The sequence below is a fragment of the Mesorhizobium sp. CA13 genome, from assembly GCF_020165235.1.
Classification (GTDB): domain Bacteria; phylum Pseudomonadota; class Alphaproteobacteria; order Rhizobiales; family Rhizobiaceae; genus Mesorhizobium.
Genome location: NZ_JAIUHS010000001.1, coordinates 387663 through 499892, shown reverse-complemented (window position 1 = coordinate 499892; position 112230 = coordinate 387663). Strand labels below are relative to the sequence as shown.

The 112230-nt window shown below is 63.6% G+C and carries 113 protein-coding genes and 1 pseudogene (2 of these 114 running past the window's edge); 64 read left to right on the top strand and 50 right to left on the bottom strand.

Annotation, left to right across the window (positions count from 1 at the left end; all coding sequences use genetic code 11):
• The 3 genes from LB566_RS02585 to LB566_RS02575 form a co-directional block, all read left to right on the top strand.
• On the top strand, positions 1–106 hold the end of the coding sequence (locus LB566_RS02585) for a porin (protein ID WP_224622915.1). 1031 nt of this gene lie to the left of the window's left edge; 106 of the gene's 1137 nt are visible here — the last part of the coding sequence; its start codon lies off the left edge, out of view; it ends in the stop codon at positions 104–106.
• Between the two features lie 132 nt (positions 107–238).
• Entirely contained in the window at positions 239–1009 is a 771-nt protein-coding gene (recO, locus tag LB566_RS02580) for a DNA repair protein RecO (protein ID WP_224622913.1), read from the top strand.
• The gene (locus LB566_RS02575; protein WP_224622911.1) at positions 1006–1524 is read left to right on the top strand and encodes a PaaI family thioesterase; all 519 of its coding nucleotides are present in this window, start codon (positions 1006–1008) and stop codon (positions 1522–1524) included. The genes recO and LB566_RS02575 overlap by 4 nt, the downstream gene beginning before the upstream one ends.
• A gap of 46 nt (positions 1525–1570) precedes the next feature.
• Here LB566_RS02575 and LB566_RS02570 read toward each other — a convergent pair whose 3' ends face one another.
• Positions 1571–2035 carry an NUDIX domain-containing protein gene (locus LB566_RS02570; protein WP_140549403.1) on the bottom strand — a complete coding sequence of 155 codons (465 nt, stop codon included), beginning with the start codon at positions 2033–2035 and terminating at the stop codon, positions 1571–1573.
• Between the two features lie 255 nt (positions 2036–2290).
• Here LB566_RS02570 and LB566_RS02565 point away from each other — a divergent pair, with 255 nt between their 5' ends.
• The 6 genes from LB566_RS02565 (at position 2291) to LB566_RS02540 (ending at position 9848) form a co-directional block, all read left to right on the top strand.
• A complete protein-coding gene (locus LB566_RS02565) occupies positions 2291–5029 on the top strand; it encodes a DUF2339 domain-containing protein (protein ID WP_224622909.1) in 2739 nt (912 codons plus the stop codon).
• Between the two features lie 446 nt (positions 5030–5475).
• Positions 5476–5988, top strand: coding sequence for an RNA polymerase sigma factor (locus tag LB566_RS02560; RefSeq protein WP_140549337.1), 513 nt, complete (start codon positions 5476–5478; stop codon positions 5986–5988).
• A 2-nt stretch (positions 5989–5990) separates the two neighbouring features.
• Entirely contained in the window at positions 5991–6782 is a 792-nt protein-coding gene (locus LB566_RS02555; RefSeq protein WP_224622907.1) for an anti-sigma factor family protein, read from the top strand.
• 206 nt (positions 6783–6988) lie between these two features.
• Positions 6989–8086 (top strand): GNAT family N-acetyltransferase/peptidase C39 family protein, encoded by a 1098-nt coding sequence (locus LB566_RS02550; protein WP_140549335.1) that lies wholly within the window; start codon positions 6989–6991, stop codon positions 8084–8086.
• A gap of 5 nt (positions 8087–8091) precedes the next feature.
• On the top strand, positions 8092–9555 hold the full coding sequence (locus LB566_RS02545; protein WP_224622905.1) for a RimK family protein: 1464 nt from the start codon (positions 8092–8094) through the stop codon (positions 9553–9555).
• 20 nt (positions 9556–9575) lie between these two features.
• A complete protein-coding gene (locus LB566_RS02540) occupies positions 9576–9848 on the top strand; it encodes a DUF3303 domain-containing protein (RefSeq protein WP_140549333.1) in 273 nt (90 codons plus the stop codon).
• Positions 9849–9867: 19 nt separating this feature from the next.
• Here the strand turns inward: LB566_RS02540 and LB566_RS02535 are convergent, their stop codons facing one another.
• The gene (locus LB566_RS02535) at positions 9868–10785 is read right to left on the bottom strand and encodes a LysR substrate-binding domain-containing protein (protein ID WP_224622903.1); all 918 of its coding nucleotides are present in this window, start codon (positions 10783–10785) and stop codon (positions 9868–9870) included.
• 116 nt (positions 10786–10901) lie between these two features.
• Between LB566_RS02535 and LB566_RS02530 the strand changes: the two genes are divergently transcribed.
• Positions 10902–11792: a fatty acid desaturase family protein gene (locus LB566_RS02530; protein ID WP_224622900.1), complete on the top strand. Its 891-nt coding sequence runs from the start codon at positions 10902–10904 to the stop codon at positions 11790–11792.
• Between the two features lie 9 nt (positions 11793–11801).
• On the opposite strand, the gene LB566_RS02525 is transcribed toward LB566_RS02530, so the two are convergent.
• From LB566_RS02525 to LB566_RS02515, 3 genes are all read right to left on the bottom strand, one after another.
• Positions 11802–13943 (bottom strand): putative bifunctional diguanylate cyclase/phosphodiesterase, encoded by a 2142-nt coding sequence (locus LB566_RS02525; protein WP_318012813.1) that lies wholly within the window; start codon positions 13941–13943, stop codon positions 11802–11804.
• Positions 13944–14008: 65 nt separating this feature from the next.
• The gene (locus LB566_RS02520) at positions 14009–14641 is read right to left on the bottom strand and encodes an HD family hydrolase (protein WP_224622897.1); all 633 of its coding nucleotides are present in this window, start codon (positions 14639–14641) and stop codon (positions 14009–14011) included.
• Positions 14641–15501, bottom strand: a complete 861-nt coding sequence (locus tag LB566_RS02515; RefSeq protein WP_224622896.1) for a YgfZ/GcvT domain-containing protein — start codon at positions 15499–15501, stop codon at positions 14641–14643. Before LB566_RS02515 ends, LB566_RS02520 begins: the two co-directional genes overlap by 1 nt.
• Positions 15502–15583: 82 nt before the next feature.
• On the opposite strand from LB566_RS02515, the gene LB566_RS02510 reads away from it, so the two are divergent.
• A complete protein-coding gene (locus tag LB566_RS02510) occupies positions 15584–16915 on the top strand; it encodes a dihydroorotase (RefSeq protein ID WP_224622894.1) in 1332 nt (443 codons plus the stop codon).
• A gap of 35 nt (positions 16916–16950) precedes the next feature.
• On the opposite strand, the gene LB566_RS02505 is transcribed toward LB566_RS02510, so the two are convergent.
• From LB566_RS02505 to LB566_RS02490, 4 genes are all read right to left on the bottom strand, one after another.
• Positions 16951–17724, bottom strand: coding sequence for a hypothetical protein (locus tag LB566_RS02505; protein WP_140549402.1), 774 nt, complete (start codon positions 17722–17724; stop codon positions 16951–16953).
• A 79-nt stretch (positions 17725–17803) separates the two neighbouring features.
• Positions 17804–18061, bottom strand: coding sequence for a hypothetical protein (locus LB566_RS02500; RefSeq protein ID WP_008874920.1), 258 nt, complete (start codon positions 18059–18061; stop codon positions 17804–17806).
• 386 nt (positions 18062–18447) lie between these two features.
• Positions 18448–18822, bottom strand: a complete 375-nt coding sequence (locus tag LB566_RS02495) for a TIGR02301 family protein (RefSeq protein WP_140637542.1) — start codon at positions 18820–18822, stop codon at positions 18448–18450.
• A 61-nt stretch (positions 18823–18883) separates the two neighbouring features.
• Entirely contained in the window at positions 18884–19318 is a 435-nt protein-coding gene (locus tag LB566_RS02490; RefSeq protein ID WP_224622892.1) for an NUDIX hydrolase, read from the bottom strand.
• Between the two features lie 122 nt (positions 19319–19440).
• On the opposite strand from LB566_RS02490, the gene LB566_RS02485 reads away from it, so the two are divergent.
• Positions 19441–20217, top strand: a complete 777-nt coding sequence (locus LB566_RS02485; RefSeq protein ID WP_224622891.1) for an SOS response-associated peptidase — start codon at positions 19441–19443, stop codon at positions 20215–20217.
• A gap of 65 nt (positions 20218–20282) precedes the next feature.
• Here LB566_RS02485 and LB566_RS02480 read toward each other — a convergent pair whose 3' ends face one another.
• Entirely contained in the window at positions 20283–20438 is a 156-nt protein-coding gene (locus LB566_RS02480) for a hypothetical protein (RefSeq protein ID WP_140549323.1), read from the bottom strand.
• A gap of 416 nt (positions 20439–20854) precedes the next feature.
• Here LB566_RS02480 and cysS point away from each other — a divergent pair, with 416 nt between their 5' ends.
• The 7 genes from cysS to rarD all read left to right on the top strand — a co-directional run bounded on the left by cysS (position 20855) and on the right by rarD (position 27772).
• Positions 20855–22303: a cysteine--tRNA ligase gene (cysS, locus tag LB566_RS02475; protein WP_224622890.1), complete on the top strand. Its 1449-nt coding sequence runs from the start codon at positions 20855–20857 to the stop codon at positions 22301–22303.
• A gap of 341 nt (positions 22304–22644) precedes the next feature.
• On the top strand, positions 22645–23031 hold the full coding sequence (locus LB566_RS02470) for a VOC family protein (RefSeq protein ID WP_224622889.1): 387 nt from the start codon (positions 22645–22647) through the stop codon (positions 23029–23031).
• A gap of 6 nt (positions 23032–23037) precedes the next feature.
• Positions 23038–23529, top strand: coding sequence for a GFA family protein (locus LB566_RS02465; RefSeq protein WP_224622888.1), 492 nt, complete (start codon positions 23038–23040; stop codon positions 23527–23529).
• A complete protein-coding gene (locus tag LB566_RS02460) occupies positions 23526–24002 on the top strand; it encodes a GFA family protein (RefSeq protein ID WP_224622886.1) in 477 nt (158 codons plus the stop codon). The genes LB566_RS02465 and LB566_RS02460 overlap by 4 nt, the downstream gene beginning before the upstream one ends.
• Positions 23999–24958 carry a prolyl aminopeptidase gene (pip, locus tag LB566_RS02455; protein ID WP_224622884.1) on the top strand — a complete coding sequence of 320 codons (960 nt, stop codon included), beginning with the start codon at positions 23999–24001 and terminating at the stop codon, positions 24956–24958. The genes LB566_RS02460 and pip overlap by 4 nt, the downstream gene beginning before the upstream one ends.
• A gap of 187 nt (positions 24959–25145) precedes the next feature.
• Positions 25146–26762 (top strand): citramalate synthase, encoded by a 1617-nt coding sequence (cimA, locus tag LB566_RS02450; protein ID WP_224622882.1) that lies wholly within the window; start codon positions 25146–25148, stop codon positions 26760–26762.
• An 83-nt stretch (positions 26763–26845) separates the two neighbouring features.
• Entirely contained in the window at positions 26846–27772 is a 927-nt protein-coding gene (rarD, locus tag LB566_RS02445; RefSeq protein WP_224622880.1) for an EamA family transporter RarD, read from the top strand.
• Here the strand turns inward: rarD and LB566_RS02440 are convergent.
• The gene (locus LB566_RS02440; protein ID WP_140549314.1) at positions 27750–28748 is read right to left on the bottom strand and encodes a transporter; all 999 of its coding nucleotides are present in this window, start codon (positions 28746–28748) and stop codon (positions 27750–27752) included. The two genes, rarD and LB566_RS02440, sit on opposite strands and share 23 nt — an antisense overlap.
• 260 nt (positions 28749–29008) lie before the next feature.
• Positions 29009–29620: a TIGR00730 family Rossman fold protein gene (locus tag LB566_RS02435; RefSeq protein ID WP_224622878.1), complete on the bottom strand. Its 612-nt coding sequence runs from the start codon at positions 29618–29620 to the stop codon at positions 29009–29011.
• Positions 29621–29748: 128 nt separating this feature from the next.
• Between LB566_RS02435 and LB566_RS02430 the strand changes: the two genes are divergently transcribed.
• The 5 genes from LB566_RS02430 (at position 29749) to LB566_RS02410 (ending at position 35190) form a co-directional block, all read left to right on the top strand.
• Positions 29749–31128 (top strand): LysM peptidoglycan-binding domain-containing protein, encoded by a 1380-nt coding sequence (locus LB566_RS02430; protein WP_224622876.1) that lies wholly within the window; start codon positions 29749–29751, stop codon positions 31126–31128.
• A 110-nt stretch (positions 31129–31238) separates the two neighbouring features.
• Entirely contained in the window at positions 31239–31586 is a 348-nt protein-coding gene (locus LB566_RS02425; RefSeq protein WP_224622874.1) for an ArsR/SmtB family transcription factor, read from the top strand.
• 25 nt (positions 31587–31611) lie between these two features.
• On the top strand, positions 31612–33495 hold the full coding sequence (locus LB566_RS02420) for an ABCB family ABC transporter ATP-binding protein/permease (protein ID WP_140549310.1): 1884 nt from the start codon (positions 31612–31614) through the stop codon (positions 33493–33495).
• Between the two features lie 174 nt (positions 33496–33669).
• Positions 33670–34368 (top strand): phosphatidylserine decarboxylase, encoded by a 699-nt coding sequence (locus tag LB566_RS02415; protein ID WP_224622872.1) that lies wholly within the window; start codon positions 33670–33672, stop codon positions 34366–34368.
• A 3-nt stretch (positions 34369–34371) separates the two neighbouring features.
• Positions 34372–35190 (top strand): CDP-alcohol phosphatidyltransferase family protein, encoded by an 819-nt coding sequence (locus LB566_RS02410; RefSeq protein WP_140549308.1) that lies wholly within the window; start codon positions 34372–34374, stop codon positions 35188–35190.
• 115 nt (positions 35191–35305) lie between these two features.
• Here the strand turns inward: LB566_RS02410 and LB566_RS02405 are convergent, their stop codons facing one another.
• A complete protein-coding gene (locus LB566_RS02405) occupies positions 35306–37528 on the bottom strand; it encodes an AMP-binding protein (protein ID WP_224622870.1) in 2223 nt (740 codons plus the stop codon).
• A 135-nt stretch (positions 37529–37663) separates the two neighbouring features.
• Positions 37664–38071, bottom strand: coding sequence for a tautomerase family protein (locus tag LB566_RS02400; RefSeq protein WP_140549306.1), 408 nt, complete (start codon positions 38069–38071; stop codon positions 37664–37666).
• A gap of 113 nt (positions 38072–38184) precedes the next feature.
• On the opposite strand from LB566_RS02400, the gene LB566_RS02395 reads away from it, so the two are divergent.
• A complete protein-coding gene (locus tag LB566_RS02395) occupies positions 38185–39048 on the top strand; it encodes a LysR substrate-binding domain-containing protein (protein ID WP_224622868.1) in 864 nt (287 codons plus the stop codon).
• Positions 39049–39217: 169 nt separating this feature from the next.
• Here LB566_RS02395 and LB566_RS02390 read toward each other — a convergent pair whose 3' ends face one another.
• Both LB566_RS02390 and LB566_RS02385 read right to left on the bottom strand, forming a co-directional pair.
• The gene (locus LB566_RS02390) at positions 39218–40120 is read right to left on the bottom strand and encodes a DMT family transporter (protein WP_224622866.1); all 903 of its coding nucleotides are present in this window, start codon (positions 40118–40120) and stop codon (positions 39218–39220) included.
• 55 nt (positions 40121–40175) lie between these two features.
• A complete protein-coding gene (locus LB566_RS02385) occupies positions 40176–41063 on the bottom strand; it encodes a DMT family transporter (RefSeq protein ID WP_224622864.1) in 888 nt (295 codons plus the stop codon).
• Between the two features lie 323 nt (positions 41064–41386).
• Between LB566_RS02385 and LB566_RS02380 the strand changes: the two genes are divergently transcribed.
• Together LB566_RS02380 and LB566_RS02375 are read left to right on the top strand one after the other, a co-directional pair.
• Positions 41387–41968 (top strand): VOC family protein, encoded by a 582-nt coding sequence (locus tag LB566_RS02380; protein ID WP_140549302.1) that lies wholly within the window; start codon positions 41387–41389, stop codon positions 41966–41968.
• Positions 41969–41994: 26 nt separating this feature from the next.
• Positions 41995–42882, top strand: coding sequence for a glutathione S-transferase family protein (locus LB566_RS02375; RefSeq protein ID WP_140549301.1), 888 nt, complete (start codon positions 41995–41997; stop codon positions 42880–42882).
• Between the two features lie 166 nt (positions 42883–43048).
• Here the strand turns inward: LB566_RS02375 and LB566_RS02370 are convergent, their stop codons facing one another.
• Positions 43049–44560: a S10 family peptidase gene (locus tag LB566_RS02370; RefSeq protein ID WP_140549300.1), complete on the bottom strand. Its 1512-nt coding sequence runs from the start codon at positions 44558–44560 to the stop codon at positions 43049–43051.
• A gap of 514 nt (positions 44561–45074) precedes the next feature.
• On the opposite strand from LB566_RS02370, the gene LB566_RS02365 reads away from it, so the two are divergent.
• On the top strand, positions 45075–45581 hold the full coding sequence (locus LB566_RS02365) for an OsmC family protein (RefSeq protein WP_140549299.1): 507 nt from the start codon (positions 45075–45077) through the stop codon (positions 45579–45581).
• A gap of 14 nt (positions 45582–45595) precedes the next feature.
• Here the strand turns inward: LB566_RS02365 and LB566_RS02360 are convergent, their stop codons facing one another.
• The 13 genes from LB566_RS02360 to rpsF all read right to left on the bottom strand — a co-directional run bounded on the left by LB566_RS02360 (position 45596) and on the right by rpsF (position 57416).
• On the bottom strand, positions 45596–45814 hold the full coding sequence (locus tag LB566_RS02360; RefSeq protein ID WP_140549298.1) for a hypothetical protein: 219 nt from the start codon (positions 45812–45814) through the stop codon (positions 45596–45598).
• Between the two features lie 146 nt (positions 45815–45960).
• Positions 45961–46596 carry a hypothetical protein gene (locus LB566_RS02355; protein WP_224622861.1) on the bottom strand — a complete coding sequence of 212 codons (636 nt, stop codon included), beginning with the start codon at positions 46594–46596 and terminating at the stop codon, positions 45961–45963.
• A gap of 83 nt (positions 46597–46679) precedes the next feature.
• Positions 46680–47435 carry an SDR family NAD(P)-dependent oxidoreductase gene (locus tag LB566_RS02350; protein WP_224622859.1) on the bottom strand — a complete coding sequence of 252 codons (756 nt, stop codon included), beginning with the start codon at positions 47433–47435 and terminating at the stop codon, positions 46680–46682.
• Between the two features lie 48 nt (positions 47436–47483).
• The gene (gene purF / locus LB566_RS02345; RefSeq protein WP_224622857.1) at positions 47484–48953 is read right to left on the bottom strand and encodes an amidophosphoribosyltransferase; all 1470 of its coding nucleotides are present in this window, start codon (positions 48951–48953) and stop codon (positions 47484–47486) included.
• 121 nt (positions 48954–49074) lie between these two features.
• On the bottom strand, positions 49075–49746 hold the full coding sequence (locus tag LB566_RS02340; protein ID WP_140494478.1) for a CvpA family protein: 672 nt from the start codon (positions 49744–49746) through the stop codon (positions 49075–49077).
• A 43-nt stretch (positions 49747–49789) separates the two neighbouring features.
• Positions 49790–51193, bottom strand: coding sequence for a DNA repair protein RadA (gene radA / locus LB566_RS02335; protein WP_224622855.1), 1404 nt, complete (start codon positions 51191–51193; stop codon positions 49790–49792).
• A gap of 98 nt (positions 51194–51291) precedes the next feature.
• Positions 51292–52782 carry a replicative DNA helicase gene (locus tag LB566_RS02330; RefSeq protein WP_140549294.1) on the bottom strand — a complete coding sequence of 497 codons (1491 nt, stop codon included), beginning with the start codon at positions 52780–52782 and terminating at the stop codon, positions 51292–51294.
• 210 nt (positions 52783–52992) lie between these two features.
• On the bottom strand, positions 52993–53979 hold the full coding sequence (locus tag LB566_RS02325; protein WP_224622853.1) for a small ribosomal subunit Rsm22 family protein: 987 nt from the start codon (positions 53977–53979) through the stop codon (positions 52993–52995).
• Between the two features lie 3 nt (positions 53980–53982).
• Positions 53983–54306: a YnfA family protein gene (locus tag LB566_RS02320; protein ID WP_224622851.1), complete on the bottom strand. Its 324-nt coding sequence runs from the start codon at positions 54304–54306 to the stop codon at positions 53983–53985.
• An 84-nt stretch (positions 54307–54390) separates the two neighbouring features.
• Positions 54391–55683 (bottom strand): SAM-dependent methyltransferase, encoded by a 1293-nt coding sequence (locus tag LB566_RS02315; RefSeq protein WP_224622850.1) that lies wholly within the window; start codon positions 55681–55683, stop codon positions 54391–54393.
• A gap of 195 nt (positions 55684–55878) precedes the next feature.
• Positions 55879–56463 (bottom strand): 50S ribosomal protein L9, encoded by a 585-nt coding sequence (gene rplI / locus LB566_RS02310; protein WP_140549290.1) that lies wholly within the window; start codon positions 56461–56463, stop codon positions 55879–55881.
• Between the two features lie 210 nt (positions 56464–56673).
• Positions 56674–56922: a 30S ribosomal protein S18 gene (gene rpsR / locus LB566_RS02305; protein ID WP_006203718.1), complete on the bottom strand. Its 249-nt coding sequence runs from the start codon at positions 56920–56922 to the stop codon at positions 56674–56676.
• Positions 56922–57416: a 30S ribosomal protein S6 gene (rpsF, locus tag LB566_RS02300; protein ID WP_140494463.1), complete on the bottom strand. Its 495-nt coding sequence runs from the start codon at positions 57414–57416 to the stop codon at positions 56922–56924. The genes rpsR and rpsF overlap by 1 nt, the downstream gene beginning before the upstream one ends.
• Before the next feature lie 448 nt (positions 57417–57864).
• Between rpsF and LB566_RS02295 the strand changes: the two genes are divergently transcribed.
• Entirely contained in the window at positions 57865–59574 is a 1710-nt protein-coding gene (locus LB566_RS02295; RefSeq protein WP_224622848.1) for a pilus assembly protein, read from the top strand.
• Positions 59575–59617: 43 nt separating this feature from the next.
• On the opposite strand, the gene LB566_RS02290 is transcribed toward LB566_RS02295, so the two are convergent.
• Positions 59618–61546, bottom strand: a complete 1929-nt coding sequence (locus LB566_RS02290) for an LTA synthase family protein (RefSeq protein ID WP_224622846.1) — start codon at positions 61544–61546, stop codon at positions 59618–59620.
• Between the two features lie 276 nt (positions 61547–61822).
• On the opposite strand from LB566_RS02290, the gene fabD reads away from it, so the two are divergent.
• From fabD to LB566_RS02240, 10 genes are all read left to right on the top strand, one after another.
• Positions 61823–62764: an ACP S-malonyltransferase gene (gene fabD, locus LB566_RS02285; RefSeq protein WP_224622844.1), complete on the top strand. Its 942-nt coding sequence runs from the start codon at positions 61823–61825 to the stop codon at positions 62762–62764.
• 131 nt (positions 62765–62895) lie between these two features.
• Positions 62896–63633 carry a 3-oxoacyl-[acyl-carrier-protein] reductase gene (gene fabG, locus LB566_RS02280; RefSeq protein WP_140549287.1) on the top strand — a complete coding sequence of 246 codons (738 nt, stop codon included), beginning with the start codon at positions 62896–62898 and terminating at the stop codon, positions 63631–63633.
• A 269-nt stretch (positions 63634–63902) separates the two neighbouring features.
• The gene (locus LB566_RS02275) at positions 63903–64139 is read left to right on the top strand and encodes an acyl carrier protein (protein WP_006203723.1); all 237 of its coding nucleotides are present in this window, start codon (positions 63903–63905) and stop codon (positions 64137–64139) included.
• Between the two features lie 34 nt (positions 64140–64173).
• Positions 64174–65436, top strand: a complete 1263-nt coding sequence (fabF, locus tag LB566_RS02270; protein ID WP_140494455.1) for a beta-ketoacyl-ACP synthase II — start codon at positions 64174–64176, stop codon at positions 65434–65436.
• 102 nt (positions 65437–65538) lie between these two features.
• The gene (gene mltG / locus LB566_RS02265; RefSeq protein ID WP_140494453.1) at positions 65539–66747 is read left to right on the top strand and encodes an endolytic transglycosylase MltG; all 1209 of its coding nucleotides are present in this window, start codon (positions 65539–65541) and stop codon (positions 66745–66747) included.
• A gap of 171 nt (positions 66748–66918) precedes the next feature.
• The gene (locus LB566_RS02260) at positions 66919–67809 is read left to right on the top strand and encodes a YicC/YloC family endoribonuclease (protein ID WP_224622842.1); all 891 of its coding nucleotides are present in this window, start codon (positions 66919–66921) and stop codon (positions 67807–67809) included.
• Positions 67810–67812: 3 nt separating this feature from the next.
• Positions 67813–68469, top strand: a complete 657-nt coding sequence (gmk, locus tag LB566_RS02255) for a guanylate kinase (protein ID WP_140494448.1) — start codon at positions 67813–67815, stop codon at positions 68467–68469.
• Between the two features lie 227 nt (positions 68470–68696).
• Positions 68697–70073, top strand: coding sequence for a c-type cytochrome (locus LB566_RS02250; protein ID WP_224622840.1), 1377 nt, complete (start codon positions 68697–68699; stop codon positions 70071–70073).
• Positions 70070–70573 (top strand): (2Fe-2S)-binding protein, encoded by a 504-nt coding sequence (locus tag LB566_RS02245; protein ID WP_224622838.1) that lies wholly within the window; start codon positions 70070–70072, stop codon positions 70571–70573. Before LB566_RS02250 ends, LB566_RS02245 begins: the two co-directional genes overlap by 4 nt.
• Positions 70573–72822, top strand: coding sequence for a xanthine dehydrogenase family protein molybdopterin-binding subunit (locus LB566_RS02240; RefSeq protein WP_224622836.1), 2250 nt, complete (start codon positions 70573–70575; stop codon positions 72820–72822). The genes LB566_RS02245 and LB566_RS02240 overlap by 1 nt, the downstream gene beginning before the upstream one ends.
• A 55-nt stretch (positions 72823–72877) precedes the next feature.
• Here the strand turns inward: LB566_RS02240 and rsmA are convergent, their stop codons facing one another.
• From rsmA to lptF, 6 genes are all read right to left on the bottom strand, one after another.
• On the bottom strand, positions 72878–73714 hold the full coding sequence (rsmA, locus tag LB566_RS02235) for a 16S rRNA (adenine(1518)-N(6)/adenine(1519)-N(6))-dimethyltransferase RsmA (RefSeq protein ID WP_224622834.1): 837 nt from the start codon (positions 73712–73714) through the stop codon (positions 72878–72880).
• A gap of 10 nt (positions 73715–73724) precedes the next feature.
• Entirely contained in the window at positions 73725–74741 is a 1017-nt protein-coding gene (gene pdxA / locus LB566_RS02230) for a 4-hydroxythreonine-4-phosphate dehydrogenase PdxA (protein WP_224622832.1), read from the bottom strand.
• Between the two features lie 13 nt (positions 74742–74754).
• Positions 74755–75687 carry a SurA N-terminal domain-containing protein gene (locus tag LB566_RS02225; RefSeq protein WP_224622830.1) on the bottom strand — a complete coding sequence of 311 codons (933 nt, stop codon included), beginning with the start codon at positions 75685–75687 and terminating at the stop codon, positions 74755–74757.
• Positions 75688–75777: 90 nt separating this feature from the next.
• Complete coding sequence (locus tag LB566_RS02220; RefSeq protein ID WP_224622828.1) at positions 75778–78198, bottom strand: LPS-assembly protein LptD; 2421 nt, start codon at positions 78196–78198, stop codon at positions 75778–75780.
• The gene (gene lptG, locus LB566_RS02215) at positions 78198–79283 is read right to left on the bottom strand and encodes an LPS export ABC transporter permease LptG (RefSeq protein WP_181172376.1); all 1086 of its coding nucleotides are present in this window, start codon (positions 79281–79283) and stop codon (positions 78198–78200) included. Before lptG ends, LB566_RS02220 begins: the two co-directional genes overlap by 1 nt.
• Positions 79280–80482 carry an LPS export ABC transporter permease LptF gene (lptF, locus tag LB566_RS02210; protein WP_224622826.1) on the bottom strand — a complete coding sequence of 401 codons (1203 nt, stop codon included), beginning with the start codon at positions 80480–80482 and terminating at the stop codon, positions 79280–79282. Before lptF ends, lptG begins: the two co-directional genes overlap by 4 nt.
• Positions 80483–80842: 360 nt before the next feature.
• Here lptF and LB566_RS02205 point away from each other — a divergent pair, with 360 nt between their 5' ends.
• Both LB566_RS02205 and LB566_RS02200 read left to right on the top strand, forming a co-directional pair.
• Positions 80843–82363, top strand: a complete 1521-nt coding sequence (locus LB566_RS02205) for a leucyl aminopeptidase (RefSeq protein ID WP_224622824.1) — start codon at positions 80843–80845, stop codon at positions 82361–82363.
• Positions 82364–82372: 9 nt separating this feature from the next.
• Positions 82373–82822 (top strand): DNA polymerase III subunit chi, encoded by a 450-nt coding sequence (locus LB566_RS02200; protein ID WP_224622822.1) that lies wholly within the window; start codon positions 82373–82375, stop codon positions 82820–82822.
• A 6-nt stretch (positions 82823–82828) separates the two neighbouring features.
• On the opposite strand, the gene LB566_RS02195 is transcribed toward LB566_RS02200, so the two are convergent.
• From LB566_RS02195 to LB566_RS02185, 3 genes are all read right to left on the bottom strand, one after another.
• A complete protein-coding gene (locus tag LB566_RS02195) occupies positions 82829–83437 on the bottom strand; it encodes a T6SS immunity protein Tdi1 domain-containing protein (protein ID WP_224622820.1) in 609 nt (202 codons plus the stop codon).
• 205 nt (positions 83438–83642) lie between these two features.
• Positions 83643–84242: a YdeI/OmpD-associated family protein gene (locus LB566_RS02190; protein ID WP_224623620.1), complete on the bottom strand. Its 600-nt coding sequence runs from the start codon at positions 84240–84242 to the stop codon at positions 83643–83645.
• Positions 84243–84382: 140 nt separating this feature from the next.
• Entirely contained in the window at positions 84383–84847 is a 465-nt protein-coding gene (locus LB566_RS02185; RefSeq protein ID WP_140549274.1) for a carboxymuconolactone decarboxylase family protein, read from the bottom strand.
• An 85-nt stretch (positions 84848–84932) separates the two neighbouring features.
• Here LB566_RS02185 and LB566_RS02180 point away from each other — a divergent pair, with 85 nt between their 5' ends.
• Genes LB566_RS02180 through LB566_RS02170 form a run of 3 tightly spaced genes read left to right on the top strand, consistent with a single transcriptional unit; the run spans position 84933 to position 87086 of the window.
• Positions 84933–85592 (top strand): TetR/AcrR family transcriptional regulator, encoded by a 660-nt coding sequence (locus LB566_RS02180; RefSeq protein ID WP_224622818.1) that lies wholly within the window; start codon positions 84933–84935, stop codon positions 85590–85592.
• 37 nt (positions 85593–85629) lie between these two features.
• A complete protein-coding gene (locus tag LB566_RS02175) occupies positions 85630–86241 on the top strand; it encodes a hypothetical protein (protein ID WP_224622816.1) in 612 nt (203 codons plus the stop codon).
• Entirely contained in the window at positions 86238–87086 is an 849-nt protein-coding gene (locus LB566_RS02170) for a 23S rRNA (adenine(2030)-N(6))-methyltransferase RlmJ (RefSeq protein WP_224622814.1), read from the top strand. The genes LB566_RS02175 and LB566_RS02170 overlap by 4 nt, the downstream gene beginning before the upstream one ends.
• Before the next feature lie 59 nt (positions 87087–87145).
• On the opposite strand, the gene LB566_RS02165 is transcribed toward LB566_RS02170, so the two are convergent.
• Positions 87146–87952, bottom strand: coding sequence for an AraC family transcriptional regulator (locus tag LB566_RS02165; RefSeq protein ID WP_224622812.1), 807 nt, complete (start codon positions 87950–87952; stop codon positions 87146–87148).
• A gap of 183 nt (positions 87953–88135) precedes the next feature.
• On the opposite strand from LB566_RS02165, the gene LB566_RS02160 reads away from it, so the two are divergent.
• From LB566_RS02160 to LB566_RS02140, 5 genes are all read left to right on the top strand, one after another.
• The gene (locus LB566_RS02160) at positions 88136–88576 is read left to right on the top strand and encodes a VOC family protein (protein ID WP_224622810.1); all 441 of its coding nucleotides are present in this window, start codon (positions 88136–88138) and stop codon (positions 88574–88576) included.
• Between the two features lie 18 nt (positions 88577–88594).
• Positions 88595–88960: a DoxX family protein gene (locus tag LB566_RS02155; RefSeq protein WP_224622809.1), complete on the top strand. Its 366-nt coding sequence runs from the start codon at positions 88595–88597 to the stop codon at positions 88958–88960.
• A 113-nt stretch (positions 88961–89073) separates the two neighbouring features.
• Positions 89074–89526, top strand: a complete 453-nt coding sequence (locus LB566_RS02150; protein ID WP_224622807.1) for a hypothetical protein — start codon at positions 89074–89076, stop codon at positions 89524–89526.
• 130 nt (positions 89527–89656) lie between these two features.
• A complete protein-coding gene (locus LB566_RS02145) occupies positions 89657–90238 on the top strand; it encodes a TetR/AcrR family transcriptional regulator (protein ID WP_140549397.1) in 582 nt (193 codons plus the stop codon).
• On the top strand, positions 90235–91071 hold the full coding sequence (locus LB566_RS02140) for a DMT family transporter (protein WP_224622805.1): 837 nt from the start codon (positions 90235–90237) through the stop codon (positions 91069–91071). Before LB566_RS02145 ends, LB566_RS02140 begins: the two co-directional genes overlap by 4 nt.
• A 51-nt stretch (positions 91072–91122) precedes the next feature.
• Here the strand turns inward: LB566_RS02140 and LB566_RS02135 are convergent, their stop codons facing one another.
• Positions 91123–91434, bottom strand: a complete 312-nt coding sequence (locus LB566_RS02135; RefSeq protein ID WP_224622803.1) for a transcriptional regulator — start codon at positions 91432–91434, stop codon at positions 91123–91125.
• A gap of 540 nt (positions 91435–91974) precedes the next feature.
• Here LB566_RS02135 and LB566_RS02130 point away from each other — a divergent pair.
• Together LB566_RS02130 and LB566_RS02125 are read left to right on the top strand one after the other, a co-directional pair.
• Complete coding sequence (locus LB566_RS02130) at positions 91975–92421, top strand: histone (RefSeq protein WP_140520634.1); 447 nt, start codon at positions 91975–91977, stop codon at positions 92419–92421.
• Between the two features lie 382 nt (positions 92422–92803).
• Positions 92804–93400: a glutathione S-transferase family protein gene (locus LB566_RS02125; protein WP_140494408.1), complete on the top strand. Its 597-nt coding sequence runs from the start codon at positions 92804–92806 to the stop codon at positions 93398–93400.
• A 62-nt stretch (positions 93401–93462) separates the two neighbouring features.
• Here LB566_RS02125 and LB566_RS02120 read toward each other — a convergent pair whose 3' ends face one another.
• Entirely contained in the window at positions 93463–94119 is a 657-nt protein-coding gene (locus tag LB566_RS02120; protein WP_140494406.1) for an outer membrane protein, read from the bottom strand.
• A 411-nt stretch (positions 94120–94530) separates the two neighbouring features.
• Between LB566_RS02120 and LB566_RS02115 the strand changes: the two genes are divergently transcribed.
• The 6 genes from LB566_RS02115 (at position 94531) to LB566_RS02090 (ending at position 99706) form a co-directional block, all read left to right on the top strand.
• Positions 94531–95292 (top strand): SDR family oxidoreductase, encoded by a 762-nt coding sequence (locus LB566_RS02115; RefSeq protein ID WP_224622801.1) that lies wholly within the window; start codon positions 94531–94533, stop codon positions 95290–95292.
• A complete protein-coding gene (gene uvrC, locus LB566_RS02110; RefSeq protein WP_224622798.1) occupies positions 95289–97352 on the top strand; it encodes an excinuclease ABC subunit UvrC in 2064 nt (687 codons plus the stop codon). Before LB566_RS02115 ends, uvrC begins: the two co-directional genes overlap by 4 nt.
• Before the next feature lie 162 nt (positions 97353–97514).
• The gene (gene pgsA, locus LB566_RS02105) at positions 97515–98111 is read left to right on the top strand and encodes a CDP-diacylglycerol--glycerol-3-phosphate 3-phosphatidyltransferase (protein WP_140494400.1); all 597 of its coding nucleotides are present in this window, start codon (positions 97515–97517) and stop codon (positions 98109–98111) included.
• A 2-nt stretch (positions 98112–98113) separates the two neighbouring features.
• A complete protein-coding gene (gene moaD, locus LB566_RS02100; protein ID WP_224622797.1) occupies positions 98114–98368 on the top strand; it encodes a molybdopterin converting factor subunit 1 in 255 nt (84 codons plus the stop codon).
• Between the two features lies 1 nt (position 98369).
• On the top strand, positions 98370–98849 hold the full coding sequence (locus LB566_RS02095) for a molybdenum cofactor biosynthesis protein MoaE (RefSeq protein WP_224622795.1): 480 nt from the start codon (positions 98370–98372) through the stop codon (positions 98847–98849).
• A gap of 92 nt (positions 98850–98941) precedes the next feature.
• Positions 98942–99706: a YbaY family lipoprotein gene (locus tag LB566_RS02090; protein ID WP_224622793.1), complete on the top strand. Its 765-nt coding sequence runs from the start codon at positions 98942–98944 to the stop codon at positions 99704–99706.
• A 26-nt stretch (positions 99707–99732) separates the two neighbouring features.
• On the opposite strand, the gene LB566_RS02085 is transcribed toward LB566_RS02090, so the two are convergent.
• Both LB566_RS02085 and ndk read right to left on the bottom strand, forming a co-directional pair.
• Positions 99733–100341 (bottom strand): class I SAM-dependent methyltransferase, encoded by a 609-nt coding sequence (locus tag LB566_RS02085; protein ID WP_224622791.1) that lies wholly within the window; start codon positions 100339–100341, stop codon positions 99733–99735.
• A 131-nt stretch (positions 100342–100472) separates the two neighbouring features.
• On the bottom strand, positions 100473–100895 hold the full coding sequence (gene ndk / locus LB566_RS02080) for a nucleoside-diphosphate kinase (protein WP_010915217.1): 423 nt from the start codon (positions 100893–100895) through the stop codon (positions 100473–100475).
• Positions 100896–101124: 229 nt separating this feature from the next.
• Between ndk and LB566_RS02075 the strand changes: the two genes are divergently transcribed.
• Positions 101125–101388: a DUF2934 domain-containing protein gene (locus LB566_RS02075; RefSeq protein WP_224622789.1), complete on the top strand. Its 264-nt coding sequence runs from the start codon at positions 101125–101127 to the stop codon at positions 101386–101388.
• Between the two features lie 65 nt (positions 101389–101453).
• Here the strand turns inward: LB566_RS02075 and LB566_RS02070 are convergent, their stop codons facing one another.
• Positions 101454–102146, bottom strand: a complete 693-nt coding sequence (locus LB566_RS02070; RefSeq protein WP_224622787.1) for a glutathione S-transferase family protein — start codon at positions 102144–102146, stop codon at positions 101454–101456.
• Positions 102147–102211: 65 nt separating this feature from the next.
• Between LB566_RS02070 and LB566_RS02065 the strand changes: the two genes are divergently transcribed.
• From LB566_RS02065 to LB566_RS02055, 3 genes are all read left to right on the top strand, one after another.
• Entirely contained in the window at positions 102212–102724 is a 513-nt protein-coding gene (locus LB566_RS02065; protein WP_140549254.1) for a DinB family protein, read from the top strand.
• 320 nt (positions 102725–103044) lie between these two features.
• Positions 103045–103494: a MucR family transcriptional regulator gene (locus tag LB566_RS02060; protein ID WP_140494381.1), complete on the top strand. Its 450-nt coding sequence runs from the start codon at positions 103045–103047 to the stop codon at positions 103492–103494.
• Between the two features lie 136 nt (positions 103495–103630).
• Positions 103631–105508: an ABC-F family ATP-binding cassette domain-containing protein gene (locus LB566_RS02055; protein ID WP_224622785.1), complete on the top strand. Its 1878-nt coding sequence runs from the start codon at positions 103631–103633 to the stop codon at positions 105506–105508.
• A gap of 52 nt (positions 105509–105560) precedes the next feature.
• On the opposite strand, the gene LB566_RS02050 is transcribed toward LB566_RS02055, so the two are convergent.
• Both LB566_RS02050 and LB566_RS02045 read right to left on the bottom strand, forming a co-directional pair.
• Positions 105561–105848 (bottom strand): addiction module antidote protein, encoded by a 288-nt coding sequence (locus LB566_RS02050; protein ID WP_140549252.1) that lies wholly within the window; start codon positions 105846–105848, stop codon positions 105561–105563.
• 1 nt (position 105849) lies between these two features.
• A pseudogene (locus LB566_RS02045) lies at positions 105850–106145 on the bottom strand (type II toxin-antitoxin system RelE/ParE family toxin).
• 94 nt (positions 106146–106239) lie between these two features.
• On the opposite strand from LB566_RS02045, the gene LB566_RS02040 reads away from it, so the two are divergent.
• Positions 106240–108348 (top strand): molybdopterin-dependent oxidoreductase, encoded by a 2109-nt coding sequence (locus LB566_RS02040; RefSeq protein ID WP_224622783.1) that lies wholly within the window; start codon positions 106240–106242, stop codon positions 108346–108348.
• A 134-nt stretch (positions 108349–108482) separates the two neighbouring features.
• Positions 108483–109286 (top strand): agmatinase family protein, encoded by an 804-nt coding sequence (locus LB566_RS02035; RefSeq protein ID WP_224622781.1) that lies wholly within the window; start codon positions 108483–108485, stop codon positions 109284–109286.
• Positions 109287–109362: 76 nt separating this feature from the next.
• Here LB566_RS02035 and LB566_RS02030 read toward each other — a convergent pair whose 3' ends face one another.
• Both LB566_RS02030 and LB566_RS02025 read right to left on the bottom strand, forming a co-directional pair.
• Positions 109363–110505 carry a flavin-containing monooxygenase gene (locus LB566_RS02030; protein WP_224622780.1) on the bottom strand — a complete coding sequence of 381 codons (1143 nt, stop codon included), beginning with the start codon at positions 110503–110505 and terminating at the stop codon, positions 109363–109365.
• A 66-nt stretch (positions 110506–110571) separates the two neighbouring features.
• Positions 110572–111051 carry an Lrp/AsnC family transcriptional regulator gene (locus LB566_RS02025; protein ID WP_411910451.1) on the bottom strand — a complete coding sequence of 160 codons (480 nt, stop codon included), beginning with the start codon at positions 111049–111051 and terminating at the stop codon, positions 110572–110574.
• 102 nt (positions 111052–111153) lie between these two features.
• On the opposite strand from LB566_RS02025, the gene LB566_RS02020 reads away from it, so the two are divergent.
• Positions 111154–112230: the 5' portion of a diaminopropionate ammonia-lyase gene (locus LB566_RS02020; RefSeq protein WP_224622778.1), read on the top strand. 132 nt of this gene lie beyond the right edge of the window; the window shows 1077 of its 1209 coding nt (coding positions 1–1077); its start codon is at positions 111154–111156; the stop codon falls past the right edge of the window.

The following is a 112230-nucleotide window of genomic DNA, read 5'->3' as shown; positions in this document are numbered from 1 at the left end:
TTACCTCAATGCAGGAAAATTCGACGACGCCGACTTCAACAACTGGACCAAGGCCGACAAGAAGAGCAGCGTCGGCGGCATCCTCCGCTTCCAGCGCTCGTTCTAACGGATCGACTGACCCCACCAGACCCGCCCGCAGCTATGCTGCGGGCGGCTTTTTATGCATCCTTGCGAGAGCCAGCCCAGGTACCAAGCCCGTATCTTGATTTCGCCACCCGATCGGTGAAATGCTCCAGGCATGGAATGGCGCGACGAGGGAATCATTCTCGGCACCCGCAAGCATGGCGAAACCAGCGCCATCCTCGAGGTGATGACGCGTGCGCATGGCCGCCATCTCGGCCTCGTGCGCGGCGGGCGCTCGCGCAAGCAGCAGCCTGTTCTCCAGCCCGGCAACCGAGTCGACCTGCTTTGGCGGGCGCGCCTTGATGAGCACCTCGGCACGTTCCAGGCCGAAGCGATCGAGATGAATGCGGCCAGGTTGATGGAGAGTGCCGTCGCCGTCTACGGCTTGCAGACCATGGCCGCGCATCTGCGCCTGTTGCCGGAGCGCGACGCCCATGGCGGCCTTTATGAGGCGCTGTCGGTGATGATCGTGCATCTCGATGATGTCGATGCCGCCGGCGAACTGGTGGCCCGTTTCGAACTCCTGATCCTCGACGAACTGGGTTTCGGTCTCGATCTCAGCCAGTGCGCCGCGACCGGCACGCGGCAGGATCTTGCCTATGTCTCGCCGAAATCGGGCAGGGCGGTGTCGCGCGAGGCCGGCGCGCCCTGGCGCGACAAGATGCTGGCGCTGCCGGCCTTTCTGCGTGGCTCCGGCCTGCGCGCCGATCCGGCGGCGATCCAGGATGCCTTCCGGCTCACCGGCTTCTTCTTCACCCGTCATGTCTACGAGCCGCGCGGCATCGAGCAACCAGACGCGCGCGCCGGCTTCCTTGCGGCGCTGCGCAAGCACCACACGACAAAAGGCCTGTCCGAAGAAACCGCCGCGAGAGAAATCATCACATGAGCGAAGTGGAACTTTATCCGGGCCGGGTCTCGCCGCTCGGCCTCGGCACCATTCCGCATGCCGACATCCTTGCCTACACCGGGATGGAACTTTTGCAGCGCATCATCGACGGCAAATATCCGGCGCCGCCGATTTCCTTCCAGCTCAGCTTTGCGCTGACCGAAGTCTCGGAAGGCCGTGCCGTGTTCCGGGGTGTGCCGAACGAGCGCCACCTGAATCCGTTGGGGGGCGTGCATGGCGGCTGGGCGGCGACACTGCTCGATTCGGCGCTTGCCTGCGCCGTGCAGACGCTGCTCGCAAAAGGCGAGGCCTATACGACGGCGGAATTCAAGGTGAACCTGACGCGGCCGATCACGCCCAGGACCGGAGAGGTGGTCTGCGAGGGCAAGGTTATTCACAAGGGTCGCACGCTGGCCGTTTCGGAAGCGACGCTGAAGGATGCCGGCGGCAAGCTGCTGGCTTTCGGCACCGAGACGTGCTCGATCTTCCCGGCCGCCAATCTGGCGGCCCGATAAGGATCGTCCAAAGGCGCACTGGACGAGCGATGAGAACAGCAGGCGCCTATCCGGCTTTTTGACGTTCCACGAAATCGTCCAGGATCGCGCGCTGGCCTTTCAGGATCTTGAGACCGGCCTCCGACTCTGAAAACCAGCCGGCCCGGTCCACTTCGGGAAATTCCTTCATGGACCCCGACCTTGGCGGCCACTCCATGGTGAACATGTTGCTTCTGATGGCATCGGTGTCGACGTCGGCCTCGACGCTCCACGCACTCACGATCTTGCCGCCAGGCTGCCGATAACTGCCGACAGGCTGGAAATCGCCGTTGATGGCGACGCCGAGTTCTTCTTCCGCCTCACGTCGGGCGGCTTTCAACTCGTCCTCGCCTTCGTCGACGAGCCCTTTGGGGATAGACCATGCCCCCTCATCTTTCCTTGCCCAGAACGGTCCACCCGGATGGACGAGCAAGAACTGGAGGGCCCCGGCGTTTCGCCGGTAGATCAGCAGTCCTGCGCTTCGTTGCGGCATACGTATCCTCATGATATCGCTTGGAGAACCCTTTGCGGCCAAGGGTACCATAGGTCACCGGCGGCAGGTTTGGCAGGCAATGTTTCCGGAAACCGGCCATTCGCAACCGATGCCGAGGGTCAATAGGCGCAAGCCGCTGGCTTCGACACCGAAACATGCTCGATCTTTCCAGCCGCCCATCCGACGCCGTTGGCTGGTCGTTTGCAGGCCACATTTGATTGTCAGTAGCAACTGGTCTGGTTTGGGGGAGCCGCCATGTTTGAAAGCCTGATCGGCCTTGTCGCCATCATCGCGCTGTTCGTCATCATTTCGCGCCAGCAGAGCCGCATTGGCCTGATCGAGCGCGAGCTTGGGGCGCTGCGAAGCCTCGTCCTTTCCGGCGCCGTGCCGCCTCTCGCCAAGCAGTCCGAACCGGCGGCGACCGATGGCCAGCCGGCCGAAGCCGTTGTCGCTGCGGCCGTGGTCGTTTCGCCAACGGCCAGCGAGGCAGCCACCGGGCAGGCGCCGCCGGCTCTGGAAACCGACGCAGCGACGGACGAGGTCAAGCCGGGGCCATGGACACCAGGCGGGGCGGCGCCCAAGGTGGCAGAATCCGAGCCTGTCGCAGCGGTGAAAGCGCCCGGCAAACCCGATATCGAAACGGCGCTCGGCACCCGCTGGGCGGTCTGGGTTGGCGGCCTGGCATTGGCGCTTGGCGGCCTGTTTCTCATTCGTTACACGATCGAAGCCGGAATTTTCGGCCCCGGTGTGCGGCTGACCATGGCCGGGCTGCTCGGCCTTGTGCTGATTGCAGCCGGCGAATTCATTCGCCGCACCGGCTTCAGGGTCCCCGTGCAAGGCGCCGCAGGCGCCTACATCCCGGCGATCCTGACCGCGGCGGGCGCCTTCATCCTGTTTGGCGCCGTCTATGCCGCACATGGCATCTACGGATTTATCGGGCCGGCGCTCGCCTTCACGCTGCTCGGCGCCATCGGCATAGGGACGATTGTCGCCGCCCTTGTCCACAGCCAGGCGCTGGCTGGTATCGGCCTCGTCGGCGCCATGGTGACGCCGATGCTGATCGCTTCTCAGGCGCCCAATCCCTGGGCCCTGTTCGGCTATCTGGCGATCGTGCTTGCCGCCACGAGCGTGATAGCCCGCATGCGCGATTGGAAATCGCTGATGGCGGCAGCCTTCGTCGGTACCGGCATCTGGACGATCCTCTACATGACCGATGCGCCGGGCGCGAATTTGTCGGTAATCCTGTTCATAACCGCCGTCACTCTGGTCGTGCTCGCTTTCGTCTGGCTTGGCCGCCGTGGCGACGAAAGCGGATCAGCCACGGCTTTCGACTGGCCCTCCGTCGCGCCGGGCCTGTTTGTTGCCCTCTCGGCGCTGGGCCTTTCGGTCGATCCGGCCTTCGTCGCTGCCGGCGATGCCTTCCCGGGAGCCGTCGTGCTCGCCGCGATGGTGGCCGTCGCGCTCTATCGCTCCCCGGCACTGCCACTGCTTTATGCGGCCGGATTGGTAACAGTACTGATCTACCTCGGCATCATCCCGCCGACCTCGATCGCTTCCGATCTTTCGGGCGATGCCTTCGGCGTCGAAGGCCTGCCGCTGGCGGCGTCGAACGCGCTGACCTTGCGCATCGGTATTGCGCTCGGCCTTGTCTTCATCGGCGCCGGTTTCTGGGCCGCTCGTAAATTTGCCGCCGCGACCCATTTCCGCGCTGCGTCATGGGCGGCGTGGGGCGTCATCGTGCCGTTGGTCGTCCTGCTGGCACTCTGGTTCACCTTCGGCAATCTCGACCGCGATCTTGCCTACGCCGCTGTGGCGGCGCTGCTGGTCGTGGTTTTCGCTGCCGGCGGCGAGTGGATCGCGCGCGGCGAGCAACCGCCGTTGCAGGGCAGGGCGGCCGTATCCTTCGCGCTCGGCGGAGCCGCGCTCGCCGGCCTGCTGATGCTGCATATGGCCTTCAGTTCCGGCTGGACAACCATCCTGCTTGGCGCGGCCGCAATCGTGCCGGCGCTAGCCACGCGCTTGCGTTCCTATCCGGTGCTCGGCTGGATTTCGGTCGGCGCGGTCGCGGCGGTGCTTGGCCGTGTCATCTTCGATCCGACCGTCGTCGGCGCCGGGTTCCTGTCGGCGACGCCGGTCTTCAACTGGCTGCTGCCGGGTTACGGCGTGCCGGCGCTCGCCTTCGGTTTCGCCGCCTGGCAACTGGCCCGCACCATCGACGGCCGGCCACGCCTTGCCATGGAAGCTTCGGCGGCGCTGTTTGCACTGCTGACGCTTGCCATGCTGGTGCGTCACGCCATGCATGGCGGCGTCCTCAACAGCGATGCGCCCACGCTTGCCGAACAGGCCATCTACACGCTGATCGCAATCGGTGCCGGCGCCATATTCGTGGCCATCGACAGGCGCTCGCCGAGTTCCGTGCTGCGCTACGGGTCCATGGCGGCGGGCGTGATCTCGGTCGCCTTCATCATCGTGCAGCACCTGCTGGTGCTGAACCCGCTTTTCACGGACGAATCGACCGGGCGAATCCCGGTCTTCAACCTGCTGTTCCTCGGCTATCTCCTGCCAGCGGTCGCAGCCGGCGGGCTTGCGTTCTATGCCCGCGACAAGCGGCCGAAATGGTATGCCGCCATGCTGGCGCTGGCGGCGGCACTGCTTGCCTTCGCCTATGCCACGCTGTCGGTACGGCGCCTGTTCAAGGGCGAGTTCATTGGGCTGTGGAGCGGCCTTGGCCAGTTGGAAACCTACACCTATTCGGCACTCTGGCTGGTGATCGGCGTGGCGCTGCTGACAGCCGGCGTCTGGCTGAAGTCGCAGGTGCTGCGCATAGCCTCGGCCGCATTGATCGCAGTCGCCGTACTGAAGGTGTTCCTCTTCGACATGTCGGAGCTGGAGGGTGTGCTTCGCGCGCTGTCCTTCATCGGCCTTGGCGCCGTGCTGATCGGCATCGGCCTGTTCTACCAGCGGCTTTTGACCAGAGCGGCGAAGGGGACGTGAAGCCTTGTCTCTAGGGTCTTGACGAAATTTACGATGTTGTGACGACAAAGCCGATCGGTTCCTTCAACCCGGCTTTCGTCCGCAAGATTGCTGGTCTTATTAAAGAGGCGGCTACAAAACGTCGCCTGCGCGGCATAGCCCGAAAATAGCGGGCACCCGGTCCAACCTATTCTGAGCTGCTATTCAAAACTGTCTGGACCGGAGGCCATCACAACCACTGACGAGCCGGATGCTTAAATCCGGCGACTTGCTTCGATACTATCATTTGTGGGCGCGAGAGGCCTAGTTAGGCAACCCAGTATGCCCCGGGAATAAACCCGCCGCTCCCATCGTTACATCATTGCTTGGGTGACCGGGGCGGTGGACCGCTTCGCACTGGCTGCTTGCGTCGCGCCGCGAAGGCGCGTTCAATCTGATGAATAGGGCAATTCCGAAAACCAGCGGTCATGGACGAAAAGAAGGCAGCAATCCTCGGCGAAATACCGCGCCTGCGCCGCTACGCACGCTCGTTGTTGCGAGACCGCGACGCCGCCGACGATCTCGTCCAGGACTGTCTCGAACGGGCCCTCATGCGGCTCGACAACTGGCAGACGGGAGAAAGCCCCAGGAGGTGGCTGTTTACGATCATGCACCATTTGTTCATTGACCAGATGCGCAAAGTGAATCGGCGCGGCGAAGCCGCGATGCTGCCGCTGGAAGCGGGCGAGGCGGTTGCACAGCCGGCCGAGCAGGTGGAAAGCATCGCCTCGCGCGAGATCGTCGACGCATTGCAGGCGATCAGCCCCGACCGCCGTGCCGCGCTCGTCATGGTCGCGATCGAAGGCTTTTCCTATGCCGAGGCCGCCAACATCCTGGGAGTGCCGGCCGGAACGCTGATGTCGCGCATTGCACGCGGGCGCGAGGAGTTGCGCGGACTGCTGGACGACACGGCACGCCGCCGTTCGATAAGGATCGTCTAGAAATGATCCGCCGCGATTTCTCCGAACGCGACATCCACATGGCACTCGACGGCGAGTTGCCGGCCGATGAGCGCGCCGCCTATGACGCATGGCTCGACGCCACTCCCGAGATGAAGGCGAAAAGCGCCCGTTTCATCGCCGACAGGGCAGCATTGCGAGACGCCTTCGCTGGCGTGATCGACGAGCCGGTGCCGGTGCGCTTGCGCAAGGTGGTGCTTGGCGAGGCGCCAGCCAGGGCGCCAATGCCACGCTCGCGCTGGTGGCTTGCCGCCGCCGCTGCCGGGCTTCTGGCAGCGGGCGGGCTTGGCGGCTACTTTGCCGGCAGCGACGGTATTGGCCGGGAAGATCAGGCCGAGGACCAGTTGGCCGAGCAGGCGATCGCCGCGCATGTCATCTATGCCGCCGAGAAGCGGCATGCGGTGGAAGTGCCGGCAAGCGACAAGGACCATCTGCTGACCTGGCTGTCCAACCGGGTCGGATTGAAGCTGGTTGCGCCGGACTTGACCGGCAGCGGGTTCCAACTGGTCGGCGGCAGGTTGCTGCCGGCCGGCGAGAGCAAGGCGGCAATGCTGCTCTATGAAGACGACAAGGGCGAGCGCATATCGCTCTTTGTGACGGCCGAATCGGTGGAGAACGCCAGGGGAACCTACGCTTCGGAGCAAGCCGGCCCGCAGGCGGTCTACTGGCTTGACAAGGGCTATGGTTGCGCTGTCGTCGGCTCAGTGCCGCAAGAGCAATTGGCGATCGTGGCCAAGAGCGCCTACAGCCAGCTTCTGGCCGGCCTGTCGAGTTGAACAGGATCGTTTTTTGGCAGCGCCGCCTACCCGAAAACGGCGACCTTGTTCGAGGCCTTCATCCCGTCGGGCCGGCGCCGAATCTGTCACAATTCGGCCCGAATCGAGGTGCGATAGCGCTTTATGGACGCTGCCATTTTCGGCTGCTGTCCGGACGTTTCGAATAGGGCCTTCATCACAACCCAATCGAGGTTTTCCAAGCCCGCATGCCTGCCGAGATCCGCACGGCCCGCGCGACTGACGTCGATGATCTCGCCGCCATCGAGAAAGCTGTTTTCTCCAGCGATCGCATTTCCCGTCGCTCCTTCCGACAGTTCATCGAGCGTGAGACCGCCGAGACGCTGGTCGCCGAAAGAGATGGCCGCGTCGCCGGTTATGCGATCGTCCTGTTTCGCAAGGGCAGCGGCGTGGCGCGCCTTTATTCGATCGCCACCAGCCCCTTTTTCGGCGGCCTCGGCATCGGCCGTCGGTTGCTGACGGCGGCGGAGGAGGCGGCCTTCGAGCACGACCGCATGATGCTGCGCCTGGAAGTGCGGGAGGATAATGCCCGCGCCATCGGCATCTATGAGCAGGCGGGCTACCGCAAGATCGGCCGCGAACCCGACTACTACGAGGACGGCGCCACGGCGCTGCGCTACGAGAAGACCTTGCGCGGCGAACTTCCGGTCGCCACCCGCGTGCCGTTCTACCAGCAGACCTGCGAATTCACTTGCGGTCCCTGCTGCCTGATGATGGCCATGGCCAATTTCGATCATGACTTCGTGCCGGACCCGGTCAGGGAAATCCGTCTTTGGCGCGAAGCGACGACCGTCTTCATGATGTCGGGCCCGGGTGGCTGCGAGCCGTTCGGCCTCGCGGTCGCCGGCTATGAGAGCGGCCTTGCGGCCGAGATCTACGTGTCGTTCTACGGCGCGTTGTTCCTGCAGTCGGTACGCAGCGCGGACAAGCGCCGGGTGATGGAGCTGGCCCAGGTCGACTTTCGCCGACGCGCGGAACTTTACGGCATCCCGGTGAATTACCGTTCATTCACCATCGACGACATTCGCGCCGCGATCGCGAAAGGAAAATTGGTGCTTGTGCTGATCAGCGGCTTCCTGATGTTCGGCAAGAAGGTGCCGCACTGGGTGTTGGCCATCGGCGACGACGGCGACCATATCCTGATCCACGATCCCTGGGTCGAGGACGAGAGGCAGGAGACCATCCTTGATGCCGCCAACATTCCCGTGCCTTACGGCATCTTCATGAACATGGCGCAGTTCGGCCGCGACGGACTGCGCGCCGCCATCACTCTGGGGAAGCGCTGATAACAATGACCTGGGTTATCTTAACTGGCCGGCAGAGCGATCTCGACCAGGTGGCGACACCGCACAAGATCATCACCAACCGCGACTATCTCGCGCATCCGGCGCTGTTTCGCGGCCAGCGTCCCAAAGTCATCAACCTGTCGAACAATTACGGCTACCAGAGCCGCGGCTATTATGCCTCGCTGCTGGCGGGTTCGCGCGGCCACAAAGTCATCCCGACCGTCGAAACCATGATCGATCTGTCGGAGCGCAAGCTTTACGAACATGCGCTGCCGGAACTGGAGCTGGCGCTCAACAAGTGCCGCAAGGATCTTGGCGGCGCTTTTCCGGCGAAGGTCTGCATCTTCTTCGGCATTGGCCCGTCCAAGGTGTGGGACCGATTCGCCAAGCTCCTGTTCGACTGGTTCCGCGCGCCGGCGCTCGAGGTCCACGTCAAGGACAGCGCCGAATGGGCCTCGATCCGCAAGATCGGCTTTCATCCCCTGGCGCGCATGACCGAGGAGGAGGAGAGCTTCTTCCTGCGATGCCTGGAGACCTACACCAATCGCGAATGGCGCGACACCAAGGGCCGCACGCCGGCGCGCTACACCTTCGCCACGCTGGTCGACCCGCATGAGGAATTGCCGCCGTCGGAAATCTCCTCGCTGCGCTACTGGGCCAGGATCGCCGAAAAGATGGGCGTCGAAATCGAGCCGATCACCAAGAGGGATCTTGCCAAGCTCGCCAATTACGACGCGCTGTTCATCCGCGAGACCACCTCGATCTCCAATCATACCTATCGTTTCGCGCGCCGCGCCCAGCAGGAAGGCATGCCGGTCATCGACGACCCGCTGTCGATGATCCGCTGCACCAACAAGGTCTATCTCAACGAACTGATGGCCTACAACAAAGTGCCGGTGCCGCCGACCGTGATGATAGCCGGCGCTTCCGACCTTGAGCTGGCGGCGCAGACGCTGGGTTTTCCGCTGGTGCTGAAGATCCCGGATTCCTCCTTCTCGCGCGGCGTCAAGAAATGCGCCAATTTCGAGGAATTGAGGACGCTCGCCACGGAATGGCTGGAGGATTCCGACCTTCTGATCGCGCAGAAATTCATCCCGACCGAATATGACTGGCGTGTCGGCGTGCTCGGCGGCCAGCCGCTGTTTGCCGTGCACTACCTGATGGCCAAGAAGCACTGGCAGATCGTCAACCACAAGGCCAGCGGCAAGCCCGACCAGGGCGGCATCAAGACCTTCACGCTGAAGGAGACGCCGCCCCATGTCGTCGAGACGGCAGTCAAGGCGGCGCGCTGCATCGGCGACGGCCTCTACGGCGTCGACCTCAAGGAAACCAAGGACGGCGTCTTCGTCATCGAGGTCAACGACAATCCCAACCTCGATCATGGCTGGGAGGACTCCGGCGAGAAGGACGAGGTCTGGGTACGGCTGACGCAATGGTTCCTGGAGCGTTTGGAGCGGCCGGGCCGATAATCATTCAAGCGGGGGCAGAGATGCTGTTTTTGGTGACCGAGGATTTTCGCGGCTGCGACCGCAAGGAGATCTACCGCCGCTTCCGCGATCGCGGCCGCCTGAAACCCGACGAGCTTCTGGTGCACCATAGCTGGATCGCGGCGGACATGAGCCGCTGTTTCCTCCTGGTGGAGGCCGACGACGTCACGCTGCTGCAGCGCTGGGTGATCGAGTGGGCGGATCTGGTGGAGTTCGAGATCGTGCCCGTGGCGGCGAACAAGGACATGGTCGAAGCGTTGAGCGGGCACCTCTGAACCGTCGCCGCTTGCCCACTCAACCGAGCGCCGGCGAGCCCACCACCCGCTGGCATTCATCGACCAGCCAGTCACGGAATGCCGTCACGACGTCTCTTCTTGCGCTCCGCTGCGGAATTGTCAGGCAATAGGGCTGGCGCAGCGCAATCGCGCCGGCGACGGGCCGGACCAGCCGGCCGTCCTCCACGGCCTCGGCGCAATAGATCCCTTGCGCCAGCGCCACGCCCAGTCCTGAAATGGCCAGGTCGAGCGCCGCGCGCGAGGAATTTGCCGACAGGCCGCGCTGAATGCCGCGCCCAGGCGCGATGCCGGCCGCCTCGAACCAGCTGCGCCATGAGGGAAAGGATGCGCCGGTCGGTCCCCAGTCGGTGTGGATCAGGGGCAGCCCGGCGAGCGGACCGCCATCCGCCTCCAGCACGCTGGCAAGCTTTGATGCGCAGACGGGATAGACCGCATCCTGGACAATGTCCTCGATCGGGTGCTCACGATAGTGCGGACCGTAGGAGAGCCTGACGTCGATCAGGTCGCGGTCGAACGACACCGGGTCGTCATCGCCCCTGAGAGATATGTCGACGGCACCGTGGATGGCGATGAAACCGGCAAGGCGCTCGGAAAGCCAGCCCATGGCCATGGACGGAGGGACCGAGACGACGAGCCGCGGGCGGAACGCATCGCCGGCAAGCTGGCGCGAGACGCTGCCGATTTCCTGGAAGGCCATGGTCAATCGGGGCAGCATCTCGACGCCGGCCTCGGTCAGGACGACACGCCGGTTGGCGCGGTGGAACAGCTTGCGGCCAATTTGCTCCTCGACGATGCGGATGAGCTGGCTGACTGCGGCGGCGGAGACCGAAAGCTCTTCCGCCGCAGCGGCGAAGCTGCCGGTGCGCGCCGCCGCCTCGAAGGCCTGAAGACCTCGCAACGATGGAAGTGCGACCATGGCGGTGACCCAAAAGGATAAGTTCAGCTTATCTATATTGCAGAAATCCTCGTTGTTAGAAAAGTTTCTTGCTGGGGTATGCTGACCGAATGAATTCAATCGGCCGGAATGCCCCTATGGATCATCGCGACGTGATCGCCTCGCTGACGAATGAGGAGCGCAGCCGGCTAACCGGCAAGTCGGATGGGCCCGGCCTCGTTCAGCTCGCTTTCCACCTCGGCGCGATCATGTTCCTCGGATCGTTGATCGCCGCCAAGGTGCCGTTCTGGCCGCTGCTGATGCTGCCGCAAGGCATACTGATCGTGTTCCTGTTCACGCTGCTGCATGAGACGGTGCATCGCACGGCTTTCGAAAGGCAATCGCTGAACGACGCAGTCGCGCGTGTCTGCAGCCTTGCGATCGCGCTGCCGGCCGACTGGTTCCGCTATTTCCATTTCGCCCATCACCGTTTCACACAGGATCCCGAACGCGATCCGGAGCTGGCTTTCCCGAAGCCGGAAACCTGGCGGCAGTACCTGGTCCATGTTTCCGGACTTCCGGTGTGGTTGGGGCATCTGAAGACGCTCTACGCCAATGCAATGGGACGTTGCCAGGACAACTACGTGCCCCCGAAGGGGCGTCCGAAGGTACGCGCCGAGGCGCGCGCGATGATTGCCTTCTATGCCGTCGTGCTGATGCTCGCGCTGTGGTTCAAGGCAACGGTGCTGCTCCATGTCTGGATCTTTCCCGCGCTGCTCGGCCAGCCGTTCTTGCGGCTCTACCTGTTGGCCGAGCATGGCCGCTGCCCCTTCGTCGCCAACATGCTGGAGAATACCAGGACGACGCTGACCAACTGGGCTGTGCGCAAGCTTGCCTGGAACATGCCCTTCCATGCCGAGCATCACGCCTATCCGGGCGTGCCCTTCCACCGGTTGCCGGAGTTTCACGCGCTGATCGAGCGGCATCTGAAGGTAGTCGAGCCGGGTTATGTCAGCTTCCACGAAAAATACATCGAGACGCTGCGCTGATCTATGCCGTCAGCCGGTCTGGCTGCGCACCGCGCTCGATTTCAACAGGTGCCGAATCTCCGCAGCGTTTGACGGCACGCCAATCAGATAGCCTTGCGCCTCGACGCAGCCGTTTCGGCGCAGCATGTCGAGCTGTGCTTCGGTTTCTACGCCTTCGGCGGTGACCGTGATCCCCAGTTCGGTGCCCAGCCCGATGATCGTGCGCACGATTGCCGCGGTGTCGCGATTGCCGATATCGGAAATGAAGGAACGGTCGATCTTGATCTTGTCGACGGGAAAGCGCCTGAGATAGCCGAGTGAGGAATAGCCGGTGCCAAAGTCGTCGAGCGCGATGCGGATGCCGAGTTCGCGCAGCTGTCGCAGTCTCCTCAGGACGTCTTTGCTCTCGTCCATCAGGACGGTTTCGGTGATCTCCAGTTCCAGTCGTCCGGCCGGCACGCCTGAGAAGGCCAGGGCAGAGATGACGCTGCGAGCAAAGCCGCCGCTTTTGAGCTGCACGGCGGAGACATTGACCGCAACGCGCAGGCCAGGCGGCCAGGCTGCCGCCGTCGCACAGGCCTTCCTCAGCGCCCATTCGCCAAGCGGCACAATCAGCCCGGTTTCCTCGGCGACCGGAATGAACTCATCCGGCGCCACCGTGCCGCGCGAGGGCGAGTGCCAGCGCATCAGGGCCTCGGCGCCGACGATCTCGCCCGAAGCTATGGCCATGATCGGTTGGAAATCGAGATCGAATTCCCGGCTCGGCAGCGCCGTCTCGAGATCGGCCTCAAGCGCCCGGCGCGCGCGCACCGTGGCATCCATGCCGGGCTCGAAGAAACGGTACAAATTGCGCCCTTCGCTTTTTGCCCGGTAGAGCGCCATGTCGGCGTTTGTCAGCAATGTATCGGCGTCCCTGCCATCGCCGGGAGAAAGCGCGATGCCAAGGCTGACGCCGACATGCATGTCCCGGCTCTTGTCATGAAACGGTTTGGCGATGGCCTCGACAATGCGTTTTGCCAGTTTTTCCGCGCTGGCCAGTCCCTCGACGTTGAACTGGACGATGACGAATTCGTCACCGCCAAAACGGGCGACGATATCCGCGTCGTTGTCCACGCAGCGCAGCAGTCTTGCGGCCACGCCTTTCAGCAGCCGGTCGCCGGCCGGGTGTCCCCACGTGTCGTTGACGGCCTTGAAGCGGTCGAGGTCGAGGGAGAAGATTGCCAGCGGTCCCGCCGCCGCATCCTCCAGTGCCCGGTCGAGCCGGTCGCGAAACATCGAGCGATTGGGCAGCCCAGTCAGCACGTCGTGATGCGCAAGATGGGTCATGCGCTCCTCGGCAAGCCTGCTCTCGGTCACGTCGTCGAAAGTGGCGACCCAGCCGCCGCCGCTCATCGGCCGGCGGGCGATCATCAGCGTTCGTCCGTCGGCGAGCCGGCGGGGCGTCGACCGCGTCTGGCCGGCCAGCAGGCGAGCCTCGGTCCTCGAAACTTCGTCATCGACATCTATGAGCGCATAGACGCCAAGGCGCACCAGCCGTTCGAGGAGCTCGCGGTGAGTCATGCCGAGCGGCAGATCCGCCTCGGTCACACGATAAAGCTCCAGGATGCGCTGGTTGCGCACGATCAGCCTGCCGCCGGCGTCATACATCAGCAGGCCCTGCGACATGTTCGCGAGCGCCGCGTCGAAGCGGCGATGCTGTTCCTTGAGATCCTGTTCGGCGCGCCGTTGCTCGGTGATGTCTTCGTAGATCGAAACCCAGCCGCCCGATGCCAATGGCCGGTGCGAGATGCTGATGATGCGTCCATCAGAGAGCGCCTCCTCGTAGGACGAGGGTTTCGCTCCATCGATATAGGGCTTGCGGATGGCGTAAAGTTCTTCGGCGCTTTGCGAGGCGATGCCGACATCGACGCTGTGCCGCAGGATGTCGATGAAATGGATGCCCGGCCGCGCTACGTTGGCGTCGAGGCAGAAGATGTTGATATAGTTGCCGTTGCAGATGATCATGCGCTCGTCGGCGTCGAACATGCAAAGGCCATGCGACATGTTCTCGATGGCCGCCGAAAAGCGTTCGTTTTGTTTGCGCAGTTCGTCTTCCATTTGACGGGGACGATCCACGCCTTCGGCCCCCTGTTCAGGGACGGCCGAACCATCCTTGGCGTCAGCGACGGGCATAAGGCTTGCCTGCGGCTCGTGATCGAACACCGCAGTGTCAGCCGTTCCGGTTAATTTAGCGTTTTCTACCCTACCGCTGCTGTAATCTTGCGCCGCGACTTCTCGATAGCGGAAAAACGCTTCAGGAAGGCATTCTGTGCCCAGGTTACCGAGCGCGGCGTGAAATCGAAGCGCTCGGCACTGAAGCCGCGCGGACGGCCGAAGAACTCGGTCGCCTCGGCGGTCGAAAAGCCGGCGAGCAGCGTTGCCTCGAAATAGGCGGCGATCTGGTCCGCGCGCTTGATCTCCTTGCGCAGGCCGGCGCCTGGTTCCGGCGGCAGCGAGAAGCGCAGATGGATGGCGCGTTGCAAGCGCAGTTCACAGTCCTTGTAGCTGCCGCCCATCACCGATTTGAACGGCGAGATCATGTCGCCGATGACATATTCGGGCGCATCGTGCAGCAATGCCATAAGCCGGGCGTCCGCCGGCGCCTCGGGCATCAGGTCGCAAAACAGCGCCTCCACCAGCAGCGAATGCTGCGCGACCGAGAAGGCGTGCTCGCCGCGGGTCTGGCCGTTCCAGCGCGCGACGCGGGCGAGCCCATGGGCGATGTCCGATATCTCGATGTCGAGGGGCGAGGGGTCGAGCAAGTCCAGCCGGCGGCCGGACAGCATGCGCTGCCAGGCACGTGGCGGCGCACCGATGCGGTCGGCCGCCATCAGGCCTCCTCCGTGCCGACGGCTTCCTGGGGAAAGCTGAATTTGGCGAAAGGTGGAATGGCCACCGTAACCGGCACGTCTCCCGCCAGGATCGGCTGACCCGCGTCGAGCGCTGCCTTGATCCTGTCGATACGGGCGATGCCGAGGCCGATCGTGCCGGCGTTCGAGCCGAGCGTCCCCACCGATCGCCCGTCGACGGTCAATTCGACGCCGGCATCAGGCAAGGCCCGTTCGGCCCTGACGATCAGCACCCGCCGCCTTGCGGTGCCACGATGCTGCATGCGCGAGACGACCTCCTGGCCGACATAGCAGCCCTTCGTGAAACCGACGCCACCGGTCTCGTCGAGCAGCACGTCATGCGGGAAGGCGTCGCCGAGCTGGTAGTCGGTGCCGCTCTCGGCAATGCCATGCGCGATGCGCAAGGCCTGCCATGCGGCGCCGTCGTCAGTCTCTTGAGCGCTGCCATAGGAGCGGGTGACGCTTTCATCGCGAAAGCGCCGGTCGGCCAGCACGGTTGAATCCTTTTGTGAGGGAGCTGACTCATTTCCCCAGGCAATTGAGACAAGCGTCTGTTCGGATTTGGCAATCTCGACCTTGGCGCGCAACCTGTACAGCATCAGGCGGCGTACGAAATCGTCAGCGATGTCGGCGCGGCATTCGAGGCGGAACGCGTTTTCACCAGCCCGTGAGATCAGGAAGTCAAACAGTATCTTGCCTTGCGGCGTCAAAAGAGCGCCGGGTTTAGCCTCGCCGGCGCCGAGCGCGTCGAGATCGGTGGTCAGGATGTTCTGCAGGAAGTGTTCGGCATCAGGGCCGGAGATGGAGATGAGCGCGCGGTCTTTCAGCAGGGCAAAGGGCATGGGGCGGATAAAAGCCTGATCTTGCAAAACGGTCGGCCATTACGTAAGCCGCTGACACTCCCCCCGCAAGAGATCGATCAGCATGGCCAACACCTACGACCTCATCCTGACAGGCGGCATGGTGGTCAACCATGCCGGCGAGGGGCAACGCGATGTCGGCGTGAAAAATGGGCGCATCGCCGCCATAGGCGATCTGCGCCAGGCCTCCGCCGGCGAGACGATCGACTGCCGGGGCCTGCATATCCTTCCGGGCGTCGTCGACAGCCAGGTGCATTTCCGCGAACCGGGGCTGGAGCACAAGGAGGATCTGGAGACCGGATCGCGGGCGGCGGTGCTCGGTGGCGTCACAGCCGTGTTCGAAATGCCCAACACCAATCCCTTGACCACCAGCGAAGAAACGCTTGCCGACAAGGTCCGGCGCGGCACCGGCCGTATGCACTGTGATTTCGCCTTCTGGGTCGGCGGCACGCGCGACAACGCCGGCGATGTCGCCGAGCTCGAGCGGCTGCCCGGCGCGGCCGGAATCAAGGTTTTCATGGGCTCGTCCACCGGCAACCTGCTGGTCGAGGACGATGAAGGCGTCGCCTCGATCCTCAGGAACACCCGCCGCCGCGCCGCCTTTCATTCGGAAGACGAGTTCCGGCTGCGCGAACGCCTTGGCGAGCGCATCGAGGGCGATCCTTCATCGCATCCGGTCTGGCGCGACGAGATCGCTGCCTTGCGCTGCACCGAGCGGCTGGTGCGCGTCGCGCGGGCCGCCCGTGCCCGCATCCACGTCCTGCACATCTCCACGGCCGAGGAGATATTGTTCCTCGAACAGCACAAGGATGTCGCCACCTGCGAGGCGACACCGCACCATCTGACACTGTCGGCGGACGACTACAAACGGCTCGGCACGCTCATCCAGATGAACCCGCCCGTCCGTGCCCCGCGCCATCGCGACGGCGTCTGGCACGGCATCGCCCAAGGCATTGTCGACGTACTCGGTTCCGACCATGCCCCGCACACATTGGCCGAAAAAGCAAAACCATATCCGGCATCGCCCTCGGGCATGACCGGGGTGCAGACGCTGGTGCCGATCATGCTCGACCACGTCAACGCGGGCAGGCTGACCTTGCAGCGCTTCGTCGATCTTTCAAGCCATGGCCCGCAGCGCATCTTCGGCATGGCCAGGAAAGGCCGCATCGCCGCCGGCTATGATGCCGATTTCACAATTGTCGACATGAAGCGGCGCGAGACCATCACCAATGCACAAGCCGGCTCGAAGGCCGGCTGGACGCCTTATGACGGCAAGGAAGTCACTGGCTGGCCGGTCGGCACTGTCATTCGAGGCCAGCGCATCATGTGGGAGGGCGAGATCGTGACGCCGGGCCAAGGCAGGGCAGTGGAGTTCTCCGAGGCGTTGCCCGCATAGCCATTTCACATCGTTGGCTTCGCCTGCCCGACGTTTCAATCCCCGGCGACGAAAAACGTCCATTGCCCGGCGGGCGTGATGCCGACGCGGTAGAAGATGTAGGCGCCGAACTGCTTCATGTCGTCGAAGTCGCTCGCGGTGACGATCTTGAACAGCTCGACCCGTTGCCTGGCGTCGAGCTTGTCCAGGGGCAGGGCGAAGAAATACGGCCAGACATAGAGCTCTTGTGGCGTCCCGGCATCGACATGGACATAGCCGGCATTGAGCACCTCCTCCAGTATGGCAAGAATCTCCTGGCCATCCTGGTCGCCGGAGAGCCCCTTGAGGAAGGTAATGGCGTCGCCATCTATGTCGGTCAGCGATATCTGGGTCATGCCGTCGCCCTTGCCGATCAAAGGCCTCAGTCTTTCGATGTCGCCGCTCTCGCAGGCTTCGATGATCAGGTCATGCATGCGCCGCACCGGTTCAGGCAGCTTGCCGAGGTCGTAGACGACCTCCGGCGTGGGCGCGTCGGGATCGACGCGCGGCCTGTTGGTGGCGCCGTCGCCGTTCGGCGGGGTGACCGGTTCGGCCTTGTCCGGGGCGGTTGGCTGGCTGGTCGAAGATGGCGTTCCGACCGGATCGGGTATCGGCACGGTGCTTCCCGGCGACGACGCGTCATCGTCTTGGACCGGCGAGGGGAGTTCTTCGCGCTTGATCTCGCTCAGCGCATAAGCGGGACTGCTTGTCAGGCACGCAACCAAGGGAATCGCGGCACTGCACGCGGCGAAACAGATGCAAAGGACCAAGCCGTGCGGCTTGCCTGACATAGAAAAGTTCACTGCCCGTCTCCCTGCTTCCGGGCATGATGCCCGAGCGGCATTTGCCGTCAAAGAACCGGACGTCGGTTCAGTGCCGCAGCCGTTCGGGTTCGAAGGCGCCAGCAATCACCTTTTCACGCATGCGGTCGAGCAGGGCAAGGGCCGATGTCTCGCCGTTGGCGCGCAGCATTTCGCCGAACGCGGTTTCAAGCGCTGCTTCGGCGATGATCTCGGGTTCTATGCCTGCCGAAAGACCTTCGGCCCAGGCCTCGCTGTGGCTCTCCACCGCGGTCAGGCGCTTTTCTTCCCTGACCAGCGCGTCGATGTCGTTGACACCATGTTCCATAAGCGATGTCCACCCTTGCAAGCAGCGATCCGTCGATGGATCAGGCTTGATCTGTTCCGTTTACACGCAGCCGCAAATAAGTCTTTGTAAATACGACATTTTTTTGATCGTTCTTTACAGGGGGCCGGTTGCGCTTGCGAAGCTGCATTCAATCCTGCTCAAACTTAGCCGATTAGGCGTGCCTGCGGGGTGAAAACCTTCAGTTTGAGTTAATTCCACATCCGCGCGCTAACGTTTCATTAACGCTGTTGCATAAGCGCAACAAAAGGATTGCACCAGGACAGTTCTCGACACAAGCTGGATATGCCCCTAGCCGCCGGCAATGGACCGGATATCTGTTGATGAAGGCCGGATGCGCTCTTGTGAGGGCACTTTGGCGACATGCGCTAGTTGCCGTAACGCGAGGCGATGTCGCGCGACAGGGTCTCGCCTTCCTTCATGTAGCGTCCGATGGCTTCGGTCGCCGACGCGGTGCATTGCGTGTAGGTGCCGCCGAATGAGCGGTAGCCGCGATTGAAGCTGGCGATGAAGCGGGCGCGCCGCTCCGGATCCGGGTTTTCCGATTCGAGCAGCTTCTGCATCTCGCCGCGCCACTGGTCACCCTTTTCGCCGCACAGATTGCGCAGGAAATGCAGCGATCCCAAGACCTCCGCCAGCCGCATCAGCCCCGGTTCGAAGGGTGCCTCGGCGCTGAACGCCGGCCGTGCCGCCACGGTGCTGACGGCGAGGCATGTCGCGAGAAGGAGAGGAAGGCAACGCATAAGTCAATCTGGCCAAACAATTTGCCGCCTGCAAGGCGATTGTGCCGGGCGAATTCCGGATTTAGGATCGCTCAGGGTTTTGCGACGCCCGTCCGAGCAGTTCCTCGGCGACCGCGAGCACCGAACCGGCAAGCGGCAGATCAGCCATTTCGGCCAGCGTGTAGAAGGCGGCGGTCTCGGCGTCGTCGCTGGCCACGGCCTCGCCGCCGGCATGGGCCGCACCGAACACCGTCAGCTGGTAATCGACGGCATGGCCGTCGAGCGTGCCGTCGATGAGAATTTCGCGCAGCCGCCGGTAGCTTTCGGCCTGCAATTGCGTCTCCTCCAGCAATTCGCGCCGTGCCGCCTGTTCCAGCGTCTCACCGGCTTCGACCTTGCCGCCCGGGAATGCATAGAGCCCTTGCGAGGGTTGTCGCGCCCGCTTGACCAGAAGTACGGCGTCGCCGCGCACAACGGCGACCGAGACCGCGGGAATGACTTTTCGCACTTCGTCCATGGATTTCCGATCACCCTGATTGCGGCAGCCTGTTGTGGACCGGCCGACGCCAGACAGCTTTAACGGTTGCAGTGCTGCTGTTCCATCGCCACTTTCGAAACCGGACATCAGGACCAATAGACATGTGCGGACGTTTTGCCTTGACCGCGACACCGGACCAGACAGCCGCTTTCCTCGGCCTGGCGGAGGTGGAGCAGTTTCCTGCGCGCTACAATATAGCGCCGACGCAGCCGGTGCTGATGGCGATCTCAGGCCCGCCGCGGGCGCCGGGTTCCAACCTGCCTGACCGCCGGCCGATGCTGGTGCGCTGGGGCCTGATCCCCGCCTGGGTAAAGGACGTCAGCGAATTTCCGCTGCTGTTCAACGCACGCTCCGAAGGCGTAATCGAAAAGGCCTCGTTCAAAGCCGCCATGCGCCATCGCCGGGCGCTGGTGCCGGCATCCGGCTTTTACGAATGGCGTCAGGCGCGGCCCGGAGAGGCGGGCGGCAGGAAGGGGCAGCCTTACTGGATCAGGCCGCGGCATGGCGGGTTGGTCGCCTTTGCCGGGCTGGTTGAAACCTATGCCGAACCGGGCGGCTCGGAAATGGACACCGGTGCCATTCTGACGGTCGCGGCCAATTCCGACATCGCGCATATCCATGACCGCATGCCCGTGGTGATCGCACCTGAACACTTCCCCCGCTGGCTCGATTGCCGCGGGCTTGAGCCGCGCGATGTTGCCGACCTGTTGCGGCCGGCGCAGCGCGACTTCTTCGAAGCGATTCCGGTCTCCGACCTCGTCAACAAGGTCGCCAACACCGGGCCGGAGATTCAGGAGAAGGGGGAGATCGGGCCCGAGCCCGAGAAGGTCAAGCGCCGGAAACCCGACGCGGACGACAGTCAGATGACGCTGTTTTAGCAGAAACTCTGTTCGAGGTGCGGTTTGGCGCCTCGTTCGGACCCTTGGGCCGATCGCGCACTGCTTCAGGCGGCGCGGGGCGATACGATTTTCTGCACCGGCTTTTTCTTCTTCGCGGTGTGGAGAAGGGCGGCGACGATCGCGGCCGGGCCGATTGCGCGATAATGGCTTGCCAGCGCCGGTTGCTTGGCGCGGTTGGCTTCCTGCTTGCTTCGAGGCATGTGTCTCTTCCCAGATAACGTTTCCGTGTCTGCGTTTGGCGGCCGAATCCGACCAAATCGTGACGCAGGTTGATCTAGCCTGCGTATGTTTCATGACTGTGCCGACATGTTTAATAAAATGTTTCAGTGGCTGATTCCGTGTGATCGGGCGACGCATTTGCCAGTTCTGGCGTCGTTTTTCTCGGCATGAGCGACTTGACGGCAACACTGGCCAAGGCGATAAAGCCGCCTATGAAAACGTCTTTCGCCATTTGTGGCATTTGCATTATTGGCTAGCTTCGCGCTGGTCCGGACGTTTTCGCCTCATCTTCCCCTAGATTGGACAAACGCCCCGGCCAGCAGGCTGGAGTCCGTTTTGCGCCTCGGCGCGGAGCCGGCTTCATCCAGGCAAAAGTTCTGAACCGGAAAGGCATGGAATGTCTGACGCATCGAAGGGCCTGCGCCTCTACAACACGCTGACGCGCGCGAAGCAGGATTTCGTCCCGATCGACGCGCTGAACGTGCGCATGTATGTCTGCGGTCCGACCGTCTACGACTTCGCCCATATCGGCAATGCTAGGCCGGTGATCGTCTTCGACGTGCTGTTCCGGCTGCTGCGCCATCTCTATGGCGAGGCGCATGTCACCTATGTGCGCAACATCACGGATGTCGACGATAAGATCAACGCACGCGCACTGCGCGATTTCGGCAGCGAGATATCAGCCGGCAGACTATCGCTTAACGAGGCGATAAGGCGGGTGACGGAAAAGACCGCGGGCCAATTCCACAAGGACGTCGCGACGCTCGGCTGCCTGGAGCCAACAGTCGAGCCGCGCGCCACCGAGTTCGTCGAGCCCCGTGCCGACGGCAAGGCAGACATGATCACTTTGATTCAAAACCTGATCAAACGCGGCCATGCCTATGTTGCCGCAGGCGAAGTGCTGTTCGACACCGCTTCGATGCCCGACTACGGCCAGTTGTCGAAGCGAAATCTCGACGAGCAGCAGGCCGGTGCTCGCGTTGCAGTCGACGCGCACAAGAGGAATCCTGGCGACTTCGTGCTGTGGAAGTTGTCGTCCCCGGAGGAACCGGGCTGGCAGAGCCCGTGGGGCAGGGGCCGGCCGGGCTGGCACATCGAATGCTCGGCCATGTCCGCCGCCTATCTTGGCGAGGTCTTCGATATCCATGGCGGCGGTCTCGACCTGATCTTCCCGCACCACGAGAACGAGATCGCCCAGTCACGCTGCGCGCACGGCACCGATGTGATGGCCAATATCTGGATGCACAACGGCTTCCTGCAGGTCGAAGGGCAGAAGATGTCGAAGAGCCTCGGCAATTTCTACTCGATCAACGAGTTGCTGGAGACCGAAACGTTCGGCGGCCGCAAATGGCCCGGCGAGGTGCTGCGGCTGGCGATGCTGATGACGCATTATCGCGAACCGATCGACTTTTCCGTGCGCAAGCTCGAGGAAGCGGAGAACACGCTGCGCAAGTGGAAACGCGCGGCCGATCTGGCGCCGGCGGTCGGGCAATTGCCGGCCGAGGTCATGCAGGCGTTGTCGGATGATCTCGCCACCTACGCCGCCTTCCAGGTTTTGACCCAGTTGGCCGGCGAGGCGGTCGACTTCGGCGGCGATGGCGAAAACGCCGCAGCGGCCTCGCTGAAGGGTGCGCTTGCCTTCCTGGGTTTCGATGTCGGGGCGGCCAAGGTCGATGAGGCCACGGTCGCCAAGGCGATCGCCAGGCGCCTGGAACTGATCGCCGCCAAGAGCTGGACAGAAGCCGACCGCATCCGCGACGAACTGCTGGCGCAAGGCGTGCAACTGAAGGACGGCAAGGACCCGGTCACGGGCGCGCGTGTGACAACGTGGGAGGTGAAGCGGTGAGGGTGGCTGCTCTCATGGTGGAGTGGCTGGCGGGACAGCGCCCCCCTCTGTCCTGCCGGACATCTCCCCCACAAGGGGGGAGATCGGCCGGCGGCGCAGCTTTCGCCAATCTCCGACGTTGCGGGATCGAGCGAGGCGCCGAAGTCGCCAATCTCCCCCCACGTGGGGGAGATGTCCGGCAGGACAGAGGGGGGGGGCCGTAGAGCGCTAACTTCGACTGTCATTGATTGCAGGAGCTGTCTGCCGAGCTTCTGGAACGGTGACGTTATCCGCGATATCGACATTGTCGGCGCGCCGCCTGTCGGGCGTGCGTGCGGAGCAACGGAGGAGGAGTTCGTTCCATGATCGACCATCTCGGCATCGACGTTGCCGATTTCGACGCTTCGAAGGCTTTCTATGACAAGGCGATGGCGCCGCTTGGCGCCTCGCTGCTCTATATGGTGCCGCTGGAATACACAGGCGGCGCCAAGGTCGGTGGCTACGGCCGCGATCGGCCGGTGTTCTGGCTCCAGGAAGGCAAGGAGGGGCAAAACGCCCGCCAGCACGTCGCCTTCACCGCGCGCAGCCGCGCCGAGGTTGATGCTTTCCATGCCGCCGCTCTTGCCGCCGGCGGCAAGGACAATGGCGGGCCGGGCCTGCGCCCGCACTATCATGCGAACTACTATGGCGCCTTCGTCTTCGATCCCGACGGCAACAATGTCGAGGCCGTCTGCCATGATGCGGAGTGACCTGCCATGAGCCTAGACAACCGGCCGATCTACACCGGCGGCTGCCAGTGCGGCGCCGTACGCTTTCGCGTCGAGGGCGCACTCGGCGATGCCTCGGTCTGCCATTGCCGCATGTGCCAGAAGGCGAGCGGCAATTTCTACCTTCCGCTGGTCTCGGTGCGCGGCGCCAAGGTGGATTGGACGCGCGGCGAGCCCAAGCGCTTCCGCTCGTCGAACGCTGCCTGGCGTGGCTTCTGCGCCGAATGCGGAACGCCGCTGACCTTCGAGGCGCCGGACGGCATGGCGCTGGCGATTGCCGCCTTCGACGATCCGGCTGATATCGCGCCGACCATCCAGTGGGGCACGGAGGCAAAGCTGCCTTACGTCGATTCCATTCCAGAATTGCCGGGCGAGGATACGATGGCGGACATGGGTTCGGCTCCCTATCTGGCCGAGCTTGTCTCCTACCAGCATCCCGACCATGACACCGAGCAATGGCCGCTGGAGAAAACACCATGAGCGAAACCGTTCGAACCGGCGGCTGCCAGTGCGGCGCCGTGCGCTTCCGCATCAAGGGCAAGCTTGGACGCCCGTCCATCTGCCACTGCCGCATGTGCCAGAAACAGTTCGGTTCCTTTTTCGGCGCCCTGGTGACGGCGCCGAAGGACGGCGTCGAATGGACCCGTGAGGAGCCGAGCTATTTCCAGTCCTCGGTCAACATCGATCGCGGTTTCTGCGCCCGCTGCGGCACGCCGCTGACCTACCGCCAGCCTGGCGGCCTGGAGATCGCCATCGGCGCTTTCGACGATCGCTCCGACCTGGCGCCGCAGATCCAGGTCAATTACGCCGCGCGGCTGCCTTGGGTGGAGACGATCTTCGATCAGCCCGTCCACCAGGATCCAAACTATTACGCAAGGCAGGAGCAGATCATCTCCTTCCAGCATCCCGACCATGAAACAACGGACTGGCCGTCCAAAGGTTTGCAACTATGAACTCTGAACTGCGCACGCTTTATCCCGAGATCGAAGCCTTCGAGAGCGGTATGCTCGACGTCGGCGACGGCCACCAGGTCTATTGGGAACGCTCCGGCACCAAAGGCGCCAAGCCGGCAGTGTTCCTGCATGGCGGGCCGGGCGGCACCATCTCGCCAAAGCATCGGCGGCTGTTCGATCCCGATCTCTACGACGTCATCCTGTTCGACCAGCGCGGTTGCGGCAAGTCGACGCCGAATGCCTCGCTGGAGGCCAACACCACGTGGCACCTGGTCGCGGACATCGAGCGCCTGCGCGAAATGGCCGGTTTCGACAAATGGCTGGTCTTCGGCGGTTCCTGGGGTTCGACGCTGGCGCTCGCCTATGCCGAGACCCACCCGCAACGCGTCAGTGAGCTCGTTGTGCGCGGCATCTACACGCTGACCCGCCCCGAGCTCGAATGGTACTATCAGTTCGGCGTCTCCGAGATGTTTCCCGACAAGTGGGAGCGCTTCCTGGCGCCGATCCCCGAGGCCGAGCGCGGCGACATGATGGCGGCCTATCGCAAGCGGCTGGTGGGCTCCGACCGAAACGCGCAGATCGAGGCGGCCCGCGCCTGGAGCCTGTGGGAGGGCGAGACGATCACGCTTTTGCCCGAGCCGGAGACCAGCGGACCATTTGGTGAGGACGACTACGCGATCGCCTTCGCCCGCATCGAGAACCACTACTTCGTCCATGCCGGCTGGCTGGAGGAGGGGCAGTTGCTGCGCGATGCCTGGAAGTTGAAAGACATCCCCGGCACCATCGTCCACGGCCGCTACGACATGCCGTGCCCGGCACGCTACGCCTGGGCGCTGCACAAGGCCTGGCCAAAGGCGGACTTTCACCTGATCGAGGGCGCCGGCCATGCCTATTCCGAGCCGGGCATATTGGACCGGCTGATCCGGGCTACGGATGGGTTTGCGGGGAAAAACTGATGTCTGCGCTCACCCCCCTCAGGTCTGCCGGCCATATCCCCCTGAAGGGGGGAGATTGGCTGTCACCCGGGGTTTCGCAAATTTTCGGCGCCGCAAGTGGTGGCGGGACATTCGAACTGCCGATCTCCCCCCTTGAGGGGGATATGGCCGGCAGACCAGAGGGGGGCGTTCAAGCGCCCGCAGGACGATGAAAAAACAACGCCTCTACCTCTTCGACACCACGCTTCGCGATGGCCAGCAGACGCCCGGCATCGACTTCTCGGTCGAGGACAAGATTGCGATTGCAAAACTGCTCGACGAGTTCGGCCTCGACTATGTTGAAGGCGGTTACCCCGGCGCCAATCCGACCGACACGGCCTTCTTTAGGGAAAAGCGTACCGCGCAGGCAAAGTTCGTCGCCTTCGGCATGACCAAGCGGGCGGGTGTGTCGGCCTCCAACGATCCCGGGCTTGCCGCACTCGTCCAGTCGCGGTCGGACGCCATCTGCTTCGTCGCCAAGAGCTGGGACTATCATGTCCGTGTGGCGCTCGGCTGCACCAACGAGGAGAATCTGGAGTCCATCAAGGCTTCGGTGGAAGCCGCGATTGCCGCGGGGAAGGAGGCGATGGTCGATTGCGAGCATTTCTTCGACGGGTTCAAGGCCAATCCGGACTATGCGCTGGCGTGCGCCAAGACCGCCTATGATGCCGGCGCGCGCTGGGTGGTGCTTTGCGACACCAATGGCGGCACGCAGCCCTCGGAAGTACGCACTGTCGTGGAAAGCGTCGTCGCCGCGGGCATTCCCGGCGACTATCTCGGCATCCATGCCCATGACGACACCGGCCAGGCGGTGGCGAATTCGCTGGCCGCGGTCGAGGCAGGCGTGCGCCAGATCCAGGGCACGCTGAACGGCATTGGCGAGCGCTGCGGCAATGCCAATCTGATCTCCATCGTGCCGACGCTGGCGCTGAAGCCGGCCTTCGCCGACCGTTTCGAGACGGGGATTTCCGCCGAGGCGCTGGCTGGCATTTCGCGCCTGTCGCGCGCCTTCGACGAACTCTTGAACCGCGCTCCGGAGGCGCAGGCGCCCTATGTCGGCGCTTCCGCCTTCGCCACCAAGGCAGGCATCCACGCTTCGGCGCTCGCCAAGGAACCTGCGACCTATGAGCATGTGCCGCCGGAAGCGGTTGGCAACCGCCGCCGCGTCATGGTCTCCGACCAGGGCGGCAAGGCCAATTTCCTGGCCGAGCTGAAGCGGCGCGGCATCGATGTGCCGAAGGACGACCACCGGCTCGACGCATTGATAGCGGTGGTCAAGGAGCGCGAGGCTTCCGGCTACGCCTATGAGGGCGCCGACGCCTCCTTCGAGCTCCTGGCGCGCAAGATGCTGCACGGCTTGCCCGAGTTCTTCCACGTCACCTCGTTCCGTTGCATGATCGAACGCCGCTTCGATGCCAATGGCCAGTTGAAGACGGTGTCGGAAGCGGTGGTCAAGGTGCTGGTCGAGGGCGAGGAAAAGATGTCGGTGGCCGAGGGGCACGGCCCCGTCAACGCGCTCGACATCGCGCTGCGCAAGGATCTTGGCAAATACCAGGGCGAAATCGCCGATCTGGAACTCGCCGACTTCAAGGTGCGTATCCTCAATGGCGGCACCGAGGCGATCACTCGCGTCCTGATCGAATCGCATGATACGACCGGTGCCCGCTGGTGGACGGTTGGTGTTTCCGAAAACATCATCGACGCCTCGTTCCAGGCGCTGATGGATTCCATCATCTACAAGCTGATGAAGAACCGGGACATGGCGGGCTTGGTGGCGGCGGAGTAAGTTTGAACCATCAGCGAAAGTCCATTGATCCATCAGAACTTTGCGATGGTCTTGCCAAGGTTACTGGGCCATAGCGTTGGGCCATGGCCGCTGAAGCAACTACCCAGGACACAGTTTCAAAAGCCCGCCGCGGCTTCCTGCTGGCGCTGGGTGCCTATTTCTTGTGGGGGCTGCTGCCTTTCTACATGAAAGCGGTCGCGCACCTGCCGCTTGCCGAGGTGATCGCCCACCGCATCGTCTGGTCGGTGCCGATCGCCGCCGCGGTTCTGGTCTGGGCCGGCCGCACGGCGGATTTCAAGGCGGCAATCCGTTCGCCCCGCACCATCGCCATGGCGGCGCTCACGGCGGCGCTGATCTCGGTCAATTGGGGGGTCTACGTCTGGGCGATCGCCGTCGACCGCACCGTCGAGACCGCCCTTGGCTATTACATCAATCCCCTGGTCAGCGTCGTGGTCGGCGCCCTGCTGCTCGGCGAGCGGCTCGACCGGCTGCAGATCGCGGCCGTGGTGCTTGCGGCGATCGCGGTTGCCGTCCTGACGATCGAGGCTGGCAAGTTGCCATGGGTATCGCTGGCGCTGGCCTTTTCCTTCGCCGCCTACGGCTTTTTCCGCAAGACGCTGCCGATCGGCCCCAGTCAGGGTTTTCTGCTCGAAGTGCTTCTGTTGTCGGTGCCGGCCTTGGGTTATATCGCTTGGCTGATCGCCACCGGACAGGACCATTTCGTTTCCGGCAACGGCGTCGATACGGCGTTGCTGGCCGGTTGCGGACCGGTGACTGCGGTGCCGCTGCTGCTGTTCGCATTCGGCGCCAGGCTTTTGCGCCTCTCCACCATCGGCATCATGCAGTATATTGCACCGACCATTGTCTTCCTGATTGCCGTGCTGATCTTCGAAGAGCCGTTCGACACCACCCAGGCTGTCGCCTTTGCCCTGATCTGGGCGGCGCTGGCCATGTATTCCTGGTCGATGCTGGCGACGGCGCGCAGGGCTACATCTGCCCGAGCCGCCTGACGAAGAGATAGGTCGCTCCGGCGATCAACATCGAAACCGCGGTCACCACCCAGAAGCCTATGGGCGTGTTGACCAGCGGCAAGCCGCCGACATTCATGCCGAACAGGCCCGAGATGATCGTCATTGGCAACAGAACCGCGGTCATCACCGACAGTACGTAGAGCAGCCGGTTCGACTGCGTCGTCAGCTTGGCCATCAGCTCGTCCTGCAACAGCCTGGCGCGCGCCTGCAACTGCTCGCCATCATAGTGCAGCGTCTGCGCGCGGTGTGAAAGTCGTGCTGCCATGTCGTTGATCGAATCGGGCAGGTCGTTGCGGTGCGAATGGTCGAGATGGCGAAACAGATTGGTCAGCGTCGCCATCTGTCGGTGGATCACCACCAGGTGCCGGCGTGCATCGACGAGTGCCTGCCGCTCATTGTGCCATGCGTCGCAGACGATGCGGTCCTCGATGCCGTCGAGGCTGTCGGCAAGTGCAGCGAGTTCCACCGCCATGCCGTCGAACGACTGGCCCACGACCGCCTCGATCAGCTCGGCCGGCGAGCGAAACTTGCGCGAGCCGTTCTCGATCGCCTTGCGGATATTGTCGACCGACTGCAAGGGCTGCTTGCGGGCGCCGATCAGCATGGTGTCGTTGAGGGCGAAACGAAAATGGCCGAGCCCGCCGGCTTCCACCGAATAGTCGTGGCGCAGGTCCGGCAGGTCGCCGTAGAGCCAGTCATCCTCGAGGTCGATGTGACAGCCATGGCTGGCGGACAGGAAGGCTTCGCGCACAGGCGCCGGCAAGGCCTGTTCTGCGGCGATCTCGTGGCGTGCCCGCATGTCGGAAAGCTGGTAGCTGCGCCACGTCCATTGCGCGCCGGCGGCATCCTTGGTGCGCAGGCCGTCGGCGGTGAAATGATAGATGAAGAACAGCCCATGCTCGTCTGGCAGGTAGGGCGACAGGTCGGTGCCTTCCGGGGCGAGAGCAGTATCCATGGGTGCAGTGCCGGATGCATATTTCGAGCATGGCATCGCGTGGCGGCGCCTGATCGCAATGTTTAGCACGGGCGGAGCGGTTTCGTGTGACGGTTCCTTGACAGCCGATCACGCCCTCTCGAGCGGCCGCATCAATGCGTCCGCGCCTTTCGCCGCCACCGCATTGATTGCGGGACTTAGCGCTTCGAGCGCAAGGCCTCGATGATCTCGCCTGGAGTAGGGGAGTAGGGGAGTAGGGCTGTCTTACTGCCCCTATTCCCCTACATCTTGTCTATCACTGACTGCACGCCCTCCGTCGGGGCATCAACCGAGGAGCCTGCCACCATGATGGCGGCGACGATTGCCTCGGGGTCATTGACGACCAGCGGCTTGACCCGCTGTGCGGTGTGAATGAAGCCTTCGGTTGTCATATGGTCGATGAGCGCCAGCATCGGATCCCAGAATCCCCTGACGTTGGCGAAGACGATCGGCTTGCGGTGATGGCCAAGCTGCGCCCAGGTCATGATCTCCACGATCTCCTCGACTGTGCCGATGCCGCCCGGCAGCGCCACAAAGGCGTCGGATTTCTCGAACATCTTATGTTTGCGCTCGTGCATGTTTTCGGTGATCACGAGCTCGTCGAGCCGGTCTAGCGCGGTTTCGGTTGCTTCCCTGTTGATCAGGAAGCGGGGAATGATACCGGTGACCTTACCGCCGGCCTTGAGCGCGCCTTCAGCGACGGCGCCCATGATGCCCTTGGTGCCGCCGCCATAGATTAGCCTGAGGCCGGAGCGCGCAAGCGATCGCCCGAGCAGGTGACCAGCCTTGGCATAGGTTTCATCGCGGCCCGGAGACGAGCCGCAATAGACGCAGACGGATCGAATCGTATTCATGCCGATGATTGGTGATTGGGTCTGAAAGCGCGGTCAAGCCCTAAGGGCCGAGAAGTCCGGGCTTTTTCTTGTCGGTGATGGTAAAACAGGCTAGACCGGCGTTAGGTGGCTAAGGGGCAGGGAAGTAGATGGCGATCAATCCGTTGAAGGCGTTTCTGTTCGCGGCGGGTGGGACCGTCGCGGTCGCGGGAACCGCCTATGTGTCGGGCGCGCTCGACCCGTATTTCAATCGCACGCCGCCGGCGGGCGTCGCGGCGCAGGCTCCGCCTGTGGCGCCGAAGCCTGCCAATCCGGCCACGGAAGCGCGGCTGCCGCAGGCCGCGGTACCGGCCGCTCCCACCCCGGAGGCCACCGCGCCTGCCGTCGCGGGTCCGATCGCCCCGACCTTCGACGTGGTGCGCGTCGAAGGCGATGGTTCGATCGTCGTCGCCGGCAGTGCCGCGCCCAATTCAAAGGTCGAGATCCTCAACGGTTCGACCGTGATCGGCTCGACGGTCGCCGGTCCGGATGGCGCCTTTGTCATCGTGCTCGATGATCCGCTGAAGCCCGGTGACTATACGATTGCCTTGCGCTCCACCGCCGGCGATGTCGTGACCGCTTCGGCCCAGACGGCCGTCGTCTCCATTCCCGCCAATGCGAGCGGCCAGGTGCTGGCGATGGTCGAAGAACCGGGCAAGCCGGCCGAACTGCTGACCGTGCCCCAGCCGCAGACGACACCGGAAGCGCCTGCAGCCGCGGCTCCGGCGCCAGGCGCGTCCGCCGCCGTCGAAGCAACGCCTGCTCCTGCGGCGCCGACAACGCCGCCCGCGGCATCCGTGGCCGAACCCAAGATCGTCGTCGAAGCGGTCGAGATTGACGGCAGCAAGATCTTTGTCGCCGGCCTCGCCGACCCGGGCCGCAAGGTGCGCGCCTATGCCAACGACATCCTGCTTGGCGAGGCGCAGACATCGCCGGATGGCCATTTCCTGGTTGAGGCGAGGCGCGACGTACCGGTCGGCAGTTACACCATCCGTGTCGATGGCCTCGATACCGACGGGGTGAAGGTGGTGGCCCGCGCCGCCGTGCCGTTCGAGCGCGAACCGGGCGAGGCGGTCGCCGCCGTGGCGCCTGCTGGATCCAAGGCGGCCGATGCAAAGCCTGCTGAACCGTCGGCTGCCGCTGAAGCGCCCGCCGCTGTCGCGCCCAACCCGGCGGAACCGGCTCCGGCCGATGCAGCGGCCACGCCGCCTTCCGATGTGGCCGAGACCGTTTCACCTAAGCTCGAACATGCCGATGGCGCCGTGATCATCCGCCGTCACGACACGCTGTGGCGGATTTCGCGGCGCGTTTACGGTTACGGCATGCGCTACTCGACGATCTATCTCGCCAACCAGGACCAGATCCGCAATCCCGACCGCATCTGGCCGGGACAGGTGTTCAAGGTCCCGCCACGGTCGAAGGAAGGTGAGGCCGCCGACCTCAAGGCGATGGGTGACCAGATGACGACGAATTCGGCGAAGACGGAGTAGGCAAGCGTCAACGGGACGGCTGCAAGCCGATCCTTCGCAGCCCTTCGCCTGCAATCTCCCCATCCGGCCAGCTTGCCTCGTCACTGTTCATCGTCTATCGCCGATGAACGATGACCGAATCCCTGCCTGAACCGGACCGCGCGACGAGCGCGCCAACCTCTTGCACCACCGACAGCCACTCCATCGCTGCCCGCCTCGCCGCGCTCTCGCACCCCGCGCGCATCGAGATCCTGAAACGCCTGTCTGCCAGCGGTTTCTGCTGCTGTCGCGACGTCGTCGACCATCTCGATCTCGCCCAGTCGACCGTCTCGCAGCATCTGAAGATCCTGGTCGAGGCGGGGCTGGTGCGCTTCGCGCCTGACCGCCAGCGCTCGCGTTACGAGGTGGACCAAGCCGCGCTTGCCGGCGTGTCGGCTTCGCTGAGCGCGCTCGTCGTTTCCTGTTCGACCAGCCGCTGACCCTCTCACCCAAAAGGCAAGAAAAGTGGCCGAAAAAACCGTCTCCGCCGATTCCCCGACCTTCAAGACGCTGCTTAACCTCTGGCCCTATATGTGGCCGGCGGATCGTGCCGATCTGCGGGCGCGGGTCACCTGGGCGACAATTCTGCTGGTGGTTGCCAAGCTGACATTGGTCGCGGGACCCTATTTCTTCAAATGGGCGACCGACGCCTTGGCCGGCGGCGGCAAATCGACGCCGCCGCTGCCCGCCTTCCTGCTCGCCCCGGTCATGTTGGTTGTCGCATACAATGTCGTGCGGCTCGTGCAACTCGGCTTCAACCAGTTGCGCGACGCGCTGTTTGCCCGCGTCGGCCAGTACGCGGTGCGCCAGCTTGCCTTTCGCACCTTCGTCCACATGCACCAGTTGTCCCTGCGCTTCCATCTCGAGCGGCGCACCGGCGGCCTGTCGCGCATCATCGAGCGCGGCACCAAGGGCATCGAGACGATCGTGCGCTTCATCATGCTCAACACGGCGCCGACCATCCTCGAATTCGCGCTGACCACGGGCATCTTCGCCTACACCTATGGCTGGAAATACGTAGCCGTGGTGGCGGTCACCGTCTGGCTCTATGTCTGGTTCACGGTTCGCGCCAGCGACTGGCGCATTTCGATCCGCCGCGACATGAACGACAGCGACACCGACGCCAACACCAAGGCGATCGACTCTCTGCTCAATTTCGAGACGGTTAAATATTTCAACAACGAGGCCATGGAGGCCGAGCGCTTCGACCGCTCCATGGCGCGTTACGAGATGTCGGCGACCAGGATCTGGACGTCGCTCGGCTGGCTGAATTTCGGCCAAGGCGTCATCTACGGGCTGGGCACCGTCATCGTCATGTGCATGTCCGCGCTCGAGGTGCAGGGCGGCACGCAGACCGTCGGTGATTTTGTCTTCATCAACGCCATGCTGATGCAACTCTCGGTGCCGCTCAATTTCATCGGTTTCATCTACCGCGAGATTCGCCAGGGCCTCACGGATATCGAGCAGATGTTCGACCTGCTCGACGTGCCGCAGGAGATCGTCGACAAGCCCGGTGCCAGGCCGCTCGCGATCGAGGCCGGCAAGGTCGAATTCCGCGACGTGCATTTCTCCTACGACCCGAACCGCAAGATCCTGAAAGGCGTCAGCTTCGAGGTGCCGGCCGGCAAGACGGTCGCCATCGTCGGCCCTTCGGGCGCGGGCAAGTCGACCATCTCGCGGCTGCTGTTCCGCTTCTACGACATCCAGTCGGGCCAGGTGCTGATCGACGGCCAGGATGTCAGGGAGGTGACGCAGGAGAGCCTGCGCGCGGCGATCGGCATGGTGCCGCAGGACACCGTGCTGTTCAATGACACCATCGCCTACAACATTCGCTACGGCCGTATCGGCGCCAGCGAGGAGGAGGTGCGCAAGGCGGCCGAACTCGCCCAGATCGGCCCCTTCATCGAGCGGCTGCCCGAAGGCTACCGCTCGATGGTCGGCGAGCGCGGTCTGAAGCTTTCCGGCGGCGAGAAGCAGCGCGTAGCGATTGCCCGCACCATCCTCAAGGCGCCGCCGATCCTGATGCTCGACGAGGCGACCTCGGCGCTGGACAGCCATACCGAACAGGAGATCCAGGCTGCCCTCGACTTGGTCAGCCGGGGCCGCACCACCATCGTCATCGCCCACCGGCTGTCGACGGTGATCACGGCCGACGAAATCATCGTGCTCAAGGACGGCCAGATCGCCGAACGCGGCACCCATGCCGACCTGATGCGCAAGCACGGGCTTTACGCCTCGATGTGGGACCGCCAGCGCGAGGCGACCGAAGCTGAGGAGCGTCTGCGCATTGCCCGCGAAAGCGACGAACTGGGCATAGTGGTGCGCAGGCGCACATCGGAGCTGTCTTAGCGGCCGCTTTCCTTCTCCCTCGTGGAAGAAGGTGGATCGGCGCATGGCGTCCAGACGGCTGAAGGGTACTGGCGCCGTATTTGCCAGCTGGAACACCCCTTCCCATTGTCGCGTTGCGGGCGGAGGGTGTTTCGGTTATTGAGGCCGGACCTGAAACAGGGACTGCCCCATCCCATGAGCCTTGTCGATACGGTCAAGAACGCGTTCGTACCGATCCATCGCGAGGGCTATCCGTTCATCGCCGCCTTCGGCGCGGGCACGCTTTTCCTCGGATATTTCTCCTCGATCCTGTTCTGGATCGGGCTCATCCTCACCGCTTGGTGCGCTTATTTCTTCCGCGATCCCGAGCGGGTGACGCCGGTCGACGACCGTCTGGTGGTGAGCCCCGCCGACGGCGTCATTTCGGCGGTCGGTCCGGCCGTGCCGCCGCGCGAGCTTGGCCTCGGCAGTGGCGAAATGACCCGCATATCGGTGTTCATGAACGTCTTTTCCTGCCACGTGAACCGCGCTCCGGTGCGCGGCAAGATTTCCCGTATCGAGCATCGGCCCGGAAAATTCCTCAACGCCGAACTCGACAAGGCGAGTACCGAGAACGAGCGCAACGGGCTGGTCATCGACAGCCCCAACGGCACCGTCGCGGCGGTGCAGATCGCCGGTCTCGTGGCGCGGCGCATCGTCTGCTGGGCCGAGGCCGGCGGCTCGATCGCCATCGGCGAACGCTTCGGCCTGATCCGCTTCGGTTCGCGCGTCGATGTCTTCCTGCCGGAAGCGGCGACGCCGCGCGTGGCCGTCGGCCAGACGGCGGTCGCCGGCGAAACGGTGCTGGCGGAATTCGGCGGTGTCGCCGCCACGCCTCTCGTGCGGATCTCCTGACCGGTGGGCGCGCCGTTCAAGAAATTCGAGGCGCATGCCAGCGGCGGCCCGCGCATCCGCGAAATCCCGATGCGCATGGTGCTGCCCAATCTGGTTACGGTGCTCGCCATCTGCGCCGGCCTGTCCGGCATCCGCTTCGCCTTCGAGAACCGCTTCGAGCCCGCGGTCGTCATGGTGCTGCTTGCCGCTTTCCTCGACGGCATAGACGGCCGTCTGGCGCGGATGCTGAAGGCTACATCGAAATTCGGCGCGCAGATGGATTCGCTGGCCGACATCGTCAATTTCGGCGTGGCGCCCGCGCTGGTGCTTTACGCTTTCCTGCTCGACCGCGCGGGATCGCCGGGCTGGATTGCCGCCCTTTTGTTCACCATCGCCTGCGGCATGCGGCTCGCCCGCTTCAATGTTCTTGACGAGGAAAAGGCCGAGCGGCCGGCGTGGCAGACCGAATATTTCGTTGGCGTGCCGGCGCCGGCGGGCGCCGTGCTGGTGATGCTGCCGCTCTATCTGTATTTCCTGCGGCTCGGGCTGGAGCCCAGCCGCCCGGCCGCCTTCATCGCCACCGGCTTCACCATACTGGTCGCCTTCCTGCTGGTCAGCCGTTTGCCGGTCTATTCGGGAAAGAGCGTCAAGGTGCCGGGTGACAAGGTGTTGCCGGTCATCCTGGGTGTCGTGTTCTACATTCTGCTCTTGATGACCTATCCCTGGTACACGCTGACGGCCTCCGTCGCCGGTTATCTCCTCTTCCTGCCCTTCAGCGTGCGTGCCTATTCGAAGCGTGCCAGGCTGGAAGGCGAGCAGGTGCCGCCTTCGGATATAGGATAACGCTGTTATCCCTCTTTGAAGGCGGAGCTGTCGCCGAAAGCGACAGAGGGTGCATTGAGCGCCAACGCTTTCCGCCCAGGCGTGCGATTTATGCGAGACGACCCCTTCTGGCCGCCTACGCCGCCGCACTCAGCCCCAGACGATCGATGGCCAGTTTACGGGTCGACACATAGTCGGTCTTGCCCGAGCCCAGCGCCGGGATCTCTTCCACCTTGACGATGTCGTTGGGCACCATCAGTTCGGCGGCCCCGGCTTTCTTGCCGAATTGGCGCAGTTCCTCGGCACTTGCATCGTCGGCGGTGGTGACCAGCACGATGCGCTCGCCGCGCCTTTTGTCGGGCACCGCCACGGCGGCATGGCGTTCTTCCGGCCACAGCGACTGCACCAGCATCTCGACCGCACCCAGCGACACCATCTCGCCGGCGATCTTGGCGAAACGCTTGGCCCGGCCGCGAATGGTGACGAAGCCCTCGCGGTCGACCGAGACGATGTCGCCGGTGTCGTGCCAGCCGTCGAGCCGCTGCAATTCGCCCGGCCGGTCGGCGGTCATGTAGCCCATCATCATATTCGGACCGTCGAGCCACAGACGGCCGGCACCCTCGATCCCTTCGACGGGTTCGAGCTTCATGCGGATGGCCGGCAGCAGCCGCCCGACGGTGCCGTCGCGGCTATGGATGGCGGTGTTGACGGCGACCACGGGCGCGGCCTCGGTCAGCCCAAAGCCTTCGATGATCTCGGCCTGGAAACGCTCGCGATAAGTGCGGCGGGTTTCCGGCTTCACCGCTTCGGCGCCGGCGACGACGAAGCGCAGGCTGGAAAAATCGCCGTCCTTGGCGGTCCGCGCGTAATTGGCGAGGAAAGTGTCGGTGCCGAACATGACCGTCGGCTTCACCTTACGGGCGATCTCGGGAATGATCTTGTAGTGGAGAGGCGAGGGGTACAGGAAGAGTTTCACCCCTGTGACCAGCGGCAGGATGGTGCCGCCCGTCAGTCCGAAGGAGTGGAACACAGGCAACACGTTGAGCAGGATATCGGCCGGCGAGATGGTGATGCGAGCTTCCGCCTGCATGGCGTTGGCGTAGAGGTTCTTGTGCGACAGCACCACCGCCTTCGGCGTGCCTTCCGAGCCGGAGGTGAACAGGATCACCGCGGGTTTGGCCGCGTCCTGGCGCTGCAGCGGCCAGCGCCACAGCAAGGCGGCGGCAAGCTTCTCCAGCGCCGTCAGGCCGGCGCGCGTATCCTCCAGCCAGAGAAACTTCGCGCCGCCCTTTTCGACCGCCGCGACGATATCGCCGAGGTCGGCCTTCTCGATGAAGGCGCGGGACGAGACGACCGTGCGGATCACCGCCGTGCGGATGGCGGCGGTGACGCTGGCCGGACCCGCGGTGTAGTTGATCATCGCGGCCACCCGACCGGCCGAGAGCAGCCCGACGAACGACAGCACCACGCCATTGGCGTTGGGCAGGAGCAGGCCGACCGCTTCGCCGGGCGCCGTCACCGCCTCGAAACGCCTGCCCAGCACACGCGCGCCGATAAACAGTTTTCGATAGCTGAGCGCCCCCGAGACGACGTCCTCGATGATCGGATGCGATGCGCCGACCCTGGTTGCGGCGTCACGCATGGCCAGGAACAGGCCGCGATCGAGATCGGCGGCTGCGAAGCGGGCCTCTGCGAAGCGGTCGAACAGCGCGTTGGTGTTCGAGGCTTGGTCGGGAATGCGCGCCACCAGCTCGGCTATGGTCATTGGTTCCAATGCGCTGATCGACAGGCGCGGGAACCAGCGCCGTGGCGCGATGCTGGCCGGCGTCAACGAGACCGGAAGGTCGCGGGCGCCGCCGACGAAGATCGGCACGATGCGGGCGTCGGCCTGCATGGCGATGCGCGTGACAGCGCGAAACAGCCGGAACGACTTGACGTCGGGCTCGACCGCGTCCGGCAGGTAGACGGCAAGCCGGCCCTTGCCCTTCAGCACGCGCACCAGCCTGCGGCTGACGAAGACGTGCTCGGCGTTGAAGGCAATGGTGCGGCCAAGCTCGCGCCACGGCTCCAGCCATGGCGCCTTGGCCGAGGCTCCATCGAGTATGTGCAGCGTGTCGTCAGGCAGCAGCGACAGCATCAGCGCCGGTTCGAAGTGCGACTGATGTGAAATGACATAGATGACTGGCGCCGCCGCGTCGCTCGCGATCGCGATGCGGCTGTCGCTGATCCGGTAGGCGAGCTTGAACGGCACGTAGAGCAGCGCCTGGGCAAAGCGCAGGCCGAGGCGGAACTTTTCCACCACGCCGATCAGCAGCCAGGCCACGACCAGACCCGCAAGCAGCGCCAGTGTCAGGATCATGCCGCGTCTCTCCCAACGTTCCTTGCACCTCGGCTCTGCGGCCGCTTCGGCAAGAACCTAGACGATGTGCGGGCAAGGTCAATGCGGAAGGCCTCCTGCCGCCTCTCACGAAGGGACGGGCAAAAGCGGCATCCTTTACGCCGTCTTCAGTCTCCCGCTGATGAAGCGGAATTCCTGCGTTTTGCCGCCATAACCGTAGGCGGCGGCCGGCACTTCATGGACGAAGGCGTAGCTTTCTTCGTGCACGGACCCGAGCAGGCGCCCGAAGGCGGCGAAGATCGCCTTGAGATAGGCTTCCAGCTCGAGCTTGGTGTTGGTGCCGTCGACCACCTTGATGTCGAGCCAGAACGTATTGGTCCCATGCTCGGCCAGCGATGTGCCGCCGGCGAACCAGTGCTGCGGATCGAGATAGGAGACGGCAACCGCCGTTATGGTCGGATCCTTGCGAAGGTGTGTTGCGGTGAGTTCGGTCGCCTCCTTGGCGATCCTGGCGGACAGCGCGGCGTCGGGCTTCCCGGTGACGCTGATGTTGATGATGGGCATTGTCCTTCTCCTTGGTTCGGGCGGCCTCTGTCAGCCGATGACGCAACCATGTCACCAGCCATGAGTCATGAAAATCGAATTGTTTTTAAATAATAGTTCGGTAATATCGAATTATGAAAATGCTCGATCCCGACCTCCTGAGGACATTCCTCGCCTTCGCCGACGGCGGCTCGCTGGCGCAGGCGGCCTCTGTTGTTGGCCGTTCACCGTCGGCGGTGACGGCGCAGATGCAGCGGTTGGAAGAGGCCGTCGGCGAACCGCTCCTGGCGCCGCAGGGCAGGGGGCGCGGCCTGACGCCGACCGGTGAGGAGCTTGTCGGCTACGCCCGGCGTATCCTTGCAGCGCATCGTGAAGCCTGGCTCGGCCTGAAGGGCGCGAAGGCCGACGGACGCATCGCGATCGGCACGACGCAGGATTTCGCCGACAGTGGCTTGCCCGATCTGCTGCGTGCCTTCGCCGAAAGCCATCCACGCGTCAGGATCGAGCTGCGCGTCGGCCGCTCCGCCGAACTGGCGCAAGCCCTTCAGGGCGGTAGCCTGGATCTGGCGATCGTCATGCGGCAGGCGGCGACGCCGGACGAAATCGGCGTGCTGCGCGAGCCGATGGTGTGGCTGTGTTCGCAAAAAGGGCTGGCTGCGCGACAGGACGAATTGCCGCTTGCGCTGCTCGATCCGCATTGTGGCTTCCGCGAAGCGGCAATCTCGGCGCTCGATGCGGCCGGCCGGCGCTATCGCATCGCGGCCGGCAGCGGCAGCCTGGCCGGCCTGCGCACGGCGGTCAACGCCGGCATTGCGCTGACGCTACGCACCGCACGCTTTGCCCATTCCGGGATTGTCGAAGCACCCCACATATTCGACCTGCCGCCCGTGCCCGTTGCTGAATTCGCCATCCGGCTGCGCGCCAATGCCGAGAACCCGGCGCGGGACCTGGCCGCACTGCTCGGCGCCGGCCTGGCACTGCCAGGACTTTTTGGCTGACAGCGGTCTGTTTTCCGGCGCGGGCCAAAGAAAAAGCCGACCTTGCGATCGGCTTGGAGTAGGACGGACCGAGGGGTTTGGGGGGACTCGGGGGGGTGGTCCGTCGGCTCAACAATGCCTGAACCGGATGATGGTTCCGTGACTGCGCAAATTTTTTTGGGCTCGGCTTTCACAACGGACCTGGCGCTTGTTGCTGCTTTGCCGACAGCCAGTCGCGGCCGGCATGGGCAAACACCGCGCAAAGCACGATCGCGCCGCCGATCATGCTGGCCACGGGCGGTATCTCGGCCAGGAACAGGAAGGCAAACAGGATGGCGAACGGCACTTCGGCAGAGCCGAGCAGGCCGGATTCAGCCGCCGGGATGAGCCTCGCGCCTTCCGTCCACAGGATCGAGGAGAGTGCGAAGCTCGAGCCGAAGGCGACGAGCAGCACGGCGTCCCTTGCCGAGACGGCAAGCGGGTCGGTGACGAACCAGCCAAATATGAACAACAGCAGGGCCGACACCGCGCCTGCCCAGACCGCGGGCGTGTCGCGGAAGGCGCGCACCATGATCATGTAGAGCGCGCTGCCGATCGTCATCAGCAGCGCCAGTCCGTCTCCGAACAGATTGCCGGTACCGAAGCTCGACCAGACCATGACCGCGACGCCGCCAAGCGAGACCGCGGCGGCTAACATCGTCTGCAGGCGGAAGGGCTCGCGCACCAGCAGGAAGGCGAGCAGCGCGGCAATAAAAGGCGACGTCGCGTAGATGACCGTGACATTGGCGACGAAGGTGAATTTGAAGGCGGAGATGAAGGCGATGCTGGCCAGCGCGCCTTCCACCGCCAGCAGCCAGCCGCGCCAGCCGAGCCGCAGCGTTTCGCGCTTGCCGGAGCGGTGGCGGCGCCACAGCACATAGAGGCTGATCAGGATGAAGCCAACGAGGCCGCGCCAGCAGGTGATGGTCAGCGGATCGGCATGGATCGATTTGGTCAGCACACCGGTCAGCCCGAACACCGCCGCCGACGACGACACCAGGATGATGCCAAGTGTCCGTTCTGCGGTGTCGGTGGCGGCTGCTACGTCGGTCATGAAAGCCAATCTACGTGGTTCTGTCCTGACGTCGTAGTGTCAGCAGTCTGGCCCGTCACAGCCGTTTGCGGAAATGCTCGCCGCCCACGATCAGCAGCCCTGCGGCAATGATGAGAGCAGCGCCGAAGAACACTTCGCGGCGCGGCACGTCGCCCCAGATGGCGAAGCCGAGCGCGAAGGCCCACAACAGCGAGGTGTATTCCAGCGGCGCGATGATCGAGGCCGGCGTCCGTTTCATGCCTTCGAAGAGAAGATACTGCGCCAAGCCGCCGAGCGCGCCGACGCTGGCAAGCAGAAGCAGTTCGCTCCAGCCGGGCGTCTGCCACCAGAGCAGCGCCGGCACCGCCGAGAATATCAGGAAATAGAAATTGTTGAGCAGGAGCTGGATCATCGAGCGCTCGGCAAGTGCTGTCTTGCGCAACAGCACGATGGCGATGCCCCACAGGAAAGCGGCGGCCAGAACCAGCAGCACCGGCACGGACAGGCCGAGATGGGCAGGATCGCAGGCGACGAAGACGCCGGCGAAGCCGATCGCCACCGCCAGCCAGCGCAGCATGGGCACTTTTTCGCCAAGCATCACCACGGAAAGCACGGTGACGATGATCGGGGCCGCATAATAGACGGTGGTCAGTTCGGCGAGCTGCAGGCTGCGCGCCGCATTGTAGTAGCAGAGCCAGGCCGCCAGGGTGAAGACGCTGCGCAACAGCATCGGCCACACGATCGGCGACCGCGCCGTCTCCGCATAGAGATGCCGCCCGCCGATCGCCGCGCAGGCGGTCAGTATGGTGATGCTGCGGAAGAACAGGATCTGCCAGACGCTCATGCCGGCGACCAGCAGCTTGATCGAAGCGTCCTGCGTCGAAAAAAGCAAATAGGCGGCGCCGGTCAGGAGGATACCTGCGAGAACCCTTTCGCGTGTTTCGAGAATGGCGACGTCGGCCATGCGGCAAGCGGCCTTGTGTGAAAACGGCTCCGGCCCCTGTCGGCTCCGCTCTCGCCAGCTATAGGGGCGAAACCTTGCAAGGCGCTGCTCCAGCGCCATGCTTGCGTTGGGGCAGGGTGACTCCTGATGCCACTTCTGGCGCGTCGCGGCTGATTGGTTTAGCATCGTCTCACAAAGCCGGCGCGCAAGGCTCGGCGGGCCAGGGAAACGGTGCGGATCAGGAAGCCAGCGCTCGCATAAGAGACGCCATTCGCATCATGGCAGCGGGCCCTGACAGCCGGCAGTTACGGACATCGAGACGCCGAGATCGGGGGAAGAACGCAATGCAGAAACTGCAATCGCAAGGCGTACATCACATCACGCTGGTCGGCGCCGGTCGCCAGACATCGATCGATTTCTGGGAAGGCGTTCTGGGCATGCCTTTCATTTTCGAGCAGCCCAACCTCGACAAGGCAACTGAAAGCCATCTCTATTTCGATCCCGGCGACGGGCGGCTGATCACCATCTTTACCGACGAGACCCGTACGCCGGTAAAGCGACGCACCCCGACCGACACCGGCTGCGTCCACCACATCGCCTTTGCCGTGTCGCGCGTCACCTTCCTGCAGGCGGTCGCCCGGCTTGACGAGCGCGCCATCAAGCACAGCGGCGTCAAGGACCGCGGTTTCATGGATTCGATCTATTTCGAGGATCCGCTCGGCCTGCTGATCGAACTTGCTTCCTACCGTTTCGAGCCGCCGGCCGGCTTTGGCCATGCCGACGTGCTGATGGAAGCGCACAAGCTCCGCGTCGCGCGTGGCGACTACAACATCGCCGAGGCGCATCTGGCCGACGCCATCCAGGCGCTGGTCGAGCGCTCGCGCGCGACATTGTCGGCCGACAGGACGCCGCGCAATCCATATTGATTTTTGAACAAGCAAGGGAGGAACACATGGCAAAGACAGCGACGAAGGGTGCGAGGAAGCCGGCGGCCAAGGCCACACCAAAAGCCAGGGCGAAACCAGCAGCAAAAGCTTCAACCAAGCCGGCGCCAAAAATATCGGCAAAGCCTTCGGCCAAGCCGGCGTCAAAAGCAGCAACCGCCGGCAAGACCGCGTCCAGGACCAAGGGGAAATCGGCGAAGAAACCCGCCCTGATGATCAGCATGCTGAAGCCGAGCGTCAACAACATGACGGTTCGGGTGTTTGCCCGCGCCGCCGGGCTGGACCATGCCGAGGCCGACGCCTGGGGCAGCACGCGTTCGCCCGAATTCATGGCGCGTAACCCGGCCCATCTAACCCCGATGATCGAGGACAAAGGCCTGCCGCGGGGGGTGCTTTGGGAGAGCTGCGCCATCATGCAGTATCTCGCCAACAAGCACGGGCTGGAGAAATTCTACCCCAAGGCGCCTGCCAAGCGGGCGATGATCGACAGCGCCATGTTCTACCTGATCGGCACGCTCTATCCCTATGTGGCGCGCGCCACCTATCCGGCGCTCGGTTTCCCGCAATATGCCGGCGAGGTCGGCCACAGCGACGCTCATCCCGACATGAAGTCGGAGGCGCAGAAGGCGGCGATCGCCGCCATCTCCGAACCGCTGGAGGTGTTCCACTCCTTCTTCAGGGACGGCAAGCCCTTCATTGGAGGCAAGAACCCGTCTATCGCCGACATCCGGCTGGCGGCGACACTCGAATTTCTCGCCGTCATCGACTATGCCCTGCCCGAATGGGCCAGCGACTACATGGCCGCGATGGAGAAGAAGCTCGGCGAGGCCTATGCAGGCCCGGCCAGCGACGTGCGCGGCTATATTGCCCATGTGAAGTCACAGCCCCGGGTGTGAGATCGCTTCGGCGCCGCAGGCCGGTTGAAGTCAGCCGGCAGCCAGGATGAGCTCCGCTCCGCGGAGTTCCTTCGCGCCTCCTTTGTCTGGCAGGAAAGAGGAGGGTCTGTCCGCCAGCGTATCGCGGATGCTCGTCGCACCGCGCTTCCGGCGTATCCCGTGGCGCTTACTGCGTCGCTTGGTAAAGCTCCGCCGCCGCTGCCTTGAGCGCCCGCCTTCCGTCCGGCCTGAAATACATCATGTGTCCTCCGTCCAGCACATCGACGCGGATGGGCTTTGCACCGGCGAGCGTCGGTATCTGGTTCACCAGATAGCGAGATGCCAGATAGGGCGTGACGAGATCGGTGTAGCCGTTGACGATGACGACGCCGAGCGCGGGATTGAGCGAGCGCGCCCGCTGCAGATCGTTCATCACGCCGGCATAGCCCTGCCGCGATGTGCCGTAGTCCCAATTGCGGCTGATCTCGCCATTGAGCAGCCGGTAGCTGACATCGGTGTGGTAGTTCAATTCGTCGCGGGCATAGCCGACAAAAGCCGAGGTCAATGCCGGAACGCTGCGGTCGAGCACGGGATCGGGTCCGGCGGTGCGAGCGCTTTCAGGAGCGATGTCGGCCGTGCCGATCATGGCATCATAGGGGCTGAGCACCTTGCCTTTCGCGCGGGCAAACTCCCTCGCGAAAAGGCTGGTCGGGATACGCGCGAAGTTCCGCTGCACGAGATCGAGCGGCAGGCCGGTGATCTCGGCCACCCGCTGGCTCGCCAGCCGCCCGCCTTGCTCCAGCCCGCTGGTCAGCGCCGTGAGGTAGTCGCCAAGCGCATAGCGCTCGACCGCGGCCAACTGCGCCCGCAGCGCCTCGCCCGTAACGCCGTCGGCACTGAGCCGCGCCGACGCCAGCGAGGGGAGTTCGAGGGCCCAGTGCAGCGGCTCGAATTCGTCAGGTTGCACCAGCATGAATTCCAGCGCCGGCGAGATCAGCACGATGCCGCTCGGGCTAAGGCCGATATCCTCCTGCAGCGTTCTGGCCAGCAGTGCCGCGCGAAACCCGCCATAGCTTTCCCCGGCAAGGAAAAGCGGCGAGCCGCTGCGGCCGTTCTGCGCCAGATAGAGCCGGATGAAGGCGCCGATCGAGCTGGCGTCCTGGTTGACGCCCCAGAAATCGTGGGTGTTCTGCCCAGGAGCCTCGCGGCTGTAGCCGGTGCCGACCGGATCGACAAAGACGAGGTCGGTCATGTCGAGCCAACTGTCCGGATTGTCGATGATCTTTTGCGGCGGCGGCAGGAATTCGCCGTCGGCTCCGGTCGTGATGATGCGCGGACCGAGTGCACCGAGATGCAGATAGGCGGAGGCCGCCCCGGGGCCGCCATTGAAGACGAAGGTAATGGGGCGTGGTGCCGTTTTTGCCGCGTCGGCCGGTGGCCGCAGCGTGTAGGCGACATAAAAGATCTCCGCCGTGACGTCGGCCTTGCCCGAAAGCAGCGACAGCGTGCCGGCCTTGGCCTGATAGTCCAGCTTGCGTCCGGCAACCGTGATGGAATGGCTGGTGACCTGCGGCGTCGGCAGCAGCGACAGCACACCGCCGGTCGGCGCCGGCCTCTCCGGCGTTTCAGCCAGGACAGGCTGTGCGAAGGCAGCGAGCATCAGCAGGATGAGAGAGATCAGTTTCAACTTGAACGGCATGACGCCTCCGCGAGAACGCTTGTCGCATAGCTATGGCCGATGCGATCGAAGTCAAAGGAAAGGCTTGTCCGGCTGAGACGGATCGCCTGCCATCAGGACAACGAATCCGGGTCAGCGGGTTCCGTGCAAGCCTTCTCGGTGCGCTATTGAGAGAGCATTGAATGAATAAACCCGCCTGTGCGGCGGGTCCCTGGCGCAACTCAGCACCATAACGAGATATGTACCATAGCTGCCTTCACCCCGTCAAGAAAAAATTCCTATCAGCAGAAACCGCCGGCACAAACTGACTGCCCATCGCCAGCCCTTGTTGACCCGAGACGGTCATCGGAAAACGACGGCACTCGCCAGGGATCAAACGGTTTTGAGGCCTCGTCCCTCAATCTCCATTTGGGATAGTGGTTGCGCGCCTGTGTCCCAACGCGATGATAATGTTTGCTTTCCGGTGTGATCGGGTCAAATCTCGGTCGGTTGGCGCATGCCAGCGCCAGAAACAATCGTCGAAAGGGGCAGCGAAATGGACGCCACCGCACTGAAGGCCATGCAGGCGCCGCTGAAAGAGACCTATCGCGACGATGCTTCGCGCGCGCTCATCACGCTCAGGGCCAGAGGCAGTCTCGATGACCAGTCGATCGCCTGCAAGGTCGAGACGGGCAGGGCTATCGCGATTGCCGGCTTGCATCCGGCAACCGGCGGCTCGGGGCTCGAGCTTTGCTCGGGCGACATGCTGCTGGAGGCACTGGTGGCCTGCGCCGGCGTGACGCTCAAGGCGGTGGCGACGGCGCTCGAATTCAAGCTCGGCGCCGCCACGGTCGAGGCCGAAGGCGACCTTGATTTTCGCGGCACGCTTGGCGTCGCCAAGGACGCGCCGGTCGGTTTTCGCGCCATCAGGCTGAACTTCAGTCTCGACACCGATGAGCCGCAGGAGCGCATCGATTCCTTGCTGAAACTGACCGAACGCTACTGCGTGGTGTTCCAGACCATCAACCAGAAGCCGGAGCTGACGGTCAGCGCACGGCGCTGACGCCGCAGCGCGCCCTACTGCGCTGACGGTTCCTCCGCGTCGCCCTCGTCGGTGAAGGGGGAGGCGCTCGGCACGCATTGCAGCGACCAGCCGGTCGGGGCCGGCTGCTTCTGGTATTCGGTGATGGCGGCGGTGCATTGTTCGCGCTTGTCGAACGTGCTGGGCAACACGACCATGCCGCCTTGCGGGCCGGCGATTACCAGGTACCAGACCAACGCTACGCTCGAAGCCATGGGAATTTCCTTGCTCTGCCCAGCCGGGCTTGTTGTGGGAACCGATACGATCCTATCAACTCCGCGGAAATGACGAAAGCATGACCGCGACGCAGCTTTCCGCCGCCACATCACAGCCGCGTGATGTGGCGGGCGGGCCGGTTCCGTCAATTCGTTGCGAAACAATAGAACAGGCCGTCGCCGCCGGTGCCTTTCAACGCCTCCTGGCCGCAGCCGCCGCGCGATGCGTGCGAAGAGTTCCAGGATTTGGCGGCAGCCGAATCATCGAGCCCGGTGCGGTCGTGGTGACCCATCATGGCAGCGCCTTCCGCGCCGCTCATGGTCCAGTCACCGCAGGTCTGGTCGGCGATCTTGGTACCATCGGGTTTCGAGCCGGTCAGGATATCGTGCCGGTTGGGCGTATCGCCGCGGCCGTTGACCATCTCGCCTTTTTCGTTGAGCGCCGTCTGCTTGGAGATGCCGTTGGCATCGCCGTGCAGCGAGGCGACGTCGTCGGCTATCTTGACGCCCTTGGCATTCACCCATGGCCCCTTGCCGATGCGGTCGCGCGCGTCCTCGGTGCTGGTCGACAGGTAGGCGGCCCAGGTCTTGCCGGTGACGCCGGCTGCTTCCGCCAGCGAGGCGCAATGGGCGTCCGCGCCCTTCAGGCCGCCGAGGTCTGCCCCTTTGCCCGAGCCGACGCTGGTGACGAAGAAACTCATCTTGGCATCTTGTGACAAGGCCGTGCCTGCGGCCAAGGCGGAGATAATGGCGGTGGCGGCGATGAGAATAAGTCTGCGCATGTCGGTCCTCCGGGGTTTGAGCTTCGAATATACATTCGAGGAACGCCGCCTGGAGCCGAATTCTTCCGATAAAAAGGATGCGGCTATTCCGGCTGCCGGTAGGCGACGAAACGGTTGTGCTTGGCCTGGAAGATCAATCCCGTCTCTTTCAGGTCGGGGCTTGCCAGCGGCACGATGCGTTTGGCGATCTCGGAAGGATGCGGCAGCGTTTGCGGGTCCTCGCCGGGCACGGCTTGCGCGCGCATCGCGGTGCGTGTGGCGCCGGGGTCGGCCGCGTTGACCCTGAGCGGCAGGCTCTGCGTCTCATGCGCCCAGGATCGCATCATCGTCTCGACCGCCGCCTTGGAAGCCGCGTAGGGCGCCCAGAAGGCGCGCGCCGAGTGGGCGGCATTGGATGAAAGAATGATGGCCCGGCCGGCGTCGGAGAGCCGCAGCAGCGGGTCGACCGAGCGGATCAGCCGCCAGGTCGAGGTGACGTTGATGGTCATCACCTTCTCGAAGGTTTTGGCCTCGACATGGCCGATCGGCGAGATCACGCCGAGCACGCCCGCATTGGCGACGAGAATGTCGAGCTTGCCCCAGCGCTCGTGGATGGCGCCGCCCAGGCGGTCGATGCCAGCCATATCGGCAAGGTCGAGCGGCACCAGCGTCGCTTCGCCCTTGCCGGTTTTGGTGCGCTCGGCCTTGATCTGGTCGTCGAGTTCCTCCAGTCCGCCCACCGTGCGCGCCACCGCAATGACGTGGGCGCCGGCTGCAGCCAGTTCCCTGGCGATGAAGTAGCCGATGCCCCGCGAGGCGCCGGTAACGACTGCAACGCGGCCGGAAAGGTCTAGGGTCATGCGATGGATTCCGGAAATATGGCTATGGCAACTGGCGGTGCGGAAATCCTACGCCCCGCTCGTCGCCAGCAGCGACAGCGTGCGCACATTGTCGTGGCCTTCGAAATCGAGCAGGCGGGTCGGATACTGGCCGGTGAAGCAGGCGTCGCAGAACTGCGGCTGCTCGTTGTCGCGATTGGCCTCGCCGACGGCGCGATAGAGTCCGTCGATTGACAGGAAACCGAGCGAATCGACGCGGATGAATTCGGCCATCTCCTCGATCGACATGCGTGATGCCAAAAGCTTCGATTTTTCCGGTGTATCGACGCCGTAGAAGCAGGAGGCGCTGGTCGGCGGCGAGGCAATGCGCATGTGCACTTCCTTGGCGCCCGCATCGCGCACCATCTGCACGATCTTCTGGCTGGTCGTGCCGCGCACGATGGAATCGTCGACCAGCACGACGCGCTTGCCCTCGATCATGCGGCGGTTGGCGTTGTGCTTGAGCTTGACGCCCATATGGCGAATGGAATCGCCCGGCTGGATGAAGGTGCGGCCGACATAGTGGTTGCGGATGATGCCGAGTTCGAAAGGGATGCCCGCGGCTTGCGAAAAGCCGATTGCCGCCGGCGTGCCGGAATCCGGCACCGGCACGACGATGTCGGCCTCGACCGGATTTTCCTGCGCGAGCTCCGCGCCGATGCGCTTGCGCACCTCGTAGACGTTGCGGCCTTCGACCGAAGAATCCGGGCGTGCGAAATAGACATATTCGAAGATGCAGAAGCGGGTCTTCTGCGGCTCGAACGGGAACAGGCTTTCGATGCCCTTGGAGGTAACAACGACCATTTCGCCGGGCTTCAAATCGCGCACGAAACGCGCGCCGATGATGTCGAGAGCGCAGGTTTCGGAGGCCAGGATCCAGGCGCCGTCGAGGTCGCCCAGCACCAGTGGACGGATGCCGAGCGGGTCACGGCAGCCGATCATCTTCTTGGCCGTCATCGCCACCAGCGAGAAGGCGCCCTCGACTTGGCGCACCGCATCGATGAAGCGCGAGTTCAAATCGCGCTCCTTGCTGGTGGCGACGAGGTGCAGAAGCGTCTCGGTGTCGGAGGTCGAGGAGAAGATCGCGCCCTGCTTCTGCAGCGCGCGTTGCACGGTCATGGCGTTGGTCAGATTGCCGTTATGGGCCACGGCGAAGCCGCCATCGGCCAGTTCGGCGAAGAAAGGCTGGATGTTGCGCATGCCGGCGCCACCGGTGGTGGCATAGCGCGTGTGGCCGATGGCGCGATTGCCTTGCAGGCTGTCGATGACGCGTTGCTTGGTGAAGGTGTCGCCGATCAGGCCGACATGGCGTTCGACATGGAACTGGTTGCCGTCGTAGGAGACGATGCCGGCCGCTTCCTGGCCGCGATGCTGCAGCGCGTGCAGACCGAGCGTGACGATGGCCGCCGCGTCCTGCCGGCCGAAAATGCCGAACACGCCGCATTCGTCGTGGAAGTGATCGTCAGCTTCCGCGGAAAGCACGTCGTCTGCGTCTGCCATAGGGCTCAAGCTCCGCTAAAATCGCCATATAAGGCGATAGCGCCGTGAAAGCAACGCGTCCGGCGATGGTTCACGATCATCGTCAGTCCTGGGCGCCTGTTCGGCGGCGCCCGATCACTCATCAGTTCGCCGGCGCAGCCGGGGCCGGATTGGCCGGTGCGTTGTCCGCGGGAGGCGTTCCGGCATCGCTGTCGTCAGGCGCCGGCGCATTGGCATCGTCCCCTCCCGCCGGAGCATCCGTGGCCGGTGCATCCGGTGCGGCGGGCGTTTCGGCGGCCGGCTGATTCGGATTGAGCTTCTTGAGGATGGCGTTTTCCGGATCCTCGGGCAGCAGGCTTTCGAGCTTGGCGCCGATCTGTTCCAGCAGCGGCCGCGACTTGGCCTCCGTGACCCAGGCCGGAGCCTTGGCGCCGGCCAGCCAATTGAAGAACAGCAGGGCCACAGCGACCACCAAAATGCCGCGGGCGGCGCCATAGAGGAAGCCGAGCGTGCGGTCGAGCGCGCCGATGCGGGAATCGATGATCCAGTCGGCGAGTTTCATGGTGATGACGCTGACGACGATCAAAGCGATGATGAAGACGACACCGGCAGAGGCCGCCATGGCGATCTTTTCATTGTCGATGTAGGGCTTCAGATAGGGCAGGACGGGCTTGTAGAAAAAGAATGCCGCCGCGGCCGCCGCCGCCCAGGACACGATGGACAGGACCTCGCGTGAAAAGCCGCGAACCATGGCGAGCATCGCCGAGACCAGGGTGAAGCCGACGAGAATTCCGTCAAGCAGCGTAATCGGCATCTTTGTCGCCCCACTCCCTGTCGCTCACCATCAGGTGAGCCCGTCATTCTTCGTCGTTGGCGCGGCTGCGCCGTGAGCCGGCTATGCGCGCCACGAGGTCGGCGAGCTCGGTGGGCTGGAAAGCGCCGGCCCCGATTCCTCCGACAAGTTCCTCGCTGCCCAAGGGCAGAACCGCGCTTCCGAAACCCAGCTTTTCGGCCTCCTTGAGACGCTGCTGCGCATGCGCAACCGGCCTCACGGCGCCAGAAAGGCTGATTTCGCCGAAATAGACGCAATCGGCGGGAAGGGCAAGACCGGTGAGCGAGGAAACCAGTGCGGCCGCCACCGCCACATCGGCCGCGGGCTCGGAAATGCGGTAGCCGCCGGCTACGTTCAGATAGACGTCTTGTTGGCCGAAGCGCACGCCGCAATGCGCCTCGAGCACCGCCAGGATCATCGACAGCCGAGCGCCGTCCCAGCCAACGACGGCGCGACGCGGCGTGCCGAGCGAGGAGGGCGCGACCAGCGCCTGGATTTCGACCAGCACCGGCCTTGTGCCTTCCATGCCGGCGAAAACCGCCGCTCCCGGTGATTTCGCATGGCGCTCGCCGAGGAAAAGCTCGGACGGATTGGCAACTTCGCGCAGGCCCTTGTCCGACATTTCGAAGACGCCGATCTCATCGGTCGGGCCGAAACGGTTCTTGACGGTGCGCAGGATACGGTAGTGATGGCCGCCTTCGCCCTCGAAATAGAGCACGGCGTCGACCATGTGCTCGACGACGCGCGGGCCGGCGATCTGGCCTTCCTTGGTGACATGGCCGACGAGCACGATCGCAGCACCCGTGGATTTCGCATAGCGGATCATCGCCTGGGCGGCGGCACGCACCTGGGTGACGGTGCCGGGCGCCGAATCGGCGAGGTCGGTCCACAGCGTCTGGATGGAATCGAGGATCACCAGGTCCGGCCGCTTGCCATCGGCGATCGTGGCAAGGATATCCTCGACATTGGTCTCGGCCGCGAGCTCGACCGGCGTGGAAGCGACGCCGAGGCGCTGCGCGCGCAGCCTGATCTGGGCGACCGCCTCTTCACCCGAGACATAGACGATGCGGTGGCCTCGAGAGGCAAGGGCGGCCGCAGCCTGGGTGAGCAGCGTCGACTTGCCGATACCAGGATCCCCGCCGACCAGCAGCGCCGAGCCGCGCACGAAGCCGCCGCCGGTGGCGCGGTCGAGCTCGCCGATGCCCGACACGATGCGCGGCGCGTCCTCGATATCGCCGGAAAGCGTGGTCAACACCACCGCGCGGCCCTTGCGGGCGTTGCGCGTATTGGCCGGCCCGGAACCGATGCCGCCGGACGTGCCTTCCTCGACCAGCGTGTTCCATTCGCCGCAGGCATCGCATTTGCCGGCCCAGCGCTGATGCACCGATCCGCAGTTCTGGCAGATGAACTGGACGCGGGATTTAGCCATGAAGGTGCGTCGTCCGCCAATTGCAGAAGGCAAGCACCCTACGGCCGCGCCGTAGAGCGCTTTGACCCAATGACTTTCTTGCGGTCGCGAACAAGCTTCTACTCAAACCTTTCCGCGATATGATGTTCCTCCGCCAGATCCGAGAAGCGGGTGAATTCGCCGTGGAAGGCGAGCGTGACCGTGCCCGTCGGTCCGTGACGCTGCTTGGCCACGATTACCTCGGCCTTGCCGCGCATCTCGTTCATCTCGTTTTCCCACTTGATGTACTCGTCGGTGCCGAGCTTCGGCTCGCGGTTCTTGAGGTAATATTCCTCGCGATAGACGAAGATCACGACGTCGGCGTCCTGCTCGATCGAGCCGGATTCGCGCAAGTCCGAGAGCTGCGGGCGCTTGTCGTCGCGGCTTTCGACCTGACGCGAGAGCTGCGACAGCGCGATGATCGGCACCGCGAGCTCCTTGGCCAGTGCCTTGAGGCCGGTGGTGATCTCGGTGATTTCCTGCACGCGGTTCTGCGAGGCCCTGGCGCTGGAGCCCTGCATCAGCTGGATATAGTCGATGACGATGAGATCGAGGCCGCGCTGGCGCTTCAGGCGCCGGGCGCGGGCCGAGAGCTGGGCGATCGAGATGCCGCCGGTCTGGTCGATGAACAGCGGGATCTTCTGCATGGTCTGCGAACAGGCGACCAGTTTTTCGAAGTCCATTTCGGTGATCTCGCCGCGGCGGATCTTCGAGGAGGAGATTTCCGTCTGTTCGGAGATGATACGGGTCGCGAGCTGTTCCGACGACATTTCGAGCGAGAAGAAGCCGACGACACCGCCATTCGCCGCCTTGAACGACCCGTCGGCCTGCTGCGCCGGCACATAGGCCTCGGCGACGTTGAAAGCGATGTTGGTTGCGAGCGACGTCTTGCCCATGCCCGGACGGCCGGCAAGGACGATCAGATCCGACGATTGCAGGCCGCCCATGCGGCGGTCGAGGTCGCGCATGCCGGTGGCCAGCCCCGACAGGTGCCCATCGCGCATATAGGCGGCATTGGCCATGTCGACCGCGGTCTTGACCGCATCGGTGAAGCTCTCGAAGCCGCCGTCATAGCGCCCGGTTTCGGCCAGCTCGAACAGGCGTCGTTCGGCATCCTCGATCTGCTCGGACGGCGACATGTCGACCGGCGCGTCATAGGCGATGTTGACCATGTCCTCGCCGACGGTGATCAGGGCGCGGCGCGTCGCAAGGTCATAGATGGCGCGGCCGTAATCCGTGGCATTGACGACCGTGACGGCTTCGACCGCCAACCGCACCACATATTGCGCCACCGTCATGTCGCCGACCTTCTCGTCGGCCGGCAGGAAGGTCTTCAGCGTGATCGGCGTCGCCACCTTGCCCATGCGAATCAGCTCGGCCGCGACCTCGAAGATCTTGCGATGCAGGGGTTCGTAGAAGTGGCTGGCCTTCAGGAAGTCGGAGACGCGATAGAAGGCATCGTTGTTGACGAGGATCGCGCCGAGCAGCGCCTGTTCCGCCTCGATATTGTTCGGCGCCTCGCGATAGAGCGGTTGCTCCGCCACGCCGAATTTCCGCGCTGCCTCTGCCATGATGTCCCCGATTTCGATCCCGGTCTCTCGATATCAGAATCGGAAAATTGAGTGCTGACTTATCTGCAACAGTTATCACCCAAGCAGATTTGATGCCCACTGTTCACAGAAACAAAAAACCGTCCACAGGACAGTATTCCCGTGCCCTGATTCCAGTTGACTCGACTATGTGGTGATTCTACGCGATGGCTTGGAACAAAGCAAGAACAATCATCGCGCGATCCCCAGGGCTGTATCGAGCACGTCGCCCCAGCCCGAGCGCCGCGCCGCCTTGAACAGTTCACCGTCACGCTTGCTGAAAAGCGTCTCGCCGGCACTGCCGTCCGGCCGGCAAAGCTTGAGCGCCGCCTTGCCCGAGCCGGTTTTCGGTGGCGCGATCACCCGCGCCGCGCGGACCGGCGCCGGCTGCCTCGAAGCCGCGACGTAGATGAACTTCTCGTCCTCCCATGGCACTTCGGCGTCCTTGGCCAGCCGGTGCAGGCGCGAGCGGGCGACGCGCCGCGAAAAATGACACCAGTCGGGCGGGATGAGCGGGCAGGGGGCTTCGTGCGGACAAGGTGCCAGCACATGCGCGCCCGCTTCCATCAGTTGCCGGCGAACCGCGAGAACACGCTGCCAGCCCGCCGGCGTGCCCGGCTCCACGATCAGCAGCGTGTCCGTCGTGAGCTGCCACAGCCGATCGACCATTTTCGGCAGGGATGCCGGTGCGATCTCGTCCAGCACATAGGCGCAGGTGACCAGATCCGCAGGCTGCAAACCGTCAAGGTCGATGGTCACATCGCCTGCCCGCCAGGCGATCCGGGCAGCGATCGCATCGGCGGCAAGCGCCTCGCCGACCTTGCGCACCGCAGCACTGGCTTCCAGCAAAACCGCCTGTTGGAGATCGGGCCACTGGTCCGCCGTGGCCCAAAGCACCGTGCCCGGGCCGGCGCCGACGTCGAGCAGGGTTTCCGGTGCGAATTCCGGCCGGGCCTGGTTCACTGCGTCGAGGCTGGCGCGGACGGCGGCATAGGTCGCCGGAAGCCGCGTCGCCAGATAGGCCTTGACAGCCATGTCCTGCGCCATATGCAGGCGACCGTCGCGCGTCTCGGCGCGATAGCGATCCGACAGGGTTTTCGCCGCCTGCCTGAGCACCGGCAGCGGCACGTTTTCGAGGGCACGGTCGACGGCCTGTCGAAGCGGGGCAGGCAGTTCCACGGCTCATGCTCCTCGTGGTGCGAGCAGGATGACAGAGGCACCCAGTATGCAGAGCGCCGCCCCCGCAAGGTCCCACCGGTCGGGACGCACGCTTTCCACCAGCCAGAGCCAGGCGAGCGACGCCGCGATGTAGATGCCGCCATAGGCGGCATAGGCGCGGCCGGCCGCGCTGGTGTCGACCAGGGCCAGAAGCCAGGCGAACACAAGCAACGAAACGAAACCTGGCAGCAGCCACAGCGGCGACTTCTCCAGCCGCCACCATGCCCACACCGAAAAACAGCCGCCGATCTCGGCGAGCGCCGCGGCTGAATAGAGGACATAGGTCATGAAAAAGGCCTCGCGACGATCACGAGGCCTTTTTCACGGCAGGAGCCGGGAATGGCAAGCGTCAATGCCGCAAGCGGCCTGTTCTTACTCCGCCACCTTGCGGCGCCGGGCGGGCTTGGCGGGCTTTTCGACCGGAGCCGCTTCGCGATGGCCCATGTCGCGCATTTCGAGCGCCTTTTCACATTTGACCATATAGTCGCGCGCCATCGGCAGCGTGTCGTTCTTCCTGGCAAGCTGGATCTGGAAGATGACCAGGTCCTGCCAGCGGAAGGCGGCTTCCGAGGCTGCCAAATAGAATTCCCACATGCGGCAGAAGCGCTCGTCATAGATCGCCTTGGCCTTGTCGCGGTTGGCGGCGAAGCGCTGGCCCCAATGCTTCAACGTGTCGGCATAGTGGAGCCGCAGGATTTCGATGTCCGTGACGACGAGGCCTGACTTCTCGATCGCCGGCATGACTTCGGAAAGCGCGGGAATGTAGCCGCCCGGGAAAATGTATTTTCGGATGAAGGCGCTGGTCGCCCACGGCACGCCGGAGCGGCCGATCGTGTGCAGGAGCATGACGCCGTCAGGCTTCAGCAACGTCGCGCTTTTGTCGAAGAAGGTGCGGTAATGGTTGACCCCGACATGTTCGAACATGCCGACCGAAACGATGCGGTCGAAGCGTTCGTTGAGTTCGCGGTAATCCTTCAGCTCGAAATGGACGTGGTTTTCCAGGCCCTGGGCATGGGCCCGGTCGGTGGCGACGCCGTGCTGCTCGGTCGACAGTGTCACGCCCTGTACGTCGACGTCGAAGGCCTTGGCGAGGTAGAGGCCTAGCCCGCCCCAGCCGGAGCCGATGTCGAGCACCGTCTGCCCGGCCTTCAGCCTGAGCTTGGCGGCGATGTGGCGTTTCTTGGCTGCCTGCGCCTCGTCCAGCGTCATGTCGGGCTGCTCGAAATAGGCGCAGGAATACTGCATGTCCTCATCGAGGAAGAGCCGGTAGAGGTCGCCCGACAGATCGTAGTGGCGCTGCACGTTGCGGCGCGAACGCGACGCGGTGTTGATCTGCTGCAGGCGGCGGAAGGCGTGGCGCAGGCCTTCGATGGCTTTCGACCACGTCGCGTCGATGCCGCCGCTGCCCATGTTCTGGAAAGCGATGCGCATCAGGCCAAGGACGCCACCCTCGAGGATGTCGAGTTCGCCATCCATGTAGGCTTCCGGCACGGCCAGCATCGGATCGAAGGTGATGGCGCGCTCGGCGTGCCTGGTCTTGATGTGCAGGTGCACCGGCTCGCCGCTGCCGTCACCGAACACGAATGTCGTGCCCTTGGGGCCGGTCACCTTGAGATGGCCTGTGCGCACCAGGCGGTCGAGAACGCGTTTCAACAGAATATTCATGACCCAAATGTCCCCTCTCGGTCAGACAGGCTGTCCTACTCTGCATCAATATATAGGGTTTCGAAAAGTTCCTTTTGGCACAAAAATGCCCGGGTGACGAACCCGGGCATTGGTCCAGTCTGACTTGAACTGCCAGTCTGACTGGAGCCGCCAGTCAGCCGAATGCGGCGCGCCGGCAGGCGCGCCGCGCCGATATCAGGCGTTCTCTTCGCCGCCCTCGAACTCGGCGTTCGGGTCGAAGAAGTTCTCCGGCCGGGCATTGTCGTTGATGTCGTCGCCATAGATGGCCTCGGCGGTGGTCAGCGTCTCGCCCTTGGCCTGACGCTCGGCTTCGTCGGCCGTGCGGGCGATGTTGAGCGTGATGGTGACCTCGACTTCGGGATGCAGCGCGATCGCCACGTTGGTCAGGCCGATGGTCTTGATCGGCTGGTTGAGCTGGATCTGGTTGCGGTTGACCGAAAAGCCCTCGGCCGTCAGCAGGTCGGCGATGTCGCGCGTCGACACCGAGCCGTAGAGCTGGCCGGTCTCGCCGGCCGACCGAACGGCGATGAAGCTCTTGCCGTCGAGCTGTTCGGCCACCTGCGAGGCTTCGGATTTCCGCTCGAGGTTGCGGGCCTCGAGCTGGGCGCGCTGGCCTTCGAACTTCTTCTTGTTGGCTTCGTTGGCGCGCAGCGCCTTGCCCTGCGGCAACAGGAAATTGCGGGCAAAGCCGTCCTTGACCTTGACGGTCTCGCCCATCTGGCCGAGGCGGGAAACGCGTTCGAGAAGAATGACTTCCATGGTTTTGTTCCTTTCGTTGGGCACCAATCGAGGGATCGGCACCGGATTCTCTGGAACAGGTCAGGAAGCAAAAGGGCGTTGCCGCCGGTGTCGCTGTCCTGCCTGTCGCGGCAGTTAGAGGTTTGACCTCAACTCGGGATTTGATGTGCAATCCAGCGGCGCCCGTCGCCGTGGAAGAGAAGCGGGGGGGGGCGCCGCCCGCGTCAAGGATTAGCGAACCACGTAGGGCAGCAGGCCGAGGAAGCGGGCGCGCTTGATCGCCTTGGCGAGCTCACGCTGCTTCTTCTGGCTGACGGCGGTGATGCGCGACGGCACGATCTTGCCGCGCTCGGAAATGTAGCGCTGCAGGAGGCGCACGTCCTTGTAGTCGATCTTGGGCGCGTTGGCGCCCGAGAACGGGCAGGTCTTGCGGCGGCGATGGAACGGGCGCCGGGTCGGGATCTGGTTGATGTCGACCATTATTCTGCACCCCCTTCAAAGCCTTCGCGCGGACGGCGCGGACCACGATCGCCACCGGCGTCGCCGCCGAAGCTGCGTGGCGGACGATCGCCGCGATCACGGTCGCCGAACGAGCGCGGACCACGGTCGCCGCGGTCACGGTCGCCGAAGCCGCCGCGTTCCGAGCGCTCTTCGCGCTTCTGCATCATGGCGGAGGGACCTTCCTCATGCGCATCGACCTTGATGGTCAGAAAACGCAGCACGTCCTCGGACAGGCCCATCTGGCGCTCCATTTCGTTGAGCGCTGCCGGCGGGCAGTCAAGATCCATCAGCGTGTAGTATGCCTTCCGGTTCTTGTTGACCCGGTAGGTGAGGGACTTCAGTCCCCAGTTCTCGACCCGGCCGACGGACCCGCCATTGGCGGAGATGACGCCCTTGTACTGTTCGACAAGCGCATCGACCTGCTGCTGCGAGAGGTCCTGCCGGGCAAGAAACACATGTTCGTAAAGAGCCATTATGTCTTTTCGCCTTTCTTCGTTTCTCTCCCGGTTCCCGGCGGCAAAAGCCTCTGCAACTTCTCTGACCCGCCAGGAGCGGGGAAGAAAGGAGCATGACGAGACGGTCGAGAGCGGAGACACGGGAGGCGGAAGCGCTTTTGGCTTCACGCGAAGGTTTCGAAAACCTCCGGCCCTCCGTTCAGCCCCCAGCTGGGACCGGCAGATTGGCGGCGTCTATATAGCAATCCACATGGAAGGCAAGAGCAGGCGGCAATCCCGGATGTCGCAGGGCCGGAAAAACCGGCATGTGCGGCGACGGGACGTCATGGTTCCCGGAAACCAGACCTTAACCACCATGACAGGTGTATGGGGTTGCGGCCCCGGCATCAACCGCCGATTCATCATGTCTGGCGCAAAAAGCGGCATCCCGCTGTCAGCAACGGGCTAGGCATTTCCGGGGGTAAGGATGCTTCTCAAGAAATTCTGGCGCTCGAAAAGCGGCAATTTCGCGCTTTTGCTCGGGATCGGCTTGCCGGCCATCCTGTCGGCGGTGGCCTTCGCAACCGATGTCTCCACCATCATGCGGGCCAAGAGCAACTTGCAGAATGCGCTCGACGCGGCAAATCTCGCTTCCTCGCATCTCGGCGATCTGGACATCACCCGCACCGACGCCTTCAACCGCTATTTCCAGGCCAACGTAGCCGGACATGGCGAGCTCACAAATGCGCAGGCGACGCTGACCGTCGACAGGGGCGTCAATTTCGTCAAGACGAAGGCGGTGGCCTCGGCGGACGTCAATTTGAACTTCGCCTTCCTGTTCGGCCAGAACAGACACATCGTGGTCGATGCCTCGGCGGTCGAATCGAACAACCAGCTCGAAGTCGTGCTGGTGCTGGACAACACCGGCTCGATGGCCGGCGCCAAAATTGCTGCCCTCAAGACAGCGACGGACAATCTGCTCAAATATCTGGAAGCGGCGCAATCACCGACGCGCAAGGTCCGCGTGGCGCTGGTTCCCTTCGTCACGGCTGTCAATGTTAATGGCGATGGGTTCGACCCGTCCTGGATCGATATGGACGGCAAGTCATCCACCAATGGAATCAATTTCCCCATCATCAAGGGCAGGCGTCCCAATCACATGGCGCTGTTCAGGCAGTTGATGAAAGATCCGGCCTCTGCCGCCAGGTTGACGGGGTGGAAGGACGACAAGGGGGAGGATACGGGTTGGAAAGGCTGCGTCGAGGCGCGCCCTGGTGCCCTTAATATCGCCGATACGCCGCCCGATCCCCGTTACCCCGACACTCTGTTCGTGCCGTATTTCGCGCCGGACAGTCCGGGAAATGGCACGAGACCTTCCAGCGGCTATTCAAACGACGCCTATCACTACAACAATTCCTTTATCGACGACGCCCCCGATGAGACCAAACTAGCTCAGAATGGCGGACTGAATATTCTCGGAATAGATCTGAGCGGCTTGCTTGGAAGTGCTGCCGGCGTTTTGAGGGGTGATCTTGAAACGGTCGCCAAATATGTGGCGCCGCAGAACACCGCCATTGCCACCGCGGTCACAAACGATCCAAACGCTTTGCAACTGACGGTAGGGCCAAACCGGTCCTGTCCCTCGCCAATCGTCCCCTTGACGGAAGACTTTACAAAGCTTCGCCAGGCGGCCGCCAAGATGCTTGCATGGGCGGGGTCCGGCACCAATGTTTCCGAGGGCCTGGCCTGGGGCCAGCGGGTGTTGTCGCCGAGTGCGCCCTATGTTGAGGGGACGCCTTGGAAGACGCCCGGGGTGAGCAAGATCGTCATGTTGCTCACCGACGGGGAGAATGTCGTCTACGGCGCCAGCAACGAGACGACCAAGTCCGACTATACGTCCTATGGTTTTCTCGCCGGCTCAGCCTATGGCGCTGCCGGTCGGCTTGGATCGGACAATCAGACGACCGCCGCGCGCAATGTCGACGGATGGACCAAAAGCGTCTGCACGCAGCTGAAGAACCAGGGCGCCGAAATCTACACGATGGTGCTGCAATCCGACACCGCCGCCAACCGCACGCTTTACAGCGCTTGCGCCTCGGATCCCAGCGACTATTACGCCGTCAACGATCCAAACAAACTGCCGAACGTGTTCCAGCAGATCGCCAACAAATTCTCGAAATTGCAACTGACGAATTGAACGCTCGACCCGCTGGGCGGCATCCAGAAGGATGCCGCGAATCTCAGCTCATATGGGCGACGACCTTGTCCACCGTTTCGGGGAAGAAGTCGGGCGCCGCGTGGCGTTTGCCGAACATCATGTCGTATTGCAGCAGCCGGAAATCGCGGATTGCCGGGTCGATTTCCTTCTGCCGCGCCCAATCGGGCGTGGCTTCTCCCGCCGGCGTCAACAGCAGATTGCGGTCGACCACGCGGTAGCGTTCGCGCATCTCTCCCAGGAAGCCGGTGTAGTAGGGGTGGGTGATGCCGGCCGTTTTCAGGATGTGATAGGGCAGGAAGGCGGGGCTGACGGCGCCCATGTCCTTGGCCGGGCCGGTGCGGTTCGACCAGATGATCAGCGGCGTTTGATGATGCTCCAGCGCCGCCTCGGCGGAAGCCTCCTTCCTCGGCGCGACATTGTCCTTCATGAACCCGGTCTCGACATAGACCGGCCCAAGTGGCGGCAGATGGTCGCCGAAGAAGGCGATGACGGTGGGGCGAGAGCGTTTCTTTGCCCATTCGACCAGGCGTCCGAGACCGCGGTCCGCGTCCGCCGAGCCCTCGGTGTAACTCAGCAGCGATTCACGCGCCCATTGGCTGATCGGCGCCTGCACGGTGTGGGTCGGGTTGTAGTAGCGGTTCGGCTCGTAAGGGCCGTGGTTCTGCAGGCTGACGGCAAAGAAGAACACCGGGGCATCGCTGGCATCGGCCTCGCTGATGATCTCGTCCGTCATCGCCGCGTCGGATGCCAGCGGCCCGCGCTTTTGCATCGGCGGCAGCGTCTCTTCCGATCTGAAGTCGTCGAAGCCGAAATCGGCATAGACCGCGCCGCGGTTCCAGAACCAGTTGGTGCCCGGATGGATGGCGCGCGCCCTGTAGCCCTCCCTCTTCAGGAAAGTCGCCAGCGACGGCGTCGGCGTGCGCACATATTGCTGGTAGGGGATGCTGCCGGCCGGCAGGAAGGCGTTGGAGAAGCCGGTCAGTGCCTCGAACTCGATGTTGGCGGTCATGCCGCCGAATTCGGGTGAGAACATGGAGCCCGAACGCAGCGCCCGCACGTTGGGGATCGGATCGGGCGTGATGGTGACCCCGGGCAGCTTGGTCGGATCCCAGAAGGATTCGCTCATGACGACGATGATGTCGGGCTTTTCCTGGGGCACAGAGGCGGTCACCTGCGGCCTGTCGATGGCCGCGATCGTCTTTTCCGAATAGCCTGGCGGCGCCGAGACATGCGCCATCGGCACGTTAAGCGCGAAGGCGAGCGCAAAGCCGTTGGAGGCGTAATTTTCCTTCTGGTCCCACATGATCGGGATGATCTGCAGCCGGTCCCGGGTCCAGGAGAAGGTAGCATAGTCCATGATCGAGACGAAGAAGGCGAGCAGCGGCACCGCCAGCGTCAGCCGGGCGAGACGGCCCTTGCGACTGAGTATCGGCACCTTTCGACGCCAGACCCGCCAGCCATAGATGAGCAGCGACAGGCCGGCGACGATGCCGACAACCATGGCAAGGGCAGTCATCGGGCGGTCACGCACCAGAAGCGGCAGCAGCGCCACGATCTGGCGGGAGTAGAGGAAATCGGTCGGGTAGAGGGGATCGCCGAGATAATGCGATTTCTGATGACCGATGAAAGCCAGCGAGAGCGTCAGCGGCGCGACGATCATCAGGCTTTGATAGCTGCGGCCGAAAACGGCATCGAGGCCGATCAGAACCAGGGCGAACACCACGATCGTGGTCCAGCCCGGCTTGAGCGGCTGCAGGAAGAAGGAAACCGTGCCGGCGAAGTCGCCGCGCACGATCAATTCGATGGCGAACACCAGGACGGCCGCGATCAGCAGGCTGGTCAGCCCATAGCGTATGGTCGGCCACTTCCGTCCCGGCAGGTAGCCGGTGGAAGGATCGTCTTCCAGAAACTGTGGCGCGGCTTTGCCTGCGCCTTTCGAAATCCTAGCCACTTTAACTTCCCCACCCAGCGACAGACCCGTCACTCGATTGTCATGGAATTGTCACGCAAAGCTAGCGCCTGTGGCGGAAATAAGAAGAGCCAGCAAACGATTCGTGAGCGGTTTTCATCAGGAGTGATCGCCAAAAAGCCTTTTGGAACAGTCACTCGGCCCGCAAAGCTGCCGAGCGGCCGGGCCGAACCGGGCTTGACTTGGCAGGCCGCGTTGCGTCACAGGCAGGAAAATTCGTGTATCAGGCAAGCAGAACCGAGCTTTGGGAGCCCACACATGGCCGTTGCATTCACCTTCCCGGGACAAGGCAGCCAGGCTGTCGGCATGGGCAAGGACCTCGCCGATGCCTTCCCCGAGGCGCGTAGGGTTTTTAGCGAAGTCGACGACGCGCTCGGCGAAAACCTGTCGAAGCTGATCTGGGAAGGGCCGGAAGAGACGCTGACGCTGACCGCCAACGCGCAGCCGGCGCTGATGGCTGTATCGCTGGCCGCGATCAGGGCCTTGGAAGCGCGCGGTTTCTCGCTGAAGGACAAGGTCGCTTACGTCGCCGGCCATTCGCTGGGCGAGTATTCGGCGCTCGCCGCCGCCGGCTTCGTTTCGGTTGCCGATGCCGCCAGGCTGCTGCGCATCCGCGGCAATGCCATGCAAGCGGCGGTGCCGGCCGGCGAAGGCGCCATGGCGGCGATCATCGGGCTGGAGCAGGCCGATGTCGAAGCCGCCTGCGCCGAGGCTGCCAAAGGCTCGGTCTGCCAGATCGCCAACGACAATGGCGGTGGCCAGCTGGTGATTTCCGGCGCCAGGGCAGCGGTCGAACTGGCCGCCAAACTGTGCACGGAAAAAGGCGCCAAGCGGGCGCTGATGCTGCAGGTCTCCGCGCCCTTCCATTCGGCGCTGATGGCGCCTGCCGCCGAGATCATGCGGGAAGCGCTGGCTGGCGTAACAAAGAACGCGCCTGTTGTGCCGCTCGTCTCCAATGTCACGGTCACTCCGACCAGCGATCCCGACGTCATTGCGCGCCGTCTGTTCGAACAGGTGATCGGCCGCGTGCGCTGGCGCGAGACAGTGGAGTGGTTCGGCGCGAACGGCGTCACCACGCTCTATGAAGTCGGCGCGGGAAAAGTGCTTTCAGGGCTGGCCCGGCGCATAAACCGCGACATCGCCACGACATCGGTCGGAACCGCGGCGGAGGTCGAGGCCGCATTGGCGGCGCTCGGGTGAAGCGCCGCGTGTGAATTGATGGCGCGGCTTGTATCGCTGAAGATATTCCGTTGATGATGGCAATCGGACACCGGCACGACGTATACAGATAAGGTTGCTCGCTGAGCTTCCGAAACCAAAGAGGAAAACACATGTTCGAACTGACCGGCCGCAAGGCACTTGTCACCGGCGCGTCGGGAGGCATCGGCGAGGCGATCGCCAGGGTGTTGCATGCGCAGGGCGCCGTCGTCGGCCTGCACGGCACGCGCATCGAGAAACTGGAGGCGCTGGCCGCCGAACTTGGCGACCGGGTGAAGCTGTTTCCGGCCGACCTGTCGAACCGCGACGAGGTCAAGGCGCTCGGCCAGAAAGCGGAGGCCGATCTCGAGGGCGTCGACATCCTGGTCAACAATGCCGGCATCACCAAGGACGGACTGTTCGTGCGCATGTCGGACGCCGACTGGGACAGCGTGCTCGAAGTCAACCTGACGGCCGTGTTCAGGCTGACGCGAGAGTTGACCCATCCGATGATGCGCCGCCGCCACGGCCGCATCATCAACATTACCTCGGTGGTCGGCGTCACCGGCAATCCCGGCCAGACCAACTACTGCGCCTCCAAGGCCGGCATGATCGGCTTTTCCAAATCGCTGGCGCAGGAGATCGCCACCCGCAGCATAACCGTCAACTGTGTCGCCCCGGGCTTCATCGAATCGGCGATGACCGACAAGCTCAACGACAAGCAGAAGGAGGCGATCATGGCCGCGATCCCGACGCGCCGCATGGGCACCAGCGCCGAAGTGGCGTCCGCCGTCGCCTACCTTGCCTCCAACGAGGCCGGCTACGTCACCGGTCAAACCATCCATGTGAACGGCGGTATGGCGATGATCTGATCGGGTCGGCCAAAGCATGCATTTCGGGCCGGGCCCGGGCATTCGCGGTGGCTTTGAGACGGCGACAGGCAACGCTCGGGCGGGCTGTGAAAAGCGACCATTTCGGCTTGGACGCCCACGATTTTTCGTGTAATGCGGCCCGCAACCCCGCGGTTCGGGCAAAAACCGGTCTGCGGCCATTGCGTTTCCGGCGGGACCATCTTTCAGCTTGATTAGCGGCATTCCGCCCGCTAACGAAGACAGACAACCAAAAGACGAGGATGCCCCAAATGAGTGACACCGCAGAGCGCGTCAAGAAGATTGTCATCGAGCACCTGGGCGTCGATGCCGACAAGGTGACGGAGCAGGCGAGCTTCATCGATGATCTGGGCGCCGACAGTCTCGACACGGTCGAACTCGTCATGGCGTTCGAAGAAGAATTCGGCGTCGAGATCCCCGACGACGCGGCTGAAACCATCCTGACGGTGGGCGATGCCGTGAAGTACATCGACAAGGCTTCGGCCTGACGCTTTCCGCAGTCATCACCGGGGAGGACCTGCGATGAGGCGTGTCGTCGTCACGGGCCTTGGGTTGCTGTCGCCGTTCGGCATGGGCTTCGAGCACAGCTGGAAGGAACTTCTGACCGGCCGCAGCGCCGCCAAGCGCATCACCGAGTTCGAGGTGGAGGATCTTGCCTGCAAGATCGCCCATGTCGTTCCGCGTGGTGACGGCAGCAACGCCACCTTCAATCCCGAGGCGGTGCTCGAGCCGAAGGAACTGCGCAAGATCGGCGACTTCATCCTGTACGGGATCGCAGCCGCCGACGAGGCGCTGAAGGATTCCGGCTGGCAGCCGAAGACCCATGCCGAGCAGTGCGCCACCGGCGTTCTGATCGGTTCGGGCATTGGCGGCATCGAAGGCATCGCCGAGAATGCGATGATCCTGAAGGAGCGCGGCCCGCGCCGCATCAGCCCCTTCTTCATCCCGGGCCAGATCATCAATCTCGTCTCCGGCCAGGTTTCGATCCGGCATGGGCTGAAAGGCCCCAATCATGCCGTCGTCACCGCTTGCTCGACCGGCGCGCATGCGATCGGCGACGCTGCCCGGCTGATCATCTGGGGCGATGCCGACGTGATGGTCGCCGGCGGCGCCGAAGCGCCCGTGACGCGACTGTCTATCGCTGGCTTCGCTGCCTGCCGTGCGCTGTCGACCGAGCGCAACGACGCGCCGCAAACGGCGTCGCGGCCTTATGACCGTGATCGCGACGGCTTCGTCATGGGCGAGGGCGCCGGCGTCGTCGTGCTTGAGGAACTCGAGCATGCCAAGGCACGCGGCGCGAAGATCTATGCGGAGGTGACCGGCTACGGCCTGACCGGCGACGCCTATCATATCACCGCACCGGCTGAAGACGGCGACGGGGCCTTCCGTTGCATGACGGCGGCGTTGAACCGGGCAAAGCTGACGCCCGCCGATGTCGATTACATCAACGCGCACGGCACTTCGACCATGGCCGACACGATCGAGCTCGGCGCCGTCGAGCGGCTGGTCGGCAACGCCGCATCGAAGATTTCGATGTCGTCGACCAAATCGTCGATCGGCCATCTCCTCGGCGCGGCAGGGGCTGCCGAAGCGATCTTTTCGATCCTCGCCATCCGCGACAACATCGCGCCGGCAACCATCAACCTTGACAATCCGGAACGTGAGACCGCGATCGACCTGGTGCCGAACAAACCGCGTGCCCGCCAGATCGACGTGGCGTTGTCCAATTCCTTCGGCTTCGGCGGCACCAACGCTTCGCTGGTCTTTCAGCGCTACAATGGCTGACCGTCCGCCTGCCGGACGGCGCCTCGGCGTGTCGTCAATTTTGCCATATTCGCCCCTACTCTGCCGCAGGGGATTCGTTGAGAGATCAAACGGTAGGGCGAAATGAACACAAATCCGGCCGGCAACGGAGAGTTCGGGCAAGGGCAGGCGACATCGGGACCGATCGTGCCCAAGACAGCCGCCGAAGCCTTGCGGCCGGAGGCCGGCACGCCGCCGCCGAAGCGCTCGCGTGCTTCGCGCAGTCAGGTCGTCGTGTTCATGAACTTCGTCATCTCCTTGGTGATGCTGATGGTTCTGGCGGCGGGTATCGCGCTTTACTTCGGCAAGCAGGAATTCACCGAGCCCGGCCCGTCGGCCAATGGCGACACCTTCCTGGTCAAGCCGAACACCGGCGTCCAGGATATCGCCGACCAGCTCGAGCGGCGCGGCCTGATCAGCGACGCCCGCATATTCCGTCTTGGCGTGCGCGCCTTCGGCAATGATTCCGCGCTGAAGGCCGGCGAATACGAGATCAAACCCAGGGCGTCCATGCGCGACATCATGGAATTGCTGAAGAGCGGCAAGTCGGTCATGTACTCGCTGACCATTCCCGAAGGGCTGACCGTCGAGCAGGCGCTGGCGCGCATCGCAGGCGAGCCCGCCTTGAGCGGCGACATGCCGGCCACCGTGCCTCCAGAGGGCAGCCTCGCCACCGATACGCTGCGCTTCACGCGCGGCGCCACGCGCCAGCAGATGATCGACAAGCTGCTGGCCGACCAGAAGAAGCTGGTCGAGGAAGTCTGGCAGCGGCGCGCGGCCGACCTGCCGCTCGCCAGCATTGACGAGTTCGTCACGCTGGCCTCGATCGTCGAGAAGGAAACAGGCAAGGGCGATGAGCGTTCGCGCGTCGCCGCGGTCTTCCTGAACCGGCTGGCCAAGGGCATGCGCCTGCAATCCGATCCGACCATCATCTACGGTCTGTTCGGCGGCAAGGGCAAACCCGCCGACCGGCCGATCTATCAGTCGGACATCCAGAAGCCGACGCCCTACAACACATATGTGATCAACGGCCTGCCGCCGACGCCGATCGCCAATCCCGGCCGTGCGGCGCTGGAGGCGGTAGCCAATCCATCAAAGACCGACGACCTCTATTTCGTTGCCGACGGCACTGGCGGACACGTCTTCGCCGCCACGCTTAACGAGCACAATGAGAACGTCGCGCGCTATCGAGCCCAGCAGAAGAAGCAGGTCGACGACGCGGCCAAGGCTGATGCCAAGGTGGAGGGGCAGACCGACGCTCCCATTGACGGCGACGCGGGGGCGGCCCAGTAGCGGCGCACGGTGTTTTCCAGCTCGTCCATGCTATCGGTTGAAGGCAGGAACGTTGGATTTTGTCAGGGCGCCTCGTAAGCCGGTTGGCAGGCGGGCATTTCGGCTTTCTGAAGGTGCGCGAAGCCGGATCAAGCAGTATCCGCAGTACGCGCCAGGGGGTATGCAGGCACGATGAATTTGCAGAGCATGACCGGGTTTGCGCGCGCTGTCGCCGAACATGACGGCACCTCGATTGCCTGGGAGGTCAAATCCGTCAACGGCAAGAGCGTCGAGGTGCGGTTGCGGCTGCCCCAGGGTTTTGAGCGGCTGGAGCCGGCCATCAGGCAGACGCTTCAGAAACGTTTCGCGCGCGGCAATTTTCAGGCGACGCTGACCATCACGCGTGCCTCCGGAATGCAGTCCCAGCCCGTTGTCAACGAGGCCTTCCTCAAGGACCTGGCCGGGCTCGCCAAGCGGATCGTGGAACAATTTGGTGTTGCTCCTGCGACCGCCGACGGACTGTTGTCGCTGCGCGGCGTGCTCGAAATTCCCGAGACCACCGAAACCGAGGATGTAAGGACAGCGCTCGACAACGCCGTCATGGCGGCCCTTGAGGCGGCGCTGGAGGGGCTGGAGCGGTCCCGCCAGGGTGAGGGCGCGGCACTTGGCACGCTTCTGCTGGGCCATATCGACGCCATCGAAGCGCTGACGCTGGGCGCCGAAGCGGATCCGTCGCGCGAACCGGCGGCCATCCGCGAGCGCCTCGCCGAACAGGTGCGGCTCTTGATGGATGCTTCGGCCAACCTCGATGCCGGCCGCTTGCACCAGGAAGCCGCCTTCCTCGCCACCAAGGCCGACATTCGCGAGGAGATCGACCGCTTGAAGACGCATGTGGCGTCGGGTCGGGCATTGCTTTCCGGCGGCGGCGCCGTCGGCCGCAAGCTCGATTTTCTGGCACAGGAATTTAACCGCGAATCGAATACGCTGTGCTCGAAATCGAACGCCGCCGCGGTCACCGCCATCGGACTGGAACTGAAGGCCGTGGTCGATCAATTCCGTGAACAGGTCCAGAATCTGGAGTAGCCGATGGTCGCCAGGGATTTGGGGTCCCGCATTCGCCGCCGGGGGCTGATGCTCGTGCTGTCGTCGCCGTCGGGCGCCGGCAAGTCGACGATTGCGCGCAACCTTCTGGAAAGCGATTCCAGCCTCGAACTGTCGGTCTCCGTCACCACCAGGCCGCGCCGCGGCTCGGAGATCGAAGGCGTTCACTATCATTTCCGCACCATGCGCGAGTTCGAGCGGCTGCGCGATTCGGACGCCCTGCTCGAATGGGCGGAGGTGCATGGCAATTGCTATGCGACACCGCGCGAACCTGCGGAACTGGCGCTGGCTCAAGGGCGCGACATGCTGTTCGACATCGATTGGCAAGGTGCCCAGCAGCTCAAGGAGAAGATGCGCGCCGACATCGTCTCGATCTTCATCCTGCCGCCGTCGATGAAGGAGTTGAAGGCAAGGCTGAAGCGCCGCGCCGAGGACCAGGAAGCGGTGATCGAGACGCGGCTGAAGAACGCGCGCAACGAGATCGAGCACTGGAAGGAATATGATTTCGTCATCGTCAACGATGATCTCGATCGCGCCTTCGCCGAAGTGCGCGGCATCGTTGTCGCCGAGCGGTTGCGGCGCGATCGTCGGCCCGGGCTCTTCGACTTCGTCTCGGGACTGTTGGACGAGAAGACGAGCTAGCACTTTCCTCTGCCCATAAAGATGGGCCGGCGGACAGGCCGAAGGCCGACCAGTCCGAAACGATGCGCTCGAGATGGTCGCGCCTGCAAGATGCGCATTTCGGCGACATAAATCAGACAATTGACGAAGAGGGTAATGCCCCTAGTTTCTCCCGCACGAGAGCGCGCGCGTGGTCGGTAACGGCCGGTTCGGCGGCGTCTCACCGTAGCCATGAGGGAGAGCAAATCTTGAAACGCTTCTGGCTGGGCGTTCTTGTCATCGTCATTGTCTGCGGCGCCGGATTTTTCGCCTATGCGTGGAAGCCGGCGATCGATCCTGTCGAGCCGCCGCAACGATCGTCGTTCGACCCGGCGTTGATCGAGAAAGGCGCTGTGCTGGCCTCGGTCGGCAATTGCACCTCCTGCCACACCAGGCCCGGTGAAAAGTCCTTTGCCGGCGGGCTCGCCGTGCCGACGCCGTTCGGCACCATCTATTCGACCAACATCACGCCAGATCCGCAGACCGGTATCGGCCGCTGGTCGCAGGCAGCCTTCAACCGCGCCATGCGCGAAGGCGTCGACCGCGAGGGCAGGCATCTCTATCCGGCCTTCCCATTCGATCATTTCACGCGTGTCTCCGATGAGGACAACCGCGCGCTCTACGCCTATCTGATGACGCGCCAACCGGTGAACAACCGGCCGCCTCCGAACGAACTGCCTTTCCCGCTCGATGTGCGCCTCGTGCTGGCCGGCTGGAAGCTGCTGTTCTTCGACAGGGGCGCCTATCAAAACGATGCTTCGCAAAGCGCGCAGTGGAACCGCGGCGCCTATCTGGTCAATGGGCTCGGCCATTGCGGCGCCTGCCATACGCCGCGCAATCGGTTCGGCGCGGAAGAGAAGGGATCGCATATGGCCGGCGGCGAGGCGGAAGGCTGGACGGCCTTTGCGCTCGACGGCACTTCACCGGCGCCGATACCGTGGACGCATGACAGCCTGTTTGCCTATCTCAGGCAGGGCTGGCATGCCGACCACGGCGTCGCCAATGGCCCGATGGGCGAAGTGACGGGCAATCTCGGCCGGCTTCCCGATGCGGATATCGACGCCATGGCCACTTACGTCATGTCGCTCATGGGCGAACCATCCGCCGAACGGACGGCAGCCGCGCAGGCTATCCGCGGCCGCGCCGCGGCCGACCCGGCGTCGACCGCCGCCGTGGTGCCGACATCCGCCGATACGCCGGCGGCGCGTGGAGCCGTCATTTACCAGGCAGCATGCGCCACCTGCCACGACGGCAGCCGTCCGCCGCCTTTTGGCGGTATCAATTTCCATCTGTCGAGCGCGGTCAACGCGCCAGATCCGCAGAACGTCATCAACACCGTGCTGTTCGGCCTGCCGGCGGCGGGTGGACGCCCGAGCGCGATCATGCCGGGATTCGCGGCGACGCTGAAGGACGACCAGGTGAAAGACCTGCTGGCCTATCTGCGCGATGCCTTCGCCGGCAAGCCGGCCTGGCAGGATGCGGGCGCCAGGATCGCCGACACCAGGAGCGGAAAATACCAGGTCAGCGTCCGGCCATCGGACGGCATCGAGCGCGGCCCGGACAATGTAGGAGCGAAGGACAGATGATCAATCTCAACGTCAACGGCATCTCCCACGACGTCGACGTCGATCCCGCGACGCCGCTGCTTTATGTGCTGCGCAACGATTTGAAGCTGAACGGCGCCAAGTTCGGCTGCGGCCTTGGCCAATGCGGCGCCTGCACGGTGATGGTCGACGGCAAGCCCGTCTTCTCCTGCCTGACGCCAGCGATGCTGGTGGAAGGCCGCGAGGTCAAGACGGTCGAGGACTTGGGCACGATCGAGAGCCCCGGCCCGATGCAGAAAGCGTTCATCGAGGAGCAGGCGGCGCAATGCGGTTATTGCATCGCCGGCATGATGATGCGGGCGCAGGCGCTGCTCGAGGCCAAACCCGATGCCGGTGACGCCGATATCAGGCAGGCGCTGGAACCCAACCTCTGCCGCTGTGGCACGCATATGCGCATCCTGCGGGCAGTGAGCCGCGCGCGCGACCTGATGAAATCGAAATCGGCCGGCTTGGCGCCGGCTGCGGCCGCGAGGAGGGCATGATGAACGCGCCAACCTTTCCCGAGCTGACACGACGCGGCTTTCTCGCCGGAACCGGCGCGCTGGTCGTGTCCTTCACCATCCCCGTGCAGGCTCAGGAGGCCGCGCCCTCGGCGCAGACGCCCGCGACGCCGGCCCCGGCCAAGAAACTACCGGGCAGCCTTGCCGATACCCCCTCGCTCGACGCCTGGATCAGGTTGGATGCCGACGGTTCGATCACCGTCTTCACCGGCAAGGCCGAGCTCGGCCAGGGCACCAGGACGTCGCTGCGCCAGATCGCCGCCGAAGAACTGGATGTCGAGCCGGCTTCCATCAAGCTCATCACCGCCGATACCGCGCTGACGCCGAACGAGGGCTATACCGCCGGCAGCCAGACGATCCAGAACAGCGGCACCGCCATACGCTACGCCTCGGCGCAGGTGCGCCAGATCCTGGTCGCCAAGGCCAGCGAGAAGCTCGGCGTTCCGGCCGACCAGCTCAAGGCGGCAAGCGGCAGGATCACCGGGTCGGACGGGAAGTCCGTGGGCTATGGCGAACTCGTGGTGGCGGATTTGCTGCATGTGGACGCATCGGCCGACACGGCGCTGAAATCGCCGGACAGTTATCACGCGATCGGCAAGCCGTTCGCCCGCGTCGATATTCCGGCAAAGGTGACGGGCGGCGAGGCCTATGTGCAGGACATGCGGCTTCCTGGCATGATGCATGCCCGCGTCGTTCGCCCGCCAAGCTATTCGGCCAGGCTCGTCAGCGTCGACGAGGCCGCCATTAAGACGATGCCCGGCGTGGTGGCGGTAATCCGTGACGGCGACTTCCTGGCCGTGGTGGCCAGGCAGGAATTCCAGGCGGTCCAGGCCATGCGCGCCATGGCCGCCAAGGCGAAGTGGCAGGAGCAGCCGGTCTTGCCGGACCAGGACAATATCCCCGCCTTCCTCGAACGCTCGGTCGCCGAGGTCGGCACCGTGACCTCGGTCGGCGCCGAAACGGCAGCCGGCGCAAAGACGCTGCAGGCGCAGTTCACCCGCGCTTACCAGATGCATGGGTCGATCGGCCCCTCCGCTGCCGTTGCCCTGTCAGACAAGGGCCTGATCACGGTGTGGACGCATACTCAAGGGGTCTATCCAGACCGCAAGGCGATCGCCGAGATGCTCGGCGTCGGACCGGAAAAGGTGCGCTGCATCCACACCGAGGGATCAGGCTGCTACGGCCACAACGGTGCCGACGACGCGGCGGCCGACGCCGCGCTGATCGCACAGGCGTTGCCCGGCACTCCGGTGCGCGTGCAGTGGATGCGCGATCAGGAGCATTTGTGGGAGCCTTATGGCCCTGGCATGCTGACGCGCGCCAGCGCAACGCTGGACGCCGGCGGCAAGATCGTCAACTGGCACTATGATCTGTGGAGCAACAGTCACGGCACCCGGCCGGGAACGGCAGGTTCGCTGATCGCCGGCCGGCTGGTGGCGAAGCATTTCCCGCCCGATCCGGCCAAGCTGCAGATCTCGCCGCTCGGCAATGGCGATCGCAATGCCATCCCGCTCTATGACGTGCCGAACCAGCGGGTGAACTGGCATTTCGTTGCCGACATGCCGGTGCGCGTCTCGTCGTTGCGCGGCCTCGGCGCCTACTGCAACGTCTTCTCGATCGAAAGCTTCATGGACGAGCTGGCCCTCGCGGCCGGCGCCGACCCGGTGGAATACCGGTTGAGGCACATGAAGGACCCGCGCGCCAGGAAGGTGATCGAGGTTGCGGCGCAAAAATTCGGCTGGAGCAATGATCCTATGCCGGAGGGCCGTGGCCGGGGGTTCGCCTTCGCCAAGTACAAGAACCACGCCGCCTATCTCGCAGTCGCGCTTGAAGCGGAGGTCGATCGCGACAGCGGCGCCATCGCCATCTCGCATGTGGTCTCGGCGGTCGACTGCGGCGAAGCGGTGGCGCCGGATTCGATCGTCAACCAGACCGAAGGCGGTATCCTGCAGTCAATGAGCTGGACGCTCTACGAGGCCGTCCATTTCGACGACACCCGCATCCTGAGCGCGGATTGGTCGGCCTATCCGATCCTGCGCTTCAGCGCCGTTCCCGACAGCGTGGAAGTGCATGTCGTCGACAATCCCGGCACGCCCTATCTCGGCGTCGCGGAAGCAGCGCAGGGCCCGACAGCCGGCGCGATCGCCAACGCCTTCCGCCACGCCACGGGAAAACGCATTTATGACCTGCCCTATACGCGCGAGCGCGTCAAAGCGGTGTTGGGCGTGTAGTTCGAAGCATCCGCTCGAAGGATCAGATTGCTCCGCGCTTCGACGGCCGGCGGCACTACACCGCATTGGTCAGCCGCACGAACTCCTCGACATCGAGCGTCTCGGCGCGCCGGGTCGGGTCTATCCCGGCGCGTTCGAGCAGGGCCTCGCCGCCGAGGCTCTTAACGCTCTGCCGCAGCATCTTTCGGCGCTGGCCGAAGGCGGCTTCCGTGACGCGGCCGAGTTTTTTCACGTCGGCGCATAGCGGCGTCGCGCGCGGCTCGAGATGCACGACGGAAGAGGTCACCTTGGGCGGCGGTGTGAACGCCTGGGGTGGCACGTCGAACGCTATCCTGGCCTGCGTGCGCCACCCCGCCAGCACGCCGAGCCTGCCATAGGCCTCGCTGCCGGGCGCGGCGACGATACGCTGGGCCACCTCGCGCTGGAACATCAGGGTCATCGAGGCATAGAAGGGAGGCCACTCCGCGACGGTCAGCCAGCGGACCAGCAGTTCCGTGCCGATATTGTAGGGCAGGTTGGCAACGATCCTGACCGGCCCGCCATCACTGGCGGTCGCGGCAAGCGTCGGGAAGTCGATCTTCAGAGCGTCGCCCGAAACGACCTCCAGCCGGCCGGGATAGTGGGCCGATATCTCGGCGAGGGCCGCCAGGCAGCGTTCGTCGCGCTCGATAGCGACGACCTTGCGCGCGCCGTTGAAAAGCAGGGCCCTTGTCAACCCGCCGGGGCCGGGGCCGACCTCGATCACGGTCGTCTCCGCCAGGCTGCCGGCGGCGCGCGCTATCTTGCCGGTCAGGTTGAGGTCGAACAGAAAATTCTGGCCCAGTGCCTTTCTTGCCTGCAAACCGTGGCGCTCGATGACCTCGCGCAGCGGCGGCAGCCCATCCATGCTCATGAGTTGAGCCTCATTGCGTGACGAATTTGGCGTCGACGTCGGCCAGCCGCCGTGCAAGCCGCAGCGCCGCCATCAGGCTGTCGGGCCGGGCGATGCCCTTGCCGGCGATATCGAAGGCGGTGCCGTGGTCGGGCGAGGTGCGGATGAAGGGCAGGCCGAGCGTGACATTGACCGCTTCATCGAAGGCGAGCGCCTTGGCCGGTATCAGCGCCTGGTCGTGATACATGCACAGCGCCACGTCGTAGCCGGCCCGGGCCCGGGCATGGAACAAGGTATCCGCGGGCAATGGCCCGAACGCGTCGATGCCTTCGGCTCGCAGGATCTCGATCGCCGGTCGGATGATGCGCTGGTCCTCCAGGCCCATGGCGCCATCCTCGCCCGCATGCGGGTTGAGGCCGGCGATGGCGAGCCGTGGGTTGGCGATGCCAAAGCGGTCCCTGAGGTCGGCGGCGGTGACCCGCGTCGTGGCGAGGATCAGGTCGGTGGTCAGCGCCTTCGGCACTTCGGCCAGCGCGATGTGAATGGTGACGGGAACGGTGCGCAGGTCGGGGCCTGCCAGCATCATCACCGGCATCGCTTCCACGCCGCTGTGCCGCGCCGCCAGATGCGCCAGATATTCGGTATGGCCGGGAAAGCGGAAGCCGGCGTCGTAGAGCGGCTTCTTGGCGATCGGGCAGGTGACGACGGCCGCGGCGTCGCCGGCGAGGCTTGCGGCCACCGCCCGATCGATTGCTTCGATGATGCCCGCCGCATTGGCCGGATCAGGCTGGCCGGGGCTGTCGATGAAGCCGGCAGACAGCGTAACGACCGGCAGTGCGCGGCCAAAGACCTCGGTCGCCTGCGCTGGCGTCGTTTCCTCGATAGGCAGCGAAACGCCGATGCGGCGCGCCCGTGAGGCGATCAGCGCGGGATCGGCGAGGAGATAGAAGGGCGGAAGGGCTGCGGCTGTACGCGCCAGAAACGCGGCAATCGCGATTTCCGGCCCGATGCCGGATGGATCGCCGACGCTCAACGCCAGCGCGCGCATCGCCCTGTCCACCTCAGCGCTTGACGATGCGGGCTTTTGCCTTCAGCTCGTCGACATATTTCTTGCTGAGATCGTCGGCCGCCTTGTCGTTGGAGCCTTCGCTCTGGAACACCATCTGGGCGACCTTGTCGTCGGACACCTCGCGCGACGAACAGATGCCGATGAACTCGACACCGCGCTCCGTTTGGCGGGTAGGCGTGGCGCCGCCAACCTTGGTGGCCTTGATCTGCTCGGCCCAGTCCGGCGGCAGTTGCGGCGCCAGCACCCGGCCGAGATCGCGAACGGTGACGTCGATCAGGCCCTTGGCGAACTGCCGCGTCGTGTTGCAGCCGTTGAAGCGGGCACGCATGGCGTCGGCTTCGCGCTTGCGCTTGCCCAGCGTCGCGCTGCGTTCGGCCGCCGGCACGACGAAGATGACCTGCTGGAGCATGTATTCAGTGGCGCTCGGCTTGGAGCCGCCCTTGTCGAGCATGCGCCTGACCGCGTCCTGCTCGGTCACGCTGCCGCCCTCGCCGGAACGGTACCGCGCGCTCAAGGCCTGATTCCAGGCCATCTGGGCGCGGATGAACTCCTTGAAATGGCTCTTGCTGACGCCGGACTTTTCCATGACGCCGTCGAGCTGGCTGAGCTGCATCTTGTTGCTCGAGGCAAAGCGCTGGTACGCAGCCTCGACCTGCGCGTCGCTGATGCGGATCCCAAGCCGTCTGGCTTCGGCCATGCGCAAGGTCTGATCGATCATTTCCTGGCCGGCGTCGCCCTTCTTGCGCTGCAGCTTGAGGAAGGCGGCGCGATGCGCGATGTCGCCGCTGGTGATCGGTATGTCGTTGACGACGTACTTGATCTCGCTGGCGAAAGCCGGCGGCGTGATGATGGTCATCGACACGGATGTCGCCGCCACAAGCAGCGCCAACCCTGCTGAAAAGAGGTATTTCCTCATCGCAAACATCCCAATTCTGTCCCGGTCCCGCCCAACTTCATCCTTCTTCGGGGTTTGTGAAGTCCCTGCCAGCCCTATGCGGCGAAACGATGTCGCGGGCTACTGGGTGGTATCGAAGGCGCTGCTCGACGATCCGAAATCGCCGAGGGTGCGGAACGACAGGTTGAAGCCGATGCTCTGCGTCACCTCCCTGGTGTTCAGGTCGCGCGACTGCGAGTACGTCATCAGATAGGTGAAGCAGGAATCATTGTAGGCGAAACCGACCCCGTCCTTGACCAGCAGGCTTTGCTGCAGATCATAGGTTCCCGTCCCGAACACGCGCCAGTTCTCGGCAAGATGCGTGGATGCACCCAGCGTGACCTCGTGGCGGTCGGTGGTGAACCCATAGAGCGGCTGAGCCTGGATGAAGGCGTATTTGGCGCTCAGCGACACCGGCAGGCCGGAATAGGCGGCCTTTACCTCTGCGCGGCGAACCTCGAAGCTCTGCTCGTCGAAACGGCCGCTGACCGAGGCGGCGAACCCGTTCGGGCTGCTGACGCCAAACAGGCCGACATAGTCCGACTTGGTGTTTTCGAGGCCCGAATAGGCGCCGACATTGACCAGGTCCGGCGCGTCGAAGGAGTTCTCGCCGCCGATCTGGTAGGACTGGCCGAAGATGGCGTTGGTGCCCCAGCCGTTGATGTAGGAACCGGAATAGCGCAGGCCCACATTGGCACGCGAGCCGCCTTCGATGCGGTCATAGCCGGAGAACTTGTCGCGCTCGAACAAGGTGCTCGCGTCGAAGACCATGCTCTGGGCATCTTCGTTCGGCACGGCCAGGCCGCCGACATATTGTTCGTTCGGGCGCAGGAACACCTGCGCCATCGGCTCGAACACATGACTGGAGCCGCTGGCCATCGAAAACAGCAGCGGCCAGCTCATCTCGAGTCCGGCGGTCGCCATATAGCGGGCGAAAGACGAGCGCATATCATCCTGCTCGCCCAAATTCGTCGCCATCTGGTTGACGGCTGCGAGTGAAGCTGATGACGCGTTGACATAGTCGACGTCGCCCTGCAGCGCCAGCAAGGGTGTCAGCACCAACCCGTCATCGGTGACAAATGACCGTTTCCACTCGGCTTGGGCGGTGAGACGGCCGGATTCGCCCTCGATGCCGCGCACACGTTGCGTGCCTGAAGGGGGGAAGTAGGGGGTGAAATAGGTCTCGTCGAGGTCATCGCGGCGGATGACCCGCGAATTGACGTTGAACGACAACTGGCCGCCCGCGACCGACGTATCCGGAATGTAGGCATAGTCGAGCGATGGCAGCACCCAGGGCTGCTGGCCGCTTCGCGCAGCGATGTTGCTGTCGAGCGTGTCTTCCTGCACCTCGAAATGCATGGCGCGCAGGTCGAAATAATTACGGCCATCGAGGCCGGTCAGGTAAACCGACGACTGGTGAACGGACCCGTTATATTTGTCGATGGCGTAGGTGTTCGAGAAGTTCTTGTCGGTCTGCAGCAGCACGTCCCAGCCGAAATTCCAGCGCGCATTGATGGCGAACTGGCCCTGTGTGCCCATCATGCCGCGGAATTTGTTCGGATCGCCCGCCTCGCCCGAATCGACATTGCGGCCGGCGGCATCGATGAAGGCATCGGGATCCCGCTGCTGAATGCCCGCGATCTTCAGGCTGTATTCGCCATTGTTGAAGCGCTGGCGCCATTCGGCCTCGCCGAGAAAGCCCTGCTTGGTAAAGCCGGTGCCGGTGACGGTCAGGTCGTAAGTCGGTGAGAGCGCGAAATAATAGGGGACCTTCACCCCCACGCCCAGATCGCTTTTGAAGACGATGCCGGGGATCAGGAAGCCGCTCTTGCGCTTCACCGTCGGGTCAGCGATCTCGAACGCCGGCAGGTAGGCGAGCGGGAAGCCGAAGAATTCGAAATTCGCATTCTCGAAGCGGACCGTCTTCTTCTCGCCGTTCCAGATGATCTTCCTGGCCTTCACACGCCAGGTCGGCGCCTTGTCGGGCTTGTCCTCGCACGGTTCGCAGGCAGTGTAGACGCCATTGTGGAAGGTGGTCAGCACGCCGCCCATGCGTTCGGCGCTTTCGGCGGCGAAATAGGCCTTGTCGATGGTTTCGACCCGGAGCGCGTTGACGAAACCGTCGGCGAAGTCGTCGGTGATGTCGATATGATCCGAATTGATCTTGGTGCCGTCGCTGTTGATCACCTCGACATTGCCGCTTGCGACCATCCGCTTGGTGTTGCGGTTGTACTCGACCTTCTGCGCGACAAGTCGGTTGCCGCCATAGTCGATCTGCACGCCGCCGACGGCGGTCACGGTCTGGTTGTCGTTGTTGTAGACCAGCGTATCGGCCGCCAGCAGCATCTGCGATCCGGACGGCACCTTGGTCGCCATGTCGCCGACATCCTGCGCCAACGCAGGCAGCGGAACCGCGCATGCAAACAGGCATGCCAAGGCGGTCGCCGCATAGAGGCGCGCCAAACCGGCCTGCCTGTTACTGGGCAAAAAGGCCTCCCTCACTAGCCGTCTTCCTTGTATAGCAGGAAAGTCACCCCGAAGAACATAGCCACCACGACCGGCACCCAGGCAGCTACGACAGTCGGCACGAACCCCGCCACGCCGAATGCCTTCACCAGCACCGAAACGACATAAAGCAGAAACCCGGCAACGACGCCACCCAGAATCATCGTTGCCGATTGCCCCATCCTCGCAAATCGCATTGAAACTGTTGCCGCAATCAGCGTCATGGCGACGAGCAGGAACGGCAACGCCACCAGCGAATCGAACTGCATGGCAAAGGCATTTGCCTTGAGGCCGAAGGAACGGGCAACCTCGATTTTTCCCGGCAGATCGTAGAATGGAATGGTCTCCGGGCGCGCCAGCCGCTCCTGCACGAATTCGGGCTTCAGATTGGTCGGCACGCGATCGTTTGCCGCAGGCTGGATGGTGCCGTTCTTGAAGGTCTTGACGTCCTGCAATTCCCAGTAGCCGTCCCGCAGGTAGGCGCGTGCGGCATCCTTGCGCTCGACGATATCGCCTTGCGGGTCGAGGATGAAAAAGACGGCGTCAGCCATCTCCAGGCCCTGGTTGAGGATGGCGCGCGCTCCGATGATTGTGTCTCCGGAGCTGGTTTTCTGCCGGATCCAGGGCGCGGCGTCGGCCGACACCGTATTCGACTTGCCCGAGCGCAACTGGGTTTCGATCTGTTCGGACCAGGAAAAGGCGTGCGCGGCGAGCGGGTTGATGAGACCGACCGACAGGACGCCGAACAACAGCGCTCCGATGCAGCACGGCAGAAGGAACTGCCAGGCCGAAACGCCGGCCGAGCGCGCGATGACCAGTTCATACCTGCGGTTGAGCGAGACCAGCGTCGCCATCGCCGAGAAGAGACCGACAAACGGCACGGTCTGCAGCATGATCATCGGCATCCTGAGCCCGGAAATGGCCACCGCCGTTCCATAGGTGAAACCGGGCAGGCCGGTCGTGCGGCCGGAAAGCTCGGTGAAATCGATCAGGAACACCAGCGCAAGCAGGCCGATGAAGAACCACACGGTGATGGTGACATAGCGGAAGAAGAAATAGCGTCCCAGCGTCCAGCCCATCAACTGACCCTCTGGCCCGAGGCGCTGCGCCTGGACAGGCGCAGCTTGACGGCATTCCAGGCGTCAGCCATCCGGCTGGCGAGATTCGTCAGCCAATCTGCCCAGGCCACTGGCAGTTCCATCGTCCGGTTGGAGGCGATGAACCAGATTGCCACCGCCGACGACACGATCGGCACGCCGTAGACCATATACGCATATTGCGGGACCTCGCCGGCCTTGCCGGCGGCGAAGAAGCCCATCCAGCGCACGAACAGCGATATCGCGATGGCCGTGATCAGCGGATTGACGCGCGCCTCGCGATGCGAGCGTGCATCTCCGGCGACCGCGAGTGCGATCAGCGCGAAGACCATGGAATAGAGCCATTCCGAGAACCGCTGGTCGACCTCCGCCCGGTATTCGTTCGGGCGCTGCTGATAGACCTTGTCATTGGCACTCGGGTTGAGCAGGTACTGGGTCGTCTGGTCTTTTGGCATCAGCGTCACCTCCGACGCTGCCGCCATGAAAGCCGACATGTCGAAGGCATAGGAGGTGAAGCGGATGACCGAGAGGTCGCCGGTCAGGGTCTTTCGATGGATGACGCCGTCATTCATCATCAGCACCTTTTCGCCGCCGCGTTCGACGATGCTGCCGGTCTTGGCATAATAAACGAGGTTGACCCCTTCCTCGCGCGAATCCGCGACGAAGATGCCGCCCAGCCGGTTGTCGGGGAGCCGCTCGCCTATCTGCAGGAACAGCCCGTCATCGATCTTGCGGAATGTGCCTTCCTGGATGATCAGCGACAGAAGATCCGCGCGTGACTCCGCCACCAGCATCCGGTTCTTCTGGCGCGCATAGGGGTCGATGCCGTTGTCGACGGCGAAGGAAAAGACGCTGGCCGCGGCCGCGAGAATCATGATCGGCCGCACGATGGTCCAGCGCGAGGCGCCCGCTGCGTTGACGACGGCGAGCTCCGAATCCGAATTCATGACGCTGAGCGTCTGGGCAACCGCCACCACGAGCGCGAAGGGCACCACGATCGGAATGATCGAGGGAAGAATGAGGGCCGCGACCTCGAAGAAAGTCAGCGCCGACTGGCCGCTGTCGGTGACGAGGTCGATCTTGGCCAGTACTTGCGTGGTCCAGACAATGGCCAGCGTCCAGGCCAGCGCTGCAATAAAGACCACGAAAGCACGGCGCATGATGTAGCGTTCAACGACCTTCATGAAGGCTTTTCTCAATTTTCTCGAACGGCATCATGCCACCGGATAAGGGTAGCCGTCCGGCGACGCCCGCACAACTGGCTGCGTCGGGCTCTGTCAGGCAGACGATCCGGTTCCCGTCCCATATCGCGCGCCACGTTGGGGCGGAGTGTCGGCGGGATTGGATAAGAAAGGGCGAACATCGATGGTTAACAACAGGTTGCGGCCAAAAAGCGGAGCCGTGCCGCGACGAATCGCCATCGATTCATGTGCCATATGGGGAGCCCGTTTGGCAAAGTCTTGCCAAATGCCGGAAAACGACCAAATGTCGCGGATCGCTTCCAACCGCTTCGCGCGCCGCGCATTCCCCGAAAGCAGGACATGATGAACCAGAGACCCTCGATCGCCTTCGCAAAATTCGCCGCGCCGCAGACCGCCGCGAACAGGAAGGGGACGGTCTTCGTGCTGGCGGCGGATGATGGCGGCCTGAGCGAAACCGCCGCGGCGTATGATCCTGGCAAGACGCTGGAACGGGCCTTCCCGGTGGCCGAATTCACGGCCAAGTTTGCCAGCGTGGTGGAAGTGCTGACGCCGCAGGCAAGCTCGCTCGACAGGCTGGTCGCGGTCGGCGCCGGCAAGGTATCGGGACTCGACGAATACGCCTGGACGAAGCTTGGAGGCACCATCGCGGGGTCGCTGCGCAAGGCGACTGACGTGGCGGTGGTGCTCGACGTGGTCGGCGCCTCGTCAAGCGGTGCGCAGGCGGCCAGCCTTGCCGCCGGTATTCTTCTGCGCAGCTATTCCTTCGACAAGTACAAGACCAGGAAAGACAAGGACGATGGCCAAGGCGACAAGGCCGAGCCGAAAAAGCCGGCCAAGATAACCATCCACACCGCCGATCCGGCGGGTGCGAAGAAGGCCTTCGCCGAGACCGAGGCGGTGATCGACGGCGTGCTTTTGGCGCGTGACCTCGTCAACGAGCCGGCAAACGTCCTGGGACCGGTCGAGTTTGCCGCCCGCGCCAAGGAACTGGAGGCCCTCGGCGTCAAGGTCGAGATCCTGGCTGAGAAGGAAATGAAGAAACTCGGCATGGGGTCGCTGCTCGGCGTCGCGCAAGGCTCGCCGCGCGGCGCCCGCATGGCCGTCATGCAGTGGAACGGCGGCAAGGCCAAGGACAGCCCGGTCGCCTTCATCGGCAAGGGCGTCACCTTCGACACCGGCGGCAATTCGATGAAACCGGCATCCGGCATGGAGGACATGAAGGGCGACATGGGTGGCGCCGCGGCGGTGACCGGACTGATGCATGCGCTCGCCGCCCGCAAGGCTAAGGCCAATGTCGTCGGCATCATCGGGCTGGTGGAAAACGCCGTCGACGGCCACGCGCAGCGTCCCGGCGACATCGTTACCTCGATGTCGGGCCAGACAATCGAGGTGCTCAACACCGATGCGGAAGGGCGCCTCGTGCTGGCCGATGCGCTCTGGTACTGCAATGACCGCTTCCAGCCGAAGTTCATGGTCAACCTGGCGACGTTGACCGGCGCGATCATGGTCGCGCTCGGCCAGCACTATGCCGGCCTGTTCTCCAACAATGACGAACTGGCGGAACGCCTGGCGACAGCCGGGCAGTCGACGCAGGAGCGGCTGTGGCGCATGCCGCTCGGTCCCGAATACGACAAGCTGATCGATTCCAAGAATGCAGACATGAAGAACATCGGCGGTCGCTATGGCGGCGCCATCATCGCCGCGCAGTTCCTGCAGCGCTTCGTCAAGGACACGCCCTGGGCGCATCTCGACATCGCAGGCACCGCCATGGGGGCGCTGTCGAACGAAATCAACCAGTCCTGGGGTTCCGGCTTTGGCGTGCGGCTGCTCGACCGGCTCGTACGCGACCACTATGAGAGCTGATCGGGACCCATGGCCGACGTGCTGTTTTATCATCTGACCGAATCGACGCTGGAGGATGCGCTACCCGGCCTTCTTGAGCGCAGCGTCGATCGCGGCTGGCGCGCCGTGGTGCAGACCGGCACCGAGGAGAGGCGCGACGCGCTCGACCAGCATCTGTGGACGTTCCGTGACGATTCCTTCCTCGCGCACGCCACCGACCGCGAAGCCCATCCCGCCGAGCAGCCGATCCTTTTGACCACCGGAGACGGCAACCCGAACGCGGCGCAGATACGTTTCCTGGTGGACGGAGCCGCGCCGCCGGACCTTGGCGGCTACGAGCGCGCCGTGTTCCTGTTCGACGGCCACGATGCCGCCCAGGTCGAGGCCGCCCGCGGGCACTGGAAGACGATGAAAGACGCCGGCCACGCGGTGACTTATTGGCAGCAGACGCCCGATCGTCGCTGGGAACGCAAGGCTTGAGGGATGTCAGCGGTCGCTGATCGTCACCTTGTTGATTTTCGTGCCGGGCGGGAGATCCTTCACCTGACGGTGAATTTGCCCCGCAATGTGCACCTTCACTACGAAGAAGGTTTTTTCCATCTGCCCAACGCTCATTTCACCACCAATCACGGGCGGCTGTTTAAAGTCATAACATTCGCCAGCGCCAAGGATCATTCGCCTTTTTCGCGCCGCGATCACCAGACCAGCCAACACCAGATCGTCTCGGCGACCGGCGTCCTCCATCTGTGCTGCAAACTCCGCCCAACTCGCGGAAATCGGGGACAATCGCCCCTCGATCATGTCGAGATGATGGACCGAGCCATCAGCGGCGCGGAAGAAGATGTCGCCAAAGGCTGAAACCGCCGCCGGCTCCAGGCCGTCCAAGCCGATCCACGTCCAGCCGTCAAGCGCTTCCGCGACATCCTTGCCCGACGGTTCGATAAAGAAAAGCTGGAGATCGCGAGGCCATGCCGACCTGACCAGGCCGGTTGCTCGGGCCGCGCCTGTGTTGCTGCGTCGGCCGTCAGACCGATCTCGTGCAGTACGAAAGCCGCCCAGAATTGAAGAAATAAACTTCCAAAGAGAGTTGCTCATAAAATCGTCCCCCAAACCCATGTATACTTGCGGTTGGCTTTGACGGCAATCCGACGCGCGCCTTTCAGATGCATTCGGGGATCGAATGATGGGCATTGCTCCTGATCTGATTGTATATAAATGGCGCGAGGCCGTTGGCGGAATGGTAAATGCGGATCGCGATCATTGAACCGGAAGAAACCTGTCGCTCGTTACATGAACAGCCTTACTTCTTCCCCTGCGGATGGATCGTCTCGCCGCGCTTGAGCATCTCGACAAAAGTCTCGATCTTCTTCCTGCGCCCGGCTTCGGTCTTCATGTTGTGGATACGGAAGGCGAGCGCGAAGCGGTTCTGCGCGCTGAGTTTTTCGAACATTTGCCGAGCCTCTGGCTCGGCGTCGATCGCGGCCTGCAGGTCATCGGGAATTTTCATGTCCTTGCCGCTGGCATAGGCGCGCGCCCAGCGGCCATCGGCCTTGGCGGCCTCGACCTCGGCCAGCCCATGCCGCGTCATCCGGCCGTCGTCGATCAGCCGGGCGACATTGTCGATGTTGATCTGGCTCCAGATGCTTTTCTTCGTCCTCGGCGTGTAGCGCTGCAGGAAGCTCTTCTCGTCGAGCCCCTTGCGCACCGCGTCGATCCAGCCCCAGCACAGCACGACGTCGATCGCTTCCTTCGGCGAGATCGACCTCAGTCCCGAGCCGGTCTTGTGGATTTTGATCCAGACCTCGGTTTCCCTGTCATGATGCTCGCCGAGCCAGGTATAAAAGCTCTCGGCGTCCTCGAACTCGTGCACCTTGTCGGGGTCGACCTTGACCGGCGCCATTTGCGGCCTCGTCCATGCTTGCGATTGCACTTTCAATGCGGCATCTCCCGCGGGATGACAATCGAAGGCGAAGATCATGGCGCTGCCGGATGACGGCAGGTCTGCGATGGCCCGCAGGCGCGGACCATCGCAGGGTCGTTTCATTGCCCGCCCATTTCCTTCTTGAACGTGTCGAAATCGACCTGCATGCCATTGAAGATGGTGCTCCAATGGCGGGTCAGCGCCGCCATCGCCACCGCCTCCTGGATTTCCTCATCGGTAGCGCCGGCGCGCTTGGCGTCTTGCGTGTCCGACCAGATGCAGTAGTTGCACGGGATCTGCGCCGCCACCGCCAGCGAAATCAATGACTTTACTTTTGGCGGCAGCGCCGTCTTGTCGCTGAGTTCGATGGCCTTGACCTCGGCCCAGGCGCCGGGCAGACCCGCTTTGGGAAGTTGCTTCACAAAGCTCGGCACGCCGCCCATGGTCGACTGGATGTCCTTTATGGTTGCATCGTAGTCATCGGCATAGGCAGGGGCCGCGGCGAGGACGCAGGCCACGGCGGTTAGAGCCAACGCACGATGGAAGGAAGAATGCACGGATTTGGCAATGCGATGGTGTGACATGTTTTCCTCCTCTGGTCTTTGTTAGCCTTACTGTGTAAGGTGAAATGAAAAATGAACCTTACGCTGTAAGTTGTCAAGCGCGGCCATGGACTCATCGATCAAAAAAAAGCGAGCACGCGGACGGCTGTCCCGCGAGATGATCGAGGATGCCGCTTTCGAGGTGATCGAGAAGGAGGGTCTTTCCGGTTTTTCGATGCGCAAGCTCGCCGCCGTGCTCGGCTGCGAGGCGATGAGCATTTATCATCACTTCCCCTCACAAGCGCACCTCTACGAGGCGTTGGTCGATCGACAGGTCAGCGGGATGGTTATCCCCGACGACAGCATGCCGTGGCGCGACAGGATCAGGATGGTCATGCATGAGTTTCGCCGTGTTGCGAAGGAGCACCCGGCCTTCGCACCATTCCTTGTCGTCTACCGCATGAATTCGCCGCCTTGTCTGGCCATGCTGAACGGCGTCATCGGCCTATTCGAGGCTGGCGGTTTCGGCCCGGAACTCAGCGCCAGGCTGTTTCGCACCGCCAGCTATTATCTCATGGGCGCGATCCTCGACGAGACCGCGGGCTACGCCAAGGGCCCGTCGGCGGTGACCACCGTCGACGACGAGCAACTGGCGAAGGATTTCCCCAGTGTCATGGCGGCCGGGACCTATTTCGGCACCGGCGGTTTCGACAAGACGTTCGAACTCGGCCTCGACATGCTATTGGACGAAATGGAGCGCCTGCGCGACAGCGCCAATGCAGGCTGATTGTCCGGCAACGCCCGATTACAAGGTGATTCCCTGAATGCGCTTTCTGTTCCTGTTGATCCTGCTCGCTGGCGTCGGCGTCGGCGCCATCTATCCATGGGCGATGACCAATTTCTCCGGTCACCAGATCGGCAGCTGGCGGGTCTATGATGGCGGCCGCTTCAAGCAAGTCACCGTGCCGCTTGCCGCGCGCGATGCGCCGGTCAGGGTGCTGGTCGACTTGACCGCGAGGGCCGAGCGCATCGTTTCGCAGCAGCGCACGGTGCTGACGCTGACAGCCGCCACCGGCGGTCGCACGGTGCTTGCCTCGACGCTTCAGTTCAATCATTCCGACAATCCGCGTCAGGCGAGCCCGCAACTGCCCGACAAGATCTTCCGCGATGAGGCCGGCGTGATCGGGACCGTCGGCCCCGGCCCCTATGTCTTCACCGTCGGTCCCGGCGACGCCGAGGACATTCCGATACGCGCGGTCGATCTTGTCTTGCGCTCCGGTGTCGGCGAGACCGACAGCCGTGCGCGACCGGTTGGCTTCGCGCTGATGGCGATCGGCCTGATCGGCTTCCTGATGTCCTTGCGTTCTGCCGGCGGCCGGCCGCAAAATCCGAATTCACAGCCACCGCCGCCACGCTGGGGCAGGGGCGCCACATGAACTATCGCCACGCCTATCACGCCGGAAATTTTGCCGACGTCGTCAAGCACGTCGTGCTGACGCGGCTGCTCGAATATCTGAAGCAGAAGGACAAGGCCTTTCGCGTCATCGACACCCATGCCGGCATCGGCCGCTACGATCTGTCCTCGCTCGAGGCGCAGAAGACCGGCGAATGGCAAGGCGGCATCGGCCGACTGGTCGATGCTGCGCCCGAAGCCCAGGCCGCAATGCTGCTCGCGCCCTATCTCGACGCGGTGCGTGCGTGCAACGCAGACGGTCAATTGAAAAAATACCCGGGCTCGCCGCTGGTCGCGCGGCACCTTCTGCGCAAGCAGGACCGGCTGTCGGCGATCGAACTGCACCCGAAGGATGTCGCGAAGCTGAAGACGGAATTCGCCGGCGATTTCCAGACAAGGGTGATCGAGCTCGACGGCTGGCTGGCGCTCGGCGCGCACCTGCCGCCGAAGGAAAAGCGCGGGCTGGTGCTGATCGATCCGCCATTCGAGGAAGAGGGCGAGTTCGGCCGCCTCGTCGACGGGCTGGCGAAGGCGCACAAGCGCTGGCCGGGCGGCATCTATGCGCTGTGGTATCCGATCAAGGACCGCAAGGCGGTGATTGGCTTCCGCAAGGCGCTGAAGGAAACCGGCGTTCCGAAATTGCTCGACATCGAATTCGAAATCCGGCCCGCCTCGCAAGAGCCCAGTCTCGACGGAAGCGGCCTGGTCGTGGCCAACCCGCCCTTCACGCTGGAAGGTGAATTGCGCATTCTCCTGCCGGTCCTGCACAAATTGCTGGTCCTGGAAAGGCCGGCGCACTGGACGCTGAACTGGCTGGCAGGGGAGTAGCAGCGGCGGCGGAATGCCGGTTGCAGGCGGCGTCCTCGCAGATGCGCCACGACAAACAGTTAAAGCGGCTCTGCGGCCGGCCCGGCTCCGCTTACATTCCGCGATATGCCGTGCACCAATGCCGAGGGCGTTATGCCCGACAGCCGCCGGCTTTCGCGGATGAGATGAGCCTGGTCCGAATAGCCGGCTTCCGCCGCCAGCACCGCGGTCGAGACATCGCCGGACACCCGTTGCAGGCGACGGAAGCGATGAAAGCGCAGGATGCGGTCGAGCGTCTTCGGCCCGTAGCCGAAACTCTCTTCGAAGCGGCGGCGCAAGGTCCTCTCGCTCAGGTGCAGCGCGCGAAGCAGAAAGGGCACCAGAGGCGCGCCGGCCGGCAGGCCGCGGTTAATGGCGTCATAAGCGTGATGCATCACCGGATCGAGGACCTCATGCCCGTCGCCGGATTGGCCGACGGCGTTCTCCAGGGATTTCACCAGGACAGCGAGATCGGGATTTGCACGGACACGGCCCGCGAGCTGGCGTGCCCTGGCACCCCATAACTCATTCAGGTCGAGCCGCTGTCCGACGATCTCGCTCGCCGGCATGCCCAGCCAGGCCGCGGCGGCACCTGGTCGGAAGCGGAAGCCGATGACCAGGGCGCCGGAGGGCAGCGCCTCGACCTGCGGCTCCTTGTCCGGCCCGGCGATGCGGAACCGGCCGTCGATCCATTGCAGGTCGATCGTCGCATCCGGCGTGATGATGACGGGTGGCGCGTCCTTTTCCTGCATGGAGTGGACCCATACCGAAGCGAACGCGCCGCTCAGCCGCGGATGCGCGGGGCGTTCACGGAAAAAGCCGGTGGTCTGTGCCGGTACCGCTTCCATTCATCCGCCTTCGTCGGCTTTCCAATTTGGCCCCAGCGTCGGCATTTTGGCCGAAATCTTCAATTCGCGGCGCCTCCGCTATGGCAAATCAAACGCAGCCTGTCGGCGATGGTTGCGCGGACCAGTCATACCCGCTCCCCGCCCGGCGGCGAAACAACGCTGACCCTTGAAAGGAGAATCGATATGAAAGCCCGAATAAGTGTCATCACGCTTGGCGTCGACAATCTGGAAGCATCGCTCGAATTCTATCGCACCGGGCTGGGGCTTCCGAGCGAAGGGATCATCGGCCGCGAGTTCGAGCACGGCGCCGTCGCCTTCTTCACCCTGCACGGCGGATTGAAGTTCGCCATCTTCGAACGCAGCAGCATCGCACACGATGCAGGCATCGCCCATGATGCGGGCATCGGCCAGAGCGGCCGCAGCCCGACCGAGCTCACCCTCGGCCATAATGTGGCCAGCGAGACCGAGGTCGATGCTGTGATGGCTGAGGCGGTCAAGGCCGGCGCGCACCTGGTCAAGCCGGCCCAGAAGACGTTCTGGGGCGGCTATGCCGGTTACTTCCAGGATCCTGACGACCATCTCTGGGAGGTCGTCTACAATCCTGCCTTCGTTCCCGAAGACTGAGGCGGGCGGAGCCTGGCCATGGTCACCGATATCGCATCGGCGTTCGGCCTGCTGCTGATCGGGGGCGTTTTCCTTTGGGCCGGGGTCGAGCATTTCGTCAGGTTCAGGGCGATCAGCGAAGACCTGGCGGCGCGGCGGTTTCCGGCTCCGGTCTTCCTGCTCGCCGCCGGCTCGGTGCTGGAGGTCGCGGCCGGCTTCTGCCTCGCCATCGGCATCGCGGTGCCCTATGCCGCCGGCGCGCTCATCCTGTTCACGGTGGCGGCGAACCTGCTCGTCCTGCCTTTCTGGCGCCATCACGGGCCGGAAAGGCAGGTGCTGAGGTCCGCCTTCCTGGTTAACATCGCCGTTATCGGCGGGCTGCTGCTGGCGGCGCGTCTCGGCTGATGGCCGGTGGCCAAAGCCGGCGGCCACACCCTGGAAACCATTGTCAATGCAATCGCTTGACCGCCGCCCGGCGAATCCCGCACAGTGCACGCAATCGACCTTGAGAGGCTGCCATGACTCGCTTCGCCCGCTCCACCCTTGCCGCCCTGATCTCGCTCTGCACGCCGTTTGGCACATCGCTTGGCTTCACCCAGGCGGCGCAAGCCGCCGATCTTGCCGTCTATTCTGAGGAGGACAGCGGCATTTGCGGCGAAGCCTGGGTGCTGAACAAGATCACCAGCCGCTTCTCCTACCAGGTGCGGCACGTGCCGCACCTGCCGGATGTCGCGATCACCGATTTCCACCGCATCCACCAGAATCGCTACTTGCCGGCCAGCGAGGAATGGCCGATCGGCCGTCGCTATTGCGGCGCCACGGTCGCCCTCTCGGATGGCCGCGACCGCGCCATCTGGTACCTGATCGAGGAAGGCCAGGGCTTTGCCTCGATCGGCGACAATGTCGAATTCTGCGTCTCGGGCTTCGACCGCTGGATGGTCTACAACGGCCGCTGCCGCGTGCTGCGCTAACCCGCTTCCAGTCTCGATTTCTTTTTAGCGTCTGCGGCTTCAGCCGCGGGCGCCTTTCTGTTGTCTTGACAGAAGACGGAATCGATCGCATCGTGATGAGACAGACCTGTCTCATCATCTGGTGATCCCTGTGGCATCATCGCCTGTCTCCGACAAACGCCAGCATGTCGTCGAAACGGCCTATGCGCTGTTCAAGCGCGCCGGCTTTCATGCCACTGGGATAGACCGGATCATCGCCGAGGCCGATGTGGCCAAGATGACGATGTATCGCCATTTCCCCAGCAAGGACGAGTTGATCGTCGAAGTGCTCGATCATCGCGCCAGGCGTTTTGAGTGTCAGCTCGATCGCTTGGCCCGGGAGTGCACCACGCCGGAGCAGAAAATCGGAAAAATCCTCGACTGGCACGAGCGCTGGTTCCACAGCCCGGATTTCCACGGTTGTCTGTTTGCTCATGCGCTGGCTGAGTTCGGCGACCCCCAACATCCGGTGTTCAAAGCTGCCGCCAGGCAGAAGAACGGCCTCAGGCAGCGTATGCAAGCAATCCTTTCGGAGGTAATGCCGCGCGGGCGGGCCGGGAGCGTGGCAGCGGCACTGCTGATGCTGATCGAAGGTGCCACCCTGATGGCGCAGATGGGACAGGCGGATATAGCCATCCGCGCCGCCCGCAAGGCGGCCCTGGGCATCATCGCCACTTCGCGCAAGCCGCAATGAGCCCGCTGGTCGTCGGGCTCGCGCTCTTTGCGGCGCTCCTGCACGCAAGTTGGAACGCTTTCCTGCGAACGGGAACTGACAGGTTGTGGACCGTCACTGTCATGAGCTTCTCCAGCACGGCCCTCGCCATTCCCTTCGTGATTTTCCATGCTCTTCCGGCCGCGCCGGCCTGGCCCTATGTCTTGTTCTCAGCCTGTCTTCAGGTCAGCTACAGCATGTTTCTTGTGGCCGCTTACAGACATGGCGATCTGGGGCAGGTCTATCCGATCGTGCGCGGCAGCGTGCCATTGCTGGTCACGCTCGGTGGATTTCTGCTCGCTGGCCAGCGGCTCACCATTCCAGAGACGGTAGGTGTCGCCCTCGTCGGCGGTGGAATCATGGGTCTTTCAATTGGTCGAGGACGAGCCACCGCCAAATCGATCCTCTATGCGCTCGCAACGGGAGCAATCATTGCCGCCTATGCGACCGTCGACGCGATCGGCGTTCGCGCGGCGGGCAATGCTGGCGCGTACACTGCCTGGGTCCTGCTGATCTACGGCTTATTGCTGCCCGCGGCGTTCGTCGTCTGCCGCGGCCGGTTGGCCGTCGATCCGCAGGCGCCGGAAACCTGGAAGGCGCTCGGCGGCGGCGTGTTTGCGCTTTTAGCTTACGGTCTGGTGATGGCGGCTTTCGCCTTGGGGCCGGCCGGCCCCATCACCGCGATCCGCGAGACCAGCGTCGTCTTCGCGGTCTTCATCGGACGCCTGTTTCTCGGTGAGACGTTGACACCGCGGCGGGTCGGCGCCTGCGCAATCGTCGCGCTCGGTGCCATCTGCCTCGGATATCAGCCGTGACGAAAATGTGTGCCGGCATTTCGCGCCGACAACGCTTGCGCGATCGCAGTGCTACTTCCTGCCTCGCGTCGCTTCGGCTTCGCCGATGATCTTTCGAAGAAAGGCGATGTGACCGCGAAAAGCGCGGCGCCCGATCGTCGTTGCTCTGATCCGTGTCCGCGGCCGCCGCCCGATGAAAAGCTTTTCAACATCGACGTAGCCCGCTTTGGCCAGCGTATCGAGATGCGCGCCGAGATTTCCGTCGGTGGTTTCGATCATGGCCTTCAGCTGCGTGAACTCCAGCGCCTCGCGTCTTTCCAGCGTGTTCAGGGCGGCCATGATCCTGAGCCGTATACTCTGATGGATGATGTCGTCGGCACTCATCAATTGGCTCCAATGCTGCGGACCTTGAGCTGTCACCCTATGGCTCTGCTGCCTCGGGCAGTACTAACCCTTCGCCTTTGTGAACGACATCGAACGCACTTGCCAGAATACTCTGGCATGCAGAGTAATCTGTCAATTCAGTGATGAAGCCAGGCTTGACAAGGTGATCTCCAGATGGGCGCATCGCATTGCACTTGTAATCCGAAGGGACCGGTCGTCTGCAAAAGATGATCATTCTCTATAAGCCGCAGCTCATGATATTCGCAGCCGAAGATCGATGCGCGAAGCTGCTTCCTGATCTTTGCAGTCTCATGGCAGGCGCGCTCTCGCAGCGTATCGAGAATGTCGGTGCCAAATTTCTGGCGATATCGGAAGATCACGCCATATTTTTGCGACGATGAGTGCGATCATGTGTCGATCGCAACGAAAATTTAAGCTGAGAAAATCATATCATTGCTTCGCTGGCTAGCGAGGCGCGAGTCAGATAAGCATGACACGCCGGGCCATTAACGGTCGTCGGCATAACGCAAGGGGCATCGCATGGCTAAGCAGTCATCAAAAGCGCCGGCATCCAAGGCACCGGCAAAGAAAGCACCTGTAAAAGCGGCAGCGGCGAAAGCCGCGACCGCAGTCAAGAAAGCAGCACCCGCTGCCAAGCCGAAGGCGGCAGCGCCCAAGGCGAAGGCGGCACCGGCCAAGAAGCCGGCAGCCAAGGCCGCCGCGAAACCGGCGGCGAAGAAGGCAGCGCCCGCCAAGGCCAGCGCCGCATCCGCAAAGAAGGCTGCACCGGCCAAGAAGGCCGCTCCGGCGAAGAAAGCCGCTCCGGCAAGGAAGCCCGCTGCCAAGGCCGCGGCCAAGCCCGCTGCGAAGAAGGCAGCTCCGGCCAAGGCTCCGGCCAAGGCCGCCGCGGCGAAGTCTTCGGCACCGGTGAAGAAGGCGGCACCCGCCGCCAAGAAAGCAGCGCCGGCGAAGGCCGCGAAGAAGTAGTCACGTTTCTTCGCGCCGGGGACCGTGTCGGCAGAAATGAGGGCAGGTGCCGTTGAGGCCCTCGCCCTCTGCTCTGGCATTGGGGCGCAACGAGAGGGGCGGACGCCAGAAATCTTTCGCAGCTCCCAGGACTTCGCCGCAGGGCGAAGTCCGGTGGGCTTTTGTTGCGCGCTATCGTGCGGCGGCGGAACGATCGTTGGTCTTGTCCGGCCTGTCGGAGTGTTGCCGTCATCACATGTGGCGCATCCGGATCAAGGCGTACAAGAGACCAAGGCATGCAGGAGTGGTCGCCGGCCGCTGGCGGCTGGTTTTTCCGCTTCTGGCTGTTGCGCGGGGAAGGGCGCCCGGTCAACAGTGGCGGCCTGCCAACAGGAACCCGACCATGCCGAAGCTGCTTTACGCCTCCACGTCCCCCTACAGTTCCAAGGTACGAATGGCGGCACTTTATGCCGGCATCGCCGTCGACCTGGCGCCTGTCAAAACCGAAGACAAGCCGGCCGAACTGATCGGCGCCAATCCGCTGGGCAAGATCCCCGTGCTGGTGCTCGACGACGGCCGCTCGATCCACGACAGCCGAGCCATCACCCAGCAGCTCAACCGGATGTCGAAGAGCGCGCTGTTTCCGCGCAATCCCGACAAGCGGCTGGAAGCGGAAGTGCTGGAAGCGTTGGCGGACGGCATCTGCGACTGTGCGCTGTCGATGGTCTATGAGCGCCGCACGCGGCCCGAGGAGATGGTCTATCAGCCCTGGCTCGACCGCCAGTGGGCGAAGATCACCGCCGCGCTCGATCTGCTCAATGCCAATCCGCCGAAACTGCCGAAGAAGATCACCGCCGGCCAGATGGCGCTGCGCGCCTGCCTTGGGTACCTGGCGCTGCGTTTCGCCGGGAAATGGGAAAAAGGCCGCAACCGGCTGGTCCGCTGGGCCGCGCGCTTCGATGAGAAATTCCCGGACCTGAAGCCCTGCGTTCCCGCGTGAGCGGCCGACAATAAAAAAGCCGGGCGCGAGGCCCGGCTTCTTCGTGTCGTGGCTTGAACGACTTAGAACTTCATACCAACGCCGAAGGTGACGCGGTTGTCGGTGGCCTTGACCTTGCCGATGCCATCGAAGTCCTTGCTGCCGAAGTCGGTGTAGCGATATTCGACGCGGCCGAACACATTGTCGGTCAGCTTGATGTCGGTACCAAGACCGGCGGTCCAGCCGATCATGGTGGCGCGGTCGCTGGCGCCGAGGACGCTGTCCTCCACCTTCAGGCTCCTGCCGGCGAGACCACCGGTGCCGTAGAGCAGGATTTCCGGGGTCACAGCGTAGCCGAGACGGGCACGCAGCGAGCCTTCGAAGCCGGCCTTGGAATCGATGCCATTATCGTCGCCCTTGACGCCGTTGTAGCCGAGTTCGGCTTCACCGCCGTAGACGAAGTTCTCCTGCTGCCACTGATAGCCGCCGAAGACGCTGCCGATGAAGCCCTTGGTATCGGTTTCAACGTCGAAATCCTTTTCCTTGGTACGGCCGCTGAAGCCATAGCCAAGATTAAGACCGGCATAGGGGCCGGCCCAGGACGCGACGGGCAGTTCGGCGACCGGGGCAGGCGCCGGCGGCTCTTCCTGGACCACATCGGCGGCATAGGCAGTTCCACCGAGGGCGAAGAGCCCGAGCGCTACGGCCAGGGGCCGTGCGAATTTGAGATTGGCTTGCATTGTTGTTTACTCCTTAAGCCACAGGACACAGGCTTGTTCTTACGATCGCCCATCAACCCGTCCGGGGGGTGAAACGGATCTGGCGTTCGTCGGTTCCAAATGTCGTGTCGAAATACGGCTGAAGCGAACCTGAACTTGGGTCATTCCCCGGCGCGAATGAGGCAGAAATTTGGCGTTGCATCTTCGCAACAGCGAAATGTCAGCAGATTGGCCGTGCTGCACCGCAGGTGGCTTGGTGCAAGGAGTCCAGCCTCCTATATTGTGTTGAGGCCGGCTCATTGCGGGCCGGCTCGAGATGCCGAACCGGCCGTTTCGCCACAATGTTGCCGCAGCTGCGAACGCCATTTAACGGGTGGTGGGCCATAATTTGCCGGCGCCCTCCTTCGCGCCGAAACCGAGGATTGACAACAGATGAGCAAAGCCACCGCGGCGCTGGTGACGGGCGGGGCAAAACGGATCGGTAGCGCGATTGTCGAGGATCTCGCCGCCCACGGTTTTGCCGTCGCCATTCACTGCAACCGCTCGCGCGATGACGCGGATGCGCTTGCCCAGCGGATCAACCGCGCCGGCGGCCACGCCGCCGTGGTCGCCGCCGACCTCACGGATATGACCGAGGTCGGCCGCCTGATCGGCCGCGCCGAAGCCGCGCTCGGGCCGATCTCGCTGCTGGTCAACAACGCTTCGCTGTTCGAGGACGATTCGGTCCTTGACTTCGACTGGCAGGGCTGGGACCGCCACTTCGCCATTCATGTGAAGACCCCGGCGCTGTTGGCGCAGAACTTTGCCCGGGCTCTGCCAGCCGGGCAGGAGGGACTGATCGTCAACATGATCGACCAGCGTGTCTGGCGGCCGACGCCGCGCTACTTCTCCTATGCGCTGTCCAAGTCCGCCTTGTGGACGGCAACCCAGATGATGGCGCAGGCGCTCGGCCCGCGCATCCGCGTCAACGCCATCGGTCCCGGCCCGACCTTGAAGAACGCGCACCAGGACGACAGCGACTTTGCCGCGCAGCTCGCCGGTCTCATTTTGAAACGCGGCCCGCAATTGCCGGAATTCGGCGCCACAATCCGCTATCTCTGGGAAGCCCGCTCGGTTACCGGGCAGATGATCGCGCTTGATGGCGGCCAGCATCTTGCATGGCGCACGCCTGATGTGACAGGCATGACGGAATGAGTCCCGCAGAGCAGAAACACAAGATGCGTGGCGGCGCCGACGACCTGCCTCCCGAAATCGACCTCGAGGACGAGGCGGCGGAGGAGATCGTCGAACCGGCCGGCCCGGACGTCGCCTTCACCGCCATCGACTGGACGCCGCATGCCGGCGATGCCGACGGCATGGTCGGCGCCGAGGTGATCCAGACGCTGGTCAAGCGGCTGCCCAATGCGCCGGGCGTCTACCGCATGATGAATGCCAATGGCGACGTGCTCTATGTCGGCAAGGCCCGCAGCCTGAAGAAGCGCGTCACCAACTACGCGCAAGGCCGCTTCCACACCAACCGCATCGGCCGCATGGTGCGCGAGACCGCGACGATGGAGTTCGTCGTCACTCGCACCGAGATCGAGGCGCTGCTGTTGGAGGCCAACCTCATCAAGCGGCTGCGGCCACGTTTCAACGTGCTGATGCGCGACGACAAGTCGTTTCCCTACATCCTCTTGACGGGCGACCATGTCTCCCCCGGCATCTACAAGCATCGCGGCGCGCGTTCGCGCAAAGGCGATTATTTCGGCCCCTTCGCTTCCGCGGGCGCGGTCGGCCGCACCATCAATTCCTTGCAGCGCGCCTTCCTTCTGAGGAGTTGTACCAACTCCTTCTACGAGAACCGCACGCGGCCTTGCCTGCTCTATCAGATCAAGCGCTGCGCCGGTCCGTGCACCGGCGAGATCTCGCATAGCGACTATGCCGAACTGGTCGCCGAGGCGAAGGATTTCCTTTCCGGCCGCAGCCAGAAGGTGAAGACCGAGATTTCGGCCGCCATGCAGCAGGCCTCGCAAGACCTCGATTTCGAGCGCGCCGCCATCTATCGAGACCGGCTGGCGGCACTCTCGCACGTGCAGAGCCACCAGGGCATCAATCCGCAGACCGTCGACGAGGCCGATGTCTTCGCCATTCATCAGGAGGGCGGCCAGGTCTGCATCCAGGTGTTCTTCTTCCGCACCGGCCAGAACTGGGGCAACCGCGCCTATTTCCCGAAGGCCGATCCGGCGCTGGAAGGGGCCGAGGTGCTGGGCTCGTTCCTGGCGCAGTTCTATGACGACAAGCCGACGCCGCGCGCCATTCTGCTGTCGCACGCCGTGGAGGACCAGGAACTGTTGGCCGAGGCGCTCTCGACCCGCGCCGGCCGCAAGGTGTCGATCTCGGTGCCGCAGCGTGGCGAGAAGAAGGACCTGACCGACAACGCGTTGCAAAATGCCCGCGAGGCGCTCGGCCGTCGGCTGGCCGAAACCTCGACGCAGGCCAGGTTGCTTGCCGGCTTCGCCGAGACCTTCGGGCTCGAAAAGCCGCCGGTGCGCATCGAGGTTTACGACAATTCGCACATCATGGGCACCAACGCCGTCGGCGCCATGGTCGTCGCCGGGCCGGAAGGTTTTGTGAAGAACCAGTACCGGAAATTCAATATCCGCTCGACCGAGATCACGCCCGGCGACGATTTCGGCATGATGCGCGAAGTGATGGAGCGGCGCTTTTCACGATTGCTCAAGGAGCATGGCGATGTGGCGCCCGACGATGCCCCAGCAGGCGAGGCGGACAGCGATGAGGGCGACATGTCAGGCGGCTTCCCTGCCTGGCCCGATGTCATCCTGATCGATGGCGGCCAGGGCCAGATGAGCGCGGTGCGCAAGATCCTCGCCGATCTCGGCATCGAGGACCGGGTCGTGGCCATCGGCATCGCCAAGGGCCAGGACCGCGACGCGGGCCGCGAGCGCTTCTTCGTCAAGGGCAGGGACTCGTTTTCCCTGCCGGTACGCGACCCCGTGCTCTATTTTGTCCAGCGCCTGCGCGACGAGGTTCACCGTTTCGCCATCGGCTCGCACCGGGCACGCCGCAAGAAGGAGATGGTCAAGAGCCCGCTCGACGAGATCGGCGGCATCGGCCCCAGCCGCAAGCGGGCGCTGCTGATGCATTTCGGCACCGCCAAGGCGGTCGGTCGCGCGGCAATCGAGGACCTGGTAAAGGTCGACGGCATTTCCGAGCAGGTGGCCAGACTGGTTTACAACCATTTCCACGAGAACTGATGCATGTCGCCCGAAAGCGGCCGTCAGCTCCCGGGCGAAGCAAGGGCGTAGCCCGCGAGATGACAAGATTGGCCTATTTTTGCTGGCCAATCGATTTTGGCCTGTTGACCCCCTACATCAGCTTCTGATTTGAGTACGCAGGCAGAAAGAGTTCCCCCGGATATGGCTCAGCGCGCGTTCAACCTTCCGAACATCCTCACCTACGCCCGCATTATCGCGGTGCCGCTGGTGGTGCTGTGCTTTTTCCTCGAGGGACATCTGAAGTCGAGCGACTTCGCCCGCTGGTCGGCGTTGATCATTTTCCTGCTGGCGTCCATCACCGATTATTTCGACGGCTATTTCGCCCGCGCCTGGAAGCAGACCTCTAACATCGGCAAGATGCTCGACCCCATTGCCGACAAGCTGTTGGTCGCGACATGCCTGCTGCTGCTCGCCGCCGACACCGACCGCCATGCCGGCATTGCCGGCTGGTCGCTGTGGGCGGCGATCATCATCCTGTGTCGCGAAATCCTGGTTTCGGGCCTGCGCGAATATCTGGCGGCGCTCAAGGTCTCCGTGCCGGTGACGCAGCTTGCCAAATGGAAGACCACCATCCAGATGGTCGCTATCGCCTTCCTGCTCGCCGGTCCGGCCGGCGACAAGATTTTTCCGCTGACCACGCAGACCGGCCTGGTGCTGTTGTGGATCGCGGCCCTGGTCACGCTTTACACCGGCTATGACTATTTCCGTGCCGGCCTCAAGCACATCATGGACGAATAGGGATGACGAAGCTCATCTACTTCGCCTGGGTGCGGGAGCGTATAGGCAAGCCGGACGAAGACGTGGACTTGCCGCATGGCGTCGACACCGTCGCGGACCTCTTGCGCTGGCTGAAGTCTCGCGGCGAGGAATACGAGCGTGCGCTGCAATATCCCGACGTGATCCGCGTCGCCATCAACCAGGAACATGTCGAGCACGGCGAGAAGATATCAGGCGCGCGCGAGATCGCGCTGTTTCCGCCGATGACCGGGGGCTGAGATGGCCGGCGCGGTCGTACCTGTGGTGCGCGTCCAGCGCCGAGATTTTGACGTCGCCGCCGAAATCGCCAGACTGACGCGAGGCCGTGCCGACATCGGCGCTGTGGTCACCTTCTCGGGCCTGTGCCGTGACGAGCAGGGGACGCTCTCGGCCCTTGAGCTCGAGCATTATCCGGGCATGGCAGAGGCCGAAATCGCCCGCATCGCGGCCGAAGCGGTTCAGCGCTGGCCGCTGCAGGGCATCACCGCCATCCATCGTCATGGCAAGATCCGGCCAGGCGAGAACATCGTGCTGGTGGTGGCGGCCTCCGCGCATCGGCAAGCCGCGTTCGAGGCGGCGAATTTCCTAATGGATTATCTGAAGTCGCGCGCTCCCTTCTGGAAGAAGGAGCATGGCGCCGACGGCTCCGAAGGCGGTTGGGTCGAGGCCAAGGAGAAAGACGAACAGGCGGCACGGCGCTGGAGGCCACCGTCCGAATAAATTCGGCCTCAGCCACGCATTGACCGCAATCCTTTGGCCAATTCGCTGTTGGTCAGCCTGGGCTTTGGCCAGCCCGGGGAAGGGAGATGGTCATGCTGGACAGGATAGCGGAGTTCTTCGTCTTCGGTTTCGTGCCTCTGGTCGTGGGTATACTTGCCGTGCCGGAACTCTCCATGGCCGCCGAAAAAGCCCTGAAAGGCGAGGTGACCTACCGCGAGCGCATCGCCTTGCCGCCCAATGCCGTGCTCTCGGTCCAGCTTGCCGATGTGTCGTTGGCCGATGCGCCCGCCAAAATCGTCGGCGAACAGAAGCTGACGCCGGCAGGCCAGGTGCCGATCAGCTTTATGGTCACATTCGATCCGTCCCGGATCCAACAGAGGATGACCTATGCGCTGCAGGCCAAGATCACCGTCGGCGACAGGCTCCTGTTCATCTCGGATGAGCGCCATCAAGTCGACCCGCTGACCGATGCGCCGCAAAACATCATGCTCAAGATGGTGACGCCAAGCACGGAGCCCATGGCTTCCGTTCTTGGTCAGCTTTGGCTGCTCGATTATGTCGACGGCGTCGGCGCCATCACCGCGCCGCAAGCGACGTTCCGGGTGAGTGAAGCAGGCAAGGCCGGCGGCAACGGTCCCTGCAACAGCTATTTTGCCACCGCCAACCTCGATGGCCAGAAGATCGCTATCAGCGACATCGGCTCGACCTATAAGGCCTGCGCGCCCGAGGTGATGGCGGAAGAAAAGGCGCTGTTCGAGGCTCTGGCAAAGGCGGCCTCGTATAAAGTCGATGCCGGCAAGTTGACCATCGCCGACGGGAACGGCCGCGAGATCCTGCGTTTCAGCGCCGCGAGCTGATGCCCTGAAACGGCTGTCGGCGGAGGTCACCCGCCCATTTTTTCGAACACGGCGCCATAGTGGTAGGGCGGTACCTCGACCAGCTCGATGAATTTGAGGCCGGCCGCCTCGACGGCCGTGATGGTCTGTTCCGGCGATATCCTCAATTCGGTCTTCGGTCCGCGGGGCTCGCCGAGCACCGTGGTTTGTTCACGCGGCTGCCGATGCCAGTTGACGACAACAAAGCGTCCGGCAGGGACGAGCGCTTCGCTAATGGCTCGCGCCAGCCGTGGCCGGTCGGGCACGCCGTGAAAGGCGTTTGCCATGAAGATGAAATCGGCGGGGCGGGACAGCAGGCTCGCGAGTTCATAGGCATCGCCCGCTACGAGATCGAAATTCCTCGTGCCGTTTTCATTGAGCCGGCGACGGGTGATGTCGAGCAGGTCGGTATCGATATCGATGCCGACGACATGGCGGGCGACCCTGGCTATGGGCAACGTAAACCAGCCGTCGCCACAGCAGAGGTCGGCCACCTCCATGCCCGGCTTCAGCCCCGTTGCCGAAAGCACGGCACCGGGGTCGGGCCACAGCACCTCCCACCAGCCGCTCGATGGCATCTCGGTGCCCTGGAAGAAGCCGGGAATGGTGCTGGTCATGCTTCGTCGGCTCCCTGTGCCTGACCGACTTTAGCGCGGGCAAGGGTTCAACGGCAGTGCCGGATCGATCCGTTTCAATGAAAAAGGCCGGCAATCCGCCGGCCTTTTTCGGTCACAATGCCAGGGTCGGCTCAGCCGACGATCTCGGTATCGGAGAACCAGTACTTGATCTCCTGCGCGGCGGTTTCCGGCGCGTCCGAACCGTGCACCGAATTCTCGCCGATCGACAGCGCATGCACCTTGCGGATGGTGCCTTCGGCGGCGTTGGCCGGGTTGGTGGCGCCCATCACCTCACGGTTCCTGGCAATGGCGTTCTCGCCTTCCAGCACCTGCACGATCGTCGGCGCCGACGACATGAATTCCACCAGCTCGCCGAAGAACGGACGATCCTTGTGGACGGCGTAAAAACCTTCCGCCTCGCGGCGGCTCATCCACACGCGGCGCGAAGCGATGACGCGCAGACCGGCATCTTCCAGCATCTTGGTGATGGCGCCGGTGAGATTGCGCCGCGTTGCGTCCGGCTTGATCATGGAAAAGGTGCGTTCGAGCGCCATTGGGTCGTCCTTGTCTGGTTGGATTGGGAGTGGCGGGCTCTATACAAGCCGGCCGGCCCATTGCCAAGAGGAAGTCGATGGAGGTGTCGACAGGGAAAGTCGACGCCATGCGCGTTTGCATGCCGGGCCGATTATCGGCGATGCCGCCGCCAGCCCGAGATCGGACGGCTGCAATATAAGGCTTTGCTTGCTATAGTCGCGTGTCGGCGCCGCGCTGAGGTCGGCCCGGATGGAGACCATGACCATGACAGACGACCGCCAGGAGCGCATTCGCAACCGCGCACATCAGATCTGGCAGGAAGAAGGACAACCTGCCGGACAGCATGAGCGCCATTGGCAACAGGCGACGGCCGACATCGACCAGGAGGATGCGGGGTCATCCGCGGTGAACAAGCCAGCAAGAAAGGCGCCCGTCGCCGGCAAGGCAAAAACCGCGCCCAAAGAGGCCAAGACCGCCGCCAAGCCCGGCAAGCCAAAAAAGGCGGCCAAATAAGATCTGGCCATATCGGAGCCGATGGCTGGTCGTTAGCGCCTGCCGCAAGGTCAGGCGCTAAGCTTTCACGCGGCCGCCGCAACCTTGCGCCCCAGCCCGCCATGCAGGTCCAGGCAGCGGGCGAACCACTGCGCCACGGCATCGTGGTCGTCGAGCAACGGGTAGGGCGAGGCGATGCGTGCCCATTGCAGCGCGCCGAACACGATATAGTCGGCAAACAGGGGCGAATCTCCGCCGATGAATTGCTGATAGGCGAGCATGGAGCGCAGCGGCTCCAGCGAAGCCCTGAAAGTGCCAAGTCCGGCATCCCGCGCGGCCATCACGTCTTCCAGCCTCTTGCCCAGGCGCTGCTCCCGGCTCTGGCGGAAATAGGCGGCGTTCTCCGTATCCTGCATGGCATAAAGGTCCATGATCGCGGCGGTGGTCACATAGGGATGGATGGTCAGTTGCGACCAGCGCTCGATGAAGCGCGCCATAGCCTTGCCGCCTTCGCCGCCGAACAGCGACGGCCGCTCCGGATAGGTTTCGTCGAGATAAAGCGCGATGGCGAAGGAATCCGCGACGACCGTCTCGCCGTCGCGGATCACCGGCACGAGTTTCGATGCGCCGCCCTCGACGCGGGCCACTTCGAGAAAACGCGTCGGCACCGCGCTGATCTCCAGCCCCTTATGCGCCAGCGCCATCGTCGCCTTCCAGCAATGCGGGCTGAAGGGGCGGCTGGCGTCGCGTCCGACGAGATCATAAAGCAGAATGGTCATTGGCGGCGGCTTCCCTGCGGTTTAGGTATCCCGCAACGCCTCGACACAGGCCGGCGGGAGAAAAGATGAAACGGCACTTCATGATGTTTGCGGCCTATAATCAATGGGCCAATGGCCGCATCTACGATGCAGCCGCCGATCTCGACGAAGAGGAATTCAATCGCGACGTCGGCGCTTTCTTCGGCTCGATGAAGGGCACGCTCAACCATCTCCTGGCCGCCGATCGCATCTGGATGAAGCGCTTTACCGGCGAGGGCGATGCGCCGACGGCGCTGGACGCCATACTGTACCAGGCATTGCCGGGCCTGCGCATGGCGCGCGAGGCGGAGGACCGGCGGATCGTCGACTGGGTTGGCGGTTTGAGCGACAAGGCGCTGTCGGGCCGCTTTACATACATGACGGTATCGGACATGCGCACCGTCTCGCAACGGCTGGCTCCGGCGCTCGACCACGTCTTCAACCACCAGACCCACCACCGCGGCCAGGCCCATATGATCCTGACGGTTCTGGGCCGCCCTTCCGTGCAGCTCGATCTGGCGCATTTCCAGCGCACCGAAGAAGGGCGCGCATACGCCTGATTTCGGCCGCCGGCTCCGATAGAGCAGTTTTCACCGTCTCACGGAAACTGCGAACTGAAGGCCGAAAGACGTTGGAGCGCGTTACGACCGGCGGCACGTGTTTTAGAGATATTGGCCTTCCAACCGGACCGCCTAAGTCTGCCGACCCCAAAAAATAGCTTTTCTAATTTGCACGGAGCCGATTTCCGTAAAAAATATTTGACTGCAAGTCTTGATTCGTTTTGAGATTTGCTGGTCCGTTTGGGGGACGCGGTTAAATAAATGCATCGACGAAATTCTTCTCTGGGGTAGATGATTTTGTCGCAAATAGGGTGAAAGATTTGTCAAATATCGAGGATAAGACCGTTATCGAGCTGACCGCTGACATTGTCTCGGCCTATGTCGGCAACAACCCGCTGCCGGTTTCCGGCCTGCCTGACCTGATTGCCAGCGTCAGTGCCTCGGTGCGAAAGCTCGGAGGTGCCGTTGTCGCGGAAAGCCCAAGCCTGGTTCCTGCGGTGAACCCGAAGAAGTCGGTTTTTCCCGACTACATCGTCTGCCTGGAGGACGGCAAGAAGTTCAAGTCGCTCAAGCGGCACCTCAGGACGGACTATGGGCTGAGCCCGGATGAGTATCGCACCAAATGGGGCCTGCCGCCCGACTATCCGATGGTCGCTCCGAACTACTCAGCGACACGGTCAGCGCTGGCGAAGTCGACGGGACTTGGCCGCAAGCCGGCAGCGCCGGCCCCCGTGGCCAAGGCGACAAAGCGCGGCAAAGCCAGCGCCTGAGCGCGGCCGACCGCAGCCGGAAGCTACTGAGCTGCAATGTTGACGGCGCCATTGCGCGCGCCGTTTTCATGCCTTGCGTGGCCAACCGGCCCGCAAGGTCTTGCGAAGCGCCGGTCTCCCGTGCAAAAGCGCGGCCATGCTTATCATCAACGACCTCTCGCTGCGCATGGCGGGGCGCTTGCTTCTCGACCATGCCTCGCTGACCTTGCCGGCCGGCACCAAGGCCGGACTTGTCGGCCGCAACGGCACCGGCAAGACCACGCTGTTCAAGGCCATAACTGGCGATTTCCCCTCCGAGACGGGCTCGATCAGCCTGCCGAAGAACACCCGGATTGGCCAGGTGGCGCAAGAAGCGCCCGGAACCGAGGAGCCGCTGATCGAGATCGTGCTCAAGGCCGACCTCGAACGCACGGCGCTGCTCGAGGAGGAAAAGACGGCGACCGATCCGCACCGCATCGCCGACATCCATATGCGGCTGGCCGATATCGACGCGCATTCGGCCGAGTCGCGCGCCGCCACCATTCTCGCTGGTCTCGGCTTCGACGACGCGGCGCAGCGCCGCCCCGCCTCCTCGTTTTCCGGCGGCTGGCGCATGCGCGTGGCACTCGCTGCCGTGCTGTTTTCCGAACCCGATCTTCTGCTGCTCGACGAGCCGACCAATTATCTCGATCTCGAAGGCACGCTGTGGCTCGAGAACTATGTTTCCAAATATCCGCACACAGTGCTGCTGATCTCGCACGATCGCGACCTGCTTAACCGCGCCGTCAATTCGATCGTCCATCTCGACCAGAAGAAGCTGACCTTCTGGCGCGGCGGCTACGATCAGTTCGAACGCCAGTACACCGAGCAGAAAGAACAGCAGGAAAAGGGCCGTATCAAGCAGGAAGCCGCCCGCAAGCATATGGAATCCTTCGTCGAGCGTTTTCGCGCAAAGGCATCCAAGGCAAGACAGGCTCAGTCCCGCATCAAGGCGCTTGAAAAGATGAAGCCGATCACGGCCATCGTGAACGACACGGTGCGGCCATTTTCTTTCCCGGAGCCGGTGAAGACGGTGGCCTCGCCAATCGTCGCGCTGAACAATGTCAATGTCGGCTATACCCCCGGTGAGCCGATTCTGAAGAAGATGACCTTGCGCATCGATGCCGACGACCGCATCGCGCTGCTTGGCGCCAATGGCAACGGCAAATCGACCTTCGCCAAGCTTCTGTCTGGCCGCCTGAAGCAGGAGACCGGCACCATGACCGTGGCGCCCGGGCTGAAGGTGGCGATCTTTGCACAGCACCAGCTCGACGATCTCAGGCCTGAGGAAAACGCCTACGAACATGTTCGCAGGCTGATGCCGGAAGCGCCGGAATCGAAAGTGCGCGGCCGTGTCGCCCAGTTTGGGCTCACCACCGAAAAGATGAACACGGCGGCGAAAGACCTGTCCGGCGGCGAGAAGGCGCGGCTGTTGATGGGTCTGTCGGCCTTCGAGGGGCCGAACCTGTTCATCCTCGACGAGCCGACCAACCACCTCGACATCGACAGCCGCGAATCCTTGATCCATGCGCTGAACGAGTTCCCCGGCGCCGTCATCCTGATCTCGCACGACCGCCATCTCCTGGAAGCGACGGCGGACCGGCTGTGGCTGGTCAAGGATGGCGCGGTCAATCCCTATGATGGCGACCTGGAGGACTACAAGACGCTGGTCACAGGCGTGTCCGGTGACCGGCGCGAGCGGCGCGAGGCGGAAAAAGCCTCGAAGGCCGACCGCCGCCGCGAGGCGGCCCAGCGCCGCGCCGCCTTCGAGCCTCTGGCCAAGGAGATCCGCGCAACCGAAGCGCTGATGGACCGCATCCGCAAGCGCATCGACGGTATCGAAGACGAGCTCGCCAATCCGGCAGTCTACGAAAAGGACCCCTCGACGGCGACAAGGCTGGCCAAGGAGCGCTCGCAATTGGCACAGCAGCTTGCCGCGCATGAGGACAAATGGCTGACCATGTCGGCGGAGTATGAGGAAGGCACGGCGGAGTAGCTGCGCCTTCTATCGCTCCGCAGTCGGGAGAATGGAATTGCGCTTTATGACGTCAGGGATGTGGCCTCGTGGTCAATTGCATCCCCAAGGCATTCATCACGGCAATCGTCGTCTTCAATGTTGGATTGCCGTCGCCGCTGAAGGACCGATAGAGCTGTTCGCGCGATAACCCCGTCTGCTTGGCGATTTGTGTCATGCCTTTGGCGCGCGCCACCACGCCGAGCGCATGTGCAATATATCCGCTGTCTTCGGTTTCGAATGCTTCTGCCATGAAGATGGCGATGGCCTCATCGGAGGTGAGATCTTCGGCGGGGTCGTATGTCGTCAGTTTTTCAGGCATGTCACTCACTCCAATCGCCTGAAAGGCGTTTTGCTGTTTTTATGTCCTTGGCCTGGCTGCCTTTGTCTCCGCCGCAAAGCAATATCAGCACCGTATTGCCGTATCTGCGATAGTAGATGCGATAGCCGGCCCGTAGTGGATGCGCAACTCACTGATCCCATCACCAACGGGCTCAGCGTCTCCCGCGTGACCGAAAGCAAGACGATCCAGGCGCGAGGCGATCAATGTGCGTGCACGTTCGTCCTTGAGCTTCATTCGCCATTTGCGAAAAGTCTCCGTCTGCTTCAGCTCAAACATCACTTATTGTAGTTTTTAAACTACAAACCGTCAAGTTTTTGATTGCGCCGGTCTGGCCCTACACGCCGCCTCCGAAACCCGCTAAACACACTCCATGAACCAGCACGCCAGCCTTCGCATCGGCCATTCGGCCTGTCCGCATGATTGCCCGTCGACCTGTGCGCTCGAGGTCGAGTTGCTTGACGGCAACCGCATCGGCCGCGTCCATGGCGCCAAGGCAAACACCTACACGTCGGGCGTCGTCTGCGCCAAGGTCGCTCGTTACGCCGACCGCGTCCACCATCCCGACCGCTTGCTGAAGCCGCTGGTGCGCAAAGGCGCCAAGGGCGAGGGCGCCTGGCAGGAAACAAGTTGGGAGGCGGCGCTGGACCTCGTCGCCGAAAAGTTCATCGCGGCCGAGGAAAAATACGGCTCGGAGACGGTCTGGCCCTATTTTTATGCCGGCACGATGGGGCTGGTGCAGCGCGACGGCATCGAGCGGCTGCGGCATGCGAAGAGATATTCGGGCTTCTTTGGCTCGATCTGCACCAATCTGGCCTGGACCGGCTGGATGATGGGGGCGGGCGCGCTGCGCGGTCCCGACCCGCGCGAAATGGCCAAGTCCGATTGCGTGGTGATCTGGGGCACCAATGCCGTGGTGACCCAAGTCAACGTCATGACCCACGCCATCAAGGCGCGCAAGGAGCGCGGCGCCAGGATCGTGGTCATCGACGTCTATGAGAACGCCACGATGAAGCAGGCCGATATGGGCCTTGTCCTGAAGCCTGGCACCGATGGCGCGCTGGCTTGCGCGGTCATGCATGTGCTCTTCAGGGAAGGCTTGGCCGACCGCGCCTATCTCGAGAAATACACCGACGACCCGAAAGGTCTCGAAGCCCACCTGCGCACGCGTTCACCCGAATGGGCGGCCGCGATCACCGGATTGACCGTGGCCGAGATAGAGAGTTTTGCCCGTCTCGTCGGCACGACCAGGAAAACTTATTTCCGCCTCGGCTACGGCTTTGCCCGCCAGCGCAACGGCGCGGTCAACATGCATGCCGCCTCCTGCATCGCCGCGGTGACCGGCGCCTGGCAATATGAGGGCGGCGGCGCCTTCCACTCCAATTCCGGCATCTTCAAGCTCAACCAGGAGGTGCTGGAGGGCACGCGCATGCGCGATCCCTCGATCCGCTATCTCGATCATTCGCGCATCGGCCCGGTGCTGACGGGGGCGCCGGATGCGCTCTATGGCGGGCCGCCGGTGACGGCGCTGCTCATCCAGAACACCAACCCGGCCAATGTTGCGCCCGAGCAGCGGCTGGTGAAGCAGGGTTTCTTGCGCGACGACCTGTTCACCTGCGTGCATGAGCAATTCATGACCGACACGGCCAGGCTCGCCGACGTCGTGCTGCCGGCAACGATGTTCGTCGAGCATGACGACATCTACAAGGGCGGCGGCAACCAGCACATCACACTCGGCCCGAAACTGATCGAGCCGCCGGAAGGGCCGCGCACCAACCATTTCGTCATCGAGCAATTGGCTGAGCGCCTCGGCGTGGCCGACAGGCCGGGCTTCGGCCTCACCGAGCAGCAGCATATCGACATCATCCTGGGCAAGCGCGGGCTTGGCAGCTTCGCCAGCCTGAAAGAGCAAAAATGGATCGATCTGCAGCCGGATTTCGAAGCCGCGCATTTCACCAAGGGCTTCGGCCATGCGGACGGCAAATTCCGCTTCCGCGCCGATTGGACCGGACAAGCCGCCCCCAACCGGCCGCCCAAAAGCATGGGCCTGTTCGGCCCGGTGGAGCAGTTGCCGCAATTTCCCGATCATGTCGACCTGATCGAGGTTGCCGACGAGGCGCATCCGTTCCGGCTGGCTACATCGCCGGCGCGCAACTTCCTCAATTCGACCTTTTCCGAAACGCCGGTGTCGAAGGCCAAGGAGGGCCGGCCGGAATTGCTCTTGCATCCCGACGATGCCGCCGCACACGGTTTGGCAGAGGGCGACCGTGTCGAACTCGGCAATGCGCGCGGCGAGGTGGTGCTGCATGCACGGCTGTTCGACGGCATCAAGCGTGGCGTTGTGATCGCCGAAGGCATCTGGCCGAACAGCGCGCATGAGCGCGGCGAGGGCATCAACGTGCTGACTGGCGCCGATGCGCCCGCACCCTATGGCGGCGCGGCATTCCACGACAACAAGGTGTGGCTGCGCAAGGCGGGGTGACCCAGGCGTCCAGCGCCGGCGGTTTTCAATTCCGTCTGTTACGGATTTCGACATCTGGTCCAAGCGCCGGCGGTCGCGAGCACCCGCTCGCGCACGTATAAAGGTGCTCGGTCTGACAGGAGGGAAGAGCGTCGATGGGAGCCGGAATTTCGCTTCTGGGAATACCGCATGACGGGAATTCGTCCTATCTGCGGGGCGCAGCCGAGGCACCGGCCCTCATCAGGCGCGAATTGCACAGCGACGCCTATAGCTCATGGTCGGAAACCGGCCTCGATCTGACAGGCCGCTTCATCGACCACGGCGACATCGATTTCAAGCAGCCCGGCGACCCTTGGCAGCGGATCGAAAGCGAGGTCGGCCGCGCTATGGATGGCGGCCATCCGCTGATCTCACTCGGCGGCGATCATGCCATATCCTGGCCAGTGCTGCGCGCGGTGCGTCGCCGTCATCCCGGTTTGACGATCCTGCACATCGACGCTCACCCCGATATCTACCATGCCTATGACAACAATCCGCGCTCGCATACCTCGCCCTTCGCACGCATCATGGAGGAGCGTCTGGCCGACCGGCTGATCCAGGTCGGCCTGCGCACGGTCAACGGCCATCATCGCGACCAGTTCAGGCGCTTCGGTGTCGAGGTGGTGGAGGCGGCGCGCTTCAGGGAAGGCCTGCGGCTCGATCTCACAACGCCAGTTTATATTTCAATGGACCTCGATGGGCTCGATCCCGCCTTTGCCCCTGGCGTCTCCCACCGCGAGCCCGGCGGCCTCTCGACCCGGCAAGTCATCAACTTGATTCAAAGCATCGACCAACCGATCGTGGCCGCTGATATCGTTGAGTATAATCCGAGCCAGGATCTCTCCAACCTGACGGCGCTCGTGGCCGCCAAGCTGTTGAAGGAGATTGCCGGAATGATGCTGAAGACTGCTCTTGGATAGAGCAGGCCGCCAGACGCGGTGATTTCGACCCGCAGGGGGCTGAAGCCGCCGGGAGGTTTCGCCGTTTCGGCGCAAGTCACACCGGCAGGGTTTCGGCCGTCCTTTTTCTGTTCTGCCGGAGACGGATGTCGTCGGCGATCGCCTGGGCTTCGATTCCGATTTCGCGCAGCAGGCCGGTAACCGAATTGTGGAAGCCGACGAGATAAAGACCGAGTTCCGAAGCGCGCGCATTGACGCCGCTGCCGCCGGGCTCGACGCCGGGTCCGAGGAATTTGGCATAGGCTGGGCGGTAGCCGGTAGCGAAAATGATCGCGTCGAAGTCGCTGTGCCGACCATCGACGAAACGGGCGCCGCCTTCTGATATCTCGGCAATGTCGGGCGCTACCTTGATCGCGCCTTCGCGGATCTTGCCGATGGTGCCGACATCGATCACCGGGATGCGCGACGCCAGGGATATCTGCTCCAGCAATCCCTGTTTGGGCCGTTTGAGCCCATATTTCTCCAGCCTGCCCAATACCAGATCGAGGATGATAGGAAAGACGGCGTCGTTGACGCGCCGCGGCCCCAGGCGCGTCGCCATGCTGACGACCTGGATGGGCACGCCGAGCAATTCGCGCGGCACGATATGGACGCCGCCGCGCACGGAGATAGTGGGTTTCGCCCCGCCCTCCGTCAGGTCGAGCGCGATCTCGGCGCCGGTGTTGCCCATGCCGACGACCAGCACCGACTGGCCGGCAAACGGCGTGTTGTTGCGGTAATCCGCGCTGTGCAGACTTTTGCCCTTGAAACTGCCGGCGCCGGCGAATGCCGGCATCAGCGGCTCGGCATTGTATCCTGACGCAATCACCACATGGGAAGCGCGCACGGTGCCTGATGTCGCTTCGACGCCCCAGCTTCTGCCCTGCCGGCCGACCGCCCGCACCGCTTCCCCAAAGCGGGGCCGCAGATCGAAGCGCTGCGCATAGGCATCGAGATATTCGACGAACAGATCGCGCGGGACATAGCGCGGGTAATGCCTCGGGAAGGGCACGAAGGGCAGGGACGAATAGCGCTTGGTCGTGTGCAGGTGGACGCGCTCGTAATGGCGCCGCCAGGCGGGAGCGGGCTGCTGCTCTTTTTCAAGCAGGATGAAGTCGACACCGGCCTGCCGCAGGCATGCGGCAACGGCCAGGCCCGCCGGCCCGGCACCGATAATCGCAACCGGGGTGGTGTCGTCCAAGCGCGCCTCCCGTCAATTCGCGATGCGGAGAATGGCGAAAGCATGCCAGACATGCAACCCGATCGCCTATCCCGGCAGCGGCACCGTCAGGCCGACCTTGACGCGGTCCATGGCGACGAAGGTGCGGAATTTGCGGACATTGTTGCTGTCGAAGAACAGGCGCCGCGTCAGCGCCTCATAGGCGCTCATGTCGGCCACCGTGATGGCCAGGATGAAGTCGGCCTCGCCTGTCACATAGTAGCATTGCTGGACTTCCGGTGCCGCCAGGAATTGCCGCTTGGCCGCGTCGATCAGTTCGGCGCGTTCGCTTTCGAGTTCGACCTCGACGAAGATGGTGATGGGCTGGCCGACCGCCGCCGGTTCGATGACCGCGACATTGGCCGCGATGACGCCGGTCTGTTGCATGCGCTTGATACGGCGCTGCACCGCCGGCGCCGACAGGTTGACGGCCTCTCCGATCAGCCGCTGCGGCGTCGTGTTGTCCTTCTGCAGCACGGCGAGAATGGCGAGGTCGAAACTGTCGAGCGGGGCTGGCAATGCGGGCAACGGCATGTCCTGAAGAAACGAACTTGCATTTCGAGGCCTTGAATACAGCGCTTTTTGCGCCTGTCTTGCAATATAGTCTCGTTGTCAGCCAAGGAGGCCTTGATGTTCCTGCTCAACCGCAATGCCTTGCACGGCAGTCCACTCGATCCGGTCGACGCCGAAATGCTGGGGGTTGCGGGGGCCGACGCGGCCGAGCGTTTCCTGTCCCATCGCGACATCAACCGGGAGACGCCGCTGGATGCGTTGCCGGCGCTGGCCGCGGAACTGGGCATTGGCGCCATCCACCTCAAGGATGAGGGGTTTCGCCTCGGTCTCGGCAGCTTCAAGGCGCTTGGGGGTGCTTATGCCGTCGTTCATCTGGTGCTGGAGGAAGCCGGCCGCCGGCTTGGCAGGCCGCTCGACATCGCCGATCTCGATGGGCCCGATGTCAGGGCGGTTGCCGCCACCATGACGATGGCTTGCGCGACCGACGGCAATCACGGCCGCTCGGTGGCACAGGGCGCCGAGCTCGTCGGCGCGAGGGCGACGATCTTCGTCCACGCCGGCGTCAGCCGCGAACGCATCACGGCTATCGCCCGCTATGGCGCCGAGATCATCCGCGTCGACGGCAACTACGATGATTCGGTCAGGCAAGCCGCACGCGTCGCGACGGACAAGGGCTGGACCGTCGTGTCCGACACCTCGTGGCCCGGCTATGAGCGCATTCCGGGCCTCGTCATGCAAGGCTACACCGCGATCATGCGCGAGGCGTTGCGCCAGCTAGGCGAACCGCCCACCCACGTCTTCGTCCAGGCTGGGGTCGGCGGCATTGCCGCTGCCTTAGCTGGCCATCTCGCCATCGTGCTCGGCGATGGCAGGCCGGTCTTCACGGTGGTCGAGCCCGAACGTGCCGCCTGCATCTTGGGTGCCGCCAAGGCTGGCCATCCGGTCAAGATCGCGCATGGCGAAGCGACTGTCATGGCGATGCTTGAATGCTACGAGGCGTCGCCTGTCGCCTGGCGCGTGCTGGCGCGGGCCGCCGATGCCTTCATGACCGTCGACGAGGAGGATGCGGTCGCCGTGATGCGGAGGCTTGCGCGGCCGGCCGGCGGCGATCCGGCCATCGTTGCCGGCGAAAGCGGCGGGGTCGGCCTGGCCGGACTGATCCGGGTGCTGGCCGACAGCAGGGCCGAACTCGGC

Bases quoted from the DNA above. Each gene is read 5' to 3' on its own strand.
- recO (WP_224622913.1), top strand. From the start codon at position 239: ATGGAATGGCGCGACGAGGGAATCATTCTCGGCACCCGCAAGCATGGC.
- LB566_RS02575 (WP_224622911.1), top strand. From the start codon at position 1,006: ATGAGCGAAGTGGAACTTTATCCGGGCCGGGTCTCGCCGCTCGGCCTC.
- LB566_RS02570 (WP_140549403.1), bottom strand. From the start codon at position 2,035: ATGCCGCAACGAAGCGCAGGACTGCTGATCTACCGGCGAAACGCCGGG.
- LB566_RS02565 (WP_224622909.1), top strand. From the start codon at position 2,291: ATGTTTGAAAGCCTGATCGGCCTTGTCGCCATCATCGCGCTGTTCGTC.
- LB566_RS02560 (WP_140549337.1), top strand. From the start codon at position 5,476: ATGGACGAAAAGAAGGCAGCAATCCTCGGCGAAATACCGCGCCTGCGC.
- LB566_RS02555 (WP_224622907.1), top strand. From the start codon at position 5,991: ATGATCCGCCGCGATTTCTCCGAACGCGACATCCACATGGCACTCGAC.
- LB566_RS02550 (WP_140549335.1), top strand. From the start codon at position 6,989: ATGCCTGCCGAGATCCGCACGGCCCGCGCGACTGACGTCGATGATCTC.
- LB566_RS02545 (WP_224622905.1), top strand. From the start codon at position 8,092: ATGACCTGGGTTATCTTAACTGGCCGGCAGAGCGATCTCGACCAGGTG.
- LB566_RS02540 (WP_140549333.1), top strand. From the start codon at position 9,576: ATGCTGTTTTTGGTGACCGAGGATTTTCGCGGCTGCGACCGCAAGGAG.
- LB566_RS02535 (WP_224622903.1), bottom strand. From the start codon at position 10,785: ATGGTCGCACTTCCATCGTTGCGAGGTCTTCAGGCCTTCGAGGCGGCG.
- LB566_RS02530 (WP_224622900.1), top strand. From the start codon at position 10,902: ATGGATCATCGCGACGTGATCGCCTCGCTGACGAATGAGGAGCGCAGC.
- LB566_RS02525 (WP_318012813.1), bottom strand. From the start codon at position 13,943: ATGCCCGTCGCTGACGCCAAGGATGGTTCGGCCGTCCCTGAACAGGGG.
- LB566_RS02520 (WP_224622897.1), bottom strand. From the start codon at position 14,641: ATGGCGGCCGACCGCATCGGTGCGCCGCCACGTGCCTGGCAGCGCATG.
- LB566_RS02515 (WP_224622896.1), bottom strand. From the start codon at position 15,501: ATGCCCTTTGCCCTGCTGAAAGACCGCGCGCTCATCTCCATCTCCGGC.
- LB566_RS02510 (WP_224622894.1), top strand. From the start codon at position 15,584: ATGGCCAACACCTACGACCTCATCCTGACAGGCGGCATGGTGGTCAAC.
- LB566_RS02505 (WP_140549402.1), bottom strand. From the start codon at position 17,724: ATGTCAGGCAAGCCGCACGGCTTGGTCCTTTGCATCTGTTTCGCCGCG.
- LB566_RS02500 (WP_008874920.1), bottom strand. From the start codon at position 18,061: ATGGAACATGGTGTCAACGACATCGACGCGCTGGTCAGGGAAGAAAAG.
- LB566_RS02495 (WP_140637542.1), bottom strand. From the start codon at position 18,822: ATGCGTTGCCTTCCTCTCCTTCTCGCGACATGCCTCGCCGTCAGCACC.
- LB566_RS02490 (WP_224622892.1), bottom strand. From the start codon at position 19,318: ATGGACGAAGTGCGAAAAGTCATTCCCGCGGTCTCGGTCGCCGTTGTG.
- LB566_RS02485 (WP_224622891.1), top strand. From the start codon at position 19,441: ATGTGCGGACGTTTTGCCTTGACCGCGACACCGGACCAGACAGCCGCT.
- LB566_RS02480 (WP_140549323.1), bottom strand. From the start codon at position 20,438: ATGCCTCGAAGCAAGCAGGAAGCCAACCGCGCCAAGCAACCGGCGCTG.
- cysS (WP_224622890.1), top strand. From the start codon at position 20,855: ATGTCTGACGCATCGAAGGGCCTGCGCCTCTACAACACGCTGACGCGC.
- LB566_RS02470 (WP_224622889.1), top strand. From the start codon at position 22,645: ATGATCGACCATCTCGGCATCGACGTTGCCGATTTCGACGCTTCGAAG.
- LB566_RS02465 (WP_224622888.1), top strand. From the start codon at position 23,038: ATGAGCCTAGACAACCGGCCGATCTACACCGGCGGCTGCCAGTGCGGC.
- LB566_RS02460 (WP_224622886.1), top strand. From the start codon at position 23,526: ATGAGCGAAACCGTTCGAACCGGCGGCTGCCAGTGCGGCGCCGTGCGC.
- pip (WP_224622884.1), top strand. From the start codon at position 23,999: ATGAACTCTGAACTGCGCACGCTTTATCCCGAGATCGAAGCCTTCGAG.
- cimA (WP_224622882.1), top strand. From the start codon at position 25,146: ATGAAAAAACAACGCCTCTACCTCTTCGACACCACGCTTCGCGATGGC.
- rarD (WP_224622880.1), top strand. From the start codon at position 26,846: ATGGCCGCTGAAGCAACTACCCAGGACACAGTTTCAAAAGCCCGCCGC.
- LB566_RS02440 (WP_140549314.1), bottom strand. From the start codon at position 28,748: ATGGATACTGCTCTCGCCCCGGAAGGCACCGACCTGTCGCCCTACCTG.
- LB566_RS02435 (WP_224622878.1), bottom strand. From the start codon at position 29,620: ATGAATACGATTCGATCCGTCTGCGTCTATTGCGGCTCGTCTCCGGGC.
- LB566_RS02430 (WP_224622876.1), top strand. From the start codon at position 29,749: ATGGCGATCAATCCGTTGAAGGCGTTTCTGTTCGCGGCGGGTGGGACC.
- LB566_RS02425 (WP_224622874.1), top strand. From the start codon at position 31,239: ATGACCGAATCCCTGCCTGAACCGGACCGCGCGACGAGCGCGCCAACC.
- LB566_RS02415 (WP_224622872.1), top strand. From the start codon at position 33,670: ATGAGCCTTGTCGATACGGTCAAGAACGCGTTCGTACCGATCCATCGC.
- LB566_RS02405 (WP_224622870.1), bottom strand. From the start codon at position 37,528: ATGATCCTGACACTGGCGCTGCTTGCGGGTCTGGTCGTGGCCTGGCTG.
- LB566_RS02400 (WP_140549306.1), bottom strand. From the start codon at position 38,071: ATGCCCATCATCAACATCAGCGTCACCGGGAAGCCCGACGCCGCGCTG.
- LB566_RS02395 (WP_224622868.1), top strand. From the start codon at position 38,185: ATGAAAATGCTCGATCCCGACCTCCTGAGGACATTCCTCGCCTTCGCC.
- LB566_RS02390 (WP_224622866.1), bottom strand. From the start codon at position 40,120: ATGACCGACGTAGCAGCCGCCACCGACACCGCAGAACGGACACTTGGC.
- LB566_RS02385 (WP_224622864.1), bottom strand. From the start codon at position 41,063: ATGGCCGACGTCGCCATTCTCGAAACACGCGAAAGGGTTCTCGCAGGT.
- LB566_RS02380 (WP_140549302.1), top strand. From the start codon at position 41,387: ATGCAGAAACTGCAATCGCAAGGCGTACATCACATCACGCTGGTCGGC.
- LB566_RS02375 (WP_140549301.1), top strand. From the start codon at position 41,995: ATGGCAAAGACAGCGACGAAGGGTGCGAGGAAGCCGGCGGCCAAGGCC.
- LB566_RS02370 (WP_140549300.1), bottom strand. From the start codon at position 44,560: ATGCCGTTCAAGTTGAAACTGATCTCTCTCATCCTGCTGATGCTCGCT.
- LB566_RS02365 (WP_140549299.1), top strand. From the start codon at position 45,075: ATGGACGCCACCGCACTGAAGGCCATGCAGGCGCCGCTGAAAGAGACC.
- LB566_RS02360 (WP_140549298.1), bottom strand. From the start codon at position 45,814: ATGGCTTCGAGCGTAGCGTTGGTCTGGTACCTGGTAATCGCCGGCCCG.
- LB566_RS02355 (WP_224622861.1), bottom strand. From the start codon at position 46,596: ATGCGCAGACTTATTCTCATCGCCGCCACCGCCATTATCTCCGCCTTG.
- LB566_RS02350 (WP_224622859.1), bottom strand. From the start codon at position 47,435: ATGACCCTAGACCTTTCCGGCCGCGTTGCAGTCGTTACCGGCGCCTCG.
- purF (WP_224622857.1), bottom strand. From the start codon at position 48,953: ATGGCAGACGCAGACGACGTGCTTTCCGCGGAAGCTGACGATCACTTC.
- LB566_RS02340 (WP_140494478.1), bottom strand. From the start codon at position 49,746: ATGCCGATTACGCTGCTTGACGGAATTCTCGTCGGCTTCACCCTGGTC.
- radA (WP_224622855.1), bottom strand. From the start codon at position 51,193: ATGGCTAAATCCCGCGTCCAGTTCATCTGCCAGAACTGCGGATCGGTG.
- LB566_RS02330 (WP_140549294.1), bottom strand. From the start codon at position 52,782: ATGGCAGAGGCAGCGCGGAAATTCGGCGTGGCGGAGCAACCGCTCTAT.
- LB566_RS02320 (WP_224622851.1), bottom strand. From the start codon at position 54,306: ATGACCTATGTCCTCTATTCAGCCGCGGCGCTCGCCGAGATCGGCGGC.
- LB566_RS02315 (WP_224622850.1), bottom strand. From the start codon at position 55,683: ATGAATATTCTGTTGAAACGCGTTCTCGACCGCCTGGTGCGCACAGGC.
- rplI (WP_140549290.1), bottom strand. From the start codon at position 56,463: ATGGAAGTCATTCTTCTCGAACGCGTTTCCCGCCTCGGCCAGATGGGC.
- rpsR (WP_006203718.1), bottom strand. From the start codon at position 56,922: ATGGTCGACATCAACCAGATCCCGACCCGGCGCCCGTTCCATCGCCGC.
- rpsF (WP_140494463.1), bottom strand. From the start codon at position 57,416: ATGGCTCTTTACGAACATGTGTTTCTTGCCCGGCAGGACCTCTCGCAG.
- LB566_RS02295 (WP_224622848.1), top strand. From the start codon at position 57,865: ATGCTTCTCAAGAAATTCTGGCGCTCGAAAAGCGGCAATTTCGCGCTT.
- fabD (WP_224622844.1), top strand. From the start codon at position 61,823: ATGGCCGTTGCATTCACCTTCCCGGGACAAGGCAGCCAGGCTGTCGGC.
- fabG (WP_140549287.1), top strand. From the start codon at position 62,896: ATGTTCGAACTGACCGGCCGCAAGGCACTTGTCACCGGCGCGTCGGGA.
- LB566_RS02275 (WP_006203723.1), top strand. From the start codon at position 63,903: ATGAGTGACACCGCAGAGCGCGTCAAGAAGATTGTCATCGAGCACCTG.
- fabF (WP_140494455.1), top strand. From the start codon at position 64,174: ATGAGGCGTGTCGTCGTCACGGGCCTTGGGTTGCTGTCGCCGTTCGGC.
- mltG (WP_140494453.1), top strand. From the start codon at position 65,539: ATGAACACAAATCCGGCCGGCAACGGAGAGTTCGGGCAAGGGCAGGCG.
- LB566_RS02260 (WP_224622842.1), top strand. From the start codon at position 66,919: ATGAATTTGCAGAGCATGACCGGGTTTGCGCGCGCTGTCGCCGAACAT.
- gmk (WP_140494448.1), top strand. From the start codon at position 67,813: ATGGTCGCCAGGGATTTGGGGTCCCGCATTCGCCGCCGGGGGCTGATG.
- LB566_RS02245 (WP_224622838.1), top strand. From the start codon at position 70,070: ATGATCAATCTCAACGTCAACGGCATCTCCCACGACGTCGACGTCGAT.
- LB566_RS02240 (WP_224622836.1), top strand. From the start codon at position 70,573: ATGAACGCGCCAACCTTTCCCGAGCTGACACGACGCGGCTTTCTCGCC.
- rsmA (WP_224622834.1), bottom strand. From the start codon at position 73,714: ATGAGCATGGATGGGCTGCCGCCGCTGCGCGAGGTCATCGAGCGCCAC.
- pdxA (WP_224622832.1), bottom strand. From the start codon at position 74,741: ATGCGCGCGCTGGCGTTGAGCGTCGGCGATCCATCCGGCATCGGGCCG.
- LB566_RS02225 (WP_224622830.1), bottom strand. From the start codon at position 75,687: ATGTTTGCGATGAGGAAATACCTCTTTTCAGCAGGGTTGGCGCTGCTT.
- lptF (WP_224622826.1), bottom strand. From the start codon at position 80,482: ATGAAGGTCGTTGAACGCTACATCATGCGCCGTGCTTTCGTGGTCTTT.
- LB566_RS02205 (WP_224622824.1), top strand. From the start codon at position 80,843: ATGAACCAGAGACCCTCGATCGCCTTCGCAAAATTCGCCGCGCCGCAG.
- LB566_RS02200 (WP_224622822.1), top strand. From the start codon at position 82,373: ATGGCCGACGTGCTGTTTTATCATCTGACCGAATCGACGCTGGAGGAT.
- LB566_RS02195 (WP_224622820.1), bottom strand. From the start codon at position 83,437: ATGAGCAACTCTCTTTGGAAGTTTATTTCTTCAATTCTGGGCGGCTTT.
- LB566_RS02190 (WP_224623620.1), bottom strand. From the start codon at position 84,242: ATGGCGCCGGTCAAGGTCGACCCCGACAAGGTGCACGAGTTCGAGGAC.
- LB566_RS02185 (WP_140549274.1), bottom strand. From the start codon at position 84,847: ATGTCACACCATCGCATTGCCAAATCCGTGCATTCTTCCTTCCATCGT.
- LB566_RS02180 (WP_224622818.1), top strand. From the start codon at position 84,933: ATGGACTCATCGATCAAAAAAAAGCGAGCACGCGGACGGCTGTCCCGC.
- LB566_RS02175 (WP_224622816.1), top strand. From the start codon at position 85,630: ATGCGCTTTCTGTTCCTGTTGATCCTGCTCGCTGGCGTCGGCGTCGGC.
- LB566_RS02170 (WP_224622814.1), top strand. From the start codon at position 86,238: ATGAACTATCGCCACGCCTATCACGCCGGAAATTTTGCCGACGTCGTC.
- LB566_RS02165 (WP_224622812.1), bottom strand. From the start codon at position 87,952: ATGGAAGCGGTACCGGCACAGACCACCGGCTTTTTCCGTGAACGCCCC.
- LB566_RS02160 (WP_224622810.1), top strand. From the start codon at position 88,136: ATGAAAGCCCGAATAAGTGTCATCACGCTTGGCGTCGACAATCTGGAA.
- LB566_RS02155 (WP_224622809.1), top strand. From the start codon at position 88,595: ATGGTCACCGATATCGCATCGGCGTTCGGCCTGCTGCTGATCGGGGGC.
- LB566_RS02150 (WP_224622807.1), top strand. From the start codon at position 89,074: ATGACTCGCTTCGCCCGCTCCACCCTTGCCGCCCTGATCTCGCTCTGC.
- LB566_RS02140 (WP_224622805.1), top strand. From the start codon at position 90,235: ATGAGCCCGCTGGTCGTCGGGCTCGCGCTCTTTGCGGCGCTCCTGCAC.
- LB566_RS02135 (WP_224622803.1), bottom strand. From the start codon at position 91,434: ATGAGTGCCGACGACATCATCCATCAGAGTATACGGCTCAGGATCATG.
- LB566_RS02130 (WP_140520634.1), top strand. From the start codon at position 91,975: ATGGCTAAGCAGTCATCAAAAGCGCCGGCATCCAAGGCACCGGCAAAG.
- LB566_RS02125 (WP_140494408.1), top strand. From the start codon at position 92,804: ATGCCGAAGCTGCTTTACGCCTCCACGTCCCCCTACAGTTCCAAGGTA.
- LB566_RS02120 (WP_140494406.1), bottom strand. From the start codon at position 94,119: ATGCAAGCCAATCTCAAATTCGCACGGCCCCTGGCCGTAGCGCTCGGG.
- LB566_RS02115 (WP_224622801.1), top strand. From the start codon at position 94,531: ATGAGCAAAGCCACCGCGGCGCTGGTGACGGGCGGGGCAAAACGGATC.
- uvrC (WP_224622798.1), top strand. From the start codon at position 95,289: ATGAGTCCCGCAGAGCAGAAACACAAGATGCGTGGCGGCGCCGACGAC.
- pgsA (WP_140494400.1), top strand. From the start codon at position 97,515: ATGGCTCAGCGCGCGTTCAACCTTCCGAACATCCTCACCTACGCCCGC.
- moaD (WP_224622797.1), top strand. From the start codon at position 98,114: ATGACGAAGCTCATCTACTTCGCCTGGGTGCGGGAGCGTATAGGCAAG.
- LB566_RS02095 (WP_224622795.1), top strand. From the start codon at position 98,370: ATGGCCGGCGCGGTCGTACCTGTGGTGCGCGTCCAGCGCCGAGATTTT.
- LB566_RS02090 (WP_224622793.1), top strand. From the start codon at position 98,942: ATGCTGGACAGGATAGCGGAGTTCTTCGTCTTCGGTTTCGTGCCTCTG.
- LB566_RS02085 (WP_224622791.1), bottom strand. From the start codon at position 100,341: ATGACCAGCACCATTCCCGGCTTCTTCCAGGGCACCGAGATGCCATCG.
- ndk (WP_010915217.1), bottom strand. From the start codon at position 100,895: ATGGCGCTCGAACGCACCTTTTCCATGATCAAGCCGGACGCAACGCGG.
- LB566_RS02075 (WP_224622789.1), top strand. From the start codon at position 101,125: ATGGAGACCATGACCATGACAGACGACCGCCAGGAGCGCATTCGCAAC.
- LB566_RS02070 (WP_224622787.1), bottom strand. From the start codon at position 102,146: ATGACCATTCTGCTTTATGATCTCGTCGGACGCGACGCCAGCCGCCCC.
- LB566_RS02065 (WP_140549254.1), top strand. From the start codon at position 102,212: ATGAAACGGCACTTCATGATGTTTGCGGCCTATAATCAATGGGCCAAT.
- LB566_RS02055 (WP_224622785.1), top strand. From the start codon at position 103,631: ATGCTTATCATCAACGACCTCTCGCTGCGCATGGCGGGGCGCTTGCTT.
- LB566_RS02050 (WP_140549252.1), bottom strand. From the start codon at position 105,848: ATGCCTGAAAAACTGACGACATACGACCCCGCCGAAGATCTCACCTCC.
- LB566_RS02040 (WP_224622783.1), top strand. From the start codon at position 106,240: ATGAACCAGCACGCCAGCCTTCGCATCGGCCATTCGGCCTGTCCGCAT.
- LB566_RS02035 (WP_224622781.1), top strand. From the start codon at position 108,483: ATGGGAGCCGGAATTTCGCTTCTGGGAATACCGCATGACGGGAATTCG.